Genomic DNA, 115,343 nt, shown 5'->3' on the forward strand with positions numbered 1-115,343 from the left:
GAGCTCGGCTCCTTCACCTTCGGCCCGGCGTCCCTGCAGGTCAGCACGGGCGACCGGATCGGCGTGACGGGCCCCAACGGCGCCGGCAAGACCACGCTGCTCCGCCTGCTGCTCGGCCGCCTCGCACCGACCACCGGCCGCGCCTCGCTCGGCGCCTCGGTCGCCGTCGGCGAGATCGACCAGGCCCGCACCGGCCTCGCCGAGGACCTCGGTCTCGGCGACGCGTTCGGGCTCGCCGTGCCCGAGTGGACGCCCGCCGACGTCCGCACCCTCCTGGCGAAGTTCGGACTCAAGGCCGACCAGGTGACCAGCACCGTCGGTGCCCTCTCCCCCGGTGAGCGCACCCGCGCGGCGATGGCGCTGCTCCAGGCGCGCGGGGTCAACCTGCTGGTCCTCGACGAGCCCACCAACCACCTCGACCTGCCCGCGATCGAGCAGCTCGAGCAGGCCCTCGAGTCGTACGCCGGCGCGCTGGTGCTGGTCTCCCACGACCGGCGGCTGCTGGAGTCGGTGCGGCTCGACCAGCGCTGGCACGTCGAGTCCGGGCGGGTCGCCGTCACCCACGTGGGCGCCTGACGGCCCCGGCAGCGAGGAGGAACGAGAGTGACAGAGCCACCCGCAGCACCCGCAGCACCCGGCCCGGGGCTCGACGAGGCCATGCGCGTCGTCGACGGACGCGCGGAGATCGACCGCAGCTGGTGGTCGTGGGCCGGGCCGCAGGGCGGGTTCGTCGCCGGGCTCTGCCTGAACGCGGCCGTGCCGCTGCTCGGCGAGGGGCGGGTCCCACGCTCCCTGCACGCCCTCTTCCTCGCCCCCGCCGCGGAGGGCACGCTGACGATGGACGCCACGCTCGTGCGCGAGGGCGGGTCCTCCGCCGTCGTCTCCGTCGCCGCGGGCGATGCGCTCCGCGTGCACGTCGTCGGTGGCCGCCCGCGCGGGGACGCCGTCCTGCCCGCGGAGCCGGCCCCGGCCGTCCCGGGTCCCGACGAGTGCGACGACACCCCGCTGCCGGTCGACTTCGTGCCGTTCAGCCAGCACTTCGCGTGGCGGTTCGCCACCGAGGCCCGCCCGTTCGCCGCCGGCCCGGACGCCGAGCTGCTCGCCTGGGTGCGCCCACAGCGGGAGGCACCGATCGACGCCGCCGCCCTGGTGCTGTTGGTCGATGCGATGCCCCCGGCGGTGTACGCCGTCGCGTCGACACCCGTCGCCGTCCCGACCGTCGACCTCACCGTGTCGTTCACCGACGCCCCCGTCGCGACCGGCTGGGTGCTGCTGCGGATCAGGACGCGCTCCGCCGCCGGCGGCTGGTGCCTCGACGACAGCGAGGTCTGGGACGCCCAGGGGCGCCTCCTCGCCCGCGGCCGCCAGACCCGGCGCGTGCTCGGAGAGTGGTGACCGTCGGCGGGGCCTGCGTGTAAGGCTACGACACGTACGGGGTGACACCCGCCCGCGAGAGGTCATGCCTGCTGCTGCCGCCCTGGGCGCTCGTGAGGCCCGCTCTCAGGTCGACGACGACGCCGGGTGTGAGCGCGGAGATCGCAGCGCGTGACGCGCTGAGATCCTCCGTCCTGGCGGTCTAGGGCCTGAGGTGGAAGGTGGCTTCGCCGTCGGCCCAGCGTGTCTCGTAGCGGGGGTCGTGGACGCGGCGGTGGTGGTGGGGGCAGAGCAGGGCGACGTCTTCGAGGCGGGTGGTCCCGCCTTTGGCCCATTGTTCGAGGTGGTGGCCGTCGCACCAGGCGGCGGGGACGGTGCAGCCTCGGGCTTGGCAGTGGTGGTGGGCGACCTCGGCGGCTCGGCGCAGGGCGCCCTCGATGAGGCGGCGGGTGCGGCCGGCGTCGAGGATGACGGACTTCCCGGACAGCACGTAGGGGTAGACGCGGGCGTTGCAGAGCAGCCGTCGGGCTTGTTCGTAGGTGATGTCGACGCCGGTGGTGGTGCTGACGGGCGCCGCGAATCCGGCCTGTTCGAGGTCTGCTCGCAGCTTGTCCTCGTCGATGAGGACGGCCACGGACACCGCGGAGCCGTGGCGGTGGGGCAGGTCGGTGGTGTCGAGGTTCTCCAGCAGGGTGCAGAACGCCTGCCCGCGTCGTTCGGGGCCGGTGAGGTGCTGCCCGTCGTCCGCCTTCTGGTTGGCGCCCTGGTCAGCGCGCTGGTTGGCGCCCTGGTTGTCGGGGCGTGACGGGTTGGCGATGGTGTCGAGGAGCATGTCGAGGATCGAGGCGTGCAGCGCGGGGATGTCTGCGGTGACCCGGATCAGCCCCTCGCCGATGGGCTTGGTGGACAGCTTGGTGCGGCGCCAGGCCTCGCGTTCGGCGCGGGCGAGGCGTTCGGCCTCGATGCGGTCGGCGACCTCAGGGGCGACGGTCTCGAGGATGCGGCGGCCGAGGTGGGTGACCTCGGCGGGGGTGAACTCGGTGCAGTAGCCGACCAGCATCTCCTCCGCCGCGGCCATCGTGGTCTCGTCCACCAGGTCCGGTGGGAGCGCGTCGAGGCAGTCGACGACGGCGCGGGCGTGGTCCAGCGACGCCCGCCCGTCGAGCATCGCCGTCGCCAGCACCCGGCGCCGGGCGACCCGGGCGGCGAGGCGCGCCTCCCCACCCACCCGACGGCTGTTGAGGTGGAGCCGAGCCGCGAGCCAGTCCGCGGGCGTTCGGGCGCCGGTGATCGAGGCCACCCCGTCCGGGCCGTCCACCGCGGTCAGGGTCGAGAGCTTGAGCGCGGCGAGGCGGGACTCGCACTGCGCCAGACCGACCAGCAGCAGCCCCTGGTCGGTGGCGTCCAACCAGCCCGGGTCGGTGCCCGCCGCGAGGGCGGCGGACGCCGTGTCCAGGGCCGCCTCGATGGTCGCGACCGCGGACAGCAGCGGGTGGGAGCCCTGCTCCCACCCCGCCTCGCGTGCCGCCTCGGTGACCACGTGTCGAACATACGTGCGACCACCGACACTCCCGGGTGCTGTCGGGCGTCATCCACAGGCTCGACAGGTCACGGATTGATCACGGTCTCGAGCGCCTCGCGACCGGTCGTCTCACCGGGTCCCGTGCGAACCGGAGGTCGAGGTGCGACGAGCCCTGGCGAGGAGCCACGAGACCCCGCTCGCGGTCTCGACAAGCTCGACCACCGGTGGTGCGGACCGACGTACAACTCGCCGGGTCTCGTGGCTCGGGCCTGGCGGCCCTCACACCTCGACCACCGGGAAGACCGGCGAGCCGGAGGTCGAGGTGCGACGAGCCCTGGCGAGGAGCCACGAGACCCCGCTCCCGGTCTCGACAAGCTCGACCGCCGGTGGTGCGAGCAACTGGTCGTCCCACCGGGTCTCGTGGCCCCTGCGCTCCTGCGTCGCTCCGCGGCACCTCGACCACCGGAGGTGCGAACCGACGTACAACGTCGCCGGGTCTCGAGGCTCGAGCCCGGCGGCCCTCACACCTCGACCACCGGTGGTGCGGACCGACGTACGACGCACCGGCGTGAGGGTGCCATCAGGATCGGGTGGGCGACCGTAAGGAAACCGTCAGGACGGTCGGGCGGGGCCGTCGGGCGGGCTTACGAAGGACCCATGACAGATCTCGTGTACGTCATGGTGACGCTGGCGTCGTTCGTGGGCCTCGCCCTGCTGGTCGGCGCGATCGACCGCGCCGAGCAGCGCTCGACCCGCACCCACCAGAAGTGAGCGCGGTCCTCCCGGCGCTCGGCCAGGTCGCGCTCCTCGCCCTCCTGCTCGCCCTCACCGTCCCCCTGCTCGCGCGCCACCTGGCGCGGACCTACACCAGCGAGGACCACCTCGCCGTCGAGCGCGTGACCTACCGCGTGCTGCGCGTCGACCCCGACGCCGACCAGCACTGGCGCACCTACGCGCTGTCGGCGCTCGGCTTCAGCCTCGTGGGCGTCCTCGCGCTCTACGCCCTCGGCCGCCTCCAGCAGCACCTGCCGCTGTCCCTCGGCTTCGGCGCGCTCCCCGCCGACGGCGCGTGGAACACCGCCGTCAGCTTCGTGACCAACACCAACTGGCAGTGGTACTCCGGCGAGGCCGCCCTGGGCCACCTGATGCAGGCCTCGGGCCTGACGGTCCAGAACTTCGTCAGCGCCGGCGTCGGCATGGCCGTCGCCGCGGCGTTCGCCCGCGGCCTGGCGCGCACCGAGCGCGGCGGCCGGGTCGGCAACTTCTTCACCGACCTCGTCCGGTCCGTCGTCCGGGTGCTGCTGCCGATCGCCCTGGTCGCCGCCTGCGTGCTCGTGCTGCTCGGCGTCGTCCAGAACCTCGCCGGCGACCGGGTCATGGACACCCTCACCGGCGGCACCCAGGTGCTCACCGGCGGTCCCGTCGCCAGCCAGGAGGCGATCAAGGAGCTCGGCACCAACGGCGGCGGGTTCTACAACGTCAACTCCGCCCACCCGTTCGAGAACCCCACCCCGCTGAGCAACCTGCTCGAGATGTACCTGATCCTGCTCGTCCCCTTCGCGATGGCCGGCGCGTTCGGCCGGATCGTCGGCGACAAGCGTCAGGGGTACGCCGTCGGCGCCGTCATGGCGGTCCTGCTCTCCGCGGCGACCGCCCTCGTCACCTGGGCCGAGATGGCCGGACCCGGCACCGCCCCGCAGCTGGCGGGTGGCGCGATGGAGGGCAAGGAGGTCCGCTTCGGCGAGGCCGCGTCCGCCCTGTTCGGCGCCGTCACCACCGGCACCTCGACCGGCGCCGTCAACGCCATGCACGACTCGTTCACCGCACCCGGCGGCGGTGTCGTGCTCTTCTCGATGATGCTCGGCGAGATCGCGCCCGGCGGGGTGGGCTCCGGTCTCTACGGGATGCTCGTCCTGGCGATCGTCACCGTGTTCCTCGCCGGCCTGATGGTCGGGCGGACCCCGGAGTACCTCGGCAAGAAGATCGGCCAGCGCGAGATGGGCCTGGTCGCGGCGTACGTGCTCGCCACCCCGGTCCTGCTCCTCGTCGGCGTCGCGGTCGCGGTGTCGTTCGACGCCGGGCCGGCCGGCGTCCTGAACTCGGGGCCGCACGGCTTCACCGAGATGCTGTACGCCGTCACCTCGGCCGCCAACAACAACGGCTCTGCCTTCGGCGGCCTGACGTCCGGGACGCCGTTCTGGAACTCCCTGCTGGGCCTCGAGATGCTGTTCGGCCGGTTCCTGCCGATGATCCTCGTGCTCGCCCTCGCCGGCCGGTTCGCCGCCGCCCCGCGGGTGCCCGCCGGCGCCGGCACCCTGCCGACCCACCGGCCCCTGTTCGTCGTCCTCCTGACCGGCGTCGCGCTCGTCGTCGTCGGTCTCACCTACGTGCCCGTGCTGCTGCTCGGGCCTGTCGTGGAGTCGCTGTCGTGACCGAGACCCGGACCCCGGAGCGCCCCTCCGGGGTGCTCACCCCCTCCCAGCTCGCCGAGGCCCTGCCCGGCGCCCTGCGCAAGCTCGACCCGCGCGCCCTGCTCGCCACCCCCGTGATGCTGGTGGTCGAGGTCGGCGCCGTGGCCACCACCGTGCTGTCGGTGCTCGACCCGAGCGTCCTCGGCTGGTCGGTGACCGTCTGGCTGTGGCTGACCGTCGTCTTCGGCACGCTCGCCGAGTCCGTCGCCGAGGGGCGCGGCAAGGCGCAGGCCGCCAGCCTGCGCGCGCTCCAGACCGAGACCTCGGCCCGCCGGCGTACGCCGTCCGGCGCGGTCGAGGACGTCCCCAGCACCAGCCTGCACGTCGGGGACGTCGTCCTCGTCGCCGCCGGGGAGCGGATCCCCGGCGACGGCGAGGTGGTGGAGGGGGTCGCGTCGGTCGACGAGTCGGCGGTGACCGGCGAGTCCGCGCCGGTGATCCGGGAGTCCGGCGGCGACCGCAGCGCGGTGACCGGCGGGACGACGGTGCTGTCCGACGAGATCGTCGTCCGCATCACCAGCGAGCCCGGCCAGTCCTTCGTCGACCGGATGATCGCCCTGGTCGAGGGCTCCGAGCGCCAGCGCACGCCCAACGAGGTCGCCCTCAACGTGCTGCTGTCGGCGCTGACGGTCGTCTTCGTGGTGGTCTGCGTGACGCTGTGGCCGATCGCCGCCTACAGCGACGCCCGCCAGCCCGTCCTCGTCCTGCTCGCGCTGCTGGTCTGCCTCATCCCCACCACCATCGGCGCCCTGCTGTCGGCCATCGGCATCGCGGGCATGGACCGGCTCGTGCGCCGCAACGTCCTCGCCATGTCGGGCCGCGCGGTGGAGGCAGCCGGCGACATCGACGTCCTGCTGCTCGACAAGACCGGCACCATCACGCTCGGCAACCGGCACGCCACCGAGCTGCTCCCCCTCGACGGGGTGGCGTACGACGAGCTCGCCGCGGCCGCCCTGCTGTCGTCGCTGGCCGACGAGACACCCGAGGGGCGCAGCGTCGTGACGCTGGTCGGCGACGAGGCCCCCGCGGTGCCCCCGGGCGCCACGCTGGTCGAGTTCAGCGCCACCACCCGGATGAGCGGGATCGACCTGCTGGACGACGGCGACGGCGGGGGCCGCGAGGTCCGCAAGGGTGCCGCCTCCGCGGTGACCGCCTGGGTGGGCCGGGGCGAGCCCGGCCTCGACGTCCTCGTCGAGCGCGTCAGCACCACCGGCGGCACGCCCCTGGTCGTGGCCGAGTCCGTCGGCGGCACCGGCCGGCTGCTCGGCGTCATCCACCTGAAAGACGTCGTGAAGCCCGGGATCCGCGAGCGGTTCGCCGAGATGCGCGCCATCGGCATCCGCACCGTGATGATCACCGGCGACAACGCCGTCACCGCCCGCGCGATCGCCGAGGAGGCCGGCGTGGACGACGTCCTCGCCGAGGCCACGCCCGAGGACAAGCTCGCCCTGATCCGCCAGGAGCAGGAGGGTGGCCGCCTGGTCGCGATGTGCGGGGACGGCACCAACGACGCCCCCGCCCTCGCGCAGGCCGACGTCGGCGTCGCCATGAACACCGGCACGGTCGCGGCGAAGGAGGCCGGCAACATGGTCGACCTCGACTCCGACCCGACGAAGCTCCTCGACGTCGTCGAGATCGGCAAGCAGCTGCTCATCACGCGCGGCGCGCTCACGACGTTCTCGGTCGCCAACGACGTGGCCAAGTACTTCGCGATCCTGCCGGCCATGTTCGTCGTCGCCTTCCCCCAGCTCGACGTCCTCAACGTGATGCGGCTGTCCAGCCCGTCCTCGGCGATCCTCAGCGCGGTCGTGTTCAACGCGCTGGTCATCGTCGCCCTCATCCCGCTGGCGCTGCGCGGCGTCGCCTACCGGCCCGCTTCGGCGGCCTCGCTGCTGCAGCGCAACCTGCTGCTGTACGGCGTCGGTGGCCTCGTCGCGCCCTTCGTCGGCATCAAGCTGCTCGACCTCGTGATCTCCCTGGTCCCGGGTCTCTGAGCGAAGGAGACACTGCTGTGAACACCCTGCTCGACCTCGGCCGCCAGAGCCTCGCCGGCCTGCGCCTCCTGCTCGTCGCGACGCTCGTGCTCGGCGTCGCCTACCCCGCGGTCGTGCTCGGCTTCGGCCGCGTCGCCGCCCCGTGGCAGGCCGCCGGGTCACTCGTCACCGCCGCGGGCGACCGCACCACCAACCCCTCCGACGCCGTCGGCTCGTCCCTGCTCGGACAGGTCGTCGACGACCCCGACCTGTTCTCGAACAGGCCGTCCGCGGCGGGCGACGGCTACGACACGCTGTCGACGTACGGCTCCAACCTGGGGCCCGAGGAGCCCGCGCTGATCGACGCGATCCGCGAGCGGCAGGCCGCGCTCGCGGAGGCGAACGGCGTGGACGTGGCCGACCTCCCCCCGGACGCGGTGACGGCGTCGGGGTCCGGCCTGGATCCCCACATCTCGGTTGCCTACGCTGAGCTGCAGGTCCCGCGGGTCGCGGCGGCCACCGGGCTCGGCGAGGACACGCTGCGCCGGCTGGTCGAGGCGCACACCGAGGACCGCACGCTGGGGGTCCTGGGCGAGCCGCGGGTCGACGTGCTGGGGCTGAACATCGCGGTCCAGCAGGCTGACGGGAGCTGAGGGTGGCGGAGCCGCACGGTGGGGCGGTACGGCGTCGCGGGCGGCTCACCGTCTACCTCGGCGCGGCCCCCGGCGTCGGCAAGACCTTCGCCATGCTCGGCGAGGCCCACCGGCGCGCCGAGCGCGGCACCGACGTCGTCGTCGGCCTCGTCGAGACCCACGGCCGGGAGCGGACCGAGAAGCAGCTGGCGGGCCTCGAGGTGGTGCCGCGGCGTCACGTCGAGCACCGCGGGACGACGCTGACCGAGCTGGACACCGACGCCGTCCTCGCCCGCCGTCCCGAGGTCGTCCTCGTCGACGAGCTCGCGCACACCACCGTCCCCGGCAGCCGCCACGCGAAGCGTGCGGACGACGTCGCCGAGCTGCTCGCCGCCGGGATCGACGTGGTCACGACGGTGAACATCCAGCACCTCGAGTCGCTCAACGACGAGGTGGAGCGGATCACCGGGGTCCGGCAGCGGGAGACCGTCCCGGACGACGTCGTCCGCGCCGCCGACAGCATCCAGCTCATCGACATGTCCCCCGACGCGCTGCGGCGACGCATGGCGCACGGCAACATCTACCGGGCCGACACCATCGACGCGTCGCTGACGTCGTACTTCCGGGTCGGCAACCTCACCGCGCTGCGCGAGCTGGCCCTGCTGTGGCTCGCGGACCGTGTCGACGACCAGCTCGACGACTACCGCCGCGCCCACCGCATCTCGGAGACCTGGCCCGCGAAGGAGCGGATCGTCGTCGCCGTCACCGGCGGCCCGGAGAGCGAGACGCTGCTGCGCCGGGGCGCCCGGCTGGCGCAGCGCTCCGCCGGCGCGGAGCTGCTCGCCGTGCACGTGATCGCCAGCGACGGGCTCCGCAGCACCGACGAGCGGAGCCTCGAGGGGGTCCAGCGTCTCGTCGGCGACCTCGGCGGCACCTTCCACACCGTCGTCGGGGAGGACCGGGCAGCCGCGGTCGTCGAGTTCGCCTCCGGCGCGAACGCGACGATGGTCCTCGTCGGCGTCTCGCGGCACGGCCGCCTCCGTCGCCTGCTGGCGGGGACGACGGGCGACCGCATCGCCTCGCTGGCCGGCCGGATCGACGTCCACCTCGTCACCCACGACCACGTGGCCCGCCGGACCGTGGCCCGCCCCGCGCTGTCGCCGCTGTCGCCGACGCGGACGGTCGCCGGGTGGGTCGGGGCCGTGGTGCTGCCGCTCCTGCTCGCGGGGGTGCTCCACAGCTTCACCGACACCGACGACCTGGCGCTGGCCACGCTCGCGCTGCTCGCCTGCACCGTGGCCGTCGCGCTCGTCGGCGGGCTGCTGCCCGCCGTGCTCGGGGCCGTGATCGGGTTCGGCGCCCTGAACTACTGGTTCACCGCCCCGACCGGCACCCTGACGGTCGCCGAGCCGCGGAACCTGTTGGTGCTCGCGGTCTTCGTCGCCGTCGCCGTCGGGGTCGCCACCGTCGTCGACCGCGCCTCGCGACGTGCGGCCGAGGCGCTCGACGCCCGGACCGAGGCCGCGACGATGAGCAACCTGTCGCAGTCCGTCCTGACCGGGCAGGACACCGCCGAGGCCGTCGTCGAGCGCGTCCGCGAGACGTTCGGGCAGCGGGCGGTGTCGCTGCTGACCCGGACCGAGGCGGGCTGGGTCGTCGTCGCCTCCGCCGGAGGGCCCTGCGCGGCGTCCCCCGAGGACGGCGACACGCGGGTCCGGGTCGACGACACCCACGTCCTCGCGCTGTGCGGGGAACCACTGCGCGCCGCCGACCAGCGGGTGCTGAACGGCTTCGCGACCCAGGCGGGACTCGTGCTGGAGTACCGCCGGCTGCGCGAGCGCGACCTGCGCGCCGCCACCCTCGAGCGGACCGAGGCGACCTCGACCGCCCTGCTCCGGGCGGTCTCCCACGACCTGCGGACCCCGCTCGCCACCATGCGGACGTCGGTCGACGGCGCGCTGCTCGACTCGGTCTCCCCGGACGAGCGCACGGAGCTGCTCGCGGCCGTCGACGCCTCCGCCGAGACCCTGCAGCGGCTCATCGACGACCTCCTCGATCTCTCGCGGCTGGAGAGCGGCCTCGTCCGGCCCGCGCTGCGCCCGCTCTCGCTGGACGAGGTGCTCCCCCTCGCCGTGGCCGGCCACCCGCCGGACGCCGTCGTCCTCGACGTCGACGAGTCCGTGCCGCTGGTGCACACCGACGCCGGGCTGCTCACCCGCGTCGTCGCGAACCTCGTCGACAACGCCGTCCGCCACGGCGGCGGCCAGCCGGTGCGCGTCCTGGCCCACGTGCTCCCCGACGCCGTCGAGGTCCTGGTGGTCGACCGCGGCCCCGGGGTCGACGAGCAGCAGCGGACCCGCATGTTCGAGCCGTTCCAACGCCTCGGGGACACGTCGTCCGGCGGCCTCGGGCTGGGGCTCGCGGTCGCCCGCGGCCTCCTCGACGCGCTCGGTGGCACGCTGGCCGCGGAGGACACCCCGGGCGGTGGCCTCACCATGATCGTCGGCCTGCCCCGGGCCGGGGAGGAGCACCGGTGAGCACGCCTGCCCCGCGGGTCCTCGTCGTCGACGACGAGCAGGCGCTGGCCCGTGCCCTCGCCATCAACCTCCGCGCCCACGGCTGGGAGGTGCTGGTCGCCCACGACGGACGCGGCGCCCTCGACACCGCCGCGACCGGCCACCCCGACGTGGTGCTGCTCGACCTCGGCCTGCCCGACATGGACGGCACCGAGGTCATCGCCGGCCTCCGCGGGTGGACGACGGTGCCGATCGTCGTCCTCTCCGCCCGCCAGCACGGCGAGGACAAGGTGGAGGCCCTCGACCTGGGCGCCGACGACTACGTGACGAAGCCGTTCGCGATCAACGAGCTGATGGCGCGGCTGCGGGCCGCCGTACGCCGGAGCGCCGCCGCGGGGCCGACGGTCTCGCAGGTCACGGTCGGCGACCTCGTCATCGACCTCGGCCGCAAGCGGGTCTCCCGCCGCGGGGAGGACGTGCGACTGACCCCCACCGAGTGGTCGTTCCTCGAGCTGCTCGCGCGGCACGCCGGCAAGCTCGTGACCCGGGAGCAGATCCTCCGCGAGGTGTGGGGGTTCGGCTACGAGGACAGCTATCACTACCTGCGGCTGTACGCCGCGCAGCTGCGCCGCAAGCTCGAGGACGACCCCTCGCACCCCCGCCACCTGACGACCACCGCCGGGCTCGGCTACACGTTGGAGACGGACTGAGCCGACGCCGGTACGGTGCCCGACGTGACCGAGGCGACCGGAGAGACCGAGCGATGGGCGGGTCTGGCGGCGATCCCCGGCCTGCCGACGACACGGGCGAGCGCCGGCCACGAGGACCGGGCCCGCGAGCTGCAGGAGCTGGCGCGCGACGCCCACGCCTACCTCGGCGACGCTCTCGGCACCGCCTTCTCCCCGACGGTGGTCGTGGCCGCCCCGGACGACTGGGCCGACAACGAGGACGGTGCGCCGTACGGGATCCCGTACGCGAGCGAGACCGAGCTCGTCGTGGTCATCCCCGCGACCGCGGCGGACAACCCGCTCGTCGACACCTACGCCCAGGTCGCGTCCCGTGAGGACGCCGCCCGCTTCGCGGACCTCATCGCCGTGCACGAGCTCGGCCACCTGCACGTGCGGGAGACGGGCCTCGACCTCCCGCTCGGGTGGCTGGGCGAGCTCACGGCCACGTACCTCTCCTACTGCTTCCTCGCCGCGCACCGTCCGGCGGACGCCGCCCTGTGGGTCCGGGTCTCCCGCGACCACGCCGCTGCGGTCACCCCGGCGTACCGGTCGCTCGAGGACCTCGACGGGATCTACTTCGACGTGGGGCCGGAGAACTACATCTGGTACCAGGACACCCTCACCGCCATGGTCGAGGAGGTCCACGCGGAACGCGGGCCCGCGTTCGTCCTGCGGCTGCGCGACGCCGGCCTCACGCCCGCGAGCGACACCGCCACGACCCTGGCGGCGGCCGAGGCGATCCACCCCGGGTTCGAGCGGTGGGCGGCGACACTGCGTCGCTGAGCGGAGCCGACCGCGTCAGCTCGTGAAGCCGGTGGCCCGCACGACCCGGGCCGGCACGCCGGCCACGACCGTGTCGGCCGGGACGTCGCGGGTGACCACCGCGCCCGCACCGACGACGGCGCCGTCCCCGATCCTGACCCCGGGGACGACGGTGACGTTCGCGCCGAGCCACACCCGGCGTCCGATCACGACCCGGGCGGGGGTCATGTCACCGCGGCGTTGCGGGTCGAGGGAGTGGTTCAGCGTCGTCACGGTGCAGCCGTGGCCGATCAGCGAGCCGTCGCCGACCTCGATGCCACCGGTGTCCTGGAAGCGGCAGCCCATGTTGACGAAGACGTCGCGGCCGAGGTGGAGGTTGCGGCCGAACTCGCTGTGGAACGGCGGGAAGACGACGACCGACTCGTGCACCGGTCCGCCCGTGAGCTCGGCGAGCAGGGCGCGCACCTCGTCGGGGTCGCGGTAGGCGGTGTTGATCTCGGCGACGATCCGCAGCGCCTCCTGGGAGGCGGCGTGCATGACGCGGTGCGCCTCGGAGCCGGCCTCGACCGTCAGGCCGCGGTCGACGTGGTCGAGGAAGGTGCGGAGGTCCATGTGGTGCAGGTCCCGGGTTCAGAGCGCCGGCGCGGCGGCGTACTCGTCGTCGGTGACGGGCGCGAGCCAGTGCACGACGTCGTGCTCGTCGTCGGCCTCGTTGATCGCGAGGTGGGCCATGAAACGGGTCGGGGCCGCGCCATGCCAGTGCTCCTCGTCGGCCTCGAACAGCACGCGGTCGCCGGGTCGGATGACCTCGACGGGGCCGCCGCGACGTTGGCAGAGGCCGACGCCCTCGGTGACCCAGACGGTCTGGCTGAGCGGGTGGCGGTGCCAGTGGGTGCGGGCGCCGGGGGTGAAGTGGACGAGGTTCGCCGAGAGCCGCGACGGGGCGGGTGCGGCGGCGACGGCGTCGATCCAGACGTCGCCGGTGAACCAGTCCGCCGGGCCCTTGACGGTGTCGACGGAGCTGCGGGTGATCTGCACGGTGTCTCCTAGTGGGGGGTCGGGGCGTCGGTGGGGTGGGCGGCCCAGGAGGCGAGCAGCCGGAGCCGCTCGGCGGAGGGCGACCCCGGCTCGGCGGTGAACACGAGCAGGGCGTGCCCGGGCTCGGCGGTGACGGCGAGCTCCTCGTACACGAGGGTCAGCTCACCGACGACCGGATGCTGGTAGCGCTTGGTGCCCGCGCCATGGGTGCGGACGTCGTGGTCGGCCCACAGCCGGCGGAAGACCTCGCTGCGGGTCGAGAGCTCGCCGACGAGGTCCTGGAGCGCCCGGTTGTGGGGGTCGCGCCCGGCCTCGACGCGCATGATCCCGACGCACATCGCGGCGAAGCGGTCCCAGTCGGGGTAGAAGTCGCGGGCGACCGGGTCGAGGAACTGGAAGCGGGCCAGGTTGGGCAGGCGTCCGCCCCGCCCGTCACCCCCGGTCCCGTCGGCGCCGTCGCCGATCACCGGCGAGTAGAAGGCCCGTGCCAGGTCGTTCATGGCCACGATGTTCTGCTGCGCGTCGCGCACGAAGGCGACGCCGTCGGTGATGGCCGCGAGCGCCCACTGCAGGCTCTGTCGCGGAGCGGCGCGGCCCGGCGTACGACGACGCGGGCGACCGGAGGACGGCACGCCGTCCGCCGCGCGGGCGAGGTCGAGCAGGTGGGCGCGCTCGGTGCCGTCGAGCTGCAGCGCGGAGGCCAGGGCCTCGAGCACCCCGGACGAGGCGCCGGCGATCTGGCCGCGCTCGAGCCGGGCGTAGTACTCCACGCTCATCCCGGCCAGCGTGGCGACCTCGCTGCGGCGCAGCCCAGGCACCCGGCGGGTGCCGCCGGCGGGCAGGCCCACCTGCTCCGGGGTGACGCGGGCGCGGCGGGTGGTGAGGAACTCACGCACCTCCTGGCGGTTGTCCATGCCTCGACCCTAGGCACGCCGACGGCCCCCGGGGAGCCGTGAAGGGTGCCCTGTCGGTGCACCTCACGTCCGTGACTCCCCCGCGCCCGCGGGCCGCGCTTGACTCGACCCGTCGGCCCTCTCGGGGCCGGCCACCGGACCAGACGAGCACGAGGAGCGGACGATGAGGGCGACACTGATGTACGGCGCGGGCGACGTGCGGGTCGAGGACGTGCGCGACTCGCGGATCGAGCAGCCGACAGACGCGCTGGTGCGGATCACGGCCAGCTGCATCTGCGGCAGCGACCTGCACCCGTACGGCTCGATGGCCGCCGAGGACGGGCCCGTGCACGTCGGCCACGAGTTCGTCGGTGTCGTCGAGGAGACCGGCGCGGAGGTCTCGACGCTCAACCGCGGCGACGTCGTGGTCGCACCGTTCGCCTTCTCGTGCGGCGCCTGCGAGTTCTGCCGCGCCGGCCTGCAGACCTCCTGCGTGCGGGGCGGGTTCTGGGACGGCCTCGCCGGCGAGGGCGGCCAGGCCGAGGCCATCCGTGTGCCGCTCGCCGACGGCACGCTCGCGAGCCTCCCGGTCGCCGAGGACTCCGCGCTGATGCCCTCGCTGCTCACCCTCTCCGACGTCCTCGGCACCGGCTGGCACGCCGCGGTGCGCGGCGGTGTCGGACCGGGGACGTCGGTCACCGTCATCGGTGACGGCGCGGTCGGGCTGCTCGCGGTGCTGTCCGCGAAACGCCTCGGCGCCGAGCAGATCGTCCTCATGGGCCGCCACACGGCCCGCACCGACCTGGGCCGTGAGTTCGGCGCCACCGACGTCGTCACCACCCGCGGCGAGGAGGGCGTCACCGCGGTGCGCGACCTCACCGGCGGGCACGGCACCCACGTCGTGCTCGAGGCGGTCGGCCACCTCCCGGCGTACGAGCAGGCGTACGGCGTCGTCCGCCCGGGCGGCACGATCAGCCGCGTCGGCGTCCCGCAGTACGAGGAGGCGCCGATCGGCTTCGGGAGCCTCTTCGCCGGCAACGTCACCCTCACCGGCGGACCCGCCCCGACCCGGGCGTACGTCGACGAGCTGCTGCCCGCCGTCCTCGGGGGCGAGATCGAGCCCGGCCTCGTCTTCGACGCGACCACCGACCTCGACGGCGTCCCCGACGGCTACCGGCGCATGGCCGACCGCGAGGCCCTCAAGGTCCTCGTCCGCCCGTGAGACCGCACCGCCGGCTGCTCGCACCGCTGGTGCTCGCGGCGGGAGCGACGCTCGGGGCCTGCGGGTCCGGATCCGCGCCGTCCAGCGACCGCGCGGCGTCCGCACCGGCCGACCCGACGTCGCGGCCGGCGGCGGAGCAGTCGTCCGCGGGCCGGAGCACCGAGGGGGACTTGGTGAGGAGGATCGAGATCGAGGTCGGCGGCGAGACCGTCGTCGCCCGGCTCGACGACAGCGCCGCGTCGCGGGACCTCGTGGCCCAGCTGCCCGTGACGGTGGCGATGACCGACCACCAGGGCGTGGAGAAGACCGGGCGCCTGCCCTCGGCGCTGTCGCTGGACGGCCAGCCCGACGTCGGCGACCCCGCCGTGGGCGACCTCGGCTACTACGCCCCCGGCCAGGACCTCGTCCTCTACCACGGCGAGCAGTCCGCCTACCCCGGGATCGTCGTCCTCGGCCGCCTCGAGGGCGACGCCGCCGCGCGGCTGGCCGCGATGCCCGGCGACGTCGAGGCCGTCGTCACCCGCGCGAGGCCCTGAGGGGAACCCGCCGTACGGTGCTGCGATGAGCACCCGCCTCGGCATCCTCGGCGCCGGCAAGGTCGGCACCGTCCTCGCCCGTCTCGCGGTCGCCGCCGGGCACGAGGTGCTCATCGCCGGCTCGGGCCCCGTCGAGAAGATCGCGCTCACCGTCGAGGTGCTCGCCCCCGGCGCTGTGCCGGCGACCGCCGAGGAGGTCGTCGCCGGCAGCGACCTCGTCGTGCTGGCCCTGCCCCTCGGCAAGCACCGCAGCCTGCCCGCCGACCTGCTCGACGGGACGCTGGTCCTCGACGCCATGAACTACTGGTGGGAGGTCGACGGGGAGCGCGACGACCTCCGTGACCCGCGGACGTCGTCCAGCGAGATCGTCCGCGACCACCTGCGAGGGTCCCGGGTCGTGAAGGCGTTCAACCACGTCGGCTACCACGACCTGGACGAGAGCCCCCGCCCGTCGGGCGACCCCGACCGGAAGGCGATCGCGATCGCCGGCGACGACCCGGACGACGTGGCGACGGTGGCGCGGCTCGTCGACTCCCTCGGCTTCGACCCCCTGGAGGTCGGGACCCTCGCCGACGGCGTCCGGCTCGAGCCCGGCACCGAGCCGTTCGGCGCCAGCGTCCCGGCCGACGAGCTGCGCGCCATGGTCGGGACGTTCGCGGAGTCCGAGCGCGGCCGCGAGGTCCTCGCGGCGCGGCGGTCCGCCGGCTGAGCCGAGCCCTGGGGACCGAGGCTGCTCAGGCCCCGCCCGCCGGCAGCTCGGCGAGCTCGAGGTTCGGGCGCTGCCGCTGGACCGTCGCCAGCCGCCACTTGTCGGAGAACAGCGCGAGCAGCACCCCGTCGGAGCGTCCCAGCACCTCGACCCCGGGCATCCCGGAGAGCTCCTGGGCCACGTCCGGGGCGACCGCCCGCGCCAGGGAGTACGGCAGCGGCTCGAGGCGCACGACGGCGCCGAACTCCGAGGCCAGCCGGGCCTGCACCACCTCGAACTGCATGGGGCCCACCGCGGCGAGCACCGGGGAGGCGTCGCCGCGCGCCTCGGAGCGGAGCACCTGGACGACGCCCTCCTGGTCGAGCTGCTCGATCCCCCGGCGGAACTGCTTCGCCCGTCCGGTGTCGCTCACGGAGGCCGAGACGAAGTGCTCGGGCGCGAACGTCGCGATCGGCGGGAACTCGACCGGGGTCCCGGTGTGGATGGTGTCGCCGACCCGCAGCGCGGAGGCGTTCACCAGCCCGACGATGTCGCCGGGGAGCGCCAGGTCGACCGACGACCTCTCGCGCCCGAACACCGCCTGCGCGTACTTGGTGGCGAAGGGCCGTCCGGTCCGCGCGTGGGTCACCACCATCCCGCGCTCGAAGGTCCCCGAGCAGACCCGGGCGTAGGCGAGGCGGTCGCGGTGGGCCGCGTCCATGCCCGACTGGACCTTGAAGACCAGCGCGCTGAAGTCGTCGTCGACCTCCCGCGTCGCCCCGTCGACGGTGGCCGTGGGACCCGGTGCGGGCGCGAGGCCGACGAGCTCCTCGAGCAGCCGGGCGACGCCGAAGTTCGACAGCGCGGAGGCGAACAGCACCGGGGTGGAGCGTCCCGCGAGGAAGTCGTCCTGGTCGTGGTCGGCGCCGTCGGCGGACAGCAGCGCGTCCTCCTCGACCGCCTGCTCCCAGGCACCCTCCGCCGTGGCGACCGGGTCGGCGGCGGCCTCCTCGGCGGACATCCGCCGCTCGGGCGCGCGGGTGGCCCCGCCGGCGGTCCGGGTGTACGCCAGGAAGTCACCGGACTGCCGGTCGAGCACGCCACGGAAGTCGCCGGCGACCCCGACGGGCCAGGTCAGCGGTGTGGGGCGCAGGCCGATCTGCTGCTCGATGAGGTCCATCAGCTCCAGCGGCTCGAGCCCGGGGCGGTCCCACTTGTTGATGACCGTGATGACGGGGATGCCGCGCAGCGTGCAGACCTTGAACAGCTTCAGCGTCTGCGGCTCCAGGCCCTTGGCGGCGTCGACGAGCATCACCGCGGAGTCCACGGCCGACAGCACCCGGTAGGTGTCCTCGGAGAAGTCGCTGTGGCCCGGGGTGTCCACGAGGTTGACCACGTGGCCGTCGTACTCGAACTGGAGGGCGGCGCTGGTGATCGAGATGCCGCGTGCGCGCTCCATCTCCATCCAGTCCGACACGGTGCCCCGGCGCCCGGCCTTGCCGTGGACGGCGCCCGCCTCGGTGAGGACCTGCGCGTGCAGGGCGAGCGCCTCGGTCAGGGTGGACTTGCCCGCGTCCGGGTGGCTGATGACCGCGAAGGTCCGGCGGGGCCGGACATCACGCTCGGTCGACGACACCCGCCCAGCCTACGGAGGGGCCGCCGACCCGACCGGCCCGCACCCCTGCCGGACGGTGTCCCGGGCCTCAGGCCGCGATGACCGTCACGCCGGTCGTGCCGGCGTCGACGCAGTCGTCGTACCGGGTCACGGTCCGGGGGTCCTCGATCGGCCGGGCGACGCCCTCCACCCGGTCGCCGGTCCGCAGGTCGCCCAGGTCGGGCAGGTGCACCCCGAGACCGTCGCCGAGGGCGAGCGAGCCCGGCGGCGCGACGACCACGGCCCGACCGACGGCGTAGCAGCCGGCGTCGTTGACCCGCAGCACCCCGCGCACGAACGTCCCGAGCTCGGGTTCCGCACGGGCCTCCTTCTCCTCGCGCTCGACCCTCACCAACCGGGCGCGCTCCTGCGCCGCCGTCGCGCCACCGGCCGCACCGTCCGGTCCCTCGGCCTCGCCGCCGTTCCCCGACCCGCCGAGGAGGCCGCAGCCCGACAGCACCAGTCCGGCGGTGAGGACCATCGCCGTCGCCTGCCTTCTCACGCCCCGTACGACGTCCTGGTGGGCGGTCAGGTTCCCGGGCAGGATGGAGGAACCGCCTCCAGCCCCGCCCGGCTGCGCCGAACGACGTGCCGACCGGGCGACCCGACCACACCGCCTGACCACGACGAGGGAGCGCCTCGTGCCCGCTGCCGAGCCTGCCCAGCCCGTCCCGTTCGTCCCGCCCACCACGCCCGAGCCCCTGCTCGTGGTGTGCAGCGCCGGCCACCCGGACGACCTCCGCCTGCCGCTGCGCCGCTACGAGGGCGAGTACGACGTCCGCTGGTGCGGTTCGGCGGAGGCGACGACAGACCTGCTGGCCTCCCTGGGGCCGACCGAGCAGGTCGCGCTGATCGTCATGGAGGCCGACGAGCCGGGGATGGGCACGCTGTCGTCGATGTACCGCTGGCGCGACCTTGCGCGGTCGGCGAAGCGGGTGGTCGTCGCGCACATGAGCGTCTTCCGTGACCGCGCCGACCAGCTGCGCCACGGCATGGCGGCCGGCAAGTACGACGCGTTCCTGCTCATGCCCCGGGGACCGCGCGACGAGGAGTTCCACGCCGTCCTGACCGAGCTGCTGTCGGACTGGGGCTCCACGATCGCGGTGCCGACGGCCGTCACGAACGTCGTCGTGGCCCCCGCCGGCGACGCCCTCGCCGTCCAGATCCGCGACTTCTTCTACCGCATGGGCATGCCCACGAAGCTGGTCACGCCCGAGTCGGAGAAGGGTGCGGCCGTCCTGCGCGAGCACGCGGAGCTCGGCCTCGGCCCGGCGACGTACCCGGTCCTGCGGAACATGGTGGGCGGGCCGCGGTGCGTCACCTCCCTGCAGGAGGTCGCCGCGTCGGTGTACGGCGCGCCCTCCGACATCGACGTCGACGAGGTGGTCGACGTGGCGGTGGTCGGGGGCGGCCCGGCGGGCCTCGCCGCCGCCGTCTACTCCTCCTCGGAGGGGCTGTCGACGGTGATGCTCGAGGCCGGCGCCATCGGCGGGCAGGCCGGGACGAGCTCGATGATCCGAAACTACCTCGGCTTCCCCCGCGGCGTCTCGGGGATGCGGCTCGCCCAGCGGGCGCGCGGGCAGGCGCTGCGGTTCGGCACGCGGTTCTTCACGGGCGCCAACGTGCACCGCCTGGAGGCCGGCGCCGGCGAGGCGCCGCACCGGCTCCACACCGCGGGCGGGACCGTCCGGGCCCGCGCGGTCGTCGTGGCCACCGGTGTCGCCTACCGGCGGCTCGGGGTCGAGCCGGTGGAGGACCTCGTCGGCCGCGGCGTGCACTACGGCGCGGCGGCCTCGGCGGCGCAAGAGTGCGCCGACGTCGACGTCGTGGTGGTCGGCGGCGGCAACTCGGCGGGACAGGCCGCCATCCACCTCGCCCGCTTCGCCCGCACGGTGACGCTGGTCGTCCGCCGCGACGGCATCGCGGAGACGATGTCGGACTACCTCGTCCGCGAGCTCCGCTACACCCCGAACGTCGAGGTCCGCCCGTGTGCGCGGGTCGTCGACGGCGGGCCGGGCGCGACCGGCGACCGGCTCGGCTGGATCGAGCTGGAGGACGTCGTCACCGGCGGCCGCGAGCGCCACGAGGTCGGCGGGCTGTTCCTCCTGCTGGGCGCCGAGCCGCACTGCGACTGGCTCGGGGACGAGGTCGCGTTGGACGAGCGCGGCTTCGTGCTCACCGGCCGCGACGTGCCGCGCGAGCACTGGGCCGGGGAGCGCCCGCCCGCCGCCCTGGCGACCACCGTGCCCGGCGTCTTCGCCGCCGGCGACGCCCGGTCGGGGTCGATGAAGCGGGTGGCGTCCGCCTCGGGCGAGGGCGCGAGCGTCGTCCCGCTGGTCCACGCGCACCTGGCCGCGACCGCGGAGCCGTGACCGGGCGCTAGCGGCGCGCCGCCTCCAGCTGGTCGATCAGTGTGCGGGCGTCGTGCGGACCGAGGTGGCGCAGGCCGTCGACGAAGAACGTCGGGGTGCCGCGGACGCCGCTGCGGTGGGCGCTGTCGGCGTGCGCCTGCACCACCGCCGCCAGGTCGGCGGACCCCAGGTCCGCCGCGAACGTCTCGGTGTCCAGTCCGAGCTCGTCGGCGTACGTCACCAGCGCGTCGGCCTCGAGGGCGTCCTGGCGGGTGAACAGCAGGTCGTGCATCTCCCAGAAGCGCCCCTGACGGCCGGCGGCCTCCGCGGCAGCGGCGGCCAGCCGGGCGTGCGGGTGCATCCCGTCGAGCGGCACGTGGCGGACGACGTAGCGCAGGTCGTCGCCGAAGTGGGCCTTGAGGTCCTTCCACATGCCGGTCGCGCGGGCGCAGAAGGGGCACTCGAAGTCGAAGTACTCCACCACGGTCAGGGACGCGTCGGGGTTGCCGCGGACGTGGTCGCGCGCGGGGTCCACCGGCGGGTCGAGCACGGTCGGCAGGTCGGCGGTCGTCTCCCCCATGAAGCGCGCAGCGAGGGCGAAGACGGCCCACCCGAGCAGCAGCGCCAGCACCATCGCGAGGAGCACCCCGACCGTGGCCTGCCCTGCCATCGGCGTGCCGTCGAAGGCGAGCTCGACGACGAGCAGCGACACGGTGAACCCGATGCCCGACAGCGCCGCGCCCCCGAGGATGCTGCCGCTGCCCACCCCGTCGGGCAGCCGCCCCAGCCCGAGCCGGACGGCGGCCAGGGTGACCAGCGAGATGCCCAGCAGCTTGCCGACCACGAGCCCGGCGACGACGCCCCAGGTGACCGACGAGGTCAGGGCCTCGCCGAGCAGGCCGCCGCGCAGGTCGACGCCGGCGTTCGCCAGGGCGAAGACCGGCACGATGACGAGCGTCGTGGGGCCGCGCAGGGAGTGCTGGAGGCGGGCGTTGACCGAGATGGAGCGCGACAGGCTGCTGCGGACCGCCTGCGCCGCCATCGCCTGGGGTGACTGCCAGTAGTCGCGGAAGTCCGACTTCGCGGCCTCGACCGAGTGCCGCTGCGTGGCGAACGCCGGCACGAGCAGCCCGGCCGCCATCCCCGCCAGGGAGGGGTGGACGCCGGCCTGCACGGTGGCGTACCAGAGCACCGCGACCACGGCGACGTACGGCGAGCTGCGCCACTGCCGGGTGCGACCCAGCAGCCACAGCGCCCCCAGGCAGGCGAGCGCCGCCAGCAGCCACCCGACGCGGACGTCGTCGCTGTAGAACACGCCCATCACCGCGACGGCCAGGAAGTCGTCGACGACGGTCAGGGCGAGCAGGAAGACCCGCAGCTGGTTCGACATCGCCGGGCCCACGACCGCGAGGGCGCCGAGCAGGAAGGCGGTGTCGGTGCCGACCACGACCCCCCACCCGCCGAGGCCCTCCCCGCCGCCCGCGCCCCCGACGACGGCGACGTAGATCAGCACCGGGAGGACGACGCCGGCCACGCCGGCGGCCATCGGGAGGATCGCGGCGCTGCGGTCGCGCAGGGACCCCTCGGCCAGCTCGTGACGCACCTCGAGCCCGACGAGGAAGAAGAACAGCACCATCAGGCCGTCGTTGACCCAGTGGTGCAGGTCCATCTCGACGCCGACCGGGCCGAGGCTGAAGCCCGCCGGCACGTGCCACAGGTCGTCGTACAGACCGGAGAGGGGGGTGTTGGCCCAGACCAGGGCCACGACGGTCACGACCGCGAGCAGCGCGGCGGCGCCCGGCTCGGTGCGGATCCGGTCGGTGAGCCCGCGCAGGATCGTCATCGCGCCGTCCTCCCTCCGCCGTGCCCGCGTGCGGCGGGCCGGATCGGGCCCGCCGGGGACACCGAACACCCGCAGGGATGGATTCAGTCCCGGCCCAGGTTGGCAGGAGGTCCGACCACCACGCCACCACCACCCGGGAGGACCCCGTGCAGACACGCACCCTCGGCACCACCGGACCCACCGTCTCGCCCCTCGGCCTCGGCTGCATGGGGATGAGCCAGTCGTTCGGCGCCCGGCCGCCGCGCGACGAGATGATCACCTTCCTGCGCGCCGCGGTCGACCGCGGCGTCACCTTCTTCGACACCGCCGAGGTCTACGGCCCCTTCCACAACGAGGAGCTCGTCGGTGAGGCGCTGGCCCCCGTGCGGGACGACGTCGTCCTCGCCACGAAGTTCGGCTTCGCCTTCGACACCGACGGGAAGCAGACCGGCGTCTCGAGCCGGCCCGCGGACATCCGGGCCGCCGTCGAGGGCTCCCTGCGGCGACTGCGGACCGACACGATCGACCTGCTCTACCAGCACCGCGTCGACCCCGACGTCCCGATCGAGGACGTCGCCGGCACCGTCGGCGAGCTCGTGGCCGCGGGCAAGGTGCGCCACCTCGGCCTGTCCGAGGCCGGTGTCGGCACCATCCGTCGCGCCCACGCCGTCCACCCGGTGACCGCGCTGCAGAGCGAGTACTCGCTGTTCTGGCGCGAGCCCGAGGCGGAGATCCTGCCCACCCTCGCGGAGCTCGGGATCGGGTTCGTCCCGTTCAGCCCGCTGGGACGCGGGTTCCTCACCGGTCAGGTGACCGCCGACTCGACCTTCGGCGAGGGCGACATCCGCGCCACGATGCCCCGCTTCGAGCGTGAGGCCCTCGCGGCGAACCTCGCGCTCGTCGACCTCGTCCGGACCGTGGCCGACCGCGTGGGCGCCAGCGTCGGGCAGGTCGCCCTGGCGTGGCTGCTCGCCCAGCAGCCCTGGATCGTGCCCATCCCCGGCACCCGTCGGCTCGAGCGCCTCGACGAGAACCTCGGCGCCGCCGACGTGGAGCTGGCCGCGGAGGACCTCGCCGAGCTCGACCGGGCGTCGACCGAGGTCCGGGTCCAGGGCGAGCGCTACCCCGAGGCGATGGCGAAGCTCATCGACCGCTGAGTGCTCATCGACCGCTGAGGGCTGCGGCGCCCGCCGGCTGCGGCGTACGCGCCATCCGGACCAGCGCACCCACCTGCGAGCGGACGTTGCGCCGGTTGGTCGCGGCCAGCCAGCCGTTGGGCAGCGACAGCCGGAGGACCTTGTGCCAGGCGCTCGCGACCTGCTCGGTGAGCGGGGCCGAGTGGTAGGTGAGGCCGTAGCGCTCGAACACCGCGCGGACCGCCGGGGAGATCCGGCGGTAGCGGTTGCTCGGCAGGTCCGGGAACACGTGGTGCTCGATCTGGTGGGACAGGTTGCCGGCCATCAGGTGCAGCACCGGTGAGCCGGAGATGTTCGCCGAGCCGAGCATCTGGCGGAGGTACCAGTCGCCGCGGGTCTCGTCCTCGGGCAGCGACGCCCGCTCGAACGTCTCGACGCCCTCCGGGAAGTGGCCGCACATGATGATCGAGTGGCTCCACAGGTTGCGGAGGAGGCACGCGGTGAGGTTGGCGGTCAGCGTCGCCCGCCACCCGGGGCCCGACAGCAGCGGGTGGACGACGGCGTCCTTCGTCAGCTGCCGGCCCGCCTTGCGCAGCGTCGCCCGCGCCCGCCGACGCAGGTCCGGGGACAGGCCCCCGCCGGAGCGCAGCTCGTCGCCGAGCCCGAGGTCGTACAGCGCGATGCCGTACTCGAAGAAGCAGGCGTTCACCAGGTTCCAGAACGGTTGGGCGAGGTGCCGCGTCCGCCACTCCTGGTCCTCGTCGACGCGCAGGATGCCGTAGCCGAGGTCGTTGTCCTCGCCGAGGATGTTGGTGAAGGTGTGGTGCTCCTCGTTGTGGGCCTTCTTCCACTGCTCGACCGGGGAGGCGTGGTCCCAGTCCCAGGTCTGCGAGTGGATCCGGGGGTCACGCATCCAGTCCCACTGGCCGTGGAGGACGTTGTGCCCGATCTCCATGTTGTCGAGGATCTTCGCCACGGTCAGCGAGGCCGTGCCGAGCACCCAGGCCGGCCGCCAGCGACCCGCCAGCAGGACCACCCGCCCACCCCACTCGAGGCCGCGCTGCACGGCGATCACCCGACGGATGTACGCCGCGTCGCGGGCGCCGCGGCTCGCGAGCACCTCCTCGCGGATCGCGTCGAGCTCACGGCCGATGGCCGCGACGTCGGCGTCGGTGAGGTGGGCGGTCGGGCCGGAGGCGCGGGGAGCAACCTCGGCCGCGGGGATCTGCACAGCGGTCATCAACGCCTCCTCGGGGTGGGGTGTGCTGTACCCAGGTTCACCGTGTCCTCACGGATCGGTTCCCGCACGGGACCAGCAGGTCGACCAGAGCCTGGCACGGGTGTCACAGGCCCGCGGGCGTCGCCACTGCTGCGGGTGGCTGGGTTACCGTGGCGTGTCGCGGTGGATCGGGGGGTCCGGTGTCCGGGCGCGTGAGTGTTCACAGGGGGCTCGTCATGGTCGGACCAACCGGTGACGACCTCGAGGCCAGACGACAGCACGCGCTGCGCTCGTACGGCCTGCTGGACGAGCGTCACCCGTCCCGCGCCGAGATCCGGTCCCTGGTCGCACTCGCCGCAGCCGCGTCCGGGGTGCCCATGGCGGTCATCAACCTCTTCACCGAGGACGAGCAGCACCAGGTCGAGGCGGTCGGGTTCACCGGCGGGGTCTCGCCGCGCGCCGAGTCGATGTGCGCGGTCGTCGTCGACGAGCCCGAGCCGGTCGTGCTCGCGGACGCCAGCCAGGACGCGCGGTTCCGGGACAGCACCTGGGTGACGGGTCCGGCCTCGGTGCGCTTCTACGCCACCTTCCAGCTGGTCACCCCGGCCAAGGTCCCCATCGGCAGCCTCTGCCTGTTCGACACCGCGCCCCGGCAGCTGGCCGACCAGCACCGGGTCGTGCTCTCCCTGCTCGCCGCCCGGGTGACCGACGTGCTGGAGCTGGAGCTGCAGTCCCGGCGGTGGCGCGCCTCCGCCCGCGCGCTGGAGGTGGCCAACGCCCGGCTCGTGGACTTCGCCGCCACGGTCAGCCACGACCTGCGCGGCCCGCTCTCGACGGTGCAGATGGCGCTCGGCATGCTCGAGGAGCAGGAGGCCGCCCGGGCCGGCGACGACCCGGGCGAGGCGTTCGGGTCCCGCGACCTGCTGAACCGCGCACGCCGCTCGGCCGAGCGGATGTCGACCACGATCGGCCACCTCCTCGCGGAGCCGCGGCCGGCCGACCTCGACGACCTGCGACCCACCTCGTGGCTGCGGGTGGCCGCGGACGCCGTCGAGGACCTCGGTCAGGACCTCGACGTCCTGGACGTCCGCCTCGACCCGACCGACGCCCTCGTCTGCTGCCGACCGGTCGCGCTGCGCCTGACCCTGCAGAACCTGCTCGCCAACGCCGCCCGGTACGCCGGGCCCACCGACCCGAGCATCGAGGTGCGGTGGCACCAGGCCGAGGGCCACTCCGAGATCTCGGTCGTCGACCACGGACCGGGGGTGCCGGTCGAGGACCGGCACCGCATCTTCGCGCCCCGCCAGCGGGGCGGCACGCAGGACGACGGCGGCCGCGGCCTCGGCCTGGCGACCGCGCACCGGCTGGTCACCGAGATGGACGGACGCCTCGAGCTGCGGGACACCCCGGGCGGGGGCGCCACCTTCGTCGTCTCCCTGCCGGACGCCTGAGCCCCGGCTCCCTCAGCGGGGCGGCCGGGACAGGTCGTCGGCGCTGACGGTCGGGGCGTCCCGCAGCGCCGTCACCGTCTGGCCCAGGATCTCCGGGTCGCTCTCGGTCTCGACGTTGGCGAGGAGCAGCGCGGGGCCGCGCACGAGGGCGACCGTGGTGTCGCCCTCGTAGTCCACGACCGCGTAGTCCTCGCCGCCGTCGCAGCCGTAGTCCTCGTCCTCCCAGCGCAGGGCCCGGCAGAGCGCCGTCGCGCCCCCGCCGTCGAGCGCCGCGGAGACGCGCGCCGGGGTCGGCTTCTGCGCCAGCGTCCACGTGTCGTCCCCGACGACCGGGTCCTCGATGCCGGAGAACTCCGTGCGGACCGCCGGGTCCCCGCGCCGCACGCCGTCCACGACGGTCGCTCCTGCGCTCGAGCCGCGGAGCTCGGGCAGGTGGAGCGGGATGCCGACGTCCGCGATGCGCGCGGCGGGGCGGGGGTCGACGTCCCCGCGCCCGGTCCCGGCGTCCGGGCCCGGTGTCCCCGTCGAGCCCGTCGAGCACCCCGCCAGCAGGACGACGGCGGCGACCACGAGCACGGCCCGGGACCCGAGGGAGCGACTCATGCCCTCCATCGTGACGGACGGGTCCACCACTGGCGGGTGCGACGGCGAGGGTCAGGCGGTCGTCGACGAGTAGACGGCGGCGCCGTCGACGTCCTCCCGGAGGAGCTCGCCGCGGGCCGCGAGCAGCTCGAGGTGGGCTCGGGTCTCCATGGTCGCGAGACCGGCGTCGAAGGTGTTCAGCTCGGTGAGCGACCGGGCGTGCCGCGTCCAGGGCAGCGCCCCGGCGACGTCGTGCGCGGTGCTCCCGGAGGCGCCGGACGCCCCGACCGCCGCGCCGCACGCCGCCAGGCGCTGCTCGTGGTGGGCGAGCAGCTCGTCGACCCGGGCGTGGCTGGAGTCGGTCACCGGGCCGTGCGCCGGAAGCAGGCGCAGGTCCGGGAGGTCTCTGACACGGGCCAAGGAGGTCAGGAAGTCGCCGAGGGGGTTCTCGACCGGTGCGGGCTCGAACCCGATCGACGGGGTGATGGTGGGCAGCACGTGGTCACCGGCGAACAGCAGCCCGGCGTCCGTGTCGGCGAACACGACGTGCCCGCGGGTGTGGCCCGGGGTGGGGACGACGTCGAGGGTGCGGCTCCCCACCGTCAGCGACTCCGTGCCGTCGAGCCAGGTGTCGGGGTGCCCCCACTCGTCGAGGTCGACCCGCATGCCCCGGCTCTCCCGGCCCCAGGCGTCGGCCAGGGTCGGGGCACCGCAGCGCCGGAGCACGCCGACCGTGCCGCCCCCGGACGGGCGTTCCCCGGTCGCGACGCCGTACAGCGCCTCGAGGTTGGCGCGCTCCCCCGCGCCCAGGCTGACGTGGGTGCCGAGCTCCCGGGCGATGACGGCGGCGAGCGTGTAGTGGTCGCGGTGGGCGTGGGTGACGAGGAAGCGGGTGATGTCCCGGAGCCCGGCGCCGATGGATGCGAGCCCGGACTCGAGCCGGTCGCGTGCCGCGGCGATCGCCCAGCCGCCGTCGATCAGGGTGAGGCCCTGCTCGGTGGCCAGCACGTAGACGTTGACCGCGCGGAGGGCGTCGTTCGGGAGCGGCAGCGGGATCCGGTGCACGCCCGGCGCGGCCGGCCAGGCGCCGGGCTCGCTCCACGGGGCACCGGAGTCGGGCGAGACCGCACGCGCGGTCGACGAGGCGGACACCGACCGATCCTCGCACTCGTCGTACGCCTCGCGACCGAGGACTGCGATGCTCACACCATGGCTGAGGACGGAACGACGACGTGACCGCGAGCCGCGCCGCGCGCGAGCGCAAGGCCGCCGCCGAGGCCGGCCCGCTCGCCCGGGTGAGGATCGACCTCGGCGCCGACGAGCAGTTCCTCTACAAGATCAGCTGCACGGCCTGCACGACGAGGAAGGACCGCCCGTGGTCGGCGTACCGGCCCGGCGAGGACAACGGCTTCATGGCCGCGATGGACCGGTGGACCTTCCACCTCGTCGAGCGGCACCCCGACGCCGAAGCGCCGTGCCTGGCCTACCTGCCCGCCGCGCAGGAGCGACTGCACGCCCGGCGGGGGTAGGACCGTGGCACGCGTCCTCGTCACCGGCTCGACCACCGGCATCGGCCACGCCACCGCCGCCTCGCTGCTCCGCGACGGCCACGAGGTGGTCGTCCACGCGCGCAGCGACGCGCGACGGGCAGGCGCCGACGACCTCCTCGCCGCGGGCGCGGAGATCGTGGTCGGCGACCTCGCTGAGCTCACGCAGGTGCTCGCCCTCGCGGACGCGGTGGACGACCTCGGACCCGTCGACGCCGTGATCCACAACGCCGGGGTGATCGACGGCCCCGTGCTGGCGGTGAACGTGGTCGCGCCGTACGTGCTCACCGCGCGGGTGCCGGCGCCGCGGCACGTCGTCCTGTCGAGCAGCATGCACCGCGGCGGCAGACCCGACCTCCCCACGGACTGGTCGGGCGCGCGACCGACCCGGTCCTACTCCGACAGCAAGCTCCTCGTCACCACCCTCGTGGCGGGCGTCGCGCGGCGCCGGCCCGATCTCCTGGTCCACGCCGTCGACCCCGGCTGGGTGGCCACGCGGATGGGCGGACCCTCGGCGAGCGGCGACCTCGCGCTGAGCCACTTCACCCAGGCGTGGCTCGCCACCACCGACGACGCGGAGGCCCTGACCTCCGGGGGCTACTGGTTCCACCAGCGCACCCGGCGGACCCACCCTGCGGTGAACGACGAGGCCCTCCAGGACGCCCTCCTGGCGTCGCTCGCGGAGCACACGGGCGTCGACCTGCCGGGCCGCTGAGGTCCAGGGGTGGCGACCCGGCGGGGAAGGCCGCGGGCCCGACCGTCGTTGTGCTGACGTGAGGCTCTCCCTGCTCGACCGCTCCCGCACCCGCGCCGGCACCTCCGACGCCGCGGCGGTCACGGCGACGGTGGCGCGGGCCGTGGACGCCGAGGCCCAGGGCTACCACCGCTTCTGGGTCGCCGAGCACCACGCCGTCCCGGGCATCGCGTCGGGCGCCCCGCCGGTGCTGTTGGCGGCACTGGGCGCCCGGACGACGCGCCTGCGGCTGGGCTCGGGCGGCGTCATGCTGCCGCTGCACCAGCCGCTCGTGGTGGCCGAGCAGTTCCTGCTCCTCGAGGCGCTGCACCCGGGGCGCATCGACCTCGGCCTCGGCCGCTCCCTCGGCTTCACCCCGCCCGTGCGCCGGGCGCTGCGCCGCGAGGACCAGGACGCCGCCGACTTCGAGGCCGACCTCGAGGAGCTGCGGGGGCTGCTCACCGGCACCGGCGAGGTCACCGCACGACCGGCCGCGGGCGGCACGGTCCCGATGCACGTGCTCGCCGTCCGCCACGGCGTCGACGTGGCAGGCCGGCTGGGGCTGCCCGTCGTGGTCGGCGGTCCCGACCTCGGCTCGGACGAGATGGTGCGGTCGCTGGCGGACTACCGCCGTACCTTCCGCCCCTGGCGGGGCAGCAAGCCGTCGGTGACGATCTCCCTCGACGTCACCGTCGCCGACGACGACGCCACCGCCCGCGACCTCGCGCTGCCGGAGGCGTGGGCGATGGCCCAGGCCCGCCGTACCGGTGAGTTCCCGCCCCTGCGGCCGGTCGGTGCGATCCTCGACGAGCCGTGGCCGGACCAGGTGCGCACCCGGGTCGAGGCCTCCCTGGACCGTGCCGTGGCCGGCGGGCCCGCCTCCGTCCGACGCCGCCTGGAGCAGCTCGTCGAGCGCACCGGGGCCGACGAGTTGATGGCCAGCACGTCGACGTACGACACCGACGCGCTGCGCGAGTCCGACCGCCTCCTGCGCGACCTCGTCGCCTGAGCGGGTGCCCGTCGAGGCTCCGCCGGCCACGTCTGGGACGGTTGAGCCCTCGCCCCGCCCGACGTCGACACCTCGACGGAGGTGCGCACGGCGGGACGACGGCACTCCCGTCGGTCCGACCCGCTGCGCGCCGGACGCGGACGTGGGCGCTCGCCGCGCCCGTCGAGACCACCACGAACCCAGAGCCCACCCGTCGAGGAGTCCCCGTGAGCCACCCCCACCCCGAGCTCCAGAAGCCGCCGCGGCTCGCCCGCGGGGCCCTGCGCGTCGTCCCCCTCGGCGGGCTGGGCGAGATCGGCCGCAACATGACCGTCTTCGAGCAGGACGGGAAGCTGCTCGTCGTCGACTGCGGCGTGCTGTTCCCCGAGGAGCACCAACCGGGCGTCGACGTGATCCTCCCGGACTTCTCCTGGATCCGCGACCGCCTCGACAAGGTCGTCGCGATCGTGCTGACGCACGGACACGAGGACCACATCGGCGGTGTGCCCTACCTGCTGCGCGAGCGGGCGGACATCCCCGTGGTCGGCTCACGGCTGACGCTGGCGCTGATCACGGAGAAGCTCAAGGAGCACCGGATCCGCCCGCAGGTCCACCAGGTGAAGGAGGGCGACCGCACGGGTGGGACCTACGGCCCGTTCGACCTGGAGTTCCTCGCGGTCAACCACTCGATCCCCGACGGACTCGCGGTCGCGATCCGCACCCGGGCCGGCCTGGTGCTGCACACCGGCGATTTCAAGATGGACCAGTTCCCGCTGGACCGCCGGATCACCGACCTGAACGCGTTCGCCCGCCTCGGCGACGAGGGCGTCGACCTGTTCCTCACCGACTCGACCAACGCCGAGGTGCCCGGCTTCACGACCTCCGAGCGCGAGCTGACCCCCGCGATCGAGAAGGTCTTCCGCACCGCCCCCCGCCGCGTCATCGTCTCCAGCTTCGCGAGCCACGTGCACCGGATCCAGCAGGTCCTCGACCAGAGCCACGCCGCCGGCCGCAAGGTCGCGTTCGTGGGGCGCTCGATGGTCCGCAACATGGGCGTCGCGCAGGACCTCGGCTACCTGACGGTCGCGAAGGACCTGATCGTGCCGCTGGAGCAGCTCGAGAAGATGCCGCCGCACAAGGTGACGCTGGTCTGCACCGGCTCCCAGGGCGAGCCGATGGCGGCGCTGTCCCGCATGGCGAGCCGCGACCACAAGATCCGGGTCGGCGAGGGCGACACCATCCTCATGGCCAGCTCGGTCATCCCGGGCAACGAGAACGCCATCTCCCAGGTCATCAACGGCCTGACCCGCTGGGGAGCCAACGTCGTCCACAAGGGCAACGCCATGGTCCACGTCTCCGGCCACGCCAGCGCCGGCGAGCTCGTCTACTGCTACAACATCGTCAAGCCGCGCAACGTGATGCCGGTGCACGGCGAGTACCGCCACCTGCGCGCCAACGCCGACCTCGCCGTCAGCGTCGGCATCGACCCCGACCGGGTCGTGCTCGCCGAGGACGGCGTCGTCGTGGACCTGGTCCAGGGCCGCGCGAAGATCACCGGCAAGGTCGCCGCCGGCAACGTGTACGTCGACGCGCAGGTCGTCGGCGGCGTCACCGAGGCCGTCCTGAAGGACCGCCGGACGCTCGCCGAGGAGGGTGTCATCACCGTCCTCGCCATCGTGGACGCCGACACCGGCGCCCTCGCCGACGCCCCCGACTTCCTGGTGCGCGGATTCGTCCACGAGCCCGGGGCCTTCGACGCCGCCGTCAAGGTCGTCGAGAAGACCCTGGCGCGGGCGGCCGCGGAGGGCATCGGCGACGCCCGGCGGCTCGAGCAGATGCTGGGACGGGACGTCGCCCGCTGGGCCGAGCGGACGTTCCGGCGCAAGCCGCTGATCATCCCCGTCATCGTGGACGCCTGAGGTCCAGGACGCGCACCCGTCACCGCGCCCGAACCACGGGATCCGCCCGATCGCGCACGGACGCCCCTGGTCCATGCAACCATCAGCCGGTCGCGCCCACCGGAGCGATGTCGTGCGGGCTCGGGCCCCACTCGAAGAAGAGGTCCCATGCGCTCCCTCCGCCCCCTGCTCCGCAGCGCCGTCGCGGCCGCCGTCCTCGCCGCGGCGAGCTCCCTGCTCGTCGCCGCCCCGGCCCACGCCGAGACCCAGAACACCTACGACCCCCTCGGCGACCCGACCTTCCAGGGTGACGCCGACTTCCCCGGCCGTGAGGGCGTCGAGGACAGCACCGACATCCGCCGCCTGCGGGTCGACACCGCTGACGGCCGCGTGGGGGTCGTCATCAAGGTCGCCGACCTGACCCTCGCCGACACCGACTACGCCACCGCCTCCGTGCGGTTCGTCAGCAACCTGGGTGACGACCGGACCGCCTCGCTCCAGGCCGAGGGTCCGCGCAAGCGGGCCACGCTGCGGGACAACGCGACGGGTCGACCGGTCGCGTGCGCGGACATGGAGGTACGCCGCTCGGCGACGAAGGACCAGTACCGCCTCTCCCTGCCCGCGAGCTGCCTGGGTGAGCAGGTGTCGGCCTTCCAGTTCGGCGCCCGGGTGCAGATCGCGGACCTCACCAGCGGGAACCCCGCCTGCTGCCCGAACGGGTACGCGGACGATGCCCGGCGCGACGGCACCCTCGGGAACCAGATCCGCTACGGGACCCGCGTCGTCCGCGTCGACTGACCGGGAGGGGCGGCCCGTCACCCCCTCGACGTCCCTGCCCCGACGACGCACCGTCGCGGTCGGCTGCCCCCCACTGCCGACCGCGACGGCCCGACTGCCGCGCAGCCGTGCGTGCGGCCCGCAGCTACCGGATGCGGGCCCGGACCGGCGACGACGCGGGCGCGGGTCGGGTACGGGTGGTGCCAGCAGCGATGTCGCGGCGGTTCTTCGTGGTCACGTGGTTGCTCCAGGGATGGGTCCGGGTCGTGCCTGACCGCCCCACCCTCACCGGACCCGGCCGTGGTCGGTACTAGCCACGAGACCCATGTTCCGCCGACCCACCCACCGTGCTGCCTGGCCAGTGCCGCGTGTCGAAGGTTCTTGCACGGTTGCCGTGTTCCAGGTGCGTGCAGCGCGAGGACGAGGAGGGAAGGCGGGCCGTGGCCCGTCGACTGACGAGGACGCTGCGATGTGCGTGCCTGGGATGCGGCAACCGCCGAGGTTCTTCGGACGCGCGGCACTAGGCTGACGCGGCCCGACCCCACGTCGGCGGGGTCGCGGCCGCAGCTCCCCTCGAGACGACAGGTGGCGGCCCATCAGCGAGTACGACGCCTCCCTCGGCGCCCCGGTCCGCCGCGAGGTGCTGCTGACCCCCGACTGGTCGGGGGTGCTCGACGCGAGCCCGGCCTGCCGCTTCCAGCTGCGCCTGTCGCGCGAGGACATCCTCGACGGCAGCGGTGCCGTGCTCGACCCCGACGACGAGCGACTCGTTCCGGCGCGCGAGGAGCAGCGCCGTACCGGTTCCTTCCGCGGGCGGCTGCGGCTGCTGCCGAAGGACGGCACGGCCTTCGAGGCCACCGTCTCGGTCGTCGCGGCCGCGTCCTCGGGCGGGGACGGGAACGCACGGGAGGAGCTGCTGGTCCTGACCTACGAGCCCGAGCGCCTGGTGCCGCCCGGGCTCGAGAAGGAGTGGTCCCGCCATCCGCTCCACCACTCCCCGGACGTGGTGGCGCTGTACGAGGCCGACGGCACGCTGCGCTACATCAGTCCCTCCGTCGAGGACGTCCTGGGCTGGACGCCGCAGGAGATGACCGGCCGGGTCACCATCGACCTCGTCCACCCCGACGACGTCGAGGCGATGATCGACGCGATGCTCACGGCCGCCGACGACACCGGTCCCCCGCGCCCCGTGGTCTTCCGCGTGCTGCACCGCGACGGGGCGTGGCGCCACCTCGAGGTGATGCTGAGGGACCTCTCCGACGACCCGGACGTCGGCGGGTCGACGGTGCACTTCCGTGACATCACGAGCCGCGTCGAGGAGCTCGGAGCGAGCTACTTCGAGGGGCTGAACGCGCTCGAGGGCGCGGCCGGTATCGCGAACCTGACGCCGGAGGGGCGTCCGGTGCGCTTCAACGACCGGTTCGGAGAGGTCGTGGGCCGCGACCGCGCGGAGCTCCTCGCGCTCGAGGTCCTCGGTGACGTCGTGCACCCCGACGACCGCGCCGCCCACGCCGCCGAGCTCCGACGCGTGGCGCGGGGTGGCGAGCCCGCGGCCACGGAGTGGCGCCACGTCCGGTCGGACGGCACCGTCGCCTGGGTCAGCGCGACGGTGCACCGACCGCCCCGCTCCGTCGTCGCGCCCGACCTGCTGGTGGTGACGGTCGAGGACGTCGGCGCCCGCAAGGAGGCCGAGCGTGCCCTCGGGTTGCTGACGCCGCGTGAGCGGGAGGTGCTCGGGATGATCGTCGACGGCCTCGACAACAACGACATCGCCCGCGCGCTGTTCGTCAGCGTCCACACGGTCAAGCACCACGTGCAGGGCGTGCTCCGGAAGCTGGAGGTCCCCGACCGTCGGCGGGCGGCCGCGCGCGTCGCGGCGCTGGACACGCCCTAGGGGACGCCGAGGCACGGCGTCCCCCGGGGCGGGTCAGCCCTGCTTGAAGACCTCGACGTAGTCGACCCGCAGGGCGACCGTGTCCTGGCCGGCCGGCATGGACGGCCAGGCGCCGTTCATCTTGTGCACGTGGGTCTGGAAGCCGATCCACATCGCCTTGTGCGGGATCTTGTTCACGTCGGTGACGGTGTGGACCTTCTCGCCGTTGATCCAGTAGGACAGCTCGTCCGCGGACCACCGCATGCTGATGGTCTGCCACTGCGAGAAGTCGAGGCCACGGTTGAACTTCTGGTCGACGCCCCGGCCTGTGGCGGACGACGGGTTCTTGTAGTGGGTGCTCTGCGCCATCATGTCGCGGTTGCCGCGCGACTCGTAGATCTCGTAGAAGTCGATCTCCGGGGGCCAGCTGCCGTCGGTCGGCCATGTCAGCGCGGCGGCCGAGAACCCGGTGCCCTTGTCGAAGCGGATGCGGGTGTCGATGCGGCCGTACTGCTGGACCGTGTCCTTCCACTTCCAGGCGCCGACACCTCCGCTGCGCCACCCGTCGGGCGTCATCCGGTTGTGCAGCACGAGCTCCCCGTTGGAGACCTCGACCTGCGAGCCGTGCCAGACCGTGTCCCGGCAGCAGCCCGGGGTGCCGTAGAACGGCGTCCAGCGGCTCGTGTCCAGCGTGCTCCCGCTGAAGTCCTCACGGCCGACGCTCGCCCAGTCGGCGGGCTGGGGCTCGGGGTCCGGTGTCGGCTCGGGGTCCGGTGTCGGCTCGGGGTCCGGCGTGGGCTCGGGGCTCGGCTCGGGGCTCGGCTCGGGCGTGGGCTCGGGCGTGGGCTCCGGGGACGGCTCGGGGGACGGTTCGGGGCTCGGCTCCGGCGAGGGCTCCGGGGAAGGCTCGGGGCTCGGCTCCGGCGAGGGCTCCGGGGACGGCTCGGGGCTCGGCTCCGGCGAGGGCTCCGGGGACGGCTCGGGGCTCGGCTCCGGGGACGGCTCCGGCGTCGGCTCCGGGGAAGGCTCGGGCGTGGGCTCCGGCTCGCCGGGGTTCACGTCCGGCAGGTCCCACCCGTAGACCTTGATGTAGTCGACGCTGGTCCGGGCGTTCCTCGCGGTGGCGGGGACCTTGCCGCGGGCGTTGCGGTGGACGACGGTCTGCAGCAGCGGCCAGAGGCTGCCGGTGGGCAGCAACTCGGGGGCGCGGTCGATGCGGGTGACGACGCCGTCGATCAGGTAGATGACCTTGGTGGCGTCCCAGCGCACGCTGACGGTGCGCCACTGCGTGAAGTTCCCGCGCCGCGTCGAGGACTTGCGGGAGCGGGTGCCGTCGGCCGTCCGGAAGTGCGTCTGCTGCACCGCCTGCTGGCGGGACGCCCAGGTGGCGGGGCTGGAGTACAGCTCCAGTGCCGGCGGTGCGGACTGCGCGTCCGGCCAGAGCATCAGGTTGGTCTCGACGCCCGCACCGGCCGCGGTCATGACGCGCATGTCGACGCGGCCCTCGCGCAGGTTGGCGGCGTCCCAGCCCCACCCGCCGACGGCCCCCGAGGACCAGACGCCGTTCTTCCCGGCGCCGCTGCTCAGGCGCAGGGCCCCCTTGCGGACCTGCGCGCGCCAGGGGCGGAAGGTGTGGCTCGCGTCGCCGGAGGACCGGGAGTCGTAGGCGTGCCAGCGGGTGCGGTCGAAGCCGGTGAAGTCCTCGGTGTCGAGGAGCTTCCAGTCGGCGTCCGCGACCCCGGGCTCCGGGGTCTGCGCTGCGGCGACGACCCGGCCGGCCGCGGTCGAACCGGCGGGCGTGGTCGCCGCGGCCTGGGTCGAGACGGTCCCGGCGGCGACGACGAGCGTGGCGCTGGCTGCGGCGAGCAGGCGGCGGGTACGTCGCAGGGCCGCGCCGCGGGGGCTGCAGGCTGGGTGAAGGGACATGGCACGATCTCCGGCTCGGGATGTCCGCGGGGTCGGACACCTGAATCGTGAGGTCTGCTCAGGCTTCCTGCAGGAAAAGCGCAAAAGTCAGCGACACGCCTGCTGACCTGCCACTATGCGCGGCGCGGCGGCCGCCTGACGAGGTCGACCGACCCGCCGTCAGACCAGCTCGGAGAACTCCAGGAGGTGGCCGTCGGGATCCGCGGTGAAGCACCTGACCTCGTGGACGTTCCTGATCGGTGGCGTGAGGAACGTGACCCCACGGCCCGCGAGGACGTCGTGCACGTGCCGGCAGTCGCTCACCCTGACGGTGATGGCGTGGCTCACGCTCGCGGAGCCCTGCGGGGGCTCGAAGGTGATCGCCGGCTTGTCGGCGGTCGGCGGACCGCCGGCGACGAGCAGCAGCCACGTGCCCGCGAACCGCATCACGGCACTGTCTCCCCCGTAGGTGCGCTCGAGCCGTGCGCCGATCCGGCCGGCCCACCACTCGACCGACCTCGGCACGTCCGACACGACCAGGATCGTCGTCGCCTCGACGTCCGCCTCGGGGAACTCACCCTGCGGGTCCTGCTCACCGTGCTCCATGCGTGTCGCACCCCTTCCTGCCGGGTCTGCCGTTCGTCGGGTCCGAGGCGTCGGCGCGTCAGGGACTCCTCCCTCGGGCATGTCGCTCGCCCTAGTCTGACCCCATGTTCCGGCGCCGCCCCAGACCAGAGCCCGAGGTCGTCCGCACGGACGACGAGTGGCGCGCGAGCCTCGACCCCGAGGCCTACCGGGTGCTCCGTCGCGCGGGCACCGAGGCCCCCGGGACCAGTCCCTACGAGCACCCGCCGGCCGACGCGGCCGGGGTGTACCGGTGCCGGGGCTGCGGAGCCGAGCTGTTCCGGGCTGCCGACCAGTTCGACTCCCGGACGGGATGGCCCAGCTTCACCTCCGCGGCGACCCCGGACGCCGTCGGCGTCCGCACCGACTTCAGGATGCTCGTGCCACGACGCGAGGCCACCTGCACCCGCTGCGGAGGACACCTGGGACACGTGTTCGCGGACGGCCCGGCGCCCACGGGCCAGCGGTGGTGCATCAACGGGGCGGCCCTCACCGCGGACGAGGTCGACCAGGGGTGAACGGGCGCGGGTGAGACTCCCCGAAGGGAGGCGTGCTGGTCGGCAGGGCCCCCTGGCCGGGCGGTCTAGACCACTGGCGTTGTTCCGGCCGCCGTGCTGGGACTCGGCGTCGGCTTCGCTGTACCTTCAGCCCCCCGTCGGTGCGCACCGTTGCACGCCGACCGAGAACGGGGGATCACTCATGACCGTCCACCACCGCCGCCGACGCCGACTCGCGTCCCTGGCCACGTTCGCCACGGCGGGCCTCGCCGTCCAGACCGTCGTCGCCGTCACCGGCGCGCCCGCCCAGGCCGCACCCGCCGAGGACTGCGCGGCCGCCTACCCGGTCGCCGAGCTCGCCGACGGCGACGCCGTCAGCGGCCTCACCGTCACCCGAGGCACCGAGCCCACCGGGTTCACCGGTGAGATCCTCGGGGTCCTCGAGGACGGCATCGCCCCCGACGTCGACATGGTCATGGCCGAGCTCGACATGCCGGAGTTCCAACGCACGGGCGGCATCTGGCAGGGGATGTCCGGCTCGCCGGTCTACGCGGAGGACGGCCGCCTGATCGGCGCCGTCGCCTACGGTCTCTCCTTCGGCCCCTCCCCCGTGGCCGGCATCACGCCGTTCGAGGACATGGACGACTACCTCGCCGCCGGCGCGCCGCCCACGCGCATCGCGCTGACGGGTGCCGACGCCCGCACCGTCGCCCGCGAGGCCGACATCGCCCCGTCCGAGGCCTCCCGCGGCTTCTCCCAGCTCCCGATCCCGCTCGGGGTCTCCGGCGTCTCGGCGCGGCGCCTCGCCCAGGTGAAGGCCGACGGCCCGACGTCCCTGGCCAGGAACACGGTCGTGGCGGGCAAGGCCTCGGCTGCGGCGGCCGACGCGGACACCATCGTGGCGGGCGGCAACGTCGCGGGCTCCGCGGCGTACGGCGACATCTCGTTCTCCGGCGTCGGCACGGCCACCTCGGTGTGCGACGGCCGCGTGGTCGGGTTCGGTCACCCGCTGGCGTTCCTGGGCACGACCACCCTCGGCCTGCACCCTGCCGACACCCTGTACGTCCAGCCGGAGAGCGTCGGCGCGCCGTTCAAGGTCGCCAACGTCGCCCCGCCCGTGGGCACCGTGACCGACGACCGGACCACGGGCATCACCGGCACGTTCGGCGCCGCCCCCGAGGGGGCCCGGGTCGCCTCGACCGTGGAGTACGCCGGTCGCTCGCGCACCGGGGACACCGAGGTCTTCGCGTCACAGTTCCTGCCCGACGTCGCCATCTACCAGGTCCTCGCCAACCAGGACCGCGTGGTCGACGGCCCGTCCAACGGTTCCGAGCTGATGACGTGGACCATCACGGGCTCCGACGACGGCGAGCCGTTCTCGCTGTCCTCCACCGACCGCTGGAGCGGTCAGGACCTCGCCTTCATCACGGCCTTCACCCTGGCCGAGGTCGTCTCCCGGGTGACCAGGATCGACGGCGTCACCGTCGACTCGGTCACCACCGAGGCGAACGTCGACGACAACCCCGAGCGCCACACGCTCGCCGGCGTCCAGCAGCTCCGGAACGGTCGGTGGGTCACCGTCACCGCGAAGGCACCCGCCCAGGGCACGGCCGGCGAGTCCATGCGCCTGCGGGCCCTCCTCGCCGGGAGCGCCGGGTCGAAGGTCCTGCCGCTGAGCCCGATCACGCTCCCCCGCAACGCCCCGCGCCGGCTACGGCTCGTGGCGCAGGGCGGTGACGCCGGCTTCGGCTTCGTCCGCGGCAGCACGGTCGACAGGCTCCGTACGGCCCTCGCCTCGCAGCTGCGGCACGACCAGGTCCGCGTGCAGGTCGGCACGCCGGACAAGGTGCAGGTCGACCGCTTCGGCGGGGACGGGGGCTTCTTCTCCGGCGGGCGGGACCGTCGTCGTCCGTCCTTCGTGCGCACCCGCACCTCCGAGCCCCAGGCCGTCGTGGTCAAGGGCCTGCGCAGCCTGAGGGTCGACGTGCGCCGCTGACACGTCAGCGAGACGCGCACGCCACTCGGATGGTCCGCTCCGGGACGAGCCGATCCCGAGATCCAGGAGGCCCTCGACCCGCATCACTGCGGGTCGGGGGTCTTCACTCGAGGTCCTCGAGTGCCGGCGGTCGAGCGACAACCGGCCGCTGGCGCTCAGCGTCCACGTGGCATGGGATCTGTCGCGGCCACCTGGCTCGTGCAGCACCGCGATCCGGTCCTCGACGCAGGTGGCTCCGCACGGGACCGGTTCCTCGGTCGAGCCGCGTGCCGGTCCGGCGTCGGGCCGCCCACATCGCGATCTGGGTCAGCTGCACCTCGTGCGTCAGCGAGGACGCACGCAAGGCGGCCGAGCTCAACTGGGACCGTGTCGAGGCGGGACAGCTCTGGTGCGAGGTCTTCGACGAGGAGGACGCATCCACTCTCGACTGCTCGTCAGTCCGAAACCGGTACGAGACCACTTCTCCGTGCCGCCCGATCTCTCCGGTCACAGGATCTGGCCCGCGGAGTCGACAGGGGACTACCTCGCGCGCCGGCCGTGCCACCGCAGGAACGACCTCGGTGACGCGGACCCGGACGCGCTGCCGCTGCAGCTCGACGTCGAGGAACCCGAGGCCATCGAGCACGCCGACCTCCGTGACGCCACGGTCGCAGCGTTCGGTGAACCCGTCCTCGACGGGGCGCCACCGGCGGTCACCGGCGCAGGTGGTCGCGCAGCCGGCGGGCCACGCGACCCATCGTGGCCTCGGCCGCGGGCTGCACGGCGGCGGCGACACTCGACTCCGTCAGGGCGGCGATCGCGAAGAGACCGCCGTCCGCGTGCTCGACGACGCCCATCTCGTGCCGCAGGTTCAACAGCGTCCCGCTCTTCGAGGACCAGGTCGACGCATCGGACGCGAAGTCCGGCCACAGCCGCTGTCGCTGGACCACGTTGTCGCCCATCAACGACCGGACCCGCGCGGAGACCGACTCGTCGAGGGTTCCGTCTGCGACCCAGATGCGCTCGAGCAGGTCGACGCAGCCCCGCGCCGAGGCCGCATTGGCGTGTCCGACGTCGAGCTGCGGCACCCGGTGACCGCCGCCGGGGGTACCGCCACCTGCTGCCAGCGCGTACGCCATCGCGCTGACCTCCACCATGGCCTCGAGCGGTGTCTCGGTCAGCTCGCCGACCCGGTGACGGACGAGGAATCCGTGGACCCCCCACGACCGCAGGTCCGCGTCGACCTCACGAGGGGGGACGCGCTCGAAGAGCGCGTCGGCGGCGACGGTGTCACTGAGGGACACCGCGAGGTAGAGCAGGTCGCCCAGGGCGATCGTCGCGGGGTGGCGGAACTTGGTGACCCCCACGGGCCCTGTGACCTCGGTGGCACCGGGCATGACCCGCACCTCGTCGGCGGCGTCGAGCTCCCCGGTCCGCATGCGTTCGAGCACGGAGAGCGCGAGCGGGATCTTCACCAGGGAGGCGATCGGCACCTGCGTGTCCGGGTCGATGCCGATCTCCTCCCCCGTCAGGAGGTCTCGCACGAGGTACCACCCGCGCAGACCCGCGGTCTCGAGGTCGGACGCGACCTCCCGGAGCAGCCGGTGCGAGGCCGTCACCGGTCGACACCTCCGTCGGACGTGACCCCGAGCGCGTGGGCCAGGGCCGGCCCCAGCACACGGGTGAGGCGCACGGTGTCCGTCGCCACCAGGGCGCTCATGACGAACCCGCGCTCGAGACTCGGTGCCGCCAGCGCGGCCCACGGCAGGTCCAGCCGTCGAGCCTCCGCCTGCGAGACGACGACGAGGTCGTCCGAACCCAGCACCGACGCCAGCGCGCTCGGGATCGATCCGGCCACTCGCACGCGCTGCGCCGGCATGCCCGCTCCCTCCATCGCCGTGGCCAGGGGGTCCCGCACGTGCGGGACGTCGTCCTCGGGCAGCAGCCACACCCGGGTCCCGCGGGCGGACGGGCTCCCTCGCCGGGGCCCGAGCTGGTCGAGGTGGACCCTGCCGGTCCGGGGGACCGCCCCAGCCACGCCGAGCCTGACCCGCCAGCTCGCGGCGTCGGGCGCGCAGGGCAGGACGGCCGCACCGACCAAACCCCGGGCCACCATCTCCGGACGTCGGCGGGGGCCTGCCTCCTGGACGAGGACCGGCAGGTCCGCGTCCAGCCCGGCCAGCTCGATCGCGGCCACGTCCCGCGCGTCGCAGCCGGTGGGAACGGCGACACCCATGGCGCTGAGGCGGGACTCCTCGGCCTCCGCGGCCAGGTCGTCGGTCGCGTCCAGCACCCGACGGGCCGCCGGCAGCACCCGACGTCCGAGCACGGTGAGGGAGGGGGTCCTGCCCGTCCGGTCCAGCAGCACCCCGCCCAGGTGACGTTCGAGGGCTGCGACCCTGCGACTCACCACCGGCTGGGAGACGCCGAGCACCGCGGCGCCGCGCGTGAAGCTCCGTCGGTCGGCGACGCTCACGAAGGCACGGCAGGCACTGGACACGTCCACGGGGACATCGTGCCTCATGCACTTCGTGCATGGGACCCTCGACAATCGTCTTCGACAGCATGGCTCCCCGGCCCCGAAGGTACGGGCATGGCATCTCGGAAAGGCCGCCACCTCTGCTCGCTGCTGCTCGTCTCGGTCCTCATGGGCGTCGTCGCCTCCGGCCTCGTGCTGCCGGTCGCGGGACTGGCCGGACTCGGCGCCCGCGCCGGGGCCGTCGAGCTCCTGGCGTCGCCCACGGGTCTGGACCTGGAACCCCTGCCCCAGCGGACCGAGATCCTCGATGCCCGCGGTGACGTCCTGGCCCACGTGTTCGAGGAGAACCGGACGGTGGTCCCGCTGGCTCGCACCTCCACCCGGCTGCGCCAGGCCGTGCTCTCCATCGAGGACTACCGCTTCTACCAGCACGGCGCGCTCGACCTGCGGGGCACCCTGCGGGCGTTGCTCACGAACGTCGGGTCCGAGGACGTCGTCCAGGGCGGATCCACGATCACGCAACAGCTCGTCAAGCAGACCCTGGTGACCCAGGCCGACTCCCGGGCCGAGCAACGCGCTGCCACGGAGCGCAGCTACACGCGCAAGCTGATGGAGCTGCGCTACGCCATCGCGATGGAGGACACCCACTCCAAGGACTGGATCCTCGAGCGCTACCTCAACACCGTCTACCTCGGCGGCGGGGCCTACGGCGTCGAGGCGGCCGCCCAGCGCTGGTTCAGCGTCCGCGCCGCGGACCTCGACCTCGGACAGTCGGCGCTGATCGCCGGCATGATCCAGAGCCCTGCGGCACTGGACCCGTCCGCGACCCCGGACCGGGCGAGGGCACGCCGCGACGTGGTGCTCGCCCGCATGGCCCAGCTCGGAGTCGTCACCGAGCGCCGAGCCCGGCAGGCGCAGCGTCAGCCGCTCGGTCTCGACCCGACCGTCCTGTCCAACGGCTGCGTCGACACGAGTGCGCCGTTCTTCTGTGCCTACGCACTGCGACACCTGGCGACGGACCCCGACCTGGGCGCGACTCCCCGAGAGCGCACCGCCCTGCTGCGGTCGGGTGGACTGCGGATCCACACCACCCTCGAGCCCTCGCACCAAGCGGCCGCCGACGCCTCCGTGAGCACCTACACCGACCCCACCGACCAGGCGATCGGCGCACTCGCCATGGTTCGCCCGGGCACCGGGGCCGTCACCGGTCTGGCGCAGTCCCGACCGATGGGCGGCGACGCCGTCGAGGGTGAGACCTTCCTCAACTTCACGGTCCCCCACCAGTACGGCGACTCGAACGGGTTCCAGGCCGGGTCGACCTTCAAGGCGTTCGTCCTCGCCGCCGCGATCGAGCAGGGCGTGCCCCTCGACCGCACCTACCGGACCCCCGACGAGATGGTCTTCGACCAAGCCGACTTCGCGAACTGCCCCGGTGCGCCTCCGTTCGGCGGGACCTTCGTCGTCGGCAACCGAGCGGTCGCCTCGTCGGGGACGGAGGACCTCTACTCCGGCACCCGGAACAGCATCAACACGTTCTTCCTCCAGCTCACCCAGGAGACCGGTGTGTGCGAGCCCTTCCGGCTCGCGAAGGAGATGGGGGTCCGCCTCACCTCCCCCGAGGGGTCCGAGAGCACGCTGCCCGAGCGGACACCGATCTTCCCGCTCGGGGTGGTCGACGCCAGTCCCCTGGAGATGGCGGAGGCGTACGCGACCTTCGCCGCCAGGGGCCTGCACTGCGACTCGCGACCCGTCAGCGCCATCCGCGACGGAGCCGACCACCTGGTGAAGGAGTACGAGCCGGTGTGCGAGCAGGTGATGGCCGGCTCGACCGCGGACGCCGTCAACGACGTCCTCCGCGGGGTCCTCGAGGGCGGGTTCGCCGCGGAGCAGGCGCTCTCGGTGCCGTCGGCCGGCAAGACCGGGAACAACGAGGGACTGTCGGTCTGGTTCGCGGGCCACACCCCCCACCTCGCCGCGGCCGCGATGCTGGCCGGCGCCGACGAGGCCGGCAACCCGACGTCCCTGGACGGCACCGTCGTGGGGGGCGTCCCGATCTACGGCGCCTCCGGGTCCGCCTACGCGGCTCCCATCTGGGGCGACGCGATGAAGGCCGTCGACGACTCCCTGCCACCCGATGACTTCACCCCGCCCGTCGGCGTCTCGGGCGTGCAGCCCTGATCCCGTTCGCCGGGATGCTGCGCCGACCGTCGGCGTGATCACGACGCCGGCACCGGCCCGGGGATGACGGCGAAGCGCTGCACGACGAGGAGGCCGCCGCCGCCTCCACGATGCTTCATCACATTCAGCGCAGCGACGGACAGCGCGCGATCGCGGGTCGACCACCGCTCCTCGGTCGGGTTCGAGGGACGTCGCACCACCGCCGACTCGGCGGCATGATCACCACACCGTCCGAAGATCCGGCCACAGGCCCCCCGGGGGCCACTAGCCAGCGGCCGCGCGGCGCATTGCCTGCATCGCGGGGCGCTCGACGATCGGGCCGTCACCGGACTGTGTGGTTGGTGCGTCATCGCCGATCCCGCGGTCCGGGGTCGTCGTGAAGTACCACTCGTTGCTGGTCGCGCCCCACATGTTGAAGCCGATGCAGTTCGCGGAGCGCAGGCAGGCGCCGAGCAACCTGGCGTAGACCGCGGCCTGGGCGTGGGCGTCGCCGTTCCGCGCCACCGAGGCCTCCGAGACGCGCACCTCGACGCCGAGGCCGGCGAACTCCTGGAAGATCCGGGGCAGGCCCCCGCCGAGGATCGCCTCCATCACTGCGTCGTCGTCCAGGGTGTCCTCGTCGAAGTGGGCCTGCAGGCCGACGTAGTCGACGGTGCCCTGCGGCATGCGTCGGAGCAGGTCGATCACCGCCTGACGGCGGTCGCGATCCGTCTCGATGGACCAGTCGTTCAGGCCGAACTCGCCGTCCGGATTGGCAGCCCGGGCGGCCTCGAATGCCTCCTCGATGTAGCTCTCACCGATTGCCCGGTACCAGATGGTGTCCTTGTTGAGTCGACCCCAGTGATCGGGGTCGAAGGGCTCGTTCACCACGTCCCAACGCTGGATCAGGCCATGACCGTGGTGGCCGTCGTAACGGCGCACCACCTCGGTGATGTGCCTACGCATGATCGCCAGAGCCTCGTCCTTGCTGGCCTTCCCCATGGCCCGGTGGAGCCACCGGGGGTAGGCCTCGCCGAAGACCAGCGCGTGTCCCTGCACGTCGAGGTCGTGCCGCTCGGCGAACGCGACGAGGGCATCGAGCTCGGCGAACTGGAACTCGCCGCGACGAGGTTGGAGCGCCTGGAACTTGGCCATCGTCTCGGTCTGGATCTCGTTGAAGTTGCGGATGACGTACCGCGCGTATCGAGGATTGGCGAGCAGCTGTGCCAGGTCGACCGCCGTCCCGATCCGCTTGTCGCCGCGGCCGTGGGCGGCGGCCACCGAGGCCAGGCCCGTGCGGCTCGGCGTCACCCCGGCGAACGGGTCGCGTGCCATGTCCTCGACACGGAGCCTGGTGCCACGAAGCGGGGACGCGTCCAACGAGCTGATGACGAAACTCTTCTCGGCGCTCATGCCGAACCAGGCCTGGCGCCCGAACACCTGCCGCTGCACCGGGAACGGCTGGCCGTCGACCGAGACCGTCAGCCGGCCGTTCCGCTGCCGCAGCGTGATCTGTACGTCGCTCGTCCTCGGGCCGTCGAGCTCCATCCTCACGCGGCGGGGCTCGCGATCCTCGTCGCTCCAGATCGTCAACGTGGCCACCGACCTCGTGACGGACACGTCGATGCCGGCCTGGTGCTCGACGCGTTCATCGAATCGTCGGTTCGGCCCGCTCATGAAGGAGACGGTCGCCGTGCCGCGGATGTCTTCGAGCCCAGCAGCGATACGGACGTCGCTCCCCCGGGCCAACGCGACGTGCGGACCGGCCAGCACCACGGGCGGGTTCGGCTGATAGGTCGGCGGCTGCGTCTTCTGGTCCTCGGGAGAGGTGAGGAGCGTCGCGAGGCCGGTCCGAGCGACGTGGAGCGTGCCGTCTCGTGCCGTGACGCCCGGGACGTATCGCCAGCTCCCCGAACGGAGCATGCTCCGCGCACGTCCTTCGACGGCAGGAACGGACATCGCCGCTGGCGTGACGCCGACCGCCTCCGTGACCTGGTCGTTGTTCCCGCCGGAACCGCTCGCGAGGGTCACGACACACAGACCCGCCGCCAGGACCCTGGCCAGACCGGTTGACGACCGAGGCGTGAGGGCGTGATCTGTCGTCACGTGCGTGCTTGCATGACTGCGTCGAGCCGTTGCGAAGCGGTCCGTGCGGCACGTCCACATGTGGGCCCGTCCTGTGTCTGGCAGTGGTGTCGAGTTCCGGTCCCCGACGACGATCGAGACTCGATCGATGCGAGCGGATCTTATGCGCGTCCCGCGAACCACGTGGCCGGCGTGGCCGTCGGCAGAGTGACCTACGCGCTCGCCACCGGGTTGCACCCCCGTCTGACGACGAAGGCCCCTGGCCCGCATCGCTGCAGGTCAGGGGCCTTTCGTGGAGCCGCCTGTCGGAATCGAACCGACGACCTTCTCGTAACGAGTGCCCGCAAACGCCAGCAAGCCCAGCTGCAGCGCTGGCGCCCGACAACCCGGCTGACCTGCGGAAACGCAGACCCGCAGGATCACCATCGGACCCGAGAGTTCCCGCGCCATCACCCGGTCTTGCACAGCTTCTGACCAGTAACCGACCACGCACGTCGGTCGGTTGCGCATCGCCCGGTTGACAGGATCCGGCCCTGGTACCTCGGGGCTGAGGCTGCCGGGACGACCCGCTGCATCCCAACATGCTGGGCGCCTCGGTGGTCGTCCGCACGACCCGCGTCACGGACGTGCTGGGAGGCTGGGCATGTCGCCGAGCGCGGTGAGCATCACCAGGCATGCCGTCACGATGACGAAAATGAAGGCGAGCCGGAACGTCGCGCCCCAGCCCTGGAGTACGACCCGGGCGACCAGAGAGCAGAGAGCGACAACCGAGCTTGATTTAGTCGGCCGTGTGGCCGGGGTCGTTGCTGCCATCTCTCTAGCGTGACTCGATAGCCTGCCCGTCAATGTCAACGATCTGTTGACACCGACGCAAGTGGGGAGTGCTACATGCCGACGATCGAAAACGAGCTTCACAACGCTCTAGTGGCGCGGGCTGCGGACCTGCTCTCAGCTGCGACGACCTGTCTCGCGCTGGCCGACATGCCCATCGAGGGGCATCCGTCTTTTCAACTCGTAAGGATTCGGCAGGCGATCCATGAGCTCGAGTCGGCCGAGGCGTTGACGGCGACCTTGTTCGTTCGCGCCGGGGCTTCTTGGGACAGCCTGGCGACGCGGTTCGAGCTGTCTCGACAGGCACTTCATCGACGTTTGGCGGCTCGGGGGGAAGGTCAGTACGGCATGGCGCAGGAGTACAGCGATCTTCGTCAGAGCGACCTCGACGAGGGTTGCCGCCTCGTTGAGGTCTTGGCCAGTGACATCGGGTCCGAGCTTTCCGATGCCCTCTCTGAGCGCGCCAACGAACTCGCCGAACTCCGCCGCATCCCGCACTGGTGGCGTAGTGGGGAATAGCGGCGTATGGCTTCCTGGTGCCAGGTGTCGCCAAGAATGGATCGACGCGTGGCGACTCAACTCTCGACGGGCGTCAATCCGCTGCTTTTTCGCCCACTGCCGCCGGCGTCTCGAACCCGTTGGCTGGCGAATGAAGCCCTCGGGCTCAGACTCGTACTCGTGGCCAGCTTTGACGAGGTCTAGGCGCGCATCGAGCAGCATGCCGGAGCGGTTAAAGACTTCCACGAGATCCGCATATTGAGTGCCCGGCTGCCACCTCAAAGTCGCACGCGACGGCCGCGAGATCCACCGTTCGCTGATCAACGTCGGCTTGTCGGTCCCTCCAGCTTGCGCCTCTTCTTTCAAGGCGAAGCGAGCGGTCGCGTCCGACACCAAGAGGGATCGTGCCATCTGGGCAAACTGGTGCCGCCTACGGTGTCGCTCGTCCGATTCGGACCGCAGGCGGAGCCCCAATCTCTACCCAAGGCAGGCCAGCCTCCAGAGACTAACCGACGGTGCGTGACAAGGTGGTCTGGCTGACGGTCGAGCAGAAGGACGGACAGACGTCACCAAGCAGAACCGCCTCACGACCGCCGCAGGGGGTGTACCACCGATGCCAATCGACGTCATTGACCTTGGGACCTTTGTGCGCCAGTGGGCGGTACAGAGTCCAAAGGTCGGCTGGCTCCTCGGCGCGGGCGCCAGTGCCGCAGCCCGCGTGCCGACGGCGGACCACATCATGATGGATCTGCTTCTGCGGCTGTACGCCGATGCCCATCAGGTAGTCCGGCAGTCGCTCTCACTCTCTGAAGCACGAGACGTCGAGCGCATTCGCGAGTACTACGACGGCCGCAATGGGATGCCTGCACTGGACGATCCTGCCTCCTACAGTGTCGCGTTCCAGCTGGCCCTACCCGACCCAGGCGCCAGAAGACAGCACCTTCGGTCGGTCCTTGAGGGGCGCTCGCCGTCATATGGGCAGCGAATCCTGGGGGCCTTCGTCGCAGCTGGCCTCACTGATCTGGTGTTAACCACAAATTTTGATGACCTCATTGAGCGAGCTGTCGAACAGGCACAGGTAGCCCTTGACGACCCATCTCGCAGGCGAATGTTGGTGGCGGATCTCGGCAATCCCGGCCAAGCGAACCTGGCGTTGAGCGACGACGACTTTCCGTTCCTGTTCAAGTTGCACGGTGACTTCCGCGACCGCGAGTTGAAGAACTTGGAGTCAGAGCTGCAGGCGCAAGACGCCAACATGCGTCACGCGGTGCTGGATGCCAGTCGACGATTCGGAGTCGCAGTCATCGGCTACAGCGGCCGCGACGCCAGCGTCATGGAGATGCTCACGGAAGCGGTCCGCACAGAAGGCGCGTTCCCCGCCGGGCTCTGGTGGATGGGACGTCGAGCCACCTCGATGCTCAACTCGGTGAAGCACCTGTTCGACGAGTGCGCGGCGAACGGGGTCTCGGCCTACTACGTGTTGATCGAGACCTTCGACGAAACGATGGCCGCACTCGGTCGCCAGGCCGAGCTGCCTGACAGCCTCCGCAGCTACGTCGACAACCTTCAGGCGCGGCCGAGAGTCACCAACGGCGGGCTGCCACAGCGCGACCGAGGCTCCCTACCAGCACTCCGGATGAACGCCCTGCCAGTGCTGGATGCGCCGACCCGGGCCATTCGCGCCATCTTGACCGCCACACCGGATCGCGCAGAAACACGCGAGGCTCTCCACGAGGCCTCCTGGCGAGGTGCGGCTGTCACGTCTGGCCGTCAGGTGCTGGCCCTGGGGAGTCCCGGAGTTCTTAGGAAGGCGCTCGCCATTGAGGGGCGTATCGAACAATGCGACATAGATCCGCTCGCCGAGACTGCCACAACAATCGAACGAGCGCTCGTCTACGAAGCTCTCGCCCGCGGCCTTGCGCGTGGCCTGCCGGTCCAAGCCAGGATCCGCGACTCCGGTCACCGCCTCATAGTCAATACGACCAGAAACGACGCACCGGAGTCGGAAAGGAAAGGCCCTGCGCGAGCCCTTCTCGCGCGGGCGTACGGAGACCCACTGACCGGCCAGTGCCCGGCAAATCTGGGACGTGGCGCCGACGGGAGGCCTCGACGGTTCGCAGAATCGGTCGAGCTCGCGCTCGAGTGGCGCCTCGGCGCTTTGTGGCTTCTGTTCATACCTCGCACCTGGGTGTCAGCCCTGCCACCAGCTGATCGCCAGCGCGGTTCAGGTGATCCCGCGTCGGCTTGGCGCAAGGAGCGCTGGGTAGATCGCCGAAACGAGAAGTGGGCGGCGATCATTGATGCCTGGGCAAAGGTGCTCGCGCCGGTTGAACGAACTGAGGTTTCCGTTCTGCCTTCCGGCCTCACCGACCGTGATCTGGTCGGTGGCCGCTTCATTTTGGGCAAGACGACTGCCTATAGCCGGGAGGCCCAATGAGCGCGCAGGTAGTCGACGCCCGACTTCCACCTCATCGGTTGCTTGACGAGCCACTCCTGTCGTTCGGCAACGAAGGAGGTGACAAGCATCCGCTCCGCGGACTTCGAGCCCATGGTCCTTACAGTCGCGACTCGTTTGGCTCGGCGGAGATCCGCTTTGCGCTCATCTCGACCACCAAACTGTATCCGAGGGCTCGCCAGTTCCTTGGTTCGCTACTCCAGGAACACCAGCCGACGGATAGACGGAAGTACGTTCCGCCCTACCCGGGCTTTCGTGCGATCTACGGCGTCGAACTCAGCCCAGCCGAGGATTCGGTAGTCCAGCTGGATCCAGCGCTCGTCAATGCTCCCGATCCTCATCACGCGATCGCCTCTGCCTTGGCCCAGGCGGTTCGCCAGCTGACGGTGACACGGTCCAGGTGGGACGTCCTCGTCGTGGCTCTGCCAGCGAGTTGGCGACAGTGGAAGATCTCCACTGATGGCGCTTTCGATCTGCACGACCAACTGAAGGCCTTCGCCGCTCCCCTTGGCCTGCCGACACAGGTCCTTTGGGAGGACCGTGCAATCAACTTTAGGCACATTTGCAGCCTCAGCTGGCGCTTGTCGATGGCTTTCTACGCGAAGGCCGGTGGCACTCCGTGGCGCCTCCACCGAGCCAGCGACGCCGACGTCGCTTTCGTCGGGCTCTCGTACGCAATCCGGGGAGGTACGAAGGACGCCTTCGTAACCTGTTGCTCACAGGTGTTCGACGCCGATGGCGGCGGGATGGATTTCGTTGCCTACGACGTGGGGCAAGGCTTCGACCTCGAAAATCCGCATCTGACGCGAGATCAGATGCGGGCCGTCATGAGTCGCAGCGTCCGCCTCTACCAGGACCGCCACGCCGGCAACCTCCCAAGCAGGATCGTCGTCCATAAGACGACCGGGTTCCGCGACGGAGAGGTGGATGGCGTCTTCGATGCCTGGGGTGCCTGCGACGAGGTCGAGTGCGTCAGGGTGCAGACCAGCACACCATGGCGAGGCGTTCGGCTCGTTGCGGCTAGGCCCGGGCAAGGCCCCAGCCAGCCGGCCAACTGGCCAGTTCAACGTGGCACGCTGCAGTTTCTATCGGGACGCGACGGCCTGCTCTACGTCAACGGCACCGCCCCGGGACTTGCGTCCGGGAACAACAACTTCTACCAGGGCGCCAAGAGCATCCCCAGCCCGCTCCTGGTCACTCGGGACGCTGGTGCCGGTCCACTTGAACGCACCGCCCACGACGTGCTCGCGCTCACCAAGATGGACTGGAACAACGACGCCCTTTATGACCCAGTACCGGTGACGATCCGGTACTCGCAGACGCTCGCACGGGTCATCGGGCACACCAGCGGGCTCCCCGACGCCGCATACCCCTATCGGCTGTTCATGTAGGCGTGGCAGGACGACGGCTGTACGGCGCTAACGATCCTGGAGGGGACCCGACGTGAAGCGACTCGAGAACTGGCTTGGCGTCAGACCCAAGGTTGAGAGCAGACGTCCAACGCCAGAAGCGTCGCGGAAGGTGTCAGCGTCCGCAAGCGCGGTCGAATAGGTACGGAGCGCATCTCGGAGAGCCTCCAGCTTCTCCTTCGTCACCACACGGCAGCCGGATGGCACCGCTGCCTTCTTGTCGAACATCGCCCGGGCATGGATCAGCACTGGAACGGCGGAGGCTTGGGCGCCGTAGGTCTGACGGAACCAGTCCATGGCGTTGGAGAGCTGTTCGGCGTGCTTCTTGTAGACGGGGTGGGTCTCCTTGACTTCGTTCTTCGCCTCGATGACGTGGAAGCTGCCGTCAGTCAGTGCCCATAGGTCGTCCGGACCGCGGCCCGTGTCGCGCTCCGGACGCTGTCCGGCGAAGCCCAAGAGGTCGGCGAGCTCTTTCCAGGCTTGCTCGAAGGCATCAGCGCGAGCACCAAAGTTGAGATCACCTATCAAGGCGTTGAACCCGATAAGGAGATCGTTCCCTGACCCAAACTTGCGCTGGAGTGTCGCCGAGGCAGCGGCGCCCTGTTCCAACGTCGGCGCCGAGAGCTTCTCGTACTCCACACCTTCCATCGGGCGAAGCACATTACGATTGCTCCGGTTCGCAGACTTCTGGGTTTGCTGAGCCTGCGCCGGGTTCACGTGGTGCTGGTACGCGGCGTACTGCTGAAGCAGAAACCCCTTCTCGGCCGCCCCCAGAGCACTGTCGATCGCGCGCTGTAGGGCCGCCAAGGCGTCTCCGTAGTCACCTGCGGCGGCGTGGTCGAAGGCCTCCCGACTGGCGACCGAAATGTCACTGACGTTCGCGCTGCCGTAGCGAAGTGGCGCGAGCTTGGCCCGACTGACCGCTAGCCAATCCGGGTCACGACTCAAGCACTGAAGTGCAGCCCCACGCAGCGACTCAAGCCCCGTGCCCTCGAGTTGGGTGGCCACCTGCTCAGACAACTCAATCTGAGCCAAAGTCGCAGGCGAGAAGCAGGCCCGAGCGCTGGCCCCGTAAAGACGCTCCGCCAGACGGTTGCCGAGGAGAATCACCACGCAGTGATCATCATTCGAACGCGTTGCCCGTCCCATGCCCTGTTCCAGGCGCTGCACCTGTCGGGCGATGAGCAGCTCCGACCCCGCAAGCTGTGCCTGGTCGATCCTTTCGGTTCCGGACATCGCCTCGGGCAGGCCATCGACCACCAACACGTGGCAAGCGTCGCCAGGCAGGTCGACACCGTCGTACCGATTGACCAGCACCACCAGACCGAACTTGGGGTTCCGGCGCAACTGGTCGACTCCCCGGGCAAGATTGTCCTTATCCAGCACGGCCGCCGCGTATGGCTGCCAGAACGCGGCCCGTCGGAGGCTCGGCACGATCACGACAACGTTGCGATCAGCTGCTAGACCGACCACGAGATCGCGGAGCTCGTCCTCCGCCGCTTGGGGGTGCGTCTGCTGCGGCACCAGGATGAGACGATCGCCGATGTCGCCAGCGCTGGCGGGCGTGATCGGGTTAGCAACCGCATCGGGATCGGCCCCAAGGTCGCTCACCAAGACCCCGTCGTCAGCCAACGTGGCCGTCAGATAGATGCGGCGCTCCGCCTGGCTGAAGCCAGTGACTACACCTGACGGCAGACAGGGCGCCTCAATCTCCAACGCCTCCCCCGAGAACACGGCCCGACAGATAGGGAGAGCGTCTGCCAGCAGCGGCCACGCAAACTGGAAGTCGTCCTCGCTCGCGAGTGGCTGAAGCAGCGCAAGAACCTCTCGCTGCTTCTCGACCCACGCCCAGTAGGGCACTTGCAGGATGCCGCTGCTCGACTTGGCGAGGAGTGAGACGAATCCAGCGGGCGACTGGTCTTCGAGCGTCGGAGCGAAGATCCCCAGCACCTTGTCGTAGACGTCGTGCGCACCCGGGATAGACAAGCGAAATGCTTGCTCTGCTTTGTTCAGGCAAGCGTGCGCGTCATCAACAATGACGGTATGTGGACGACTGGCGGACGGTGTCCGACCAACGCTGCCACCCACGCCGAAGACTGACCGGCCGTTGAACAACTTCTGGAAGGTGTCGACAAGGATCGCCTTGCCCTGCGAGTAGGCGAACAGCTTCGGATCGGTGACGACCGGGATGCCGAGGCGGTTGGCCTCTGCGACAACCTGCTCGACGAGGTACTTGTCTGGGACGAGGTAGGCGACCGGGCCCTTGCGCTCGGCGAGGGAGCTCTTGGCGATCAGCAAACCGACAACCGTCTTGCCACCACCAGTGTTCAGCTTGAGAATGACGTCCCGCTGATCCCGTCGCGCGAACCATTTCTCCAGCACTTGATCCTGGGGGCCGCGCAAGAAGTTCATTCCCGCGGGCTTGGCCGGAAGCGAGTTGAAGATGTCGCGCGGGTCGATCAGGCCATCGGCGTTGGCCGTCGTGTTGATAGCCCCGAAGTTGATGGCCACGTCTACCTACCTCTATCTGTCTCCTGCCAGCATGCCCCGAAGCGCGGCGGAGTCGCCACTCCGTTTGCAACTCCGTCACCGGGCGTCTCCGTAGATCGCCGCGCAGTGCCTTCCATGGCGGATCGTCGAGCAAGTTCCGGCAAGATCGACTCTCCGAAACCAGCAGTCTCCGTCGCCCCTAAGGTGGTCGCGCATCTGCCGAATGGTCCGTATCCTCGCGGTCGTCACCGAAGGTGGCGTCGTGTCGTCCGGGAGCCCGATCTGGACGACGGTGGCGAGAAAGCCAAGCGGGCCACCCTGGGGCGGCCGCCCGTTCATCCACGGGAAGCTGGCCCAAGCTTGGCGCTCACGGTGTCGTCTCGACGGCGGCTAACACGTTGTCAGCCGGCGCGTCAGGCACTGCACGCTTCGTGATGACCCACCGATCCGATCCGGGTGTGGGCGCGAGTGATGCGCGCGCTGATCAACGGCAGATACGCCGCTTCGCGTTCGAAGGCGACGTAGTACCTGTTCTCCATGATCGCGGCCTCGACCGTGGTCCCGGATCCAGCGAAAGGTTCGAGGAGGCTGCCTTCATTCGGCACGTAGAGCCGAACGAGTTCGCGAGCCAGGGCCAGCGGCTTCACCGTCGGGTGCGAGAGACCGGACTGGAGATGCCGCTCCTCCCTGCCCGCCTTCGGATAGTCGAACACCGTAGTCGGCCAGCGCCGTGGTGACCCGCTCCAGCGCGAGAAGGCACTGACGTTGATGAAGCCGGTTCCCCACCGGTCGAGTTTGACCGCGAAGGTGCTGTCGGGGCGCTTCTGCGCGCACACGATCGGCTCGTGAGCGGGACAGGTCGTCGTGGAGAGGACGCGCCCGTCGGGCAGGACCTGCTTGAGTCCGCGGGAGGCGCTGCCACGTCGGACCCACGTCAGTTGGTCCCGGATCACGAGGTCGGCCTGTCGTGCGGCGTAGCCAACGAAGGAGCGCGCACCCCAGGCCCGGACGTCAAGGGTGTCGACGACTTCGACTTGATCGGCGGTGAAGAACGCCCAGCGCTCCGCTTCACTATCGAGGTCGGCATCCGGGACGAGCCGGACTGCGAAGTCAATGTCTGACCACTCGTCCTGATCGCCGCGAGCAGCCGAGCCGAGCAGTGCGGCCGAAGCACATGCTGGATCCCTGCGCGCTTGGCCGATGAGGCCGCTGCAAGACACGGTCTCGGACCTTGCTGTTTTGCCCTTGTGCCATCTGCGGCAGGCTCCCACGCGAATCCGGGTGATCGCCCAGAAGCGGCCCGAGGCACCCAACGCCGCCCACCGGATCGTTGATGCGGTCCTGGAGGCGATCCAGACAATTTCTGGCCAGTAACTGACCACCGGGGCATTGACCACCAGGACGACTGTGGCCCCTGACCTGCATCGCTGCAGGTCAGGGGCCTTTCGTGGAGCCGCCTGTCGGAATCGAACCGACGACCTTCTCATTACGAGTGAGACGCTCTACCGACTGAGCTAAGGCGGCGCGTCACGGCGTACGGCGGGTGGCCGGCGCGGCGACGCGGGGAACTATACGGACACCCCGGGGCCGGGGTGAAACCGAGGTCAGGCGGCGACCAGGTCCCGGCGGACGGCGTTCGTCGAGCCGGCGGTCAGGTCGGCCAGGACACCGGTCTGCTCGGCGCCGCACCAGCAGGTGAAGGAGACCTCGAGGCCGTCCGTGACGGGGGCCACGTCGGTGATCTGGCGGACGAACATGAGCTGACGGCGCTCGCACGCGGTGCAGTGGTGGGTGAACACGGTGACCTCCCTGGGGATCGGATCTCGGAGCGGGACCTACGCCCGCACTCACTAATGTGCCCGGTCCGGAGCCATAGGGGTAGCCTGACTTTCCTTCGGCTGCCCAAGGAATCGCCTAGGAGTGTGACCGTGCTCTCGCTGCACCAGCTGCGCTGCTTCCTCAGCACCTACGAGCACGGGTCGCTGACCGGGGCCGCCGACGCCCTCGGCTACGCCCAGCCGTCGGTCTCCGAGCAGATCCGCGGGCTCGAGAAGACCGTCGGGGCGCAGCTGTTTCGCCGCGTCGGGCGGGGCGTCGTCCCCACGACCGTGGCCGACGAGCTGCGCCCGCACGCCGAGCGGACGCTCGGCGCGGCGGACGAGGCACTGCGCGCCGTCCGCGCCGCCGCGCGGCTGGAGACCGGGACGATCCGGTTCGGGATGTTCGGCACCGCCCGGCTGTACGCCGGCGCCGACCTCGTCGCCGACGTGCTCGAGCGCTACCCCGGCGTCCGGGTCGAGCTCGTCGGGCAGAACTCCTCGGAGGTGTTCGACGAGCTCCGCCGCGGGCGCCTCGAGGCGGCGATGATCGCCGTCCCGTCGGTGAGCAGCGACGCGATGACGGTGACCCCGGTGGCGCGCGACGAGCTGGTCTACGTCAGCGCCGACCCCGAGCGGGTCGCCACCCCGGTCACGGCGCACCGGCTCGCGCAGGCGTCGCTGGTGATGGCCGAGGCCACCTGGGCCTCGGAGGACTCCACCCGGATCGTGCTCCGCCGGATGCTGCAGGAGACGGGCCGCAACCCGCGCTCACGCATCGAGGTCGAGGACGTCGAGACCGCCGTCGAGCTCGTCGGCCGGGGCCTCGCCGACTCGGTGATGCCGCGCGGCGTCGTCGACCAGCTCCTGCCGCGCCTCGCCCCCGGCGCCGGGTGGACGTCGCTGCGGCCGCGCCAGTACGACACGCTCGCCATCGTGCACCGCGCCAACGCCACCCTGTCGCCCGCGGCCCGACTCATGATCGACCTCGCCACCCGGCGGATCGTGGCGCTGACCGAGTCGTACTGAGGTCCGACCGCCGCCCGACCCGGAGACAGGCCGGGCCGGGCGGGGCCCGACCGGTCCTCGAGGCCGAGCGCCGGGCGCCTGGGGGGAAACCCCGACCCCCGACCCCTCGTGGACCGGAGTCGCTCCGGTGGGGCACCCCGGCGCCACCCCCCGCGGCCTCCGGCGTGCCCCACCGAACCCTCAATCTAGGGAGGAGTCCTTCACAGGCATCGGCGCGAAGTGTGAAGTCGGCCCTGCGATGTTCGGGCCATGTGTGGCGGCGGCAGGGACTCGTTGCCCGGCCGTCCGGGCCCTCGTCCGTCCTCGTTCTCGGAGGAGCTGTCGGGCGCGATCAGCAGCTCCGGGCTCAGTCTCGCCAGGGTCCAGGAGCGGCTCGCCCGCTCGGGGGCGAAGGTCAGCCTCGCGACCCTGAGCTACTGGCGCTCGGGGCAGCGGCGTCCCGAGGGCGCCGCCTCGCTCGACGTCGTCGTCGAGCTCGAGGGCGTCCTCGGACTCGACCCCGGTCGCCTGGTTGACCGGCTCGGGCCGTCGCGTCGGGTCGGGCCCCGGCGCGAACCGGCGAGCTATGCGGACATCCTCGAGTCCGGCTCCGACGACCTGCTCCGCCAGGCCCTGACCGACCTCGACCTCCTGGACTTCAACCAACGACTGGTGGAGCACTCCGCCAGCGTCACCCTGGACGTCGACCGTCACGGCCACCTCGTGCGCCATCACGCGCGCACCGTGTTCAAGGCCGTCCGCGACGGCAACGAGACGCTCCCCCTCGTCCTCACGAACCACGGCCACCCGGTGACCGAGCCACCACTCGTCCACGGCCTCCGAGGCTGCTCCCGCGGTCGGTCGATCGAGGACCTGGCGCACGGGCTCGTGGTCTACGAGCTGCTCCTGCCCCGACCGGTCCACGCCGGCGAGACGGTCCTCGTCGAGCACGTCAGCGAGCTCGCCGGGTGGGAGGCCGACACGGTGTCCCCCTGCTACGAGCACTACCTCGTCCAGCGCGTCCGCGACCTCGTCCTCTGGGTGCGGTTCGACGAACGCCGTCCCCCGAGGTCGTGCCAGACCTACCAGCGGCGGCCCGACGAGGTCGAGCAGGTCAGGACCCTCCCGCCGCCGGCCGACGGATCGGTCCACCTGGCCCTCAGCGACTTCGGACCCGGCGCCGCCGGCATCCGCTGGGAGTGGTGACGGTCAGAGGCGCGCGCGGGGCTGGAGGCGCTCCAGCTGGGTGACGTGGGAGGGCTGGAGCTCGTCGAGGTTCTTCACGCCCAGCAGGCGCATGGTGCGCTCGATCTGGCCGGTGAGGATCTCGACCGTACGACGCACGCCGTCCTCGCCGCCCGCCATCAGGCCGTAGAGGTAGGCGCGGCCGACCTCGGTGAAGTGGGCGCCGTGGGCGATCGCGGCGACGATGTCCTGGCCGGACATGATGCCGCCGTCCACCCAGACCTCGACGTCGTTCCCGACCTCCTTGACCACCTCGGGCAGCAGGTGGAACGGCACCGGGGCGCGGTCGAGCTGGCGGCCGCCGTGGTTGGACAGCAGGACGGCGTCCACGCCGACGTCCGTGACCCGCTTGGCGTCCTCGACGCTCTGCACGCCCTTGACGACGACCTTTCCGGGCCACTGGTCCTTGATCCAGGCGAGGTCCTCGTACTGCACCGTCGGGTCGAACATGGTGTCCAGCAGCTCGGCCACCGTGCCCGACCACGCGTCGAGGGAGGCGAAGGCGAGCGGCTCGGTGGTGAGGAAGTTGATCCACCACGCGGGGCGCGGGACGGCGTTGGCGACCGTCCTGGGCGTCAGGGTGGGAGGGATCGTCATGCCGTTGCGGACGTCGCGCAGCCGCGCGCCGGCCACGGGCACGTCGACGGTGACCAGCAGGGTGTCGTACCCGGCCTTGGCGGCCCGGTCGACCAGCGCCATGGACCGGTCGCGGTCCTTCCACATGTACAGCTGGAACCAGTGCCGACCACCGGGGGCGGCCTCGGCGACGTCCTCGATCGAGGTGGTGCCCATGGTCGAGAGCGCGAAGGGGATCCCCGCCTCGCGGGCGACCCGGGCGCCGGCCTTCTCGCCCTCGGTCTGCATCATCCGCGTGAAGCCGGTCGGCGCGATGCCGAAGGGCAGCGCCACCGTCTTGCCGAGCACCTCGCGGGACGTGTCGACCTCGGACACGTCGCGCAGGACGGCGGGGTGGAACTCGACGTCGGCGTACGCCTGGCGGGCGCGGGCCAGCGAGACCTCGCCCTCGGCGGCGCCGTCGGTGTAGTCGAACGCGGCCTGCGGGGTGCGCCGCTTCGCGATGCGCCGCAGGTCCTCGATCGTCAGCGCCTTCGCGAGCCGACGCTCCTTGGCGGACCACACGGGCTGCTTGAACTTCAGCAGCGGCGCCAGGTCGTGGCGGTTCGGCAGCTGGCGCTTGATGGTCGGGCTCTGGCTCATGGGCGCTCCTGGGTCCTGGGGTCCTCGGACGGTACCCCGCGGTCGGGTCGTCACCCCGGGGTACGGGGGGTGGTGCCGGGTGTGGGGTGGTGGGTGCGGAGGGGGTGCGAGGCGGCCACCGCGGACCGCAGGTCGGCCAGACCGGCGTCCGCGCCGAAGGCCCCGAGGGCCCGGGCCTGGACGAGCACGTTGCCGAGCGCGGTGGCCTCGACGGGGCCCGCGACGACGGGCACGCCGGCGCGGGCGGCGAGCAGGTCGCACACCAGCGCGTTGCGGGAACCGCCGCCGACGACGTGGACGACGGGCACCTCGCGCCCGGTGACCCGAGCCAGGTCGCTCAGCACCCGCGCGTACGCCGCCGCGAGGCCCTCGCAGACCATCCGCACGGTCTCGGCGGGCTCGGACGGGACCGGCTCGTCGTGCACGCTCAGCCACGTCGCGACGGCGTCGGCCATGTCGTCGGGGGCCGTGAACGACGGGTCGTCGACGTCCAGGGCGGGCAGGTCGGCGACGACCCGGTCGGGCAGGGCGGCGGCCGCCGCCAGGAGGTCAGTCAGGTCGAGGTCGTGGCCCCGGCGGCGCCACGCGTCGAGCAACCGGGAGAGGATCCACGTCCCCATCACGTTGCGCAGCACCCGGAAGGTGCCGTCGACGCCCCGCTCGTGAGTGAGGTTCGCGGCCCGGGCGGCCTCCAGCGGCGCGGGCGTGGTCGTCTCGACGCCGACCAGGCCCCACGTGCCCAGCGAGAGGTACGCCGCCCCGTCGGCCGAGAGCGGCGTGCCGGCCACCGCGGAGGCGGTGTCGTGGGAGCCGACGGCGACCAGGGCGACGCCGTCCAGGCCGGTCGCGTCGGCGACGTGGGGCAGCAGCGGCCCGAGCCGGTCGCCGGGGTCCACCAGGTCGGGCAGGATCCGGTCGGGCAGTCCCAGCCGGGCGCAGAGCTCGCGGTCCCAGGTGCCGTCGGCCAGCCCGAGCAGCCCGGTCGTCGACGCGTTGGTCCGCTCCGCGACCCGCGCCCCGCCCAGCCAGTGGCCGAGCAGGTCGGGCACCAGCAGGGCGGTGTCGGCGACCTCGAGCAGCGGGCCCTCGGTCGCGAGCTGGAAGACGGTGTTGAAGTCGAGGTGCTGCAGGCCGTTGCGGGCGTACAGCTCCCCTGCCCCGACCCGCGCGTGCACCGCCGCCACGCCGCGCGCCGTGCGGGCGTCGCGGTAGGTGTACGGCGCGCCGAGCAGGCGGCCGTCGCGCAGCAGGCCGTAGTCGACGGCCCACGAGTCGACCCCCACCGAGGCCGGCTGGTGCGGCGCCGCGGCGCGCAGCCCCACCAGCACCTCGCGGAACAGGCCGAGCAGGTCCCAGTGCAGGCCGTCGGGCAGGCGCACCGGTTCGTTGGCGAACCGGTGCACCTCCTCGAGCTCGACGCCGTCGGACGACACCCGTCCCACGACGACCCGGCCGCTGGAGGCGCCCAGGTCCACGGCCGCGACGGCGACCGCCGGGGTCGGGGCCATCGGTGGTCTCCCCGCCCGGCTCAGCGCAGGAACGCCGCGGCGACGCCGGCGTCGACGGGCACGTGGAGGCCGGTGGTGTGGGTCATCTCCGGACCGCAGAGCACGAACACCGCGTTGGCGATGTGGCTCGGCAGCACCTCGCGCTTGAGGATCGTCCGCTGGGCGTAGAACGCACCCAGGTCCTTCTCCTCCACGCCGTAGACCTCGGCGCGGTTGGCGCCCCAGCCGCCGGCGAAGATCCCGGAGCCCTGGACGACGCCGTCCGGGTTGACCCCGTTGACCTTGATGCCGTGGGCGCCGAGCTCGGCTGCGAGCAGCCGCACCTGGTGGGCCTGGTCGGCCTTGGCGGCGCCGTACGCGACGTTGTTGGGGCCGGCGAAGACGGAGTTCTTCGAGGAGATGTAGACGATGTCGCCGCCCATCCCCTGCGCGATCATCGCCCGGGCCGCGGCCTGGGCGACGAGGAAGGAGCCCTTGGCCATCACGTCGTGCTGCAGGTCCCAGTCGGCCTCGGAGGTCTCCAGCAGCGAGCGCGACAGCGACAGCCCGGCGTTGTTGACGACGAGGTCGACGCCCCCGAAGGCGAGCACGGCGGCGTCCAGCATCGCCTGGACGGCGGCGGCGTCGGAGACGTCCACCTGGACGCCGACGGCGACGTCGGTGCTGCCGATCTCGGCCGCGGAGGCCTGCGCCTTCGCGAGGTCGAGGTCGGCGATGACGACGCACGCCCCCTCGGAGGCGAGCTTCTGCGCGGTGGCCAGGCCGATCCCGGAGGCGGCGCCGGTGACGAGCGCGACCCGGGTGGCGAGCGGCTTGGGCTTCGGCATCCGCTGGAGCTTGGCCTCCTCGAGCGCCCAGTACTCGATGCGGAACTTCTCCGCCTCGTCGATCGGGGCGTACGTCGAGAGACCCTCGGCCCCGCGCATCACGTTGATGGCGTTGACGTAGAACTCGCCGGCGACGCGGGCGGTCTGCTTGTCCTTGCCGAAGCTGAACATGCCGACGCCGGGCACCAGGACGATGAGCGGGTCCTTGCCGCGGATGGCCGGCGAGTCCGGGGTCGCGTGCCGGTCGTAGTAGCCCTGGTAGTCCTCGCGGTAGGCGACGGCGAGCTCGCTCAGCCGCTCGAGGCTCTCCTCGACGCTCGCGGTCGGCGGCAGGTCGAGGACCAGCGGCTTCACCTTGGTGCGCAGGAAGTGGTCCGGGCACGAGGTGCCGAGCGCGGCGAGGCGCGGGTGCTCGGCGGAGGCGAGGAAGTCGAGCACCTCGGGCGAGTCCGTGAAGTGGCCGACCATGGGCCGGTCGGCCGAGGCGATGCCACGGATCGTCGGTGCGAGGGCGGCGGCGCGGGCGCGGCGCTCGACGTCACCGAGGGCGTCGTACCCCTCGAGGCGACCGCCGAACGGCTCGGCGGTGCTGTTCGCCTCGATGTACGACGCCGCGGTGTCGATGATCCAGAGCGAGGCCCGCTCGGCCTCCTCGGAGGTGTCCCCCCAGGCGGTGATCCCGTGGCCGCCGAGGATGCAGCCGACGGCCTGAGGGTTGCGCTCCTTGATCGCGGCGATGTCGAGGCCGAGCTGGAAGCCGGGACGGCGCCACGGCACCCAAACGACCTTCTCGCCGAAGATCTTGGCGGTGAGCTGCTCGCCGTCCGCGGCGGTCGCGATCGCGATGCCGGAGTCGGGGTGCAGGTGGTCGACGTGGGCGGCGTCGACGAGGCCGTGCATCGCGGTGTCGATCGACGGGGCGGCGCCGCCCTTGCCGTGCAGGCAGTAGTCGAAGGCGGCCACCATCTCGTCCTCGCGCTCGACGCCCGGGTAGACGTCGACCAGGGAGCGCATCCGGTCCAGCCGCAGGACGGCGAGGCCGGCCTCGGTGAGGGTGCCGAGGTCCCCGCCGGAGCCCTTGACCCAGAGGAGCTCGACGTCCTCGCCGGTGACGGGGTCGCGCTCGGTGCCCTTGGCGGAGGTGTTGCCGCCGGCGTAGTTGGTGTTCCTCGCGTCGGCGCCGAGGCGGTTCGAGCGGGCGATCAGCTCAGCGGGGACGCTGCTCTGGGGGTTCGTCATGATGCCTTCCGGGGAGTTCTGGGCGGGTTGTGCGAGGTCGGGGACTCAGGTCCAGGACATCTGGGTGCCGCCGACGCGGCTGGTCTCAAGCTCGGCCTGGTGGCCGGAGGCGGCGTACGCCTTCACGGGGTGCGCGGGCAGTCCCCGCTCCTCGCGCCAGGCGGCGAGGTCGGCGCGGACGTCGGTCGAGAAGGCGTCCATGAACACCTCGTGCGCACCGAGGACGTCGCCGGCCTCCTGCGCCATGGTGAGCGCCTCACGGTCGACGAGCAGCGCCCGCGCGGTCATCTCCTGCACGTTGAGGACCGACCGGATCTGGCCGGGGATCTTCTCCTCGATGTTGTGGCACTGGTCGAGCATGAACGCGACCTCGGAGGTGCCGTCCGGGTTCGCCGGGCCGTAGCCGCCCCCGCGGATGACCTCGAACAGGATCCGGAACAGCTGGAACGGGTCGGCCGCCCCGACGATGAGGTCGTCGTCGGCGTAGAAGCGCGAGTTGAAGTCGAAGGAGCCCAGCTTGCCGAGGCGCAGCAGCTGCATGACGACGAACTCGATGTTCGTGCCGGGCGCGTGGTGGCCGGTGTCGAGGCAGACCACGGCCCGCTCCCCCAGGGCGCTGACCTGGGCGTACGACGTGCCCCAGTCCGGGACGTCGGTGTGGTAGAACGCCGGCTCGAAGAACTTGTACTCGAGCACCAGCCGCTGGTCGTCCCCGACGCGCTCGTAGATCGTCGCCAGGGACTCGGCGAGGCGGTCCTGGCGGCCGCGGAGGTCGGCCTGCCCCGGGTAGTTGCTGCCCTCGGCGAGCCAGATCTTGAGGTCGCGCGACCCCGTCTGCGCCATCACGTCGAGGCACTCGAAGTGGTGGTCGATGGCCTTCTGGCGGATCTTGCGGTCGGTGTGTGTCAGGGCGCCGAGCTTGTAGTCGTCGTCCTGGAAGGTGTTGGAGTTGATGGTGCCGAGGCGGACGCCGAGGTCCTCGGCGTGGCGCCGCAGGGCCTCGTAGTCGTCGACGAGGTCCCACGGGATGTGCAGGGCCACGGTCGGCGCGAGGCCGGTGAAGCGGTGGACCGTGGCGGCGTCGGCGACCTTCTCCTGCACCGTCCGGGCGGTGCCGGGGCTGCCGAACACCTTGAAGCGGGTGCCGGAGTTGCCGAACGCCCACGAGGGCAGCTCGATGGCCTGACCCTCCAGCTGGGTCGCGATGTCGGCGAATGTCCTCATGCGTCTGTGCCTCGCTGATCGGTGGTGGGAGGGACGGCCGCCGGGTCGTCGAGGGCGGCGAGCTGGGTCTGGAGGTGGAAGACCTCCTCGAGGCGGACGAACCCCTGGTCGGGGGCCGCGCCGTCGAGACCGACGAAGAACTCGGCCATCTCGGCCTGCCACCGGGCGTTGACCTCGGTGGCGTCCATCGCGGCCTGGGCGGCGGCGAGGTCGTCGGTCTCGACGTAGCCGACGAGCAGCCCGTCGGCCCGCAGGTGCAGGGAGTAGTTGCGCCAGCCGGTGGCGGCGAGCGCCGCGAGCATGTCGGGCCACACCGCGGCGTGGCGGGCGGCGTACTCGCCGAGGCGGTCCGGGCGGACCTGGAGGGTGAAGCAGGCGCGCGTCACGGACCTCTCCTCGCTCGCTCGTGGTGGGTCGCCGGGCGCCCGTCCGTACGGGGGACGGGCGGGCGCCCGGCGGTCAGGGGTGGTGCGCCGCGGCGACCACCGCGGACTGCGACCTAGAAATCGAAGTCGTCGATGTTGGACTCGTCGAACACGGTCGGGTCGCCGAGGACGACGACGCCGTCGGCGCCGACCTCGTACTCACCGAGGTCGCCGGCGGTGAAAGTGTCACCCTCCTCGCCGGTGATGTCGCCGTTGGCCAGCGCCTCGGCGGCGTACGCCGAGAGGTAGCCGAGCTCCTCGGGGTTCCACAGGGCGAAGGACTCGACGGTGCCGTCCTCGATGTACTCGCGCATCTGGTTCGGGGTGCCGAGACCGGTCAGCGCGACGTCGCCCTTGAACTCCGACGTCGACAGGTAGCGGGCGGCGGCGGCGATGCCGACGGTCGTCGGCGAGATGATGCCGGCGAGGTCGGGGTTGGACTGCAGCAGCGCGGCGGTCTCGTCGAACGACTTCTGGTCGTCGTCGTCGCCGTAGACGACGTCGACGAGCTCGATGTCGGGGTGGTTCTCCTCGAGCTCGGCCTCCATGAGCTCGATCCACTCGTTCTGGTTGGTCGCGTTGGCGGCCGCGGAGAGGATGGCGACCTGGCCCTCGTCGCCGATCTGCTCGGCGATGAGGTCGACCTGGGCCTGGGCGATGCCCTCGGCGTCGGCCTGGGCGACGAAGACGTCGCGGTACTCCGGGTTGGTGTCGGAGTCCATGGTCACGACCGGGATGTCGATGTCGCGGGCCTGCTCGAGCGCGGAGCCGATGGCCTCGGGGTCGTTGGCGGACACGACGAGGGCGCCGGCCTGCTGCTGGGTCGCGGTGTTGATGAAGCTGACCTGGCTGTCGGGGGTGGCCTCGGTCGGACCGACCTGCTCGAAGGTGCCGCCGAACTCGCCGGCCGCGGACTCGCCGCCGACCTGGGAGGCGTCGAAGTAGGGGTTCCCGAGGTTCTTCGGGATGAAGGTGATGGCGAGGTCGTCGCCGCCGCCACCCGAGCCGGAGCCGCCGTCGGAGCCGCCGTCGGAGCCGCACGCGCTGAGGGTCAGCGTGAGCGCGGTGAGGGTCGCGAGGACCGTGAGGCCGGCCCGGGGGCCGCGCTGGGTCGTGTGGGACATGGGTGCTCTCTCTTTCGGTTGCTCCGTCCCGGCGGGACGGCGTCTGGGTGCGGGGTCGAGCGGGTGGTGCGGCGGTGCGGTCCGAGACGTGCGGGGGCGGGGCTACATGCCGCCGGCGGTGGGGACGGCGGGCGGTGCGGCCTCGGCGGCGGTGGGCGGACGGCGTCGTACCCGCCGCGAGAGCCAGCCGAGCAGCGCGGCCGAGACGACGGAGGCGACGAGCAGGACGCCGGTGACGATCTGGATGACGTTGGCGCTCTGGCCGTCGAGGCGCAGGGCGGAGCCGATCACCCCGATGAGCAGGACACCTCCGAGGACGCCGGGGATCGCCCCGCGGCCGCCGAAGATCGACACCCCGCCGAGGAGCACGGCGGCGATGACCTGCAGCTCCATGCCGGTGGCGTTGTCGCCGCGGGAGCTGCCGTAGCGCAGCGTGAAGTAGACGCCGGCGATGCCGGAGACGAGGCCGGTCAGGACGAAGGCGAGGAGCTTGGTGCGCTCGACGTCCACGCCGGAGAACCGGGCGGACTCGCTGGACAGCCCGATCGCGAACAGCCCGCGGCCGAACGAGGTGAAGTGCAGGAGCAGCCCGAACAGGACGGCGGCGACCGCCAGCGGGACGACGATGACGGGGATCTGGGACTCCCCGAAGGTGGCGGTGACCGCGTCGGTCCAGGTCTCGGGCCAGTCGGTGATGGCGGTCGTGCCGAGCAGGCCGACGGCGACGCCCCGGTAGAGCGCGAGCGTGCCGATGGTGACGGCGAGCGACGGCAGGCCGAGCCTCGTGACGAGCAGGCCGTTCACCGCCCCGGCGAGCGCCCCGGCGACGACGGCGAGCACCGCCGCGAGCGCGATGGGCGCCCCCTCGCGGGTGAGCACGCCGAACAGCACGCTGGTGACGGCGACGATGCTCGCGACCGACAGGTCGATCTCCCCGGTGACGATCACCAGCGTCATCGGCAGCGCGATCAGCAGGATCGGTGCGATGTCGAGGACCAGGAAGTAGATCGTCAGCTGGCTGTCGAAGTTCGGCACCATGACGAGCGCGTAGGCGACCACCGCGGCGAGCAGCCCGAGGACCGCGGCGTCGCGGGTCAGCAGCAGGCGGAGCGCGAGCGGCCGGGAGGAGTCGGCGTACGAGCGGGTCGTCGTCGTGCCGGCGCCGGCGGGGGTCTTCGGCGCGGCCTGGGTGGAGGGGGCGCTCATGAGCGGTGCCTCTCTGCGAGGAGCTTCTTGTGCTGGCGCTCGGCGAGGACCTTGTCGAGGACGATCGCGCCGAGGATGAGCAGGCCGACGACGGCGCGCTGCCAGAAGTCGGGGATGCCGAGGATGGGCAGACCGCGGTCGATGCTCGTGAGCAGGTAGGCGCCGATGGCGGCGCCGACGACCGTGCCCGACCCGCCGAAGATCGCGACGCCCCCGATGACGGCGGCGCCGACGGCCTCGAGCTCGATGCCGAACCCGACGCCGGAGCTGATGGTGCCGTAGCGGGAGACGTAGAGGATCCCGGCGAGACCGGCGAGCGCCCCGGAGGCGGCGAACGCGGTGAGGATGCGCTGCTTGTCCTTCAGGCCGTAGAGGGTGGCGGCCGCCGGGTCGGAGCCGATCGCGTAGAGCTCGCGTCCGCCGCGGGAGGTGCGCATCCAGTACGCCGCGATCGCGAGGACGACGAACGAGACGATCGCGAGCCGCGGGATCCCGAGGAGGGACGAGGTGCCGAACGACAGCAGCCCGTCGGGGATGTCGGAGGCGTTGATGCGGTCGCTGCCGGCCCACTGCAGGTAGATGCCGCGGTAGACGTACAGCGTGCCGAGGGTGATCACCAGGGCGGGCACCCGGGCGAAGGCGACGAGCAGCCCGTTCACGAGACCGAGGACGGCGCCCGCCAGGATCGCGAGCAGCACCACCACCAGGATCGGCAGGCCGGTGTCGAGGAACAGCCGGCCGGCGAGGTACGCCGTCAGCCCCAGGATCGACCCGACCGACAGGTCGACGTTGCGGGTGATGATCACCATCGCCTGGCCGACGGCGAGGACCACGAGGATGCTCGGCGTCAGGAACAGGTCGCGGAAGCCGTCGGTGGAGAAGACGAACCGCGGGTTGATGGCCGTGGTGACCGCGAGGAAGGCGATCAGCGCGAGCAGGATGCCGGTCTCGCGGGCCTTGAGCACCGTGGCGAGACGGCTGCTGCCGCGGCCGGACGACGGCTTCCGCCCCTGGGGGGCGGGGCTCGTCGGCTCGGGGGCGAGGGTGGTCACGAGGCCTTCTCCTGTCCGGCGGCGGTCGCGGCGGTCATGACGGACTCCGGCGTGGCGTCGGCGCGGGAGAGCTCCGCGGTCTTGCGTCCCTCGCAGAGGACGACGACCCGGTCGGCCATCCCGAGGACCTCGGGCAGCTCGGAGGAGATCATGAGGATCCCCATGCCCTCGGCCGCCAGGCTGGACAGCAGGCGGTGGACCTCGGCCTTGGTGCCGACGTCGATGCCGCGGGTGGGCTCGTCGATGATCAGGACCTTCGGGGCGGTCGACAGCCACTTGGCGAGGACGACCTTCTGCTGGTTGCCGCCCGAGAGGGTGCCGGCCAGCGTGTCCATCGCGGCGGCCTTGACCTCCAGCCGGGCGGCCCACTCCTTCGCCGTGGCGTTCTCCCGCCGGCTGGTGAGCAGTCCGCCGCGGGAGAGCCGGCCCCGGGTCGCGAGAGTGATGTTGCGGCTGATGGGGGCGTCGAGGACGAGGCCGTGGCGGCGCCGGTCCTCGGGGACGAGGGCGAGGCCGAGATCCATGGCCCTGACCGGGTCACGGGGCGGGACGCGCTCGCCGCCGAGTCGGACCTCGCCGGCGGCGTACTCGTCGACGCCGAAGACGGCCTGCGCGACCTCGCTGCGTCCGGCCCCGACGAGGCCGGCCAGGCCGACGATCTCGCCGGCGCGGACGGTGAGGTCGATGTCCGTGAACAGCCCCGGCTGGGTCAGGCCGGTCACCTCGAGCAGGACCTCGCCGATCTCGGCGTCCTGCTTGGGGTAGAGGTCGGTGACCTCGCGGCCGACCAGGCGGCGGACGATCTCCTCGACGGTGACGTCGGCGACCGCGTCGGTGGAGACGTAGGAGCCGTCCCGCATCACGGTGATCGTGTCGCAGAGCGCGAAGACCTCGTCGAAGCGGTGGGAGATGAAGACGACCGCGCAGCCGCTGTCGCGCAGCGTGCGGGCGACGGTCATGAGGCGGTCGACCTCGTTGCCCGACAGCGCCGCGGTGGGCTCGTCCATGACGAGGACGCGGGCGTCGAGGGAGAGGGCCTTGGCGATCTCGATGATCTGCTGGTCGGCGATCGACAGGCCATCGGCGGGCCGGTCCGGGTCGACGTCCACCCCGAGCCGGGCGAAGAGGCGCTCGGCCTCGGCGCGCATCGCGCGGCGGTCGATCCGGCCCCAGCGGGAGGTGGGCTGGCGGCCCATGAAGAGGTTCTCGGTGACCGAGAGGTCGGGGAAGAGCGTCGGCTCCTGGTAGATCACGGCGATGCCGGCGGCCTTGGCCTCGGCGGTCGAGCGGAAGTCGACGGCCTGGCCCTGGAACTCGACGACGCCGCCGTCGCGGCGGTAGAGCCCGGCGATGATCTTGACCAGCGTGGACTTGCCGGCGCCGTTCTCCCCCACCAGGGCGTGGATGGACCCGGCGTCGACGGACAGGCTGCCCGAGCGCAGGGCGACGACGGAGCCGAAGGACTTCGACACCTCGTGCAGGCGCAGGGCCGGGGCGGTGGGCGAGGGCATGGCACCTCCGTTCTGAGCTGGTCCGCCGTGGCGGATTGAATCGATTTAACGCTGTGACGGGAATCTATGACGGCGATCACAACGGCGTCAAGGACCCCGGCGGGATCAGCGTTGAATCGTGTTAACGTCCGCGACATGCCGGAGGCCCAGGTGCGGGACGTGGCCCGCCTCGCGGGGGTCTCGCCGGCGACCGTCTCCAACGCGATGAACCACCCCGACAAGGTCTCCCCCGCCACGCGGGACCGTGTCCACGCCGCGATCGCCGAGCTCGGCTTCGTGCGCAACTCCGCGGCCCACCAGCTGCGCCGCGGGACCAACCGCGCGGTGGGCATGGTCGTGCTCGACGTCGCCAACCCGTTCTTCACCGACGTGGCCCGTGGCGTGGAGGACGGCCTCGTGGGCCACGACCGACCGCTCATCCTGGGCAACTCGGGCCAGGACCCCACCCGCGAGTCGGCGTACCTCGACCTGTTCGAGGAGCAACGGGTCTCGGGCCTGCTCGTCACCCCGGTCGGCGACACCCTCGCCCGGCTGCGACGGCTGCGGGACCGCGGCACGTCCGTCGTCCTCGTCGACCGGCGGGTCGGGGTCAAGGAGTTCTCGTCGGTGACCGTGGACGACCGCCGCGGGGGGCGCCTGGCCACCGAGCACCTGCTGGGCCTGGGCCGTACCCGGATCGCCTTCGTCGGCGGCCCGCCGCGGCTGAACCAGGTCCGCCACCGTCTCGAGGCCGCCCGGGCCGCCGTCGAGGCGCACGGCTCCGGCGAGGTGCGCTACGTCGAGACCGCCACCATGGACGCCGCCGCCGGCCGCGACGGCGCCGAGCGCCTGCTCGACCTCGCCCGGCGCGAGCGCCCCGACGCCATCTTCGCCGCCAACGACCTCGTCGCCCTCGGCGTGCTGCAGGCCCTCACCCGCGCCCGCCTCTCCGTCCCCGACGACATCGCCATCGTCGGCTTCGACGACATCGACTTCGCCGCCTCCGCCGCGATCCCCCTGACCTCGGTGCGCCAGCCCGCGGTCGACATGGGCCGCGCCGCCGCCACCCGCCTGCTCGAGATCATCGACGACCCGTCCTCGTCCGTCGTCCACACCGTCATGGAGCCCGAGCTCGTCGTCCGCGACTCCACCGCGGGGCGCTGAGAGCGCGCCTGCTTCCTGACGTTCGAGCCCGATCTGCCCCGAGATCCGGGAAGGAACGTCAGGATCGACCCGGCGTCACCGGTCGTCCGTGGCGTCGCCGCCACCAGTCCGGTTGCTCGAGGGTCCAGCTCCTCATCGCGACCGGCTCACTCCGGGCCCGGCGGTGTGCCGCGAGGATGCGGGCGGCCGTCGCCGCACGGCGGTGGTCGTCGCCGCCGACCATGGTCACGTACTCCAGCCCCAGGGCACGGAGGTCGCTCTCCCGCCGCAGGTCCCGACGCCGCCGCCCGACGCGGAGGTGATCGGCGCCGTCGTACTCACCGACCAGCCCCGCCACGGGGTCGAGCAGGTCCACCGTCGCGACGTGCCGTCCGGAGCGGTCGAAGATCGGGGCGTTCAGCAGCGGGCGCGGGAGGCCTGCGTCCAGCTCCCACACCAGACGCATGCGGGTCTCGCCCGGCGAGGCGCTGCCGTCGGCCAGCAGCGGCAGGCGCGCCCGCGCGAGGGGGACGCCGGGCCACCGGGCCAGGGTGTCGAGGTGCGCGGCGACGTCGTCGAGGGCACACAGTCCGGCGGCGAGCGCCATGTCGGCGAGGACGACGGCCGCCCGCTCGTCCCTCGCGTGCCGGAGCACGAAGCAGACGCTGCGGGTCGCCGAGGTGATCGGGACACCGTCGACGACCTGGACCTCGGTCGGGGTGAGCCGTTCCTGCGATAGCTCGATGCCCGGTCGAGGGCGGACGTCGCGACCGCGCGTCACCAGGGCGACGTCGTCCGGGACGCCCCCGCGCCCCACTCCGTCGATCCAGCGCGCACCCTGCCACCGCAAACCCGCCCACCCCGTCAGCGCGGACGGGCCGCGGGCCGGCAGGAGTACCGACGCCTCGAGGACCCGCTGCTCCGGACAGGCGCGGTCGACGTCCGACGGCACGAACCACCCGCGCCAGACGCCCACCCACCGTCCGGCGCGGACGTCGGCCCGGGTGGGACCGCGTACTCCCGCCGGGTCGAGCCGGACGGGTCGGTGGAGGCCGGGGCGCGGGCACATGGACCGAGCGTCAGCCAGATCGCGCTCCGTCGCCGTCGCTCGTGCACAGGCCCACGTCATTCCGGACGTCGTGGACGGGATCCGGCTCGGATCCGGGCCGCAACCGTCAGGAACTACCGCGCGGGCGCGCTCAGCACTCCAGGCCGTCGTCGGGGACGGTGCCCTCGACGAGGTACGACTCGACCGCGTCGTCGACGCAGGCGTTGCCCTGGTTGTAGCCGGTGTGGCCGTCGCCGTCGCGACTGACGAGCACCCCGGACTCGAGCTGGTCGGCCAGCGCCTGCGACCACTCGTACGGCGTCGCCGGGTCGCGGGTGGTGCCGACGACGACGATCGGCTCAGCGCCCTGGGCGATGGTCTCGCCGGGCTCGGGGCCGCTGCCGGTGGCGTCGGGCCCGGCCCCGGGGAAGCCCTGGCACGACGACAGCGAGTAGGCGAAGACCTCGCCGAAGGTCGGGGAGACCCGCTCGAAGTCGCCGACCTCGCCCGGCACGTCCGAGACGGGCAGGGCGTACGGGTCGTCGAGGCAGTTGACGGCGTAGATGGCCTCGGAGGAGTTGTCGGCGTAGCTGCCGTCCGGCTGGCGCGAACTGTAGGCGTCGGCGAAGGCGAGCATGCCCGCCCCGTCGCCGTCGAGGGCGGCGCCGAGCGCCTCGTCGAGCTGGGGCCAGGACTGCTCGGAGTACAGCGGCGTCGCGAGGCCGTAGAACGCGGTGCCCGCGGTCAGCTCGCGGTCGCCGACGGCCAGCGGCTCGTCGTCGACGTCGGCGAGGAAGTCGGCCACGGTGTCGAGGCCGGCGTCCACGTCGTCGCCGAGGTAGCAGTCGCCGCCGTCGACGCAGTCGGTCACGTAGGCGGTCAGGGCCGTCTCGAAGCCACCGGCCTGGCCCAGGGTGACCTCGCGGCTGGACAGCGACACGTCGATGCCGCCGTCCAGGACGAGACGGCCGACCCGGTCGGGGAACTCGTCGGCGTACGTCGCCCCCAGCTTGGTGCCGTACGACGCTCCGAAGTAGGTCAGCGACGACTCGCCCAGGACCGCGCGGAGGACGTCGACGTCCTGGGCGGCCTCGCGGGTCGAGACGTGCTCGGCGAGCGGGCCGTCGGCCGCGCAGCCCGCGGCGAGGTCGTCGTACAGGCCGGTCAGCTCCTGCCGCTCGGCGCCGGTGTCGGGCGCGGGGTCGGCGGCGTACAGCGCGTCGAGGCGCTCGTCGTCGAGGCAGTCGACCGGCGAGCTGGACCCGGTGCCGCGCGGGTCGAACCCGACGATGTCGAACGCCTCGAGGATCGGGGCCCGGAAGACGAAGTCGGACACCGCGGCGTACTGCGTGCCGGGGGCGCCGGGACCGCCCGGGTTGACCACGAGGGAGCCGACACGGTCGGCCCCCTCGTCGGCGGGGTTGCGCAGCAGCGCGAGGTCGAGGGTCTCGCCCTCGGGCTCCGCGTAGTCGAGCGGGACGGTCATCGTGGCGCACTCCAGGCCCGCCCCCGTCGGGCACTCCTCCCACTCCACCTGCTGGGAGTAGAAGGGCTCGAGCGCGGGGTCGGGGGCCTCGGTGGCGCCGGGGTCGGCCTCCGCCTCGGACGCGGTGTCGGTCGCGGCCGGGGCGCTGTCGACGTCCTGGTTGCGCTCCAGGTCGGTCTCGTCACCGACGAGGAAGGCGACGAGCACCATGACCCCGACGACGAGCACGATCCCGACGATGACCAGGGCGATGGCGCGGTTGCGTGGCACCAGGGTGCTCCTCTCGAGGACGTGCGGGCCGGGCGGGTGCCCGGCCAGTCTGTCCGATCAGCCGGGGACCGGTACCCACAAGCGGACCATCAGCGCCTCGAGCGCGAGCTGCACCCCGACGTTGAACTCCAGCATCTGCTCCCGCGCGCCCAGGACCGCGTCGATCCGCCGCAGCTGCACCTGCGGGGGCGCGGAGGCGGCCAGCCGCTCGATCTCCTCGCGCCGCTCCTCGTTGACCAGCGCGGCCGGGGACCCCAGGGCCACGGCCAGGGCGTCGCGGTAGACGGAGACGATGTCCATCAGCCCACGGTCGACGACGTCGAGGTACTGCCGCTTGGCGCGGGTCCTCTGGTCCTTCTCCAGCGCGGCGACCGCGGGGGCGTACTCACGGGGACGGCGACCCCGTTCGACCACGCCGTACGACGTGTCGAGGTCGGCCCGCTCGCGGGCGTCGACCTCGCCGGTGATCGCCTCGGCCTCCGCCTTCGCGGACTCCGCGAGGCGGGTGGCCATCGCCAGGCACGCGCCCAGGCCGGTGAGCTGGCCGGGGATGGCCACGACCTGGTCACGGCGGGCGCGGGTCTCGGCGTCGCGGACGAGCGCCTTGGCCCGGCCGATGTGGCCCTGGCTCGCCCGGGCGGCGTACGACGCGAGCGCGGCGTCGACCCCCTCGGTCGCGGTGAGGTGCTCCGCGACGGCGTCCGGCCCGGGCGTGGTGAGGGTGACGAGGCGGCAGCGGGAGCGGATGGTGGGCAGGACGTCCTCGACCGTCGGCGTGCAGAGCAGCCACACAGTCTTCGCACCGGGCTCCTCGATCGCCTTGAGCAGGGCGTTGACGGCGCGCTCGGTCAGCCGGTCGGCGTCCTCGACGACGATGACCTGCCACCCGCGGCCGGTGGGGGTGAGCGCCGCCCGGCGGACCAGCTCGCGGATCTCGTCGACGCCGATCGACAGCTTGGCGGTGCGGACCCGGGTCACGTCGGGGTGGCTGCCGGCGAGCACGGTGCGGCAGGCCCGGCACTCCCCGCAGCCCCGCTCGCCGTCCCGGCCGTCCTGGTCGCGCTCGCACTGCAGCGCCGCGGCGAAGGCGACAGCGGCCACGGACCGCCCGGACCCGGGCGGACCGGTGAACAGCCACGCGTGGGTCATCTGGCGGCCCGCCACCACCGGTCGCAGGGTCTCGACCACGGCGCGCTGGCCGACGAGACGGTCCCAGACGCTCACCGCGCCACCCCCAGCAGCGCCTCGACGCGCTCGCGGACGGCGGCGTGGGTCTCCTCGACGGGGGCGCGGGCGTCGAGCACGAGGTAGGAGCCGGGGTCCGCCGCGGCGAGGTCGAGGAAGCCCTGCCGCACGCGGACGTGGAACTCCTCCCCCGCCCCCTCGATGCGGTCACGGCCGGTGAAGCGGGCCATCCCGGCGGTCGGGTCGAGGTCGAGCAGCACCGTCAGGTCGGGGCGCAGGTCGTCTGTCGCCCACCGCGCGACGTGCTCGACCTCGTCGGTGGCGAGGGTCCGTCCCGCCCCCTGGTAGGCGAGCGTGGAGTCGACGTACCGGTCGGTGACGACCACCTCGCCGCGGGCCAGCGCCGGCTCGACGACGGTCGCGACGTGCTCGGCCTTGTCGGCGGCGTAGATCAGCGCCTCGGTGCGCGGTGCGAGGTCGCCGGTGGCGGGGTCGAGCAGGATCTCGCGCAGGCGCGCCCCGACGGGGGTGTCGCCCGGCTCGTACGTCGGCCGCACGACGTGGCCGCTCGCGCGCAGGGCCTCGACGAGCAGCCGCGACTGCGTGGACTTGCCGGCTCCCTCACCGCCCTCGAAGCAGACGAACACCCCGCGGGGGGTGGGGGTCAGCGTGCTCACGACGACGAACCTAGTCGGCGACACCGACGGCCGGGCTCCCGGCGGGTGGCACTGTGGACGGCATGGACACCAGCGACTACCGCCCCCTCGGGCCCACCGGCATGAAGGTCAGCCCGCTCTGCCTCGGCGCGATGATGTTCGGGGCCTGGGGCGAGCCCGACCACGACGAGAGCACCCGCATCATCCACGCCGCGCTGGACGCGGGCATCAACATCGTCGACACCGCCGACATCTACTCGCAGGGCGAGTCGGAGGAGATCGTCGGCAAGGCCCTCGAGGGCCGCCGCGACCAGGTGATCCTGGCGACGAAGTTCCACGGGCCGATGGACGTGCCGATGGGCCAGACCGGCGACCCCAACGGCTGGGGCAACTCGCGGCGCTGGGTGATCAAGGAGGTCGAGAACAGCCTGCGGCGGCTCCGCACCGACTGGATCGACCTCTACCAGGTCCACCGCCCCGACGACCTCACCTCCGACGAGGAGACGCTCTCGGCGCTCACCGACCTGCAGCGCCAGGGCAAGATCCGTGCCTTCGGCTCCTCCACCTTCCCCGCCCACCACGTGGTCGAGGCGCAGTGGACCGCCGAGCGTCGAGGGCTGGGCCGGTACGTGACCGAGCAGCCGCCGTACTCGCTGCTCCACCGCCGCATCGAGGCCGACGTCCTGCCCGTCGCCGAGAAGTACGGCATGGGCGTGCTGCCCTGGAGCCCCCTGGCCGGCGGGTGGCTGACCGGCAAGGTCCGGAAGGGCCAGGAGGCCCCCGAGACGAACCGGTCGAAGATGATCGAGGGGTTCTTCTCCGACACCGCGAAGCTCGAGGCCGTCGAGCAGCTCGCCCTGCTCGCCGAGGACGCCGGGATCCCGATGGTCCACCTCGCGCTGGCGTTCGTCATGCAGCACCCCGGCGTCACCGCGCCGATCATCGGCCCCCGCACCATGAGCCAGCTCGAGAGCCAGCTCGGCGCGGCGGACGTCCGCCTCAGCACCGACGTCCTGGACCGGATCGACGAGATCGTCGCCCCCGGCCGCAACGTCTCGCCCGGCGACGAGGGCTACACGCCGAAGGCGCTGTCCGAGCCGTTCCTGCGGCGCCGCCGCACGGCCTGAGAGATCTCGACGGGCTCGACCACCGCTGGTCGAGCCTGTCGAGACCCCGACTGCCTGCCCGCACGGTCTCGACGACGCGCGCTCGCTGCACTCGCGGGCTGCTCGACCACCGGTGGCTGGCCGACGTCGTCAGGACTTCTTGGCGGCGGCCTTCTTGGTGGCGGTCTTCGTCGCCGCCGTCTTCTTCGCCGCCGTCTTCTTCGCGGCCGTCTTCTTCGCCGGCGCCTTCTTGGCCGCGGACTTCGCGGGCGCCTTCTTCGCGCCCTTCTTGGCCGTCTTCTTCGCCGGGCCGCGGGCGCGGCGCTCGGCGATGAGCTCGGCGGCGCGCTCGGGGGTGATCGACTCGACCGAGTCGCCGCTGCGCAGGGTGGCGTTGTACTCGCCGTCGGTCACGTACTCGCCGAACCGGCCGGACTTCAGCACGATCGGGGCACCCGAGACCGGGTCGTTGCCCAGCTCCTTCAGCGGCGGGGCCGCGGCCGCGCGACCGCGCTGCTTCGGCTGGGCGTAGATCGCCAGGGCCTCGTCGAGGGTGATCGTCAGCAGCTGGTCCTCGCTGGTGAGCGAGCGCGAGTCCGTGCCCTTCTTCAGGTACGGCCCGTAGCGGCCGTTCTGCGCGGTGATCTCGACGCCGTCGGCGTCGTTCGGGTCGGTGCCGACCACCCGCGGCAGCGACAGCAGCTTCAGCGCGTCGTCGAGGGTGACCGTGTCGAGCGACATCGACTTGAACAGCGACCCGGTGCGCGGCTTGGCGTTCTTCGGGGCGTCCTCGGGCAGCACCTCGGTGACGTACGGCCCGTAGCGGCCGTTCTTCGCGACGATCTCGTTGCCCGTGTCCGGGTGGTGGCCCAGGCGGGTCTCCTCGCCGGCGGGGTTGGCCAGCAGCTCGCGGGCCTTCACCAGCGTGAGCTCGTCGGGCGGGAGGTCGTCGGGCACGTTCGCGCGGACGGCGAACGGCGTCCCCTCGTCGTCCGGCCCCTCCAGGTACGGCCCGTAGCGGCCCACCCGCAGGTGGATGCCGACGTCCTCGCCGTCGTCGCCAGTCACCGGGAACGTCGCCAGCTCCCGGGCGTCGATGTCGCCGAGCTCGTTGACCAGCCGCTGCAGGCCCGCGACCTCGGAGTCGCCGAAGTAGAAGGAGCCCAGCTCGTCGTTGCGGTCCTTGCGGCCCGCCGCGATCTCGTCGAGCACGTCCTCCATCTGGGCGGTGAACTCGTAGGAGACCTGCCGGCCGAAGTGCTCCTCGAGCAGCCGGATCGTCGAGAACGCCAGCCATGCCGGCACCAGCGCGGTGCCCTTCTTGTAGACGTAGCCGCGGTCCACGATGGTCTTGATGATCGAGGCGTACGTGGAGGGGCGGCCGATCTCCCGCTCCTCGAGCTCCTTGATCAGCGAGGCCTCGGTGTAGCGCGCCTTCGGCTTCGTCTCGTGCCCGTCCGCGGTCAGCGACGCGGCGGTCAGCGGCTCGCCCTCGGTGAGGGCGGGCAGGCGGGCCTGGTCGTCGTCGCGGGCGGCGGAGGCGTCGTCGGAGGACTCGACGTACGCCTTGAGGAAGCCGTGGAAGGTCAGCACCCGGCCGCTGGCGTTGAAGACGACGTCCTCGCCGGACGCCGCCGCGCCGCCGAGGCGCACGGTGACGGTCTGGCCGACGGCGTCGCGCATCTGGGAGGCGACGGTCCGGGTCCAGATCAGCTCGTAGAGGCGGAACTGCTCGCCGGTCAGCCCCGTCTGCGCGGGCGTGCGGAACGTGTCGCCCGACGGGCGGATCGCCTCGTGCGCCTCCTGGGCGTTCTTGACCTTGCTGGCGTAGGTCCGCGGGGCGTCCGGGACGTACTCGGCGCCGTACAGCTCGCGGACCTGGTCGCGGGCCGCACCGACGGCGGCGCTCGACAGCGTGGTCGAGTCGGTCCTCATGTAGGTGATGAAGCCGTTCTCGTACAGCCGCTGGGCGACCGCCATCGACGACGAGGCGCTCATGCCGAGCTTGCGGCTCGCCTCCTGCTGCATCGTCGTCGTCCGGAACGGGGCGTACGGCGAGCGCCGGTAGGGCTTCGACTCGACCGAGCGGACGTCGAACGTCGTGGCGTCGAGCGCGCTGACCAGCGCCTCGGCGCGGGCGCGGTCGACGTGGACGACGTCGCCCTTCGCGCCGGACTTCAGGACGCCGTCGGTGCCGAAGTCGGAGCCGCGGGCGACGCGGACGCCGTCCAGGGAGTGCAGGCGGGCGCCGAAGATGCGCGGGTCGTGGGACTGGCCGGCGTCGAAGCTGCCCTCGATGTCCCAGTACGACGCCACCCGGAAGCGCATGCGCTCCCGCTCGCGGTCGACGACGAGACGGGTCGCGACGGACTGCACGCGGCCCGCGGACAGGCCGGACATGACCTTCTTCCACAGCACCGGCGAGACCTCGTAGCCGTAGAGGCGGTCGAGGATGCGGCGCGCCTCCTGGGCCTCGACGAGGTCCATGTCGAGCTCGCGGGGGTTCGCGGCGGCCTCGAGGATCGCGGGCTTGGTGATCTCGTGGAAGACCATCCGCCGCACGGGGACCTTCGGCTTCAGCTCGTCGAGGAGGTGCCAGGCGATGGCCTCGCCCTCGCGGTCCTCGTCGGTGGCGAGGAAGACCTCGTCGGCGTCCTTCAGCAGCGACTTGAGCTTGCGGACCTGGTCCTTCGAGCGCGCCGGGACGACGTAGTAGGGCTCGAAGCCGTTGTCGACGTCGACGGCGAGCCGGCCCCACGGCTTGTCCTTGATCTTCGCCGGGGTGTCGGCGGCGCTCTGGGGGAGGTCGCGGATGTGGCCCACCGAGGACTCGACGACGTAGCCCGAGCCGAGGAACCCACCGATCTTCTGGGCCTTCGTCGGGGACTCGACGATCACGAGCTTGTGAGTCACTGCTGTTGATTCCTGCCTCGGGTCGGGGGGTGACGCCTTGACGAATGGCCTGGGCGGTGACGGCCCGGGCGGGTCACGGGGGTGACGGTAGCGCGAGGGTCAATCACCACGTGCGCGCTCTCCACGGGCACACTGCTGCCCATGATGCTCCGCCCGGCGGTCACCGCAGGCATCCGCGACGGCGTGGTGGACCTCGCCTTCCGGCGCTGGGAGCGCCCACGGGTGAAGGTCGGGACCCGCCTGCGCACCGGCGTCGGCGTCGTCGAGGTGACCTCGCTGGAGCAGGTGCCGCTCGCCTCGCTGCGCGCCGAGGACGCCACCCGCGCGGGGCACGCCTCCCTCGCCGAGCTGCGCGCCGCGCTCGAGGGACGGCCCGGTCCGGTGTGGCGCGTCGGCGTCGCGTACGGCGGCGCCGACCCGCGGGAGGCGCTGCGCGAGCAGGTGCCGGACGAGGCGGGCCTGGCCGAGCTCCGCGCGCAGCTCGACCGGCTCGACCGCGCCTCGTCGTACGGCGCGTGGACGCGGGAGGCGCTCCGACTCATCGACGAGTTCCCCGGACGGCGCGCGCCCGAGCTGGCCGAGATGGTCGGGCGGCCGACCCCGGAGTTCAAGACCGACGTCCGCAAGCTGAAGGAGAAGGGGCTCACGATCTCCCTCGACATCGGCTACCGGCTCTCGCCGCGGGGTGCGGCCGTGCTGGGCGTCGCACCTCCGGAGCTCGCCGGGACGCCGTTGCCGAAGGTCGGCGCCCCCGCCTCGCGGGCCCTGACCGCCGCGGGCATCACCACCCTCGAGGACGTCGAGGCACGCTCGCTCGACGACATCGCCGCCCTCCACGGGGTCGGGCCCGTGGCCGTCGCGCGGCTGCGGGAGGCGCTGGCGTCCCGCCCGGCCTGAGTCAGGCCGCCGGGCCGCGGCTGCGCACGTCGGCCACGGAGGCCATCGCGTCGCGCAGCTCGGTGAGCCAGTCCCCCTCGTGCTCCCCGACGAGGCGCACGCACCAGGCGAGCGCGTCGGAGCGGGAGCGGGCGACGCCGGCCTCGACGAGCGTGTCGAGGACCAGGCGCTGCGGCTGCCGGAGCCGGGTCATCACCGGGGTGGCGACCGACGTCCAGGTCTCCGTGTGGTCGCCGATGCGCACCGCCCAGCTGATGGCGTGCTCGTAGCGGCGCTCGGCCTCCTGGGCGATCTCGATCCGCGCCTCGCGGGTCTCCTCGCGGAACTTGCGCGCCCGGCCCTCGCGCGCCTCGGCGCGCGCGGCGTCGGAGGCGTCGTCGGTGAGCCCGACGTCCGCGATCGCGAGGCTGACGGTGATCTCCTCGCGGTCGACCGTGATCGTCGCCGGGGCGTCCTGCCACGCCTCGGGGAGGCGGCCGGCGAACCACCCCTCCAGGCGGTCCTGCACATCCTGGGTAATCATGATTACATCATTACACGCTTGTGGCTGAGGCGTCCTCGACCGACGTGAGGTAGCCCTCCCGGACCAGCTCGCCGACCACCGGGAGCACCACCCGGGCGAGCAGCGTCGGGTCCTGCCCGGTGAGCTGCGCGACGGCCGCCACGATCCGGCCCAGCGTCAGGTCGCCGTCGCAGGCACCCACGATCGCGGCGGTCGCGGTGTCCACCTGGCGCGCCCGACGCAGCCCGGAGGTCCGGCGCAGGACGATCGTCGCGGGGTCCTCCGCCCCGGGCTCCCCGACGCTCTCCTGCTGCACGTCGGCGCCCCGGACGAGCCGGTCGGCCGGGCCGACGGACGCCGGCGCGTCGAACCACTCGGCGATCGCCGACGCGATCGGCTGGTCCACCTCCCACGGCCAGTCGAGGAGCTCACGCCGACCGCTCCCGGCGGTGCGGAGGTTGATCCAGCCGAACCCCACGCCCGTGATGCGCTGCTCGGCGAACCAGGACAGCCAGGTGTCGTAGCGCCGGTCCCGCTCCTCGCCGACCACCCCGGCGTCGGCCAGCCAGACCTCGACGTACGCCGACGGGTCGAGGACCTCCCGCTGCACCACGAAGGCGTCGCAGTCGGCGTCGAGCCACGCGCCGAGCCGCTCGTCCCAGCCGCGGCCCTCGACGTGGGCCCAGTTGGCCAGCACCTGGCAGGTCCCGCCGGGCAGCAGGTGGGACGGCGCCCGCCGGACGAGGTCCTCGACCACGCGGTCGCCCGGGATGCCGGAGTCGCGGTAGACGAGCTGCTCCCCCGTCGCCGGGGAGATCACGAACGGCGGGTTGGTCGTGATCAGGTCGAACGCCTCGCCGCGGACCGGCTCGAAGAAGGAGCCGTCCCTGACCTCGACCTGCCCGTCGGGCAGGTCGTTGAGCGCGACGTTGAACCGGGTCGCCCACAGCGCCCGGTCGTTGACGTCGGTGGCCACCACCCGATCGGCGTGCCCCGCGAGGTGGAGCGCCTGGACGCCGCAGCCGGTGCCGAGGTCGAGGGCGCTCCCCACCTCGTGGCGCAGGCTCAGCTGGGCCAGCGACGTGGACGCCGAGCTCACCCCGAGGACGTGGTCGGTGGTGGTGCGGTGGGGCCGGCCGTCCATGCCCGGGGTCAGGTCGGCCACCAGCCAGTGGTCGCGCGGCGTGCCGTCGGGGGCGCCGACGGCGTACGGGCGGCAGTCCCAGCGCGCGGCGACCTCCCCGACGCTGGCGGCCAGCAGGCCCGCCGCGGCGAGCGGGTCGACGAGGTCGCCCAGCGCCCGCTCGGCCTCGCTGCGCGGCACCGCCACCTGGAGCAGGAACAGCCGGACGAGGGTCTCGAGCGGCGTCCCGCCCGTCGTACGACGACGGCCCGGGACGGTCTGGTTGCGACCCAGCGCCCGGTGGGCCTCCTCGCCGATCAGGTCGACGACGCGGTCGTGGGTGTAGTCGGCGGCGAGGAGGGCCTCGCGAAGACGGTGGGGCAGGTCGCTGCTCATGCTCAGCGATCCTGCCAGCGACCGCGCCCACCACGCCGATCGGAGATCGAGGCGCGAGGCCGGCCACGGCCGAACCACGAGATCCCCGCACCCGACGCGGGGCCCCTCACCGGGTCTCGTGGCTCGTCGCTGGCGCTCCTCGCACCTCGACCTCCGGGCTTGCCACCGGAGATCGAGGCGCGAGGCGCGAGGCCGGCCACGGCCGAGCCACGAGATCCCCGCACCCGACGCGGGGCCCCTCACCGGGTCTCGTGGCTCGTCGCCGGCGCTCCTCGCACCTCGACCTCCGGAGGCGTCAGGCGCGGGCGGCGGCCTCCGGGGCCTCCTCGCCGATCACCGACGAGCGGCGCTTGGAGAGGACGACGGCGATCACGATGCCGGCGGTGGCGACCAGGGAGATCGCGATCGCGACCGGCCGGTTGGCATCCTCGCCGAGCGTCAGCGACACGACCGCGCCGACGACGAGCAGCGAGACCAGGTTCATCACCTTGAGCAGCGGGTTGATCGCCGGGCCGGCGGTGTCCTTGAACGGGTCGCCGACGGTGTCGCCGATGATCGTGGCCTCGTGGGCCGGGGAGCCCTTGCCGCCGTGGTGGCCGTCCTCGACGAGCTTCTTCGCGTTGTCCCAGGCGCCGCCCGCGTTGGCGAGGAAGACCGCCATGAGCGTGCCGGAGCCGATGGCCCCGGCCAGGAAGCCGGCCAGGGCGCCGACGCCGAGGCCGAAGCCGACGGCGATCGGGGACAGGATCGCGAGGATGCCGGGCGTGGCCAGCTCGCGCAGCGAGTCGCGGGTGACGATGTCGACGACCTTGCCGTACTCCGGGCGGCCGGTGCCCTCCATGATCCCGGGGATGTCGCGGAACTGGCGGCGGACCTCCATGACCACGGCGCCGGCGGCGCGGCCGACGGCGTTGATCGCGAGGCCGGAGAAGAGGAACACCACCGCGACGCCGATCAGCACACCGACGAGGACGTCGGGGCTGAAGACGAAGAACCCGGAGACGAAGCTGAGGGTCTCGGCCTGGTCGAGGCTCGCCTCGTTGACCGCCTCGAGCGCCGTGCCGATGTAGGAGCCGAACAGGGCGCTCGCCGCGAGAACGGCGGTCGCGATGGCGATGCCCTTGGTGATCGCCTTCGTGGTGTTGCCGACCGCGTCGAGCTCGGTGAGGATCTGCGCGCCCTCTTCGCTGACGTCGCCGGACATCTCCGCGATGCCCTGGGCGTTGTCGGAGACCGGGCCGAAGGTGTCCATCGCGACGATGACGCCGACGGTGGTCAGCAGGCCGCACCCGGCGAGGGCGACGGCGAACAGGGCCACGGACAGCGACCCGGCGCCGAGCAGGAACGCCCCGAACACCGCGGCGCCGATCACCAGGGTCGTGTAGACGGCCGACTCGAAGCCGACCGAGAGGCCGGAGAGGATGACGGTCGCGGCGCCGGTCAGCGACGTCTTGCCGACGTCCTTGACGGGGCGGAAGTCGGTGCCGGTGTAGTAGCCGGTCAGCGCCAGGATCGCTGCGGCGAGCACGACGCCGATCACGACGGCGACGGCGGCGATCAGGGCCGGGTTGCCGGTGGGCTCGACGCCCACGAGCGCGTCCAGCGGGCTCTGGGACACGTTCGAGAGCTCGCCGAAGCTGGTCGGCAGGTAGACGAACGCGAGGACCGCGGAGCCGATCGCACCGATCGTCGCGGAGATGTAGAAGGCCCGGTTGATGGTGGTGAGGCCGTTCTCGCCGGCGCGGGGCTTCGTGAGGTAGACACCCGCGATCGCGGTCAGGACGCCGATCGCCGGCACCAGCAGCGGGAAGACCAGGCCGGCGTCACCGAAGGCGATGCCGCCGAGGATGAGCGCGGCGACCAGCGTGACGGCGTACGACTCGAAGAGGTCCGCGGCCATGCCGGCGCAGTCGCCCACGTTGTCGCCCACGTTGTCGGCGATGGTGGCGGCGTTGCGGGGGTCGTCCTCGGGGATGTTGTTCTCGACCTTGCCGACCAGGTCGGCGCCGACGTCGGCGGCCTTGGTGAAGATGCCGCCGCCGACGCGCATGAACATCGCGAGCAGCGCGGCACCGAAGCCGAAGCCCTCCAGCACGACCGAGGCCTCCTCCTGGAAGACCAGCACGACGATGGAGGCGCCGAGCAGGCCCAGGCCGACGGTGGCCATGCCGACCACGGCGCCGGTCCGGAAGCCGATGTGCATCGCCGGGTCGCGGCCCTGGCTCTCGGCGGCCGCGGCGACGCGCAGGTTGGCGCGCACCGCCAGCGACATGCCGAGGTAGCCGATCGCGGCCGAGAAGCCGGCCCCGAACACGAACGCCACCGAGCGGGCGATCCGGATGACGGCGTCGTCCGCGGGGAGCGCGAGGAGGAGGAAGAAGGCGAGCGCGGCGAAGACGGCGAGGGTGCGGAACTGCCGGGTGAGGTACGCGTTGGCGCCCTCCTGGACGGCGCGCGCGATCGTCTTCATGTTCTCGCTGCCCTCGGCCGCCGCCAGCACCTCACGACGGAAGACGACCGCCATGACGAGCGCGACGAGGGCGATCGCGGCCACGATCCCCACGAGGACGAAGTTGCCCCCGGAGACCTGGACGGCGGAGTTCTCCGCCGAGGAGGCCGAGATGAGGGTTGCTGACATGTGCTTCCTCCTGGGGGTGGCGCGACGGGCGCAGCATGCAGGACGCGTGCGCTCGTCTGTGACCCACGTCGCACGACGGCGTCATGTAACCACGCCGGACCGACACTCCGGCGGGAGGTGTGACGTGGGGCACACCGTGTCCCCGGAGGAGGAGAAGGGCTCAGCCGGCGGCGGACAGCGCGTCGGTGCTGTCGTGGATCGTGAAGACCGAGGCCAGGCCGGTGATCGAGAAGATGCGCAGCAGGCGCTGGGAGTTGCAGACGAGCTCGAGGCTGCCGTCCTCGGCGCGGACCTTCTTCAGCCCGCCGACGAGCACGCCGAGGCCGGTCGAGTCCAGGAAGCCCACGCCGGTCATGTCCACGACGAGGTGACGGTGGCCGGAGCCGACCAGGTCGGTGAGGCAGTCACGCAGCTCCGGCGCCGTGTAGACGTCGACCTCGCCACCCACGACGACGACGGTGCGCCCACCGAGGTCGCGGGTCTCGAGCGTCAGCTCCACGGGGACTCCATCCGCACGGGCGTCGTGTCAGGGGTGCGCCCGAGGAAGCGACTTGCGGTGACACGGTTGGCGACCAACCCCCCCGGACTGAGTGCCGGGGACAATGAAACCACGGATCCGGGCCCGGGCGCAGGGGTATGCGAGGGTGACCCGCCTCGTGGGACGACGGCCTCGCCGGCCCGTCCCCGGCCGGTCGAGGGCTGCCTGCGGAGCGTTGTCGGTGGACTTTGCCAGACTCGGGTCGTGAGCACGTCGACCCTGACCCGCAGCGCGCGGGACCTGCTCGCGCACCTGGTCGGTCCGACGGGACGCGACGACCGGCTCACCCACCTGGAGGTGCTCCCCGCGCGGGCGGCCCGGACCACCGACTGGCCGGAGTGGGTCGACCCGCGGGTCCGCGCGGCGTACGCCGGGCGCGGGGTGCTGCAGCCGTGGGCCCACCAGGTCGACGCCGCGCAGGCCGCCCGCGGCGGCGAGCACGTGGTGGTCTCGACCGGGACGGCGTCCGGCAAGTCGCTGGCCTACCTGCTGCCGGCCCTCACCGCCGCTCTGGAGACCCGCGGCCGGCGGGGGCAGCGGGGCGCGACGACGCTCTACCTCTCCCCCACCAAGGCCCTCGCCCAGGACCAGCTGGCCTCGATCTGCGACCTCGGGCTCGACCTGCGGGTGTCCACCCACGACGGTGACAGCCCCCGCGAGCAGCGGGACTGGACGCGTGACCACGCCGAGTACGTCCTGACCAACCCCGACATGCTGCACCGCTCCCTGCTCCCCGACCACGCCCGGTGGGCGCGCTTCCTGGGGTCGCTGCGCTACGTCGTGGTCGACGAGTGCCACCACTACCGCGGGGTCTTCGGCGCCCACGTCGCCCACGTGCTCCGGCGGCTGCGACGCCTCGCGGCGGCGTACGGCGCGGAGCCGACGTTCGTGCTCGCCTCGGCCACCGTCGCCTCCCCCGAGGAGTCCGCCGGGCGCCTGACGGGCCTGCCGGTGCGGGCGGTCACCGACGACGCCTCCCCCCGGGGGGAGGTCGCGATGGCCCTGTGGGAGCCGCCGCTCGGCGAGCACACCGGTGAGAACGGCGCCCCGGTCCGGCGCGCGGCGTCCTCCGAGACCGCGGACCTGCTCGCCGACCTCGTCGCCGCGCAGGTGCCGACGCTGGCGTTCGTGCGCTCCCGCCAGGGCGTGGAGCGGGTCGCCGCGACGGCCGCCGCGCTGCTCGCCGAGGTCGACCCCTCCCTGCCGGGCCAGGTGGCGGCGTACCGCGGCGGCTACCTGCCCGAGGAGCGCCGCGAGATCGAGGCCGCGCTGCGCTCGGGCCGGCTGACCGGGCTGGCCGCGACCACGGCCCTCGAGCTCGGCATCGACGTCTCCGGGCTCGACGCGGTGCTCGTGGCGGGGTTCCCCGGCACCCGGGCGGCGCTGTGGCAGCAGGTCGGTCGCGCCGGTCGCGCCGGCGGGGACGCCCTGGGCGTGCTGATCGCCCGGGACGACCCGCTGGACACCTACCTGGTCACCCACCCGGAGGCACTGTTCGGTCGCCCCGTCGAGGCGTCGGTCTTCGACCCGGCCAACCCCTACGTGCTCGGGCCCCAGCTGGCCGCGGCGGCGGGCGAGATGCCGTTGACCGCCGCGGACCTCGAGCTGTTCGGGCCAGGCTCGCGCGACGCGATCCGCTCGCTGTGCGAGGCCGGGCTGCTGCGCCGCCGTCCGCGCGGGTGGTTCTGGGACGGTGCCGTCGTCGACGGCCGCCCCTGCGACCTCGCCGACCTCCGGTCGACCGGCGGTCCGGCGGTGTCGCTGGTCGAGGCAGGCACGGGCCGTGTGGTCGGCACCGTCGACGGCGACCGCTCCCACTCGACGGTCCACCCCGGCGCGGTCTACGTCCACCGCGGCGAGCGGTGGCTCGTCGACGACCTCGACCTCGACGCCCACGTCGCGACGATGGAGCGCGCCGCCCCGCCGTACTCGACGAGCGCACGGGAGGTCACCGACATCCGCGTCGTCGAGGAGACCGCGGCCCAGGACTGGGGTCCGTGCCGGCTCGCCCACGGCACCGTCGAGGTGTCCCACCAGGTCGTGTCCTTCCTGCGGCGTCGCGACCCGGGCGGCGAGGTCATGGGCGAGGAGCCCCTCGACCTCCCGGTCCGCACGCACGACACCCACGCCGTGTGGTGGACCGTCCCGGACGCCGTCCTCGAGGCCGCCGGCCTCGACGAGGTCGACCGCCCCGGCGCCGCCCACGCCGCCGAGCACTGCGCGATCGGCCTGCTGCCGCTCTTCGCGACCTGCGACCGCTGGGACATCGGAGGCGTCTCCACCGCCCGCCACCCCGACACCGGCGAGCTCACCGTCTTCGTCCACGACGGCCGGCCCGGCGGGGCGGGCTTCGCGGAGCGGGGGTACGCCGCCGCCCGCGCCTGGCTGACCGCCACCCGCGAGACGATCCTGTCCTGCCGCTGCGAGTCCGGCTGCCCCTCGTGCGTGCAGTCCCCGAAGTGCGGCAACCAGAACAACCCCCTCGACAAGCAGGCCGCCGCCCGCCTCCTCGGCGTCCTGCTGTCCTCCTAGCCGCCGGGTCGGCAGGTCCGCCGCCTCACTGCTCCGGTCCGGCGCGGGCCCGGCCGACCGGGTCGCCGGTCCACCCGAGCCACCGGGGGCCGGTGACGCGGGTGGTGACCAGGACGTCGTACCGCTCGACGTGGCAGGACTCCAGGCTCGCGCCGTTCGCGACGGCGACGGCGGCCGCCTCGGCGCAGGCGTCCTCGCCGCGCTGGTGGACGGTCGCCCCCGAGATCGCCGCCAGGTCGGCGGCGGCCTGGGCGCGGCGGTGGTCGGCGAACACGGACGCGACCACGCCGCACGCCGCCGCGACGAGCACCAGCACCCCGAGGAGGGCGCACACCACGACCGTGGCGGCGCCCTCCTCCCCGCGTCGACGGGCCGAGCTGCGGTACGGCGGGCTCACCCGGCGTCCCGCTGCTCCGAGGCGGCGACCGCCTCGGCCCGGACGGTCACGGTCGGCAGGAACCCGAACAGCCCGCCCGGCCCGGCCACCGGGGCCGCGGCGCTCGCCCGCACCCGGTCGCCCGTGCTCGCCACGGACACCTCCGCGCCGTCCGGGGCGACCTGGCGCCCGAGCGCCAGCGCCTCGGCGTCGGAGTCCCCGCGCGCCGCCGCTCGGGCGGTCTCCCGGGCGGCGTCCACCACACGGACCTGCGCGGCACCCACCGCGAGCAGCCACACCAGGCCGATCGTGACCGCGACCAGCAGCGGCAGCGCCATCGCCGTCTCCGCCGTCACCGCGCCCCGCTCGCCCCGCCCGCCGGGATCGGCCCGCCGACGCGGGTCGCTCACCCGATGCCCAGCAGCCCGAGCACGTGGTCGAACAGCGTGCGCAGCAGGCTGTTGCCCAGTCCGCCGGTCAGCAGCGTGTAGAGCAGACCCGCGAGCCCGGCTCCGGCCGCCGTGCCCACGGCGTACTCCGCCGTGGTGATGCCCCGCTCGTCGCGGGCGGCCCGGCGCCTGCCGACCCACCCCGTCGTCCGTGTCCTCATCGGTCCTCCTCACTCCTGCGGCCGCACGGTGCGGCCCCTGGAGCGAGCCTCGGTCCGCGGCGACCCTCCGCGCCGGGCCGCGGCGCGACCCTGTGCAGAGGACGACCGGTCCGGCGCCGGTGGACGGTGATCGGCTCGGACGAACGGCGCACGGCTCACAGCAGACCGGTGACCATCCCCGCCACCATCGGGACGACGCCGAGCAGGAGGAAGGCCGGGAGCAGGCACAGCCCCAGCGGCAGGGCGGCGCGGACGCCGACCGCGCGGGCGCGGTCCTCGACGTCGGCGCGCGCCCGCTGGGCGAGGTCGTCGGCCAGCCGGGCGACAGCGTCCGCGACGGACGCCCCGCTCGACTCCGCCCTCGCCAGCGTGCGTCCGAGCGGGGCGAGCACGGGATCGGCGGCGAGGTCGGTCCACACCTGCTCCGGGTCGATCCCGAGGTCGAGGCGCGCCCGGACGCCGGCGAGACGGTCCGCGGCCGGTCCGGGCAGCGCGTCGCAGACGGCCTGCACCGACCGGCCCGGTGGTGCGCCCGCGGCGAGCGCGCCGGCGAACAGGTCGACCAGCGACGCCAGGTCGCGGCGGGCGGCCTCCCGGGTACGGCGGGCCGCGGCGGGCTCCGCACGGGTGGCCAGCACCCACGTGCCGACGGCGGCGGCGAGGGCCGCTACCGGCGCGAGCGGTCCCGGGACGACGACGAGGGCCCCGGCCCCGACCAGGGCCGCCGAGAGCCACCGCGTGCGCCCGAGGAGGTCCCCGCGCTCGACGGGGTCCGGGGGCGGTGCGGGCGGGAGGTCGGGACGGGGCCGGGGCGGCCGGGCGAGCACGACCGTCAGGAGGGCGGCGCCGGCGGCGACCCACACGGCGAGTGCGGCGCTCACGTCGAGACCTCGACCTCGTCGGCGATGACCTCGATCCACCACAGCCCGGCCAGCCCCAGCGCGAGGCCGCCGGCGAGGCACGCCAGGCCGACGGGGGTCGCGAGGAGGAAGGTCCACGGGTCGCCGCCGGTCCCGGTGCCCATGAGGAGCGCCAGGACGGGCAGGCCCGCCAGCAGCCGGGCGGTCGAGCGGGCGGAGGCCAGCTCGGAGGTGACCACCCGCCGGGTGGCCTGTTGGGCGCGCAGGCCGTCCGCGACCCGGGACAGCGCCGCGGACAGCCCGTGGCCCGTGCGGTGGGCGACGTCCCAGGCGGCGGCGACGAGGCGCAGGTCGCCGCAGCCGGGGGCATGGGCGAGGGACCGGAGTCCGTCCGGGACGTCGGCACCGACGGCGTGGGCGGCGGCCACCGGGGCGAGGGGCGGCCAGGTCGCGCACGCCCGGTCCAGCGCGGCCCCGGCCGGGCGTCCGGCCCGCAGGTCGGCCGCGAGCGCCTCGCAGGTCTCGCGGACGCGCTCGGCGTCCTCGGCGGCGGCACGCCGGCGACGACGCCTCGCCAGGAGGCAGGAGCCGGCCCACCCCGCGGAGGCCAGCACCCCGGCGAGGACCACGGTCCGCAGCGGCAGCCCGGCGAGGACCGCCCCGGCGACGCCCGCCCCGAGCAGGACCGGCACACCCCGCGATCCGCCGTACGACGCCCGGCCGGGCCGCCCGGCAGATCCTGCAGGTCTCGCGGACCCGGTGGCCGGAGGCACGAGCAGCGCACCGACCAGGCCGGCCGCCACCGCGGCCACGAGGATCGCGGCCGGCCCGCTCACCGCGACAGCCTCTCCTCCAGCACGTGGACCCCGGGCCCGGTGGTGACGTCCCCCGCGCCGTCGAAGACGAGGGCGGGCACGGTCGACACCAGGCCGTCGCGGTCCCGGACCAGGACCCCGACCTCGCGGAGGAAGCGGAGCCCGTCGGCGCGACGGGACACGTGCAGCACCGCGTCGAGCGCGGAGGCGAGCTGGCTGTGCGCGGCCTCGCGCGGCAGGCCGGCGGCGAGGGCGAGCGCCTCGACGCGGGCGGGGACGTCGGTGGCCGAGTTGGCGTGCAGGGTGCCGCAACCGCCGTCGTGGCCGGTGTTGAGGGCCGCCAGCAGGTCCACGACCTCGGCGCCGCGCACCTCCCCGACGACCAGGCGGTCGGGCCGCATGCGCAGGGCCTGACGGACGAGGGTGCGGACGGTGATCTCGCCCGCACCCTCGATGTTGGGCGGCCGGGCCTCGAGACCGACGACGTGGGGGTGGGCCGGGCGCAGCTCGCTGGCGTCCTCGACCAGCACCATCCGCTCGGTCACGGGCACCGTGGAGAGCAGCGCCGCGAGCAGCGTGGTCTTGCCCGAGCCCGTGCCCCCGGACACGAGGAAGGCCGCCCGCGCCGCGACGAGGTCGGTGAGGACCCGCGCCCCGTCGGCACTGACCGAGCCCGCCGCGACGAGCTCGTCCAGCGTGAACGCCCGGCTCCGCGGGACCCGCAGCGACAGCACCGTCCCCGGCCGTGCGACCGGGGCCAGGACGGCGTGGAAGCGGGTGCCGTCGGGCAGCCGGACGTCGACGTGCGGGGTGGCGTCGTCGAGACGCCGGCCCGCGGCGGCGGCGAGCCGCTGCGCCAGCCGACGGACGGCGGCGTCCGAGGTGAAGTGGACCCCGGCGGGCTCGAGCCCCTCCCCGCGGTCGAGGAAGACCTGGTCGGGGCCGTTGACCAGCACGTCGGTGACGCCGGGGGTTCGCAGCAGCGGCTCGAGGGGGCCGGCGCCGACCACGTCGCGGCGGAGGACCTCGTGGACCGCCAGCACGGTGGCGTCCCCCACCGGGCGCCCGGCCTCCCGCAGCGCGGCGGCCACCCGGTGGGGGGTCAGGTCGCCGGGCGCCGCGGCGAGGCGGTCCCGGACGGACTCCACCAGCGCCGCGACGACGTCCCGCTCGACGGTCCCGTCGGGCGGACCGGCGGCGGGACCGGTGGCGAGGGAGCCCGCGCGCGACCCGCTCACGCCGCCCGTCCCCGCGCCGGGACCAGGCCGACCTCGGGGAGGGCGAGCAGGGCGCGGGCCGTCCGGGCGAGGGGGCCGCGGTGCGAGCGCACCGGCCCCAGGCCGAGGTCGACGGCCTCGGACAGGCCCCGCTGGTCCGGCAGGCGCGCCGCCACCGGGACGCCGGTCACCCGCGCGACCTCCGCGGGGTCGAGCCCGGAGCCGCGGACGACGAGGCGCAGCGCCTCGGTCTCCCCGAGCCGGCGGCAGGTGCGCTGCGTGGAGGCGACGGCGGCCACGTCGGGCACGACGACGACGAGCACGAGGTCGCAGCGGCCGGCGAGGTCCGCGACCAGGTCGTCCCCGGCGCGCGGCAGGTCGAGGACGACGAGGTCGTGGCCCCGTCGTCCGGCGGCCACGGCCTCCCGGCAGGCGTCCCCGAACGCCTCCCCCACTGCGTGCGGCGAGGCCGCCGGCCGGGCGGGCCCGTCGAGGGCCTCGTGCGGCCAGGTGAGGACGCCGAGCCCGCCGCGGGAGGGCACCGCCTCGCGCAGCGACGACGCACCGAGGCGTCCCCCGCCGCGGACCAGGGCGTCCCAGCGGACGCCGGGCTCCTGCTCCAGGCCGAGGACGCGGTCGGCGCCGGGTCCCTGGGGGTCGCAGTCCACCACCAGCGCCGCGCCGCACGACGCCGCGACCTGCCCCAGCGCGCAGGCCAGGGTCGTCGCGCCCGCGCCGCCGCTCCCGCCGACGACGCCGAGCACGGCGCCGGGCGCCCGACCGAGGTCGTCGAGGTCGAGCAGCAGCGCCACGAGGTGGCTCTCGGCGCGGGGCAGCTCGCAGACCTCCTCGGCACCGAGGGCGAGGGCCGCACGGAAGGTGTCCGCGTCCGCCTGCCAGCCGACGACGCGGACGCCGTCCCTCCGCTCGGGCGCGCAGCGCACCGCGCGGGCGGCGACGTCGTCCCCGACCAGCACGCAGGGGGCCGTCGCCCAGGCCCGGAGCACGCCGGCCGGGTCGGCCGCCACGTCGGGAGTGGTCCCGGCGGCGGCGGCGAGGCGCAGCAGCTCCTCGAGCAGGGTCTCGTCGGCGGTGACGAGCAGTGGTCGTCTCATGCGGAGCAGGCTGCCCCGGCCCGCCCCAGGTCCGCCGCGGACGTCGCCCGCCCTGTGGAGCACCCGTCGTGCGCCGCGCCTGTGCACGCAAGTCGGCGGTCGCCGGGGAGGGTGCGGCCTAGACTGCGCGCATGCCGGCCCCGGCGATCCGCACCGCGGCGTTCTTCGACCTCGACAAGACCATCATCGCGAAGTCGAGCACGTTGGCCTTCAGCAAGCCCTTCCAGGCCGGGGGCCTCATCTCGCGCGGGGCGATGCTGCGGTCGGCGTACGCCCAGTTCGTCTACCTCGTCGGTGGCGCCGACCACGACCAGATGGAGAAGCTGCGCTCGTTCCTGTCCGACCTGTGCGCGGGGTGGGACGTCGCGACGGTGCGCGAGATCGTGGCCGACACGATCCACAACGTCGTCGACCCGCTCGTGTACGACGAGGCGGTCTCGCTGATCGAGGAGCACCACCTCGCCGGGCGCGACGTGGTCGTCGTGTCGGCGTCGGGCAGCGAGGTCGTCGAGCCGATCGGCGCGATGCTGGGCGCGGACCACGTGGTCGCGACGCGGCTGGAGATCGTCGACGGCAAGTACACCGGCGAGATCGCGTACTACGCGTACGGCGAGGAGAAGGCGGCCGCGCTGCGGGCGCTCGCCGAGGAGCGGGGCTACGACCTGGACCGGTCGTTCGGCTACAGCGACTCGGTGACGGACCTGCCGATGCTGGAGGCCGTGGGCCACCCGCACGCCGTGAACCCGGACCGCGACCTGCGGCGGGCGGCGACCGAGCGCGGCTGGCCGGTGCTGGTGTTCACCAAGCCGGTGGCGCTGCGGCGGCGACTGCCCCTGCCGCGGACAGTCCCCAGCATCGCGGCGCTGGGCATCGGCGGGATCACAGCCGTCGGCGGGCTCGCCTGGGCCGCACGCCGCCGCCGTACGAGCTAGGCGCCGGACCGCGGGACGGCCCGGGCCCGGACCGGCGAGGCTCGTGGCCGGCCGCCGGCCCGGGCGTCAGTGGGACGCGTCGCTCAGCACTCGAGCGCGGCGTCGAGGGTGATCTCGACCCCGGTCAGCGCCTTGCTGATGGGGCACTGCTCCTTGGCCTTGTCGGCGGCGGCCTTGAAGCCGTCGTCGTCGAGGCCCTCGACCTCACCGCGGACGGTGAGAGTGATGCCGGTGAGCTTGAAGCCGCCCGCGGGGTCCTCGCCCAGGGAGACGTCGGCCTTGACGTCGAGGGCCTGCGGGGTGCCGCCCGCCTCGGCGATGAACGCCGAGAGCTGCATGGCGTAGCAGGAGGAGTGGGCCGCGGCGACGAGCTCCTCGGGGCTGGTGGCGCCACCGGCCTCGTCGGCCGCGCGCTTCGGGAACGAGACGTCGTAGGTGCCGACCTTCGAGCTCGAGAGCTCGACCTGGCCGGAGCCGTCCTGCAGGCCGCCGTTCCAGGCGGTGCGAGCGGTGCGTGTGGGCATGTGGTGCCTCCTCCGTCGGAATGTTTCGTACACAACATAACGTACCAGCGCCTAGGATGGAAGGCGTGACCAACCAGTCCAGCGGGCCTCCGGACGGCGCCGAGACGCCCACCGGCGTGTCCGCGGACGCCCTGGACGCCCTGGTCTGCTTCGACCTGTACGCCGCGTCGCGCCTGGTCACGGCGGCGTACCGGCCGGTGCTGGCGGACCTGGGGCTGACCTACCCGCAGTACCTCGTGCTGATGGTGCTCTGGACCCGCGGCGAGTGCTCCATCAAGGAGCTGGCGACCACGCTGCGGCTCGACCACGCGACCCTGTCGCCGCTGCTGCGGCGCATGGAGTCGGCCGGCCTGATCGCGCGCGAGCGCAGCGTCGCCGACGAGCGCTCCGTCCTCGTCCGCACCACCGATCGCGGCGCCGCCCTGCACACGGTCCGGGACGACGTCTACTGCCGCATCAACGAGGCGATCGGTCTGCCGCCCGAGCAGGTGGCGCAGCTGCAGGGCCTGCTGCGGACGGTCACCGCCAACCTCGTCACGGACGGCTCCGACGTCACCCTGGGGTGAACCCAGGGTGACTCGCTGGACCACCCCCGGTGTGACCCAGGTCACTCACAGCCCCCAGGCGAAGTCAAGCCTTGTGCCGGCCGTCGGGTGGGAGTAGACCTGACCTCAGAACTCCACAAGCAGCACGTGACCGGGGGTACCCACGCGGCGTCCACCCATCGCACCTGGGAGCACGCTCCCGCGGCTCGTCCGCGGGGCGGCACAACGAGAGCACGCTTGGTAGCCCCGACGGTCACGTGTCAGCAGCGGCCCCCGACCCACGCGGACGGGGGCCGCTTGCTGTCCGAGGCGCGAGGCCCGCGACGGAGGAGCGGGACTCGCGACCCGAGGAGGTCGAGCGAGCGACACGACCGAGGGACGAGGTCACGCCGGCGGGTCGAGACCTCGGCGAGACGAGCTGCGGCCGCCACCACAGTCAGCAGGAGTCGCGGGAGGCTCGACCCCCGGTGGTCGAGCAGCGACTGAGCGCCGGCGGAGGAGCGTCCGTCGAGCCCCCGCGAGCCGTACGACGACCGGTGCGGCGACCTCGTGGCTCGGTCGCTGCGCGACGCTCGCACCTCGATCTCCGGAGATGTCGCTCCGCGACGCTCGCACCTCGATCTCCGGAGATGTCACCGCGCGACGAGCGGGCTGGCCTCGACGCCGGCGGAGTAGGCCTCGGCGGCGTACAGCAGCCAGGCGTGGACGCCGGGCTGGCCGCCGTCGCGGTAGCCACGGAGGTTCGACTCGTACTGCGGGCGCAGGGCGAGGTGGCCCGCCTCGGGGACCGACAGCGAGGTGGCGTCCACGCGCCGGGAGGCGAGCACGAGGCGCTCGGCAGCCCGCGCGACGACCCCGTTGTGGGAGGCGAACGGCGCGCCCGTCGCCACCTCGGCGTGGACGACCGCCGCGAGCAGCATCGCCGGCGCCTGCGACGGGGTGGACAGCAGCGACGACAGCCCCCGCAGCCGCTCGGAGGCCTCCGCACCGCGCGGCCGTCCGAGCTCGTCGGCCTCCAGCGTCCCCGCCCCGGCCAGCGCGTGGAGCCGCGCGAACGCCTGCAGCGGGGTCCGCTCCAGCACCGGGCCGAGCCCGAGCAACTCGCCGGAGACCCGCAGGGCGGCGACCGCGACGTCGTCCCCGCGGCCCTCGCGCATCTCCTCGACCGAGGCGGTCGAGCCCTCGAGGACGGCGGAGGCACAGGCGCCCCGCAGGAGCGACTCGGACGTCGTCGACGGCGGCGTACGACGCAGGCCGCGGTCGCGCAGGATGGCGTCGAGCCCGTCGCGGGCGGCCGCGAACGCGGAGGCCACCCCCTCCAGCGAGGCCAACCGGTCGAGGGGGCCCTCCAGGGGCGGGCGCGGCGAGGCGGACGGGTCGGGCACGGCACCACGCTAGAGGGACGGGGGCCGGGGCCGGCGCGGAGTAGCGTGCGCGGGTGCGCACCCGGATCCGCCACGGACTCCCCCGCCGGGTCACGGACCTCGGCAGCGAGGCCGACCGGGCGACGTTCCGCACGCTCCACACGGCCTCGCTGGCCTCCCCGGCCCTGCGCGAGGGGCTGACCGTCGCCAGCGCGGAGCGCAGCCTCAAGCACCTCCGGGCGCTGCTCGGCGCCCCCGCCGTGGCGCTGACCGACACCTCCGCCGCGCTGGCCTGGGACGGCGAGGGCGAGCACCACGCCGAGGCCTGCGGGGCGCTCGCCGAGCCCGTCGTCCGCCACGGCAGCACCCGCGCGGGCGACGCCTCCGTCCTGACGTGCGACGTCCTCGCGTGCCCGGTCGACGAGGTCGTCGTCGCGCCCCTCGTCATCGACGAGCGCGTGGTCGGGACGCTGCAGGCGTTCAGCACCCGCACCACCGCCGGGCTCGCCCGGGCCACCGACGAGGTCGCCCGCTGGGTCTCCGGGCAGCTCGAGCTCGCCGAGCTCGACGCCAGCCGGCGGCGGCTGATGGAGGCCGAGGTCCGCGCCCTGCGCGCGCAGATCAGCCCCCACTTCATCTACAACTCGCTCGGCGCCATCGCCAGCTTCGTCCGCACCGACCCCGACCGGGCGCGCGAGCTGCTGCTGGAGTTCGCGGACTTCACCCGCTACTCCTTCCGCCGCCACGGCGACTTCACGACGCTCGCCGAGGAGCTCCGCTCCGTGGAGCGCTACCTGTTGCTCGAGCAGGCGAGGTTCGGCGAGCGGCTCCAGGTCACCCTCAACGTCGCCCCCGAGGTGCTGGCCGTCGCCGTGCCGTTCCTGTGCATCCAGCCGCTCGTGGAGAACGCCGTACGCCACGGGCTGGAGGCCGCCGAGGGGGTGGGCCACATCCGGATCGTGGCCCACGACCGCGGCACCGAGTGCCTCATCGAGGTCGAGGACGACGGGGTCGGCGAGGACCCCGAGCGGGTACGACGCGCCCTCGCCGGGGACGCCGACCTCGACTCCGTCGGCCTCGGCAACGTCGACGCGCGGCTGCGGACGACGTTCGGCGACGACTTCGGCCTCGTCGTCGAGACCGCCCCCGGCGCGGGCACCCGGGTGCTCGTGCGGGTGCCGAAGTTCGCCCCCGGGGTGGTCGCGTGAGCGGCGGCCTGCGGGTCCTCGTCGTCGACGACGAGCAGCCCTCGCGCGACGAGCTGGCGTACCTCCTCGGGCGCGACGAGCGGGTGGCCGCCGTCGACACCGTCGGCTCCGCCGCGGAGGCCCTGCGCCGGCTGCACGCCGACCCCCCCGACTGCCTGGTCCTCGACGTCCAGATGCCCGGCACGACCGGCCTCGACCTCGCCGCGGAGGTCGCCCGCCTGCCCAGCCCGCCGCCGGTGGTGTTCGTGACCGCCCACGACCAGCACGCCGTCGCCGCCTTCGAGCTGAGCGCCGTCGACTACGTCCTCAAGCCCGTGCGCGCCGAGCGTCTCGCCGAGGCCGTACGACGGGTGGTCCGGCTGGGCGAGGGCGGCGCGGCCGGCCCCGGTGCGACGCCGGGGGCGACGACGGTGCCCGTCGAGCGGGGCGGTGCCACCCGGTTCCTCGACCTCGCCGAGGTCACCCACGTCGAGGCGCACGGCGACTACGTCCGCCTCCACACCGGCGACGACGCCTACCTGCTGCGCGCGGCCCTGTCGTCGCTGGAGGAGGAGTGGGCCGCCGCGGGGTTCGTCCGGGTGCACCGCTCGCTGCTGGTCTCGCTGTCCCACGTCACCGCGCTGCGCTCGACGGGCGGCCGGACGAGCGTCGTCGTCAGCCCCGCGGGGTCGGAGGCGGAGACCGAGCTCGCCGTGGCCCGCCGCCACGCCCGCGAGCTCCGCGAGCTGCTGGTCGGGCGGGCCACGCCGTGAGCGAGCCCCGCCCGACCCGGGTGCGGGTCACCGGGCCGCCGCGGCACGTCCGGCCCGGAGCCGCACGACCCGCGCTCGACGACTCCTCCACCCTCGGCGGCGTCTACCTCGGCTCGCTGCTGCGGGAGCAGGGCCGCCTCGCCGTCCGCGTGCTGGGTCTTCTCGTGCTCCTGGTCGGCTCCCTGCCGCTGGTGTTCCACCTCGCCCCCGGCCTCGCCCGCCTCGAGCTGCTCGGTCTCGGGCTGGCGTGGCTGCTGCTGGGCGTCCTGGTGTACCCGCTGCTCGTGGTCATGGGCTGGCGCTTCGTCGTCCGCGCCGAGCGCAACGAGCGCGACTTCGCCGACCTCATGGACGAGCGGCGCCGGTGAGGCGTCCGTGACCGCCGACGTGGTCCCCGGCGTCGTCGCCGTGGCGCTCGTGACGATCGCGACGCTCGCCATCGGGTCGTACCGGCAGCGCTTCTCCCGCACCACCAGCGACTTCTTCGTCGCCTCCCGCACCGTGCGGCCCGCGCTGAACGCCTCCGCGATCGGCGGGGAGTACCTGTCCGGCGCCTCGTTCCTCGGCATCGCCGGGCTGCTGCTCGTCTTCGGCGCCGACATGCTCTGGTACCCGGTCGGCTTCACCGCCGGCTACCTCGTCCTGCTGGTCCTGGTCGCCGCCCCGCTGCGCCGCTCGGGGGCGTACACGCTGCCCGACTTCGCCGAGGCGCGCCTCGGGTCGCGGGGCGTGCGGGCCGCCTGCTCGGTGCTCGTGGTGGCCGTCGGGTGGCTGTACCTCCTGCCGCAGTTCGAGGGCGCCGGGCTGACCCTCTCCGCCGCGGTCGGCGCTCCCCGCTGGGTCGGCGCGGTCGTGGTGGGGGTCGTCGTGGTCGTCGGCGTGGGCTCCGGCGGCATGCGGGCCATCACGTTCGTGCAGGCGTTCCAGTACTGGCTCAAGCTCACCGCCCTGCTCGTGCCGCTGGCGGTGCTGCTCGTCGTGTGGATGGGCGACGGGAGCCCCGGACCGGTCCTCCGCACCGACACTGCCCAGTGGTCCCTGCCGCTGGCGGACGGCGGGGGCGCCGGCCTCTACGCGACGTACTCGCTGATCGTCGCGACCTTCCTCGGCACCATGGGGCTCCCCCACGTGGCGGTGCGGTTCTACACCAACCCCGACGGCGGCGCGGCCCGTCGTACGACGCTCGTGGTGCTGGTGCTGCTCGGCGTGTTCTACCTGCTGCCGCCGGCGTACGCCCTGCTCGGCCGGGTGTACGGCGAGTCGCTGGCCGCCGCGGGACGCAGCGACGTGATGGTCCTCGAGCTCCCGCGGGTGATGCTCCCCGGGATGGCCGGCGAGCTGCTCACGGCACTCGTCACGGCGGGGGCGTTCGCGGCGTTCCTGTCGACGTCGTCCGGGCTCGCTGTCGCGGTCGCGGGCGTGCTCGGCCAGGACGTCACCGGCCGCCTCCCCGGCCTCGCCGGACGGCGGGGCACGCTGTCCGGCGTCCCCGCCTTCCGGCTCGGCGCCGTGATCGCGGTCGCCGTACCGCTCGGGGTGAGCCTGCTCGTGCCCGACCTCGGCGTCGCCCGCTCGGTGGGCCTGGCCTTCGCGATGGCCGCGTCGACCTTCTGCCCGCTGCTCGTGCTCGGCATCTGGTGGCGCGGCCTGACCGCCCCCGGCGCCGTCGCGGGCCTCGTCGCCGGCGGGCTGGGCTGCGGCGGCGCGATCGTCACGACCTTCTCCCCCGCCCCGGTGACCGGCTGGGCCGGCGTCCTGCTCGAGCAGCCCGCGGCCTGGAGCGTCCCGCTCGCCGTCCTCGTCATGGTCGCCGTCTCGCTCGCCACCCGCGACCGCGTCCCCGCCCACGCCGGCCGCTTCCTGGTCCGCCTCCACACCCCGGAGTCCGTCCGCCCCTAGCCCGCTGACACTCCCCAGGACGTCGAGTCGGCACGTCTGCGCACTTGTACGACGCCGAGTCGGCACGTCTGCGCACTCGTACGACGCCGAGTCGGCAAGCCGCCACGGCCGAGCCTGCGAGGCCGCGAACGCGGGTCGAGACCCGGGAAGACGGATGACGACGACGACCAGACCCCCCTCTCGTGCGCAGACGTGCCGACTCGACCCTGTTCTGCTGCGCAGACGTGCCGACTCGAGCCTGTTTCGCTGCGCAGACGTGCCGACTCGACCCCTCGCAGGCGCTTGAGAATGATTCCCGTTACAGTCTGCGCTCGTGTCCGCGACCGACGTCTCCCGCCTGCTGCGGCGGGCCGACCGCCGGGCGGCCGTCGCGACCGGCGGGGGGCTGGTCGCAGTGGTCGTCCTGGTGGTCGTCTCGGCGGCGACGGGGACGGTCCCGGTCACGCTCGGTGAGGCTGCCCGGTTGTGCCTCGGACACCTCGTGCCCGGCATGCCGTGGATGAGCGACGGGTCGCTGACGCCGCTGCAGGACCAGGCGGTCTGGCAGTTCCGGGTCCCCCGCGCCCTCCTCGCCGCCTGCGCAGGCGCGGGCCTCGCGCTGGCCGGGGCCCTGATGCAGGCCGTCGTCCGCAACCCGCTGGCGGAGCCGTACGTCCTCGGGGTCTCCGCCGGCGCCGGCCTCGGCGCCGTCCTCGTCATCACCCTCGGCTCCACCGCGGTCGGGGGACTCGGGCTCGGCGCGGCCGCGTTCCTCGGCGCCACGCTGACCTCGGCGCTCGTCGCGTCCCTCGCGCGCCTGCACGGCACGGTCGCGCCGACCCGGATGATCCTCTGCGGCGTCGCCGTCGGCTCCCTGCTGAGCGCGCTGACGAGCTACCTGACCCTCACCACGGACGCCCAGAACGTCGTGTCGGTGCTCTTCTTCCTCCTCGGCAGCGTCTCCGCCGCCGACCTCGGCGCCGTCGGCGTCGCCGGGGCCGCCCTCGCGGTGGCGCTCCCGGTCTCGCTCCTGCTCGCCGGCCGCATGGACGCCCTCGTCGCGGGCGACGAGGCCGCCACCGCCCTGGGCGTGGACGTCGACCGGCTGCGGCTGGTGCTCATGCTCGTCGCGTCGCTGCTCACCGGCGCGGTGGTCAGCGTCAGCGGCGGCATCGGGTTCGTCGGGCTCGTCGTCCCCCACGTCGCCCGCATCCTCGTCGGCGGGCGCCACCGCCGCCTGATCCCGGTCGCGGTCGCCGGGGGCGCCGCCTTCCTGGTCCTCGCCGACCTCCTCGCTCGCACCGCGGCCGTCCCGACCGAGGTCCCCCTCGGCATCCTCACCGCCGTCGTCGGCGCGCCCTTCTTCCTCTGGCTGGTCCGACGGGACGCCGCGAGCACGGGCGGGGTCGACCGGTGAGCGGGCTCGAGGTCGACGGTGTCAGCCTCCGGCTCGGCGACCGACAGGTCCTCACCGACGTCAGCCTCCACGTGCCGCCCGGACGCTTCGTCGGCCTGCTCGGCCCCAACGGCAGCGGCAAGACCAGCCTCCTGCGCTGCGCCTACCGCCGGCTGCGGCCCGACGCCGGGACCGTCCGCGTCGACGGTCAGGACCTCTGGACGACGCGGCCCCAGGCCGTGGCCCGGCAGGTGGCCGCCATGACGCAGGACCCCGGCACCGCGCCGGAGACCACCGTCCTCGAGACCGTGCTGCTCGGCCGCCTGCCCCACCGGCGCGGCCTGCGCGCCGCCCACGACGAGGCAGACCTCGACGCCGCCGTCCGCGCCCTCGAGCGGGTCGGCGCGCTCGACCTCGCGGACCGCCAGGTCGGCCGCCTCTCCGGCGGGCAGCGCCAGCGGGTCCTCCTGGCCCGCACCCTCGCCCAGGACGGCCGCGTCGTCCTCCTCGACGAGCCCACCAACCACCTCGACGTCGCCCACCAGCTCGACCTCGTCGCCCTCGCCCGCCGCCTCGCGCACGACGAGGGCCGCGTCGTCGTCGCCGCCCTCCACGACCTCGGGCTCGCCGCCGCCCACTGCGACGCCCTGGCGCTGCTCCACGACGGCCACCTCGTCGCGTACGGCGACCCGGCCGACGTCCTCGACCCCGTCCGGGTGCGCGAGGTGTTCGGCGTCGACGCGACCCGGGTGACCACTCCCGACGGCCACCTCCTCCTCGACCTGAGATCCACCCGCACACCCCACCCAGCGAAGGACCCCGCATGAAGAAGCTCCCCCTCTCCGTCCCCGCCCTGGCGGGCCTCGCCCTCCTCGCCGCCTGCGGCAGCGACGTCACCCAGGCCACCCCCGACGCAGCGACGGGCAGCACCCCCTCGACCGTCACGATCGAGAACTGCGGCGAGGAGCGCACCTACCCCGTCGGTCCGACCGCCGTCGTCGGGATGGCCCCCGCGCAGACCGAGCTCGTCGTCCGCCTCGGCGCGGTCGACGCGCTCGCCGGACAGGCCCAGACCGCGATGGCACCGCTGCCCGACGACGTCGCCACCGAGGTCGCCGACGTCCCGGTCGTCAGCGAGGACACCCCGCCCGCCCGCGAGGACCTCCTCGCCGTCGGCCCCGACCTCGTCCTCTCCCCCACCGGCTACGAGTTCACCGCCGAACAGGGCTTCGCGAGCCTCGAGCAGCTCGACCGTGCGGGCGCGGCGGCGTACGTCGCCACCGGCGGCTGCCTCGAGCGCCGGATGACCGGCACCGTCGACGACCTCCTGGTCGACCTCGACAACCTCGGGGCCGTCCTCGACCGCGAGGCCGAGGCCGCCGAGCTCGCCGAGCAGGCCGAGGCCGAGCTCGCCGCGGTCGACGAGGCCGTCGAGGGCTTGGAGCAGCCGAGGGTCGCCCAGCTGTACGTCGAGGGCGACACCATCTCCGCGATCGGCGCCGGCATCGAGCCCGACATGGTCGCCCGCGCGGGCGGCGAGAGCGTCTACTCCCCCGACGAGGACGCGTTCGCCGACTTCTTCGCAGCCACGGTGAACCCCGAGGACGTCGCCTCCCGCGACCCCGAGGTGATCGTCTTCGCCGTCGCCGACGAGGCGGCCGCGGAGGAGGTCGAGGCGACGCTGCGCCGCACGTTCCCCGACGTCCCCGCCGTGCGCGACGACCGGCTCGTGGCGGTCGACCAGGCCGACACCTTCCCGGGCTCGCTCGGCAACGTCCGCCTGGTGCGGCAGATGGCGGAGGCGTTCCACCCGGACGCCTTCTGAGACGCGCCCCGCCATGCTCGCCCGTGACCCCGCCTTCGTCCGCTTCGCGCTCGCGCGGCTCCTGGGGTGGACCGGCGCGGGCATGACCCTGGTGGTGCTGCCGCTGCTGGTCCTCGACCTCGGCGGCGGTCCCGCGCTGGCCGCCGTGCTCGTCGCCGCGCCGGCGGGCGCCTACCTGCTGCTCGGCCTGCCCGCCGGTGCCGTCGCCGACCGGCTGCCCCGCGGGGTGACCCTGGTCGGCTGCGCCCTCGGCGGCGCCGTGGCACTGGGGTCGGTGCCCATGGCGGCGGCGTACGGCGGCCTCGGGGTCGGGCACGTCGCGGCGGCCGCGCTCGCGGTCGCGGCCCTGAACGTCTTCGCCGACTCCGCGACCTTCGGCGCGCTTCCCACCCTGGTGGGCCGGGACCGGCTCGCGCGCGCCCAGGGCTTCCTCACCACCGCCGGGACGCTCACCGGCATCCTCGCCCCCGCCGTCGCCGGCGTCCTGGTCGCCCCGCTGGGCCTCGCCGGGGTCCTGTGGTGCGAGGCCGGCGCCCTCGTCGCCTCCGCGGCCCTGTACGCCGGCCTGCCGGTCGGAGGTGGTGGGTCCGCCGCTGTTGCGGGCTGGCGGGAAACGATCGCCGAGGGCCTGCGCTTCGTGCTCGCCCACGAGCTCGTCCGCCCGCTGACCCTGCTCGGCGTCGGGCTCTCCCTCGCCGGCGGCGCCGTCCTCGGCCTGTACGCCGTCCTCGCCGTCACCGAGCTGGGACTGACCCCGGACGACGGCCGTGTCGGCCTGCTCGCCACCGGCAGCGCCGTGGGGTCGGCCGTGGCCGGGTTGCTGGTGGGGCGCGTGCAGCGACGCTGGGGACCCGGCCTCGTCGCCACCGTCGGGTACGGCGTCGGCTGGGTGCTGCTGCTCGCCTTCGCCGCAGCGCCGGGGCTCGCGACGGCGGTGGCCGCGCTGACGGCGTACTCGTGCGTGGTCACCCTGGTGATCGTCAACGGCATCGTCGCCCGCGCGCAGGTCACGCCCGACGACCTCCAGGGCCGCGTCAACACCACCGCGCGGATGATCGCCTGGGGCGCGCAGCCGCTGGGGGCGGCCCTGGCCGCGGCCCTCGTCGGCCCCCTCGGCGCCCGCGGCGCGATCGCGGTCGTCGGCACCGGCCTCCTGGTCTCGCTGCTCGTCGCCCTGCGGCTGCGCCTGTGGCGCGTCCCGGTCCACCCGCCTTGCGCGAAAACCCCCGCGTCGTGAAACAACACCGACACGCTTCCGTGCCAGGGTGCTGCCCGTGAGCATGCTGGAGAGCTACTTCAAGGTCAGCGAGCGCGGCTCGACGCTGGGTCGGGAGATCCGCGGCGGGGTCGTCACCTTCGTGACGATGTCGTACATCGTCGTGCTGAACCCCCTCATCCTCGGCTTCGCCCCGGACATCGACGGCGGGTTCCTCGGCAGCAGCACCGGCGAGCCGAACCTGCCCGCGATCGCCGCCGGCACGGCCCTGGTCGCCGGGGTGATGAGCATCCTCATGGGGGCCGTCGCGAACTTCCCGCTCGCGCTGGCAACCGGCCTCGGGCTCAACGCGTTCGTCGCCGTCGCGATCGCCTCCCGCATGACCTGGGCCGACGCGATGGGTCTCGTCGTGATCGAGGGCGTGCTCATCCTGATCCTGGTGCTCACCGGGTTGCGGAAGGCGGTGTTCCTCGCCGTCCCCCGCGAGCTCAAGGTCGCCATCTCGGCCGGCATCGGGCTCTTCATCGCGTTCATCGGGTTCGTGGACGCCGGCTTCTCGCGGCGCTACCCCGACGCCGCGATGACCACGGTCCCCGTGCAGCTCGGCCCCAACGGCGCCCTCGACGGCTGGCCCGCCCTGGTCTTCGTGCTCGGGCTGGTCCTGCTCGTCGCCCTGTGGGCGCTGAAGGTGCGCGGCTCGATCCTCATCACCATCGCCGTCGGCACGATCCTGGCGTTCGTGCTGGAGGCGGTGTTCGACATCGGACCCGGCGGCGCCGAGAACCCGACCGGCTGGGCCCTGTCGGTGCCCACGGCGCCGACGCAGTGGTTCGGCCTGCCCGACCTCGGCACGCTCGGGCAGTTCAACCTGCTCGGGTCCTTCCAGCAGATCGGCGTCGTGGCCGCGGTCCTGCTGGTCTTCACGCTCCTGCTCGCGGACTTCTTCGACACCATCGGCACGATGACCGCGATCGGTGCCGAGGCCGGGCTGAACGACAAGGACGGCTCCCCGCCGAACACCCAGCGCATCCTCATCGTCGACTCCGTCGCCGCGATCGCCGGCGGCGCGGGCGGCGTCTCGTCGAACACCTCCTACATCGAGTCCGCCTCCGGCGTCGGCGAGGGCGCCCGGACCGGCATCGCCGCGATCGTCACCGGCGTGCTGTTCCTGCTCACGACGTTCTTCGTCGGCGTCGTCTCCGCGATCCCGTCCGAGGCCGCCGTCCCCGCGCTGGTGCTCGTCGGGTTCCTCATGCTGCGCGGCGTCAAGGAGATCGACTGGGACGACCTCGAGGTCGCCCTCCCGGCGTTCCTCACGATCATCCTGATGCCGTTCACGTACTCCATCACCGTCGGCATCGGCGCCGGCTTCCTGGCCTACGTGCTGATCAAGGTGGTGCGCCGCAAGCCCAGCGACGTCTCCCCGCTCATGTGGGGCATCGCCGCCGCGTTCCTGATCTGGTTCGCGATCGCACCGCTCACCGCGCTGCTGACCTGACAGCCGCCCCTCCGCTGGTCGAGCGCGCCCACCGCTGGTCGAGCAGCACGCGAGCCCCTGGGCGAGCGCGCGTCGTCGAGACCCGGTGGGACGGGAGCGGGGCCGGCCATCAGTGGAGGCGATCACTGTCTCTCGGAGACAGCGATCGCCTCCGTTGCGCGACTCGGTCTCGACGACGCGGCCTCGCTGCGCTCGGCTGCTGCTCGACCACCTGGAAGGAGGCGTCAGCGCGAAGGAGGCGTCAGCGCGCGGCCGACCTCAGCGCCGTGAACCGCGCGCACAGCAGGTCGACCAGCAACGGGTGGGTGCCCAGGACGTCGGCGACCACCCCGGCCCCGGCCTCGAGCGACTGCGTCCGCGCCTTGTCGGCGAAGTACCCGGGCGAGAGCAGGTACGGCGACACGGCGTCGCCGTCCCGGACCACCTCGGCCGGACGTCGTCCCCGCGCGGTCAGCGTGGCCACCTCGACCTCGCCGCCCCACTCGTCGGCGAGCAGCTCGGCGGCCCGCTCCTGGTCGCGGGTGGCGAGCTCGTCGCTCGACCCGGCCGCGACCAGCACGACCCGCGTGCCCGGCTGCGCCCCGGCGTCGAGCAGGCGAGCGGCCTGCGCCTGCGCGACCTGACGGTGCGGCCCGAACGGCCGGCCCATCGTCAGCGGGCCGCCCGCACCCTCCGCCATCGACGGCAGGTCGGTGCGGATGTGGAACCCGGTCGACAGCAGCAGCGGGACGGCGACCGTCGGCTCGGTCGAGCCCGCGACGACGTCGGCGAACAGCGGCTCGGACAGCTCGACGTACGAGCAGACGGCCTCGATCCCCAGCCGCTCGGCGGCCAGCGCCGTCAGCTCGGCCGCGATGGCGTTGCCCGACGACTTCCGGGTGCCGTGGGCGACGGTGACGAGCCTCATGGCTCCATCATCCGCCGCCCACGGCGGGGTGGGTGCTCGGGTCAGCGGCGGACGCCGAAGCTGCCCGTCCGCGTGGTGCGGTTCCCCGCGACGTCGCGCACGGACGCCGTCCAGGTGCGGAAGCGGGAGCCGTTGGCGCGCGTCCTCACCGCGCCGTACGACACGGTGCAGTCGCCGGCCACGCCCGACAGCCCGTCGGTGGCGCTGCACCGCACCGGTCGCGCCGAGGGGGCGTACGGCGCCTCGCCGACGAGGCGGGTCCGCAGAGTCGGCTTCGCGGTGTCCACCTTCACCCGGACCGAGACGGAGTCCGACCCGCCGTCGCCCGTGGCGGTGATGGTGCGCTCGAGCGCGCGGTCCGCGTTGCGGAGGACCACCGGAGCCGGGCAGTCACCCTCGAGGGGGGTGCTGCCCTCGGCGCAGGTGAAGCGCACCGTCACCGGCGTGCGGTACCACCCGGCAGCGTTGCGCCCGCGGGGGCTGGAGACCGCGGCCGAGAGCACGGGGTCCTCCCCGAAGGTCGACACGTCGTCGAGGACCTGCTCCTCCACCAAGAGTCGGTCGGTGACCTCACCGTCGGGTGCGACGCGCTGGACGACGCCGCTCCGTGGTGCGGAGCTGCCACCCTCGGTGAAGCCTGCGGTCCACACCGTGCCGTCAGGGCTCAGGTCGAGGCCCTGGGGCTGGGCGACGGGGGCGACCACGGAGGGCTCGCCCCCTGCCGCCGGGATGCGCAGCAACGCACCGGCGTCCGGCTCCCCGGTCGGGTCCTGGGCGGCCGGCCAGCCGCTCGAGGTGACCAGGTAGGACCCGTCCGGCGCGACGGCGACGTCGGTCGGGAACCGCAGGTCCGAGGCCAGCCGGGTGTCCTGACCGTCCGGGGCGACGCGCACCAGCCCCTGACGGGTGAAGACCCGGAAATCGCACCCCTCGACGGCTTGCTCCACCCCGACCACGTCTCCGTCGGGCTCCAGGGCGATCCCGTCGAGCGGGGTCAGACCGTCGGCGATCTCGGTCTGGGTGCCGGTCTCGATGTCGTAGCGCACCAACCGGGTCCGCCGCCGCGTCTCGTCCTCGCCGCGGCAGCGGGTCTGGGCGAAGACGAGCCCTTCGGCGTCGCTGGTGAGCCCGGTCAGGTTGACGGCCTCCAGCACCGGGACGAGCTCACCGGGCGACTCGACCCGGTAGAGGCCCGCGGGGTAGCCGCTCTCCGGCTGCGACTTCGTCACCCAGAGCTGGCCGTCCGGACCGACGGTGCTGTAGCCGAGATCGACCTCGCTGAACCTGTTCGGCGACCCTGCCCGGTCAGGCGGGACGACGTAGTCGGCGTCGCCGGTCACGAGCAGCGTCGTCGTGGTCTCGGCCAGCTCGGTCCGCCCGCCGGGGTCCGCGGCCTGGGCGGGCAGGCGCGGGGAGGCGACGAGGGCGAGGCCGGTCAGGACGGCGAGCCCCGACGCGGCCAGGCGGCCGGTGGGGCGGCGAGTGTGAGGGCGGGCGTGGGGGCGGGGCGGGGTCATGAGCGCATCCTTCGGGGCTGGGAGGGCGTGGAGAGCGAGGAGAAGACGTCGGGTTCACCGAGCCCCGACCGGTCTCGCCCGGTCGGGGTTCGGTGCGGACCCGGGGAGTCCCGGGGACGAGCTCAGCGACGGACGGCGAAGGTCCCCGTCGTCGTGGTGCGGTTGCCCGCGACGTCGCGCACGGAGGCGGTCCAGGTGCGGAAGCGGGAGCCGTTGGCGCGCGTCCTCACCGCGCCGTACGACACGGTGCAGTCGCCGGCCACGCCCGACAGCCCGTCGGTGGCGCTGCACCGCACCGGTCGCGCCGAGGGGGCGTACGGCGCCTCGCCGACGAGGCGGGTCCGCAGCGTGGGCTTCGTGGTGTCCACCCTCACCCGTACGGAGACGGAGTCCGACCCACCGTCGCCGGTGGCGGTGATCGTGCGCCTCAGGGTGCGGTCGGCGTTGTCGACGCGGACCGGAGCCGGGCAGTCACCGGCCAGGGGGGTGCTGCCCTCCGCGCAGGTGAAGGTCACCGTCGCCGGGGTGCGGTACCAGCCGGCGGCGTTGCGTCCGCGGTCGCTCGAGACGGTGGCCGAGAGCACGGGCGCCTCCCCGAGGGTCGACACGTCCCAGAGGTCCTGGTCCTCGACCGAGAACCGCTCGGAGACCGTGCCGTCGGGAGCGACTCCCTGGACCACGCCGCGCGTCTGGGAGGAGCCCTCGTCCAGGACGGAGCCAGCGGTCCACACCGCGCCGTCGGGGCTCACGTCGAGACCACCGGGGCGCGACACCCGGGCGACCACGGACGGCTGCCCGCCGGCTGCCGGCACGCGCAGCAGGGCGCCCCTGCCCACGCCCTCGGCCTCGTCCCCCGGCTCGGTCCAGTCCCTCGACGTCACCAGGAGGGAGCCGTCGGGGGCCACGGCGACGTCGCTGGGGGCCTGGAGGTTCGAGGCCAGCGTCTCGACGTCACCCTCGGGCGTGATGCGCAGCAGGCGCTGCGACGTCACGATGCCGCTGTCCTCCTGACCGCACGACGACACGACCTGCTCGACCCCCACCACGTCGCCGTCGGGCTCGAGGGCGATCCCGCTGAGGTGCGGCAGGTCATCAGCGACCTGGACCTGGGTGTCGGTCTCGGGGTCGTAACGGAGGAGCCGGGTCCGCCACTCGGTGTCGATCTCGCCCCCGCAGTAGGACTGCGCGTAGACGAGTCCGTCCGCGTCGCTGGCCAGACCGAACAACCTGATGCCCGACTCCACCTCGACCGGCCAGTCCGAGGAGCCGACCCGGTAGAGCCCGGCGGAGGCCCCGCTCTCCGTGAACGGCTTGATCGCGTAGAGCTCACCGTCCGGACCGACGGCGCTCCGACCGAAGGTGCCGAAGCCGACCGAGCGGGGCAAACCTCCCTCGTCCGCCGGGAGGACGACGTTCTCCTCGCCGGTGACGAGCAGCGCGGGCGCGGCGGCTGCCTCAGCGCGGTCCGGGGAGTCAGCGGCCTGGGCGGGCAGGAACGGGGTGGCGACGAGGGCGAGGCCGGTCAGGGCGGCGAGCCCCGGCGCGGTCCGGCGGCGGGTGTCGAGACGGACGTGGGGGCGGGAGCGGGGTCGGGTCACGAGCGCATCCTGCGGGTGCCGAGGCCGCGGTGGCGACAACCGGCCCTCGCGGTCTAGACCACCTGTGCGGTGCACCGAAACCGCTCCGACCGCCCGCTCGTCGCACCCAGCCGACCGCTCGTCGCGCCGTACGTGGTGGCGGGCGTCACGTGACGCCGATCACTCCTACGGTGCACACGTCACCCAGCCCTGCCCCGAGGAGGCACCGATGGCGCACACGGAGAAGGACCCCGACGCGGGTCACTACCGGGCGGACTCCGCCCCGATCTACAAGGAGCTCCACGAGACGCAGGAGTTCGCCGAGCTGCGCAAGCGGTACCGCGGCTGGGCCATCCCCGCCACCGTCGGCTTCCTGGTCTGGTACCTGCTCTACGTCTCGCTCTCGAACTGGGGCGGCGGGCTCATGGACATCAAGGTGTTCGGCAACATCAACGTCGCCCTGATCCTCGGGCTGCTGCAGTTCCTCACCACGTTCGGGATCGCCTACCTGTACGCCAAGCACTCGTCGAAGGCGCTCGACCCCCTCGCCACGAAGCTCAACGACCGCTACCGCCAGGAGGCCGGGCAGTGAACCAGCAGATCCTCACCACCTCCCTGTTCATCGGGGTCGTGCTGCTGACCGTCGGCATCACCTTCGTGGCGAGCCGACAGACCAAGACCGCAGCCGACTTCTACTCCGGCGGCCGGGGCTTCTCCGGCTTCCAGAACGGCCTCGCCATCGGCGGCGACTACATGTCGGCCGCCTCCTTCCTCGGCATCTCCGGAGCCATCGCGCTCTACGGGTACGACGGGTTCCTCTACTCCATCGGCTTCCTCGTCGCCTGGCTCGTGGCCCTGCTGCTCGTCGCCGAGATGCTCCGCAACGCCGGTCGCTACACGATGGCCGACCAGCTCGCGTTCCGCATGCGCCAGCGCCCCGTCCGTACGGCGGCCAGCGTCTCGACCGTCGTCGTCTCGATCTTCTACCTGCTCGCCCAGATGGTCGGCGCGGGCGTGCTCGTCGCGCTGCTGCTCGGCGTCGACAGCGGCTTCGTGAAGAACCTCGTCATCGTCGGCGTCGGCGCCCTGATGATCTTCTACGTGACCGTCGGCGGCATGAAGGGCACGACGTACGTCCAGATCGTCAAGGCCGTCCTGCTGATGGCCGGCTCGGCGCTGATCGTCTTCCTCGTCCTGCTGCGCTACAACTTCAACCTGTCCGCCCTCCTCGGGGACGCGGCGGAGAAGTCCGGCGCCGGGGACGCGTTCCTCCAGCCCGGCCTGCAGTACGGCGCCACGCTGACCTCGCAGATCGACTTCCTGTCGCTGGGCCTCGCCCTGGTGCTCGGCACCGCGGGCCTGCCGCACATCCTGATCCGCTTCTACACCGTCCCGACCGCCAAGGACGCCCGGAAGTCGGTGCTCTGGGCGATCGGCCTCATCGGCGCCTTCTACCTGATGACGCTGGTCCTCGGCTTCGGCGCCGCGGCGCTGATCAACACCGACGACGCGGGCGCGACCGGCAACCTGGCCTCGCCCCTGCTCGCCGAGGAGGTCGGCGGCGGAGCGGGCTCGCTGGGGGGCGCGGTCCTGCTGGCGCTGATCTCGGCGGTCGCCTTCGCGACCATCCTCGCCGTCGTCGCCGGCCTGACGCTGGCGTCGTCGTCCTCGGTGGCGCACGACCTGTACAAGGGCGTGTTCAAGAAGGACCAGCCGGTCACCGAGAAGCAGGAGGTGCGGGTCGCGAAGCTCGCCGCCGTCGCCATCGGCGCGGTCGCGATCGTGCTCGCCATCCCGGCCCAGCAGCTGAACATCGCGTTCCTGGTGGCCCTGGCCTTCGCGGTCGCCGCGTCGGCGAACCTGCCGGCGATCCTGTTCAACATGTTCTGGAAGCGCTTCAACACCCGCGGCGCCTGCTGGAGCATCTACGGCGGCCTCATCACCTGCGTCGGCCTGGTCATCCTGTCGCCCGTCATGTCGGGCAACCCGGAGACCTCGCTGTTCCCGGACGCGGACTTCGCGCTGTTCCCGCTGAGCAACCCGGGCATCGTGTCGATCCCGGTCGGCTTCCTGCTCGGCATCATCGGCACCCTGTCCGCTCGCGAGCCCAGCTCCGAGCGCCTGTACGCCGAGCTCGAGGTCCGCGCCCTGACCGGCGCCGGCGCCGAGGGCGCCAGCCAGCACTGACCCGGGGGGTACGGCGGGCGGCGGGAACCCTCTCCTTGGAGGGTCCCCGCCGTCTGCGTGTCCCCCTAGGCTCGCCATCACCACCGCCCCACGAGGAGAGACGCGTGAGCACTGAAGACACCGGAAAGTCCGAGCAGGGTCTGTCCAACCTCCTGAAGGAGGACCGCCGCTTCGAGCCGCCCGCCGAGCTCGCCGCCGAGGCCAACCTCAAGGAGGAGGCGTACGAGCGCGCGGCCTCCGACCGTGAGGCCTTCTGGGCCGAGCAGGCCGACCGCCTGGCCTGGGACACCCGCTGGGACCGCGTCCTGGACTGGGACGACCCGCCGTTCGCCAAGTGGTTCGTCGGCGGGCGGCTCAACGCGGCGTACAACTGCGTCGACCGGCACGTCGAGGCCGGCAAGGGCGACCAGGTCGCCATCCACTGGGTCGGCGAGCCCGTGGACGACGAGCGCTCGATCACGTACGCCGAGCTGCAGGACGAGGTCTGCCGCGCCGCGAACGCGCTGACCGAGCTGGGCGTGAAGACCGGCGACCGCGTCGCGATCTACATGCCGATGATCCCCGAGGTCGCCGTCGCGATGCTCGCCTGCGCCCGCATCGGCGCCCCGCACACCGTCGTGTTCGGCGGGTTCTCCGCCGACGCGCTCGCCTCCCGCATCGAGGACTGCGGCGCCGAGGTCGTCATCACCTCCGACGGCGGCTACCGCCGCGGGTCGGCGTCCTCGCTGAAGCCCGCGGTCGACGAGGCCCGCACCAAGACCGACAAGGTCCGCAAGGTCCTCGTCGTCGAGCGCACCGGTCAGGACATCGCTTGGGACGACGACGTCGACGTCTGGTGGCACGACGCGGTCGGGTCGGCGTCGTCCGAGCACACCCCGGAGGCGTTCGACTCCGAGCACCCGCTGTTCGTCATGTACACCTCGGGCACCACCGGCAAGCCCAAGGGCATCCTGCACACCACCGGCGGCTACCTCACCGGGACGGCGTACACGCACTGGGCGGTCTTCGACCTCAAGCCGGAGACCGACGTCTACTGGTGCTCCGCCGACGTCGGCTGGATCACCGGCCACTCCTACCTGGTCTACGGGCCGCTCGCGAACGGCGTCACCCAGGTGATGTACGAGGGCACCCCCGACCACCCGGAGAAGGGCCGCTGGTGGGACGTCATCGAGAAGTACAAGGTGACGATCTTCTACACCGCGCCCACCGCGATCCGGTCGTTCATGAAGCAGGGCCGCGAGATCCCCGACAGCCGCGACCTGTCGTCGATCCGCGTGCTCGGCTCGGTGGGTGAGCCGATCAACCCGGAGGCGTACGTCTGGTACCGCGAGGTCATCGGCGCGGGCAAGGTGCCCGTGGTCGACACCTGGTGGCAGACCGAGACCGGGATGATCATGATCAGCCCCCTGCCCGGCGTCACCCACGGCAAGCCGGGCTCGGCGATGATCGCCATCCCGGGCGTCGCCGCGGACGTCGTGGACGACGAGGGCACCTCGGTGCCGGACGGCTCCGGCGGCTACCTCGTGCTCACCGAGCCGTGGCCGTCGATGCTGCGCACGATCTGGGGCGACGACCAGCGCTACAAGGACACCTACTGGTCGCGCTTCAAGAAGCAGGGCTTCTACTTCGCCGGCGACGGCGCGAAGAAGGACACCGACGGCGACGTCTGGGTCCTCGGCCGCGTGGACGACGTCATGAACGTGTCGGGCCACCGCCTGTCGACCACGGAGATCGAGTCCGCGCTGGTCTCGCACCCGAAGGTGGCCGAGGCCGCGGTCGTGGGCGCGACGGACGACGACACCGGTCAGGCCGTCTGCGCGTTCGTCATCCTGCGTGACGAGGCCGGCGACGGCGGCGAGGACATCGTCGAGGAGCTCCGCAACCACGTCCGCACCCAGATCGGCGCCATCGCGAAGCCGCGGCAGGTGATGATCGTCCCCGAGCTGCCGAAGACCCGCTCGGGCAAGATCATGCGCCGCCTGCTGCGCGACGTCGCCGAGAACCGCGACGTCGGCGACGTGACCACGCTGGCGGACTCCACGGTGATGGACCTGATCCAGCAGGGCGCCTCCAGCGGCAAGGACGAGGGCTAGCCACCTCGTCCCCTCGGTCCGGGGGGAGAGCGGGGCGGTGCCGGCGTACGACGTCGGTGCCGCCCCGTTCTGCGTCCGGCCCGGCCCGGAGGTCGAGGTGCGAGCACGCGAGGAACGAGCGCGCGAGCCACGAGACCCGGTGACGACCCCGCAGACCTCACGGGGCCCCAACGACGACGGCCCGCCATCCCGGGCGGGGTGGCGGGCCGTCGTGCGGTCACGAGGAGGTCAGCGGCGCTTCTTCTTCATGATCTTGGTCCTGCCGATGTTGTCGATGCGGGCCACGCGGGTGATCAGGCTGTAGCTGTCCGTACCACCGGTGGTGATGCCGCGGGCCGTGTTGCCGGAGAAGTTCGGGCCACCGCTGTCGCCCGGGCTGCTCATCTTGCGACGGGTCTGGTCGAGGCCGCAGTAGGTCTCGCCGTTGGTGAAGCGGCCGCAGATGTTGGTCTTGCGGATCTTCGAGCAGTTGTAGCCGCTCGTGCGACCCCACTTGCAGATCGTCGAGCCGCGGGGGGCGTTGGCGACCTTGCGGACGACGCGGTCCTTGCGACCCTGCTTGTAGCGGAACTTCGCGGTGACCTTGTTGCCGTTCTTCCGGATGACCTGGTTGTACTGCAGGTCGGTCTTCCGGCTCTTGGCCTTCACGGCCCTCTTGAGCGTGCCCGGCTTGTTGAGGTAGCGCAGGCGGTTCGGGCAGTGGCCGGAGGTGATGATGCCGGGGCGGCCCTTGCGCTTGGCGGTGAAGCCGGCGGTGCAGATGAACTTGTTGCTGTTGATGCCGCGGCCGCCGAAGATCTTGCGCTGCAGCGTCAGCGGGCTGGAGGTCTCGGTCGTGGTGACCTCGAGCGGCAGCGCCGAGCCCGGCAGGCCGCGGCCGGCCCGGGCGACGACGCCGTCGAGGGCGCCCTCGACGGCGCGGGAGGCCGCACCCTCGGCCGGGGTGTACTCGAGGTCCATCGTCTGCGACTCGGCGTCGTACCCGGCCGTCACGGACTGCAGGGCCTCGCCGCCGGCCGACTCGACCAGCTCCTGCGACAGCGTCTCCAGCTCGGCGTAGCTCGCGGGGGCGCCGAAGCTGACCTCGACGTCGACGGGCAGCTTCTCCAGGCGGGCGACCTCGTCGGCGCCGGGGCGGGTGGTGGTCTGGATCCAGTTCTTCCCGCCCGGCCGCTCGGCGATGCCGCCGGTGACGTACTGGTCGGGGTTCCGCCGCGCGTACGAGTCGAGGTACGCCGCGAACTCGTCGACGCCGCGGTGGGTGTCGACGAGGTCGGCGAGGTTCTCCCCCGAGCTGCGGGCGTAGGTGCGCAGGTCCTCCATG

Annotated in this window: 95 protein-coding genes and 1 tRNA gene (2 of these 96 cut by a window edge); 45 read left to right on the top strand and 51 right to left on the bottom strand. The window is 73.2% G+C overall.

Annotation, left to right across the window (positions count from 1 at the left end):
- On the top strand, window positions 1–576 hold the final stretch of the coding sequence (locus Q0858_RS16475; RefSeq protein WP_299056677.1) for an ABC-F family ATP-binding cassette domain-containing protein. 1,080 nt of this gene lie to the left of the window's left edge; only the last 576 of its 1,656 coding nucleotides appear in the window; its start codon lies off the left edge, out of view; its stop codon occupies window positions 574–576.
- A 27-nt stretch (window positions 577–603) separates the two neighbouring features.
- On the top strand, window positions 604–1,395 hold the full coding sequence (locus Q0858_RS16480) for a thioesterase family protein (protein ID WP_299056680.1): 792 nt from the start codon (window positions 604–606) through the stop codon (window positions 1,393–1,395).
- Between the two features lie 181 nt (window positions 1,396–1,576).
- Here the strand turns inward: Q0858_RS16480 and Q0858_RS16485 are convergent, their stop codons facing one another.
- Complete coding sequence (locus Q0858_RS16485) at window positions 1,577–2,914, bottom strand: HNH endonuclease signature motif containing protein (RefSeq protein ID WP_299056681.1); 1,338 nt, start codon at window positions 2,912–2,914, stop codon at window positions 1,577–1,579.
- A 749-nt stretch (window positions 2,915–3,663) separates the two neighbouring features.
- On the opposite strand from Q0858_RS16485, the gene kdpA reads away from it, so the two are divergent.
- From kdpA to Q0858_RS16515, 6 genes are read left to right on the top strand one after another with little or no spacing between them, the layout of a single operon-like run.
- Window positions 3,664–5,328, top strand: a complete 1,665-nt coding sequence (gene kdpA / locus Q0858_RS16490; protein WP_299056682.1) for a potassium-transporting ATPase subunit KdpA — start codon at window positions 3,664–3,666, stop codon at window positions 5,326–5,328.
- The gene (gene kdpB / locus Q0858_RS16495; RefSeq protein ID WP_299056684.1) at window positions 5,325–7,361 is read left to right on the top strand and encodes a potassium-transporting ATPase subunit KdpB; all 2,037 of its coding nucleotides are present in this window, start codon (window positions 5,325–5,327) and stop codon (window positions 7,359–7,361) included. The genes kdpA and kdpB overlap by 4 nt, the downstream gene beginning before the upstream one ends.
- 17 nt (window positions 7,362–7,378) lie before the next feature.
- Entirely contained in the window at window positions 7,379–7,993 is a 615-nt protein-coding gene (kdpC, locus tag Q0858_RS16500) for a K(+)-transporting ATPase subunit C (RefSeq protein WP_299056686.1), read from the top strand.
- A 2-nt stretch (window positions 7,994–7,995) separates the two neighbouring features.
- On the top strand, window positions 7,996–10,509 hold the full coding sequence (locus Q0858_RS16505) for an ATP-binding protein (RefSeq protein WP_299056688.1): 2,514 nt from the start codon (window positions 7,996–7,998) through the stop codon (window positions 10,507–10,509).
- Window positions 10,506–11,198 (top strand): response regulator transcription factor, encoded by a 693-nt coding sequence (locus Q0858_RS16510; protein WP_299056690.1) that lies wholly within the window; start codon window positions 10,506–10,508, stop codon window positions 11,196–11,198. Before Q0858_RS16505 ends, Q0858_RS16510 begins: the two co-directional genes overlap by 4 nt.
- Window positions 11,199–11,222: 24 nt before the next feature.
- Window positions 11,223–11,999 carry a hypothetical protein gene (locus Q0858_RS16515; RefSeq protein WP_299056692.1) on the top strand — a complete coding sequence of 259 codons (777 nt, stop codon included), beginning with the start codon at window positions 11,223–11,225 and terminating at the stop codon, window positions 11,997–11,999.
- A gap of 15 nt (window positions 12,000–12,014) precedes the next feature.
- On the opposite strand, the gene Q0858_RS16520 is transcribed toward Q0858_RS16515, so the two are convergent.
- The 3 genes from Q0858_RS16520 to Q0858_RS16530 are packed head-to-tail and all read right to left on the bottom strand — an operon-like array spanning window position 12,015 to window position 13,930.
- Window positions 12,015–12,590: a DapH/DapD/GlmU-related protein gene (locus Q0858_RS16520; protein ID WP_299056694.1), complete on the bottom strand. Its 576-nt coding sequence runs from the start codon at window positions 12,588–12,590 to the stop codon at window positions 12,015–12,017.
- An 18-nt stretch (window positions 12,591–12,608) separates the two neighbouring features.
- Complete coding sequence (locus tag Q0858_RS16525) at window positions 12,609–13,016, bottom strand: cupin domain-containing protein (protein WP_299056696.1); 408 nt, start codon at window positions 13,014–13,016, stop codon at window positions 12,609–12,611.
- Window positions 13,017–13,024: 8 nt separating this feature from the next.
- A complete protein-coding gene (locus Q0858_RS16530; RefSeq protein WP_299056698.1) occupies window positions 13,025–13,930 on the bottom strand; it encodes a helix-turn-helix transcriptional regulator in 906 nt (301 codons plus the stop codon).
- 163 nt (window positions 13,931–14,093) lie between these two features.
- On the opposite strand from Q0858_RS16530, the gene Q0858_RS16535 reads away from it, so the two are divergent.
- The 3 genes from Q0858_RS16535 to Q0858_RS16545 all read left to right on the top strand — a co-directional run bounded on the left by Q0858_RS16535 (window position 14,094) and on the right by Q0858_RS16545 (window position 16,376).
- Window positions 14,094–15,131, top strand: coding sequence for an alcohol dehydrogenase catalytic domain-containing protein (locus Q0858_RS16535; RefSeq protein WP_299056701.1), 1,038 nt, complete (start codon window positions 14,094–14,096; stop codon window positions 15,129–15,131).
- Between the two features lie 173 nt (window positions 15,132–15,304).
- On the top strand, window positions 15,305–15,667 hold the full coding sequence (locus tag Q0858_RS16540) for a cyclophilin-like fold protein (protein ID WP_299056703.1): 363 nt from the start codon (window positions 15,305–15,307) through the stop codon (window positions 15,665–15,667).
- 25 nt (window positions 15,668–15,692) lie between these two features.
- Window positions 15,693–16,376, top strand: a complete 684-nt coding sequence (locus Q0858_RS16545) for an NADPH-dependent F420 reductase (protein ID WP_299056705.1) — start codon at window positions 15,693–15,695, stop codon at window positions 16,374–16,376.
- Between the two features lie 25 nt (window positions 16,377–16,401).
- Here the strand turns inward: Q0858_RS16545 and Q0858_RS16550 are convergent, their stop codons facing one another.
- Together Q0858_RS16550 and Q0858_RS16555 are read right to left on the bottom strand one after the other, a co-directional pair.
- Window positions 16,402–17,991: a peptide chain release factor 3 gene (locus tag Q0858_RS16550; protein WP_299056707.1), complete on the bottom strand. Its 1,590-nt coding sequence runs from the start codon at window positions 17,989–17,991 to the stop codon at window positions 16,402–16,404.
- Window positions 17,992–18,058: 67 nt separating this feature from the next.
- Entirely contained in the window at window positions 18,059–18,490 is a 432-nt protein-coding gene (locus tag Q0858_RS16555) for a hypothetical protein (RefSeq protein ID WP_299056709.1), read from the bottom strand.
- A gap of 160 nt (window positions 18,491–18,650) precedes the next feature.
- Here Q0858_RS16555 and Q0858_RS16560 point away from each other — a divergent pair, with 160 nt between their 5' ends.
- Window positions 18,651–20,381, top strand: coding sequence for an FAD-dependent oxidoreductase (locus tag Q0858_RS16560; protein ID WP_299056711.1), 1,731 nt, complete (start codon window positions 18,651–18,653; stop codon window positions 20,379–20,381).
- Window positions 20,382–20,388: 7 nt separating this feature from the next.
- On the opposite strand, the gene nhaA is transcribed toward Q0858_RS16560, so the two are convergent.
- A complete protein-coding gene (gene nhaA / locus Q0858_RS16565; protein WP_299056713.1) occupies window positions 20,389–22,203 on the bottom strand; it encodes a Na+/H+ antiporter NhaA in 1,815 nt (604 codons plus the stop codon).
- Between the two features lie 146 nt (window positions 22,204–22,349).
- Between nhaA and Q0858_RS16570 the strand changes: the two genes are divergently transcribed.
- Complete coding sequence (locus Q0858_RS16570; RefSeq protein WP_299056715.1) at window positions 22,350–23,339, top strand: aldo/keto reductase; 990 nt, start codon at window positions 22,350–22,352, stop codon at window positions 23,337–23,339.
- Between the two features lie 4 nt (window positions 23,340–23,343).
- On the opposite strand, the gene Q0858_RS16575 is transcribed toward Q0858_RS16570, so the two are convergent.
- Window positions 23,344–24,558, bottom strand: coding sequence for an acyl-CoA desaturase (locus Q0858_RS16575; protein ID WP_299056717.1), 1,215 nt, complete (start codon window positions 24,556–24,558; stop codon window positions 23,344–23,346).
- Window positions 24,559–24,773: 215 nt separating this feature from the next.
- On the opposite strand from Q0858_RS16575, the gene Q0858_RS16580 reads away from it, so the two are divergent.
- Window positions 24,774–25,988, top strand: coding sequence for a HAMP domain-containing sensor histidine kinase (locus tag Q0858_RS16580; RefSeq protein ID WP_299056720.1), 1,215 nt, complete (start codon window positions 24,774–24,776; stop codon window positions 25,986–25,988).
- Between the two features lie 12 nt (window positions 25,989–26,000).
- Here Q0858_RS16580 and Q0858_RS16585 read toward each other — a convergent pair whose 3' ends face one another.
- The gene (locus Q0858_RS16585) at window positions 26,001–26,591 is read right to left on the bottom strand and encodes a hypothetical protein (RefSeq protein WP_299056722.1); all 591 of its coding nucleotides are present in this window, start codon (window positions 26,589–26,591) and stop codon (window positions 26,001–26,003) included.
- 51 nt (window positions 26,592–26,642) lie between these two features.
- The gene (locus tag Q0858_RS16590) at window positions 26,643–27,722 is read right to left on the bottom strand and encodes an MBL fold metallo-hydrolase (protein WP_299056724.1); all 1,080 of its coding nucleotides are present in this window, start codon (window positions 27,720–27,722) and stop codon (window positions 26,643–26,645) included.
- Between the two features lie 80 nt (window positions 27,723–27,802).
- On the opposite strand from Q0858_RS16590, the gene Q0858_RS16595 reads away from it, so the two are divergent.
- From Q0858_RS16595 to Q0858_RS16620, 6 genes are all read left to right on the top strand, one after another.
- The gene (locus Q0858_RS16595; RefSeq protein ID WP_299056726.1) at window positions 27,803–28,099 is read left to right on the top strand and encodes a hypothetical protein; all 297 of its coding nucleotides are present in this window, start codon (window positions 27,803–27,805) and stop codon (window positions 28,097–28,099) included.
- A gap of 4 nt (window positions 28,100–28,103) precedes the next feature.
- Window positions 28,104–28,832 (top strand): SDR family NAD(P)-dependent oxidoreductase, encoded by a 729-nt coding sequence (locus tag Q0858_RS16600; protein ID WP_299056728.1) that lies wholly within the window; start codon window positions 28,104–28,106, stop codon window positions 28,830–28,832.
- 58 nt (window positions 28,833–28,890) lie between these two features.
- Complete coding sequence (locus Q0858_RS16605; RefSeq protein ID WP_299056731.1) at window positions 28,891–29,859, top strand: MsnO8 family LLM class oxidoreductase; 969 nt, start codon at window positions 28,891–28,893, stop codon at window positions 29,857–29,859.
- Window positions 29,860–30,065: 206 nt separating this feature from the next.
- Window positions 30,066–31,757 (top strand): ribonuclease J, encoded by a 1,692-nt coding sequence (locus Q0858_RS16610; protein WP_299056734.1) that lies wholly within the window; start codon window positions 30,066–30,068, stop codon window positions 31,755–31,757.
- 147 nt (window positions 31,758–31,904) lie between these two features.
- Window positions 31,905–32,534, top strand: a complete 630-nt coding sequence (locus Q0858_RS16615; protein ID WP_299056737.1) for a hypothetical protein — start codon at window positions 31,905–31,907, stop codon at window positions 32,532–32,534.
- Between the two features lie 619 nt (window positions 32,535–33,153).
- Window positions 33,154–34,407, top strand: coding sequence for a PAS domain S-box protein (locus Q0858_RS16620; RefSeq protein ID WP_299056739.1), 1,254 nt, complete (start codon window positions 33,154–33,156; stop codon window positions 34,405–34,407).
- Between the two features lie 33 nt (window positions 34,408–34,440).
- Here Q0858_RS16620 and Q0858_RS16625 read toward each other — a convergent pair whose 3' ends face one another.
- Both Q0858_RS16625 and Q0858_RS16630 read right to left on the bottom strand, forming a co-directional pair.
- Entirely contained in the window at window positions 34,441–36,312 is a 1,872-nt protein-coding gene (locus Q0858_RS16625) for a family 16 glycosylhydrolase (RefSeq protein WP_299056742.1), read from the bottom strand.
- Between the two features lie 159 nt (window positions 36,313–36,471).
- Entirely contained in the window at window positions 36,472–36,897 is a 426-nt protein-coding gene (locus Q0858_RS16630; RefSeq protein WP_299056745.1) for a VOC family protein, read from the bottom strand.
- Between the two features lie 104 nt (window positions 36,898–37,001).
- Here Q0858_RS16630 and msrB point away from each other — a divergent pair, with 104 nt between their 5' ends.
- Together msrB and Q0858_RS16640 are read left to right on the top strand one after the other, a co-directional pair.
- The gene (msrB, locus tag Q0858_RS16635) at window positions 37,002–37,433 is read left to right on the top strand and encodes a peptide-methionine (R)-S-oxide reductase MsrB (protein WP_299056747.1); all 432 of its coding nucleotides are present in this window, start codon (window positions 37,002–37,004) and stop codon (window positions 37,431–37,433) included.
- 181 nt (window positions 37,434–37,614) lie between these two features.
- Window positions 37,615–39,408 (top strand): SpoIVB peptidase S55 domain-containing protein, encoded by a 1,794-nt coding sequence (locus Q0858_RS16640; RefSeq protein WP_299056750.1) that lies wholly within the window; start codon window positions 37,615–37,617, stop codon window positions 39,406–39,408.
- Window positions 39,409–40,100: 692 nt separating this feature from the next.
- Here the strand turns inward: Q0858_RS16640 and Q0858_RS16645 are convergent.
- Window positions 40,101–41,006: a serine hydrolase gene (locus tag Q0858_RS16645; protein ID WP_299056753.1), complete on the bottom strand. Its 906-nt coding sequence runs from the start codon at window positions 41,004–41,006 to the stop codon at window positions 40,101–40,103.
- Window positions 41,003–41,893 (bottom strand): LysR family transcriptional regulator, encoded by an 891-nt coding sequence (locus Q0858_RS16650; RefSeq protein ID WP_299056756.1) that lies wholly within the window; start codon window positions 41,891–41,893, stop codon window positions 41,003–41,005. The genes Q0858_RS16645 and Q0858_RS16650 overlap by 4 nt, the downstream gene beginning before the upstream one ends.
- A gap of 87 nt (window positions 41,894–41,980) precedes the next feature.
- Between Q0858_RS16650 and Q0858_RS16655 the strand changes: the two genes are divergently transcribed.
- The gene (locus Q0858_RS16655; protein ID WP_299056759.1) at window positions 41,981–44,044 is read left to right on the top strand and encodes a transglycosylase domain-containing protein; all 2,064 of its coding nucleotides are present in this window, start codon (window positions 41,981–41,983) and stop codon (window positions 44,042–44,044) included.
- Window positions 44,045–44,308: 264 nt separating this feature from the next.
- Here the strand turns inward: Q0858_RS16655 and Q0858_RS16660 are convergent, their stop codons facing one another.
- Together Q0858_RS16660 and Q0858_RS16665 are read right to left on the bottom strand one after the other, a co-directional pair.
- The gene (locus Q0858_RS16660) at window positions 44,309–46,054 is read right to left on the bottom strand and encodes an endo-1,4-beta-xylanase (protein WP_299056762.1); all 1,746 of its coding nucleotides are present in this window, start codon (window positions 46,052–46,054) and stop codon (window positions 44,309–44,311) included.
- 1,002 nt (window positions 46,055–47,056) lie between these two features.
- A complete protein-coding gene (locus Q0858_RS16665) occupies window positions 47,057–47,848 on the bottom strand; it encodes a hypothetical protein (RefSeq protein WP_299056764.1) in 792 nt (263 codons plus the stop codon).
- Window positions 47,849–48,050: 202 nt separating this feature from the next.
- Between Q0858_RS16665 and Q0858_RS16670 the strand changes: the two genes are divergently transcribed.
- Both Q0858_RS16670 and Q0858_RS16675 read left to right on the top strand, forming a co-directional pair.
- The gene (locus tag Q0858_RS16670; RefSeq protein WP_299056765.1) at window positions 48,051–49,874 is read left to right on the top strand and encodes an SIR2 family protein; all 1,824 of its coding nucleotides are present in this window, start codon (window positions 48,051–48,053) and stop codon (window positions 49,872–49,874) included.
- Window positions 49,871–51,283 (top strand): hypothetical protein, encoded by a 1,413-nt coding sequence (locus Q0858_RS16675; RefSeq protein ID WP_299056766.1) that lies wholly within the window; start codon window positions 49,871–49,873, stop codon window positions 51,281–51,283. The genes Q0858_RS16670 and Q0858_RS16675 overlap by 4 nt, the downstream gene beginning before the upstream one ends.
- 27 nt (window positions 51,284–51,310) lie before the next feature.
- Here the strand turns inward: Q0858_RS16675 and Q0858_RS16680 are convergent, their stop codons facing one another.
- The 4 genes from Q0858_RS16680 to Q0858_RS16695 form a co-directional block, all read right to left on the bottom strand.
- Window positions 51,311–53,812 (bottom strand): helicase C-terminal domain-containing protein, encoded by a 2,502-nt coding sequence (locus tag Q0858_RS16680; protein WP_299056767.1) that lies wholly within the window; start codon window positions 53,810–53,812, stop codon window positions 51,311–51,313.
- Between the two features lie 392 nt (window positions 53,813–54,204).
- A complete protein-coding gene (locus Q0858_RS16685; protein WP_299056769.1) occupies window positions 54,205–55,188 on the bottom strand; it encodes a site-specific DNA-methyltransferase in 984 nt (327 codons plus the stop codon).
- Window positions 55,189–55,239: 51 nt separating this feature from the next.
- A tRNA-Thr gene (locus tag Q0858_RS16690) sits at window positions 55,240–55,315 on the bottom strand.
- A gap of 80 nt (window positions 55,316–55,395) precedes the next feature.
- On the bottom strand, window positions 55,396–55,590 hold the full coding sequence (locus Q0858_RS16695) for a hypothetical protein (protein ID WP_299056770.1): 195 nt from the start codon (window positions 55,588–55,590) through the stop codon (window positions 55,396–55,398).
- A 129-nt stretch (window positions 55,591–55,719) separates the two neighbouring features.
- Here Q0858_RS16695 and Q0858_RS16700 point away from each other — a divergent pair, with 129 nt between their 5' ends.
- The gene (locus Q0858_RS16700; RefSeq protein WP_299056772.1) at window positions 55,720–56,637 is read left to right on the top strand and encodes a LysR family transcriptional regulator; all 918 of its coding nucleotides are present in this window, start codon (window positions 55,720–55,722) and stop codon (window positions 56,635–56,637) included.
- Between the two features lie 273 nt (window positions 56,638–56,910).
- Window positions 56,911–57,822: a hypothetical protein gene (locus tag Q0858_RS16705; RefSeq protein WP_299056773.1), complete on the top strand. Its 912-nt coding sequence runs from the start codon at window positions 56,911–56,913 to the stop codon at window positions 57,820–57,822.
- A 3-nt stretch (window positions 57,823–57,825) separates the two neighbouring features.
- On the opposite strand, the gene Q0858_RS16710 is transcribed toward Q0858_RS16705, so the two are convergent.
- The 9 genes from Q0858_RS16710 to Q0858_RS16750 form a co-directional block, all read right to left on the bottom strand.
- Complete coding sequence (locus tag Q0858_RS16710) at window positions 57,826–59,079, bottom strand: alpha-hydroxy acid oxidase (RefSeq protein WP_299056774.1); 1,254 nt, start codon at window positions 59,077–59,079, stop codon at window positions 57,826–57,828.
- 50 nt (window positions 59,080–59,129) lie between these two features.
- Window positions 59,130–60,587, bottom strand: coding sequence for an FGGY-family carbohydrate kinase (locus Q0858_RS16715; RefSeq protein ID WP_299056776.1), 1,458 nt, complete (start codon window positions 60,585–60,587; stop codon window positions 59,130–59,132).
- Between the two features lie 20 nt (window positions 60,588–60,607).
- Complete coding sequence (locus Q0858_RS16720; protein WP_299056779.1) at window positions 60,608–62,653, bottom strand: bifunctional aldolase/short-chain dehydrogenase; 2,046 nt, start codon at window positions 62,651–62,653, stop codon at window positions 60,608–60,610.
- Between the two features lie 45 nt (window positions 62,654–62,698).
- Complete coding sequence (gene rhaI, locus Q0858_RS16725; RefSeq protein ID WP_299056781.1) at window positions 62,699–63,877, bottom strand: L-rhamnose isomerase; 1,179 nt, start codon at window positions 63,875–63,877, stop codon at window positions 62,699–62,701.
- Window positions 63,874–64,263 carry an L-rhamnose mutarotase gene (locus Q0858_RS16730; protein WP_299056785.1) on the bottom strand — a complete coding sequence of 130 codons (390 nt, stop codon included), beginning with the start codon at window positions 64,261–64,263 and terminating at the stop codon, window positions 63,874–63,876. The genes rhaI and Q0858_RS16730 overlap by 4 nt, the downstream gene beginning before the upstream one ends.
- 113 nt (window positions 64,264–64,376) lie before the next feature.
- Window positions 64,377–65,426 (bottom strand): rhamnose ABC transporter substrate-binding protein, encoded by a 1,050-nt coding sequence (rhaS, locus tag Q0858_RS16735; RefSeq protein ID WP_299056787.1) that lies wholly within the window; start codon window positions 65,424–65,426, stop codon window positions 64,377–64,379.
- A gap of 102 nt (window positions 65,427–65,528) precedes the next feature.
- The gene (locus tag Q0858_RS16740) at window positions 65,529–66,632 is read right to left on the bottom strand and encodes an ABC transporter permease (protein WP_299056790.1); all 1,104 of its coding nucleotides are present in this window, start codon (window positions 66,630–66,632) and stop codon (window positions 65,529–65,531) included.
- Entirely contained in the window at window positions 66,629–67,684 is a 1,056-nt protein-coding gene (locus Q0858_RS16745) for an ABC transporter permease (protein ID WP_299056792.1), read from the bottom strand. The genes Q0858_RS16740 and Q0858_RS16745 overlap by 4 nt, the downstream gene beginning before the upstream one ends.
- Window positions 67,681–69,195, bottom strand: a complete 1,515-nt coding sequence (locus Q0858_RS16750; protein WP_299056794.1) for a sugar ABC transporter ATP-binding protein — start codon at window positions 69,193–69,195, stop codon at window positions 67,681–67,683. Before Q0858_RS16750 ends, Q0858_RS16745 begins: the two co-directional genes overlap by 4 nt.
- Before the next feature lie 135 nt (window positions 69,196–69,330).
- On the opposite strand from Q0858_RS16750, the gene Q0858_RS16755 reads away from it, so the two are divergent.
- Window positions 69,331–70,338, top strand: a complete 1,008-nt coding sequence (locus Q0858_RS16755; RefSeq protein WP_299056795.1) for a LacI family DNA-binding transcriptional regulator — start codon at window positions 69,331–69,333, stop codon at window positions 70,336–70,338.
- Window positions 70,339–70,396: 58 nt separating this feature from the next.
- Here Q0858_RS16755 and Q0858_RS16760 read toward each other — a convergent pair whose 3' ends face one another.
- The 4 genes from Q0858_RS16760 to tmk form a co-directional block, all read right to left on the bottom strand.
- Entirely contained in the window at window positions 70,397–71,386 is a 990-nt protein-coding gene (locus Q0858_RS16760) for a hypothetical protein (RefSeq protein ID WP_299056798.1), read from the bottom strand.
- Window positions 71,387–71,516: 130 nt separating this feature from the next.
- Window positions 71,517–73,121 carry an alpha/beta hydrolase gene (locus Q0858_RS16765; RefSeq protein WP_299056800.1) on the bottom strand — a complete coding sequence of 535 codons (1,605 nt, stop codon included), beginning with the start codon at window positions 73,119–73,121 and terminating at the stop codon, window positions 71,517–71,519.
- Window positions 73,122–73,178: 57 nt separating this feature from the next.
- Entirely contained in the window at window positions 73,179–74,345 is a 1,167-nt protein-coding gene (locus tag Q0858_RS16770; protein ID WP_299056803.1) for a DNA polymerase III subunit delta', read from the bottom strand.
- Window positions 74,342–74,983: a dTMP kinase gene (gene tmk / locus Q0858_RS16775; RefSeq protein WP_299056806.1), complete on the bottom strand. Its 642-nt coding sequence runs from the start codon at window positions 74,981–74,983 to the stop codon at window positions 74,342–74,344. The genes Q0858_RS16770 and tmk overlap by 4 nt, the downstream gene beginning before the upstream one ends.
- Window positions 74,984–75,045: 62 nt before the next feature.
- Here tmk and Q0858_RS16780 point away from each other — a divergent pair, with 62 nt between their 5' ends.
- Window positions 75,046–76,089, top strand: a complete 1,044-nt coding sequence (locus Q0858_RS16780) for an aldo/keto reductase (RefSeq protein ID WP_299056809.1) — start codon at window positions 75,046–75,048, stop codon at window positions 76,087–76,089.
- Window positions 76,090–76,218: 129 nt separating this feature from the next.
- Here the strand turns inward: Q0858_RS16780 and topA are convergent, their stop codons facing one another.
- On the bottom strand, window positions 76,219–78,981 hold the full coding sequence (gene topA, locus Q0858_RS16785) for a type I DNA topoisomerase (protein ID WP_299056812.1): 2,763 nt from the start codon (window positions 78,979–78,981) through the stop codon (window positions 76,219–76,221).
- 141 nt (window positions 78,982–79,122) lie between these two features.
- Here topA and Q0858_RS16790 point away from each other — a divergent pair, with 141 nt between their 5' ends.
- A complete protein-coding gene (locus Q0858_RS16790; protein WP_299056815.1) occupies window positions 79,123–79,878 on the top strand; it encodes a helix-hairpin-helix domain-containing protein in 756 nt (251 codons plus the stop codon).
- A gap of 1 nt (window position 79,879) precedes the next feature.
- On the opposite strand, the gene Q0858_RS16795 is transcribed toward Q0858_RS16790, so the two are convergent.
- The 4 genes from Q0858_RS16795 to Q0858_RS16810 all read right to left on the bottom strand — a co-directional run bounded on the left by Q0858_RS16795 (window position 79,880) and on the right by Q0858_RS16810 (window position 85,036).
- Entirely contained in the window at window positions 79,880–80,401 is a 522-nt protein-coding gene (locus tag Q0858_RS16795; protein ID WP_299056817.1) for a hypothetical protein, read from the bottom strand.
- 10 nt (window positions 80,402–80,411) lie between these two features.
- Complete coding sequence (locus Q0858_RS16800; RefSeq protein ID WP_299056820.1) at window positions 80,412–81,899, bottom strand: methyltransferase; 1,488 nt, start codon at window positions 81,897–81,899, stop codon at window positions 80,412–80,414.
- Window positions 81,900–82,194: 295 nt separating this feature from the next.
- Entirely contained in the window at window positions 82,195–84,537 is a 2,343-nt protein-coding gene (locus tag Q0858_RS16805; protein WP_299056823.1) for a sodium-translocating pyrophosphatase, read from the bottom strand.
- A 160-nt stretch (window positions 84,538–84,697) separates the two neighbouring features.
- The gene (locus Q0858_RS16810; RefSeq protein WP_299056826.1) at window positions 84,698–85,036 is read right to left on the bottom strand and encodes an STAS domain-containing protein; all 339 of its coding nucleotides are present in this window, start codon (window positions 85,034–85,036) and stop codon (window positions 84,698–84,700) included.
- A 243-nt stretch (window positions 85,037–85,279) separates the two neighbouring features.
- Between Q0858_RS16810 and Q0858_RS16815 the strand changes: the two genes are divergently transcribed.
- Window positions 85,280–87,607 (top strand): DEAD/DEAH box helicase, encoded by a 2,328-nt coding sequence (locus tag Q0858_RS16815; RefSeq protein WP_299056828.1) that lies wholly within the window; start codon window positions 85,280–85,282, stop codon window positions 87,605–87,607.
- Between the two features lie 25 nt (window positions 87,608–87,632).
- On the opposite strand, the gene Q0858_RS16820 is transcribed toward Q0858_RS16815, so the two are convergent.
- From Q0858_RS16820 to ssd, 7 genes are all read right to left on the bottom strand, one after another.
- On the bottom strand, window positions 87,633–88,004 hold the full coding sequence (locus tag Q0858_RS16820; RefSeq protein ID WP_299056829.1) for an Rv3654c family TadE-like protein: 372 nt from the start codon (window positions 88,002–88,004) through the stop codon (window positions 87,633–87,635).
- Complete coding sequence (locus Q0858_RS16825) at window positions 88,001–88,393, bottom strand: TadE family type IV pilus minor pilin (protein WP_299056831.1); 393 nt, start codon at window positions 88,391–88,393, stop codon at window positions 88,001–88,003. The genes Q0858_RS16820 and Q0858_RS16825 overlap by 4 nt, the downstream gene beginning before the upstream one ends.
- Window positions 88,390–88,593 carry a DUF4244 domain-containing protein gene (locus tag Q0858_RS16830; RefSeq protein WP_299056832.1) on the bottom strand — a complete coding sequence of 68 codons (204 nt, stop codon included), beginning with the start codon at window positions 88,591–88,593 and terminating at the stop codon, window positions 88,390–88,392. The genes Q0858_RS16825 and Q0858_RS16830 overlap by 4 nt, the downstream gene beginning before the upstream one ends.
- Before the next feature lie 155 nt (window positions 88,594–88,748).
- The gene (locus tag Q0858_RS16835; protein ID WP_299056834.1) at window positions 88,749–89,474 is read right to left on the bottom strand and encodes a type II secretion system F family protein; all 726 of its coding nucleotides are present in this window, start codon (window positions 89,472–89,474) and stop codon (window positions 88,749–88,751) included.
- A complete protein-coding gene (locus tag Q0858_RS16840; RefSeq protein WP_299056835.1) occupies window positions 89,471–90,289 on the bottom strand; it encodes a type II secretion system protein in 819 nt (272 codons plus the stop codon). Before Q0858_RS16840 ends, Q0858_RS16835 begins: the two co-directional genes overlap by 4 nt.
- Entirely contained in the window at window positions 90,286–91,419 is a 1,134-nt protein-coding gene (locus Q0858_RS16845; RefSeq protein ID WP_299057044.1) for a TadA family conjugal transfer-associated ATPase, read from the bottom strand. Before Q0858_RS16845 ends, Q0858_RS16840 begins: the two co-directional genes overlap by 4 nt.
- 83 nt (window positions 91,420–91,502) lie before the next feature.
- Entirely contained in the window at window positions 91,503–92,600 is a 1,098-nt protein-coding gene (ssd, locus tag Q0858_RS16850) for a septum site-determining protein Ssd (protein WP_299056838.1), read from the bottom strand.
- Window positions 92,601–92,731: 131 nt separating this feature from the next.
- Here ssd and Q0858_RS16855 point away from each other — a divergent pair, with 131 nt between their 5' ends.
- Window positions 92,732–93,532 (top strand): HAD family phosphatase, encoded by an 801-nt coding sequence (locus Q0858_RS16855; protein WP_299056841.1) that lies wholly within the window; start codon window positions 92,732–92,734, stop codon window positions 93,530–93,532.
- An 83-nt stretch (window positions 93,533–93,615) separates the two neighbouring features.
- On the opposite strand, the gene Q0858_RS16860 is transcribed toward Q0858_RS16855, so the two are convergent.
- The gene (locus Q0858_RS16860; RefSeq protein WP_299056842.1) at window positions 93,616–94,056 is read right to left on the bottom strand and encodes an OsmC family protein; all 441 of its coding nucleotides are present in this window, start codon (window positions 94,054–94,056) and stop codon (window positions 93,616–93,618) included.
- 65 nt (window positions 94,057–94,121) lie between these two features.
- Between Q0858_RS16860 and Q0858_RS16865 the strand changes: the two genes are divergently transcribed.
- Complete coding sequence (locus tag Q0858_RS16865) at window positions 94,122–94,622, top strand: MarR family transcriptional regulator (protein WP_299056845.1); 501 nt, start codon at window positions 94,122–94,124, stop codon at window positions 94,620–94,622.
- Window positions 94,623–95,233: 611 nt separating this feature from the next.
- Here Q0858_RS16865 and Q0858_RS16870 read toward each other — a convergent pair.
- On the bottom strand, window positions 95,234–95,986 hold the full coding sequence (locus Q0858_RS16870; RefSeq protein ID WP_299056848.1) for an oxidoreductase: 753 nt from the start codon (window positions 95,984–95,986) through the stop codon (window positions 95,234–95,236).
- Window positions 95,987–96,039: 53 nt separating this feature from the next.
- Here Q0858_RS16870 and Q0858_RS16875 point away from each other — a divergent pair, with 53 nt between their 5' ends.
- The 9 genes from Q0858_RS16875 to Q0858_RS16915 all read left to right on the top strand — a co-directional run bounded on the left by Q0858_RS16875 (window position 96,040) and on the right by Q0858_RS16915 (window position 105,738).
- Complete coding sequence (locus Q0858_RS16875; protein WP_299056851.1) at window positions 96,040–97,173, top strand: histidine kinase; 1,134 nt, start codon at window positions 96,040–96,042, stop codon at window positions 97,171–97,173.
- Complete coding sequence (locus tag Q0858_RS16880) at window positions 97,170–97,925, top strand: LytTR family DNA-binding domain-containing protein (RefSeq protein WP_299056853.1); 756 nt, start codon at window positions 97,170–97,172, stop codon at window positions 97,923–97,925. Before Q0858_RS16875 ends, Q0858_RS16880 begins: the two co-directional genes overlap by 4 nt.
- Window positions 97,922–98,293 (top strand): hypothetical protein, encoded by a 372-nt coding sequence (locus Q0858_RS16885; RefSeq protein ID WP_299056856.1) that lies wholly within the window; start codon window positions 97,922–97,924, stop codon window positions 98,291–98,293. Before Q0858_RS16880 ends, Q0858_RS16885 begins: the two co-directional genes overlap by 4 nt.
- Before the next feature lie 7 nt (window positions 98,294–98,300).
- Entirely contained in the window at window positions 98,301–99,824 is a 1,524-nt protein-coding gene (locus Q0858_RS16890; protein WP_299056858.1) for a cation acetate symporter, read from the top strand.
- Between the two features lie 313 nt (window positions 99,825–100,137).
- A complete protein-coding gene (locus tag Q0858_RS16895; protein ID WP_299056861.1) occupies window positions 100,138–101,220 on the top strand; it encodes an iron ABC transporter permease in 1,083 nt (360 codons plus the stop codon).
- The gene (locus Q0858_RS16900; RefSeq protein ID WP_299056864.1) at window positions 101,217–102,026 is read left to right on the top strand and encodes an ABC transporter ATP-binding protein; all 810 of its coding nucleotides are present in this window, start codon (window positions 101,217–101,219) and stop codon (window positions 102,024–102,026) included. Before Q0858_RS16895 ends, Q0858_RS16900 begins: the two co-directional genes overlap by 4 nt.
- Complete coding sequence (locus tag Q0858_RS16905; protein ID WP_299056867.1) at window positions 102,023–103,024, top strand: ABC transporter substrate-binding protein; 1,002 nt, start codon at window positions 102,023–102,025, stop codon at window positions 103,022–103,024. The genes Q0858_RS16900 and Q0858_RS16905 overlap by 4 nt, the downstream gene beginning before the upstream one ends.
- Window positions 103,025–103,037: 13 nt before the next feature.
- Complete coding sequence (locus tag Q0858_RS16910; RefSeq protein WP_299056870.1) at window positions 103,038–104,261, top strand: MFS transporter; 1,224 nt, start codon at window positions 103,038–103,040, stop codon at window positions 104,259–104,261.
- A gap of 43 nt (window positions 104,262–104,304) precedes the next feature.
- Complete coding sequence (locus tag Q0858_RS16915) at window positions 104,305–105,738, top strand: NCS2 family permease (protein ID WP_299057046.1); 1,434 nt, start codon at window positions 104,305–104,307, stop codon at window positions 105,736–105,738.
- Window positions 105,739–105,979: 241 nt separating this feature from the next.
- Here the strand turns inward: Q0858_RS16915 and Q0858_RS16920 are convergent, their stop codons facing one another.
- The 3 genes from Q0858_RS16920 to Q0858_RS16930 form a co-directional block, all read right to left on the bottom strand.
- Window positions 105,980–106,645 carry a CbiX/SirB N-terminal domain-containing protein gene (locus Q0858_RS16920; RefSeq protein ID WP_299056872.1) on the bottom strand — a complete coding sequence of 222 codons (666 nt, stop codon included), beginning with the start codon at window positions 106,643–106,645 and terminating at the stop codon, window positions 105,980–105,982.
- Between the two features lie 41 nt (window positions 106,646–106,686).
- The gene (locus tag Q0858_RS16925) at window positions 106,687–108,162 is read right to left on the bottom strand and encodes a hypothetical protein (protein ID WP_299056875.1); all 1,476 of its coding nucleotides are present in this window, start codon (window positions 108,160–108,162) and stop codon (window positions 106,687–106,689) included.
- 122 nt (window positions 108,163–108,284) lie between these two features.
- The gene (locus tag Q0858_RS16930) at window positions 108,285–109,760 is read right to left on the bottom strand and encodes a hypothetical protein (protein ID WP_299056877.1); all 1,476 of its coding nucleotides are present in this window, start codon (window positions 109,758–109,760) and stop codon (window positions 108,285–108,287) included.
- Window positions 109,761–109,968: 208 nt separating this feature from the next.
- On the opposite strand from Q0858_RS16930, the gene Q0858_RS16935 reads away from it, so the two are divergent.
- From Q0858_RS16935 to acs, 3 genes are all read left to right on the top strand, one after another.
- Window positions 109,969–110,331 carry a DUF485 domain-containing protein gene (locus Q0858_RS16935; RefSeq protein ID WP_299056879.1) on the top strand — a complete coding sequence of 121 codons (363 nt, stop codon included), beginning with the start codon at window positions 109,969–109,971 and terminating at the stop codon, window positions 110,329–110,331.
- Window positions 110,328–111,926: a cation acetate symporter gene (locus tag Q0858_RS16940; RefSeq protein WP_299056882.1), complete on the top strand. Its 1,599-nt coding sequence runs from the start codon at window positions 110,328–110,330 to the stop codon at window positions 111,924–111,926. Before Q0858_RS16935 ends, Q0858_RS16940 begins: the two co-directional genes overlap by 4 nt.
- A 104-nt stretch (window positions 111,927–112,030) precedes the next feature.
- Window positions 112,031–114,019 carry an acetate--CoA ligase gene (acs, locus tag Q0858_RS16945; protein ID WP_299056884.1) on the top strand — a complete coding sequence of 663 codons (1,989 nt, stop codon included), beginning with the start codon at window positions 112,031–112,033 and terminating at the stop codon, window positions 114,017–114,019.
- Between the two features lie 228 nt (window positions 114,020–114,247).
- Here acs and Q0858_RS16950 read toward each other — a convergent pair whose 3' ends face one another.
- Window positions 114,248–115,343 carry the 3' portion of a S1 family peptidase gene (locus Q0858_RS16950; protein WP_299056886.1) on the bottom strand. The gene runs 227 nt beyond the window's last position, so 1,096 of the gene's 1,323 nt are visible here — the last part of the coding sequence; its start codon lies off the right edge, out of view; the stop codon is at window positions 114,248–114,250.

Source organism: uncultured Nocardioides sp. (genome assembly GCF_947489365.1).
GTDB lineage: Bacteria > Actinomycetota > Actinomycetes > Propionibacteriales > Nocardioidaceae > Nocardioides.

Coding starts and splice junctions, on each gene's coding strand:
- Q0858_RS16520 (WP_299056694.1), bottom strand. CDS start 12,590: ATGGACCTCCGCACCTTCCTCGACCACGTCGACCGCGGCCTGACGGTC.
- Q0858_RS16530 (WP_299056698.1), bottom strand. CDS start 13,930: ATGGACAACCGCCAGGAGGTGCGTGAGTTCCTCACCACCCGCCGCGCC.
- Q0858_RS16535 (WP_299056701.1), top strand. CDS start 14,094: ATGAGGGCGACACTGATGTACGGCGCGGGCGACGTGCGGGTCGAGGAC.
- Q0858_RS16545 (WP_299056705.1), top strand. CDS start 15,693: ATGAGCACCCGCCTCGGCATCCTCGGCGCCGGCAAGGTCGGCACCGTC.
- Q0858_RS16555 (WP_299056709.1), bottom strand. CDS start 18,490: ATGGTCCTCACCGCCGGACTGGTGCTGTCGGGCTGCGGCCTCCTCGGC.
- nhaA (WP_299056713.1), bottom strand. CDS start 22,203: ATGACGATCCTGCGCGGGCTCACCGACCGGATCCGCACCGAGCCGGGC.
- Q0858_RS16575 (WP_299056717.1), bottom strand. CDS start 24,558: ATGACCGCTGTGCAGATCCCCGCGGCCGAGGTTGCTCCCCGCGCCTCC.
- Q0858_RS16580 (WP_299056720.1), top strand. CDS start 24,774: ATGGTCGGACCAACCGGTGACGACCTCGAGGCCAGACGACAGCACGCG.
- Q0858_RS16585 (WP_299056722.1), bottom strand. CDS start 26,591: ATGAGTCGCTCCCTCGGGTCCCGGGCCGTGCTCGTGGTCGCCGCCGTC.
- Q0858_RS16615 (WP_299056737.1), top strand. CDS start 31,905: ATGCGCTCCCTCCGCCCCCTGCTCCGCAGCGCCGTCGCGGCCGCCGTC.
- Q0858_RS16625 (WP_299056742.1), bottom strand. CDS start 36,312: ATGTCCCTTCACCCAGCCTGCAGCCCCCGCGGCGCGGCCCTGCGACGT.
- Q0858_RS16630 (WP_299056745.1), bottom strand. CDS start 36,897: ATGGAGCACGGTGAGCAGGACCCGCAGGGTGAGTTCCCCGAGGCGGAC.
- msrB (WP_299056747.1), top strand. CDS start 37,002: ATGTTCCGGCGCCGCCCCAGACCAGAGCCCGAGGTCGTCCGCACGGAC.
- Q0858_RS16640 (WP_299056750.1), top strand. CDS start 37,615: ATGACCGTCCACCACCGCCGCCGACGCCGACTCGCGTCCCTGGCCACG.
- Q0858_RS16655 (WP_299056759.1), top strand. CDS start 41,981: ATGGCATCTCGGAAAGGCCGCCACCTCTGCTCGCTGCTGCTCGTCTCG.
- Q0858_RS16665 (WP_299056764.1), bottom strand. CDS start 47,848: ATGGCACGATCCCTCTTGGTGTCGGACGCGACCGCTCGCTTCGCCTTG.
- Q0858_RS16670 (WP_299056765.1), top strand. CDS start 48,051: ATGCCAATCGACGTCATTGACCTTGGGACCTTTGTGCGCCAGTGGGCG.
- Q0858_RS16675 (WP_299056766.1), top strand. CDS start 49,871: ATGAGCGCGCAGGTAGTCGACGCCCGACTTCCACCTCATCGGTTGCTT.
- Q0858_RS16710 (WP_299056774.1), bottom strand. CDS start 59,079: ATGAGCCAGAGCCCGACCATCAAGCGCCAGCTGCCGAACCGCCACGAC.
- Q0858_RS16715 (WP_299056776.1), bottom strand. CDS start 60,587: ATGGCCCCGACCCCGGCGGTCGCCGTCGCGGCCGTGGACCTGGGCGCC.
- Q0858_RS16720 (WP_299056779.1), bottom strand. CDS start 62,653: ATGACGAACCCCCAGAGCAGCGTCCCCGCTGAGCTGATCGCCCGCTCG.
- rhaI (WP_299056781.1), bottom strand. CDS start 63,877: ATGAGGACATTCGCCGACATCGCGACCCAGCTGGAGGGTCAGGCCATC.
- rhaS (WP_299056787.1), bottom strand. CDS start 65,426: ATGTCCCACACGACCCAGCGCGGCCCCCGGGCCGGCCTCACGGTCCTC.
- Q0858_RS16740 (WP_299056790.1), bottom strand. CDS start 66,632: ATGAGCGCCCCCTCCACCCAGGCCGCGCCGAAGACCCCCGCCGGCGCC.
- Q0858_RS16750 (WP_299056794.1), bottom strand. CDS start 69,195: ATGCCCTCGCCCACCGCCCCGGCCCTGCGCCTGCACGAGGTGTCGAAG.
- Q0858_RS16755 (WP_299056795.1), top strand. CDS start 69,331: ATGCCGGAGGCCCAGGTGCGGGACGTGGCCCGCCTCGCGGGGGTCTCG.
- Q0858_RS16760 (WP_299056798.1), bottom strand. CDS start 71,386: ATGTGCCCGCGCCCCGGCCTCCACCGACCCGTCCGGCTCGACCCGGCG.
- Q0858_RS16780 (WP_299056809.1), top strand. CDS start 75,046: ATGGACACCAGCGACTACCGCCCCCTCGGGCCCACCGGCATGAAGGTC.
- Q0858_RS16790 (WP_299056815.1), top strand. CDS start 79,123: ATGATGCTCCGCCCGGCGGTCACCGCAGGCATCCGCGACGGCGTGGTG.
- Q0858_RS16795 (WP_299056817.1), bottom strand. CDS start 80,401: ATGATTACCCAGGATGTGCAGGACCGCCTGGAGGGGTGGTTCGCCGGC.
- Q0858_RS16800 (WP_299056820.1), bottom strand. CDS start 81,899: ATGAGCAGCGACCTGCCCCACCGTCTTCGCGAGGCCCTCCTCGCCGCC.
- Q0858_RS16805 (WP_299056823.1), bottom strand. CDS start 84,537: ATGTCAGCAACCCTCATCTCGGCCTCCTCGGCGGAGAACTCCGCCGTC.
- Q0858_RS16830 (WP_299056832.1), bottom strand. CDS start 88,593: ATGAGGACACGGACGACGGGGTGGGTCGGCAGGCGCCGGGCCGCCCGC.
- ssd (WP_299056838.1), bottom strand. CDS start 92,600: ATGAGACGACCACTGCTCGTCACCGCCGACGAGACCCTGCTCGAGGAG.
- Q0858_RS16855 (WP_299056841.1), top strand. CDS start 92,732: ATGCCGGCCCCGGCGATCCGCACCGCGGCGTTCTTCGACCTCGACAAG.
- Q0858_RS16860 (WP_299056842.1), bottom strand. CDS start 94,056: ATGCCCACACGCACCGCTCGCACCGCCTGGAACGGCGGCCTGCAGGAC.
- Q0858_RS16905 (WP_299056867.1), top strand. CDS start 102,023: ATGAAGAAGCTCCCCCTCTCCGTCCCCGCCCTGGCGGGCCTCGCCCTC.
- Q0858_RS16910 (WP_299056870.1), top strand. CDS start 103,038: ATGCTCGCCCGTGACCCCGCCTTCGTCCGCTTCGCGCTCGCGCGGCTC.
- Q0858_RS16915 (WP_299057046.1), top strand. CDS start 104,305: ATGCTGGAGAGCTACTTCAAGGTCAGCGAGCGCGGCTCGACGCTGGGT.
- Q0858_RS16920 (WP_299056872.1), bottom strand. CDS start 106,645: ATGAGGCTCGTCACCGTCGCCCACGGCACCCGGAAGTCGTCGGGCAAC.
- Q0858_RS16925 (WP_299056875.1), bottom strand. CDS start 108,162: ATGACCCCGCCCCGCCCCCACGCCCGCCCTCACACTCGCCGCCCCACC.
- Q0858_RS16935 (WP_299056879.1), top strand. CDS start 109,969: ATGGCGCACACGGAGAAGGACCCCGACGCGGGTCACTACCGGGCGGAC.